The organism is Romboutsia timonensis, assembly GCF_900106845.1.
GTDB classification, from domain to species: domain Bacteria; phylum Bacillota; class Clostridia; order Peptostreptococcales; family Peptostreptococcaceae; genus Romboutsia; species Romboutsia timonensis.
Map to the genome: position 1 here is coordinate 982,146 of NZ_LT629850.1, position 93,614 is coordinate 1,075,759.

Genomic DNA, 93,614 nt, shown 5'->3' on the forward strand with positions numbered 1-93,614 from the left:
TTAATGAGTACTTTAGCGATGAATATTTAAGCAATATAAAATTTGATGATAAAGATTTAATAAAATATAGCTTATCTATACTTTTAAACTATATATTTAACACTCAAAAGCAAGTTACATCAAATATAAATAACATAAATATATACAACTCAAGTGAATATATGGTACTTGATATGTTTACAAGAGTTAACCTTGAACTTACAGGGACTATAAGAGGAAATAAGAAAAAAGGTTCACTTTTACATGTATTAGATAAAACATCTACTGCTATGGGGGGAAGACTTCTTAGAAAATATGTAGAAGAGCCATTAGTTAATAAAGCTAAAATAGATGAAAGATTAAATGTTATACAAGAAATTAAAGATGACTTTATGCTTCGTGAAGACTTAAATGAAATCTTAAAAAATGTATACGATATAGAAAGAATATGTGGAAAAATAGCCTTTGAAAAAGTAACAGCAAAGGAAATGATTCACCTTAAAAACTCTATAGAAAAATTACCTATATTAAAAGAGACTATAAATTCATCAAGTGCATCTATGCTTAAAGATTATATAAAATACTTAGATGATTTAAATGATTTATACAACCTTATTAATCAGTCTATACTTGAAGAACCATCAATAACATTAAAGGATGGTAATATAATAAAATCAGATTTTAATGAAGAATTAAAAGAGCTTCGTGACATCTCTAAAAACGGAGCATATATGATAAAAGAAATCGAAAATGAAGAAAGAGAAAAAACTGGTGTTAAATCCCTTAAAATAGGATTTAATAAAGTGTTTGGTTACTTTATCGAAATAACTAAAGCTAATTTAAATACTGCTAAAATTGATGAGTCTTATATAAGAAAGCAAACACTAAGTAATGCAGAACGATTTATAACTCCGAAGCTTAAGGAAATAGAAGATAAAATACTAAATGCTGAAGAAAAGATTAAGTCTTTAGAATATGAAATATTTGTAAATATAAGGAATGAAATATATAAAAATATAGATAGAATACAAAAAGTATCTAAAACTATAGCAAATATAGATGTATTTGTATCATTAGCTACTGTAGCTTATATAAACAATTATGTAAGACCTAATATAAATGAAGATGATAAATTAGATATAAAAAATGGTCGTCATCCAGTAGTTGAAAATATAGTGGGAGAAGAAAATTTCGTTCCGAATGACACTTATTTAAATACTGGTGAAAATATAATAAACATAATAACAGGACCAAACATGGCAGGTAAGTCAACATATATGAGACAAACTGCAGTAATTGCTTTAATGGCACATATTGGATCATTTGTACCAGCAGAATATGCAAATATACCAATACTTGATAGAATATTTACAAGAGTTGGGGCAAGTGATGACTTGTCTCAAGGACAATCAACATTTATGGTTGAAATGAGTGAAGTGTCTCATATACTTAAAAATGCTACAGATAAAAGTTTAGTAATACTTGATGAAATCGGAAGAGGGACAAGTACTTATGATGGTATAAGCTTAGCATGGTCGATAGTTGAGTATATTCAAAGTAAAATAAAATGTAAAACATTATTTGCAACACATTATCATGAATTAACTGACCTTGAAAATGAATTTAGCGAAGTTAAAAACTACTCTATAGCAGTTAAAGAAGATGATGATAATATAATATTCTTAAGAAAAATAATACCAACTGGAGCGGATAAGAGTTATGGTATATATGTTGCAAAACTTGCAAAGCTTCCAGATGAAGTTATAAATAGATCAAGAGAAATATTAAGTGATTTAGAAAAAAATCACATATACAATAGTGTAGCTATAAATAAAGATATTGATAGAGTTTTAGAAACTATAAATAATGCAGAAATTTCATCAAGCAATAATGATAAATTATATATTGAAAATATAAAAGAGTTAGAAAAAGAAATATTAACTTTAAAAGAAAATAGCTTTAAAGAAGAATTCGAAAGTTTAAAATTAGAACATGAATCTTTAGTTAAAAACTATGAAGATATTAAATCTAAAAATGATAAATTAACTATAGAAAATAAAGATTTATCTAAAAAAATTAAAGATAATGAAGCAAATTCACAAATAGCAGTAACTCAAATGAGTTTCGACACTATAGGTGATAACAATTTAAAGGATGAAATATTAAACTTAGACTTGCTTAATATGACTCCACTAGATGCAATAAATGCATTATATTCATTACAAAAGAAAGCTAAAAACAATTAAGAGTTGAAGAACCCTAAAATTAATTTTAAATTAGCGAAATATATTAAGCTAATACGTTAGAAAAAGGGGAGGACAATATGAATAGAATTAATATACTAGATGATTTAACTATAAATAAAATAGCTGCAGGAGAGGTCGTTGAAAGACCTTCTTCTGTAGTTAAAGAATTAATAGAAAACTCTATTGATGCAGGAAGTACTAAAGTAGTTATAGATATACAAGATGGTGGAAAAAAACTTATAAGAATAACTGACAATGGTTGTGGGATAGCATCTAGTGAAGTTGATAAATCATTTTTAAGACATGCTACAAGTAAGATTAAAAATATAGATGATTTATATGATTTATATTCTCTTGGATTTAGAGGAGAAGCATTAGCATCTATTAGTGCTGTATCAAAACTTGAAATGATAACTAAAATAAAGGATGAGCCTATAGGAACTAAAGTTATAGTTGAAGGTGGAAATATAGTATCTAAAGAGCCAGTAGGAACTCATAATGGTACAACTATTATAATAAAAGATATATTTTTTAATACACCAGCTCGTCAAAAGTTCTTAAAATCAACTCATGCTGAAACTATAAATATAAGTGATTTAATAAATAAACTTGCAATAGGAAATCCACATGTTCAATTTAAATATGTTAATAATAATAAATCTATGCTTACAACACCAGGAGATAACAAATTATTAAGTGTTATAAGAAGTATATATGGAAAAGAAATTTGTGAGAATTTAATAGAGATAAATCATGAGTGTAAATATTTTAAGATAAGTGGATATATAGGAAACAACAATATATATAGATCTAATAAAAATTTACAACATATATATATAAATAAAAGATTTGTAAAAAGCAAGATAGTTTTAGATGTTATAAGTGAAGCTTATAAAGGTATTATACCTATAAATAAACATTCAATATGTTTTATACAATTAACTATAAATCCTGCTAGTATAGATGTTAATATACATCCAACAAAGCTTGAAGTTAAATTTGAAAATGAAAAGGAAATGTATATTGAACTTAGAGATATACTAAGAAAAACTTTACTCTCAGTATCATTAATAGGAAAATATGAAACATATGATAAAAAAGAAGAAACTAAAAATATTTTAGTAAAAGAAAATAGCAATCAAAGTAAAAACATATATGAAAATAAAGAGTTTGAGGATATAAAAGTAATTGAGAAAAATTACGAAAGGCCAATAGATTCATTTATGTCATTTAATGATATTATAAAAAGTGAAAATAACACAGAAAAAGATAAAGAATATATATATGAGAAAAAATCAACAGCTAATATAAATGAATTAGATAATATAAAGATAATAAAAGAAGATTCTAGTTCTGAATATATAATAGAAGGTAATATTAGCTTAGAAAATTCTTTTTCTATTGAAGATATAGAAAAGTTAGATAAAGAATATCAAGAAAGCTTATATAATCAGGATAATGAGTATGAAGAAAATAATTTAAATTATAAGTCTAGTAGTGAATATATAAATAAAGATGAATATAGTAGTAAATTTACAAAAGAAATAGGAAAAATAGAGGACAATATTCAAGAACAATTTTTTGAAGAAACTCCATCTAATAAGTTTTCATTAGCAGGATATAATGTTATAGGAACAATATTTGATACCTATATAATATTGTCTAAAGGAAACTCTATGTATTTGCTTGATCAACATGCAGCCCATGAGAAAATACTTTATGAAAGATATATGGACAAGTTCTATAAATCTAGTATAAATATGCAGATGTTACTAGATCCAATAGTGCTTGAATTATCTAATATAGATATGTTACATGTTGAAAATAATTTAGATTTATTTATGAAATTTGGTTTTGAAATTGAATTATTTGGTAAAAATCATATAATGATAAGATGTGTACCAACTATATTCGGTGTTCCTGAATCTGAAAAATTTATACTACAAATAATAGATAATATAGAAGAAATAAAAAACAACTATGAGTTAAAAGGAGAAAAATTTGCATCTATGGCGTGTAGAGCAGCTATAAAAGCAAATGACAGAATTCAAAGTATGGAAATAAGAAGTTTACTTAATGAACTTGAAACTTGTGAAAATCCTTTTACATGCCCTCATGGTAGACCAACAATAGTAGAAATAACGAAAACGGAAATAGAAAAAATGTTCAAACGAATTATGTAGTTTAGAGAGGATTAATATGAAAAAAATTCCAATTATAATACTTACAGGACCAACAGCAGTTGGAAAAACTAACTTATCAATAGACCTTGCAAAAGAGCTAAATGCTGAAATTATATCTGCAGATTCAATGCAAATATATAAATATATGGATATAGGAAGTGCTAAGGTAACAATCGATGAAATGCAAGGAGTAAAACACTACTTAGTAGATGAAGTAACTCCAGATTATGTATTTTCAGTTTCTGAGTTTCAAAAAAGGGCAGATGATTATATACAAAAAATAAATGATGAAAATAAAAAAGTTTTAGTAACAGGAGGAACTGGACTTTATTTAAATTCATTAATTTATAATATGGATTTTGCAAAATCTGATGCAAATAATGAGCTTCGAGAAAAATTAAGAATAGAACTTGAAGAAAATGGAATAGACTATATGCATAATAAATTAAAAGAATTAGACCCTGAAGCTGCACAGAGAATCCATAAAAATAATACTAAAAGAGTTATAAGAGCTCTTGAAGTTTGTTTAAGTGGAGAAAAGATGAATGATTTTTCTAAGGACTTAAAGTTTAATGAAAAATATAATCCTATAATAATAGTTTTAAATAGAGAAAGAGAACATCTATACGAAAGAATAAATAAGCGTGTAGATATAATGATGGATAATGGTTTAATAAATGAAGTTAAAAACTTACTTAAAATGGGATATACAAAAGATATGATATCTATGCAGGGTATAGGATATAAAGAAATAATAAAATATTTAGATGGTGAGTATACATTAGATGAGGCTATAGACATAATAAAAAGAGACTCAAGAAGGTATGCAAAGCGTCAGTTAACTTGGTTTAGAAGATATGACGATGCTAAGTGGTTTAACTTAGATGAATATAGTGACAGTCAAGTACTTAAAAATGATATAATTATGCATATTGAAAAAATGCTATAAATTATATAAAATATAATAAAAGGAATGGTAAATTTTACTACTTCAATTAAATTATCGGGAGGATATATACAAATGAAAAATACAGCTATAAATTTACAGGATTTATTTTTAAATAATGCTAGAAAAGAAAGAATACCTGTTACAATATATTTAATGAATGGGGTTAAAGTAAATGGGCAAGTAAAAGGGTTCGATAGTTATATAATAATGTTAGAAGACGAAAAAAGACAACAAAATATGATATATAAACATGCAGTATCAACTATACAACCATCTAGACATATAAATATGCAAAATAATAATCAACAAAATAATGGATTTAATAAATAGATAATAAGATGAACCAAATAAAATTTGGTTCATTTTTTACGTATAAAGAAATTATATCATGAAAAATTTAGATAACTAATGAATATAAGTAATATCAATGACTTTATAAGCGTAAAAAATGCATAGATAATAAATATATTGATTTTTGAGTAATAAGAGATATATGATATAATGTATATACAATATTTTAATTATAAGATTCAAGCTTTAATAGATAAATAATAAGGAGATTGAAATGAATAGATTAGATGAAAAGATAAGTATAATCGACAGTATATCATATGATGGTGTAGATTTTGAAATAATAGCATACAATAATCTAGAAGGAGCTCAAAATGTAGAAACAGCTATGGGTCTATTTTTTGCGAGTCAAGCTGGATTAAAAATGAAGCAAGTAAGAATAAAGTTAAATAATAGTGCAGTAAAAACTGAAGCAGGAGCACTTTATTACTATAAAGGAAATATACAATCTAAAAGTAATATTGGTGGTGTAGGAGGTCTTTTTAAAAAGGCTGTTTCAGGAAGTATAACAAATGAAAGTGCTATAAAGCCTACTTATAGTGGAAGTGGAGAGATTCTTTTAGAACCATCATATAAACATTATATAATAATGGAATTAAATGATGAAAGTATAATCGTTGATAAAGGAATGTTTTATTGTTGTTCAGAGGATATAACTGTTAAAGGGGTTATGCAAAAAAATATTTCATCAACATTACTTGGAGGAGAAGGATTATTCCAAATAGAATTAACTGGTTCAGGGGTAGTTATACTTGAATGTAGTGTACCAAAGTCAGAAATAGTAGAATGTGAAATAAGTAAAGGTGAAGAATTAAAGGTCGATGGAAACTTTGCTATAGCTAGAACTAAAGGTGTAAACTTTAGCGTTACAAAATCAGATAAAAGTCTATTTGGTTCAGCTATAAATGGTGAAGGATTCTTAAATACATTTAGTGGTGAAGGTAAAATTTGGATAGCCCCTACTCAAGCTATGTATGAAAAGATGAGATATGGCCTTCCAACTAATAATAATTCTATGAATAACCCAACACCTCGTCAAAGAGGCTAATATTAAATGCCCTATAGGATAGATTATTATTATCTAGACTATAGGGCATTTACATTAAACATTTATATTAGAAAAACCTTCGCCTAAGGTCTCGTGAACATCAGATACTATAATAAAAGCATAGGGATCAATAGATTTAATAATTTTTTTTAAAGTTACAACTTGACGTTTTGAAACAACTACTAATAGAATATCTTTTTCATTTTTAGTATAACCACCTTCACCTTTTAAAATAGTTACACCTCTTTCAAGTCTCTCCATTATAGAATAAGTAATTTCATCAGATTTATTAGATATAATAGTAAATGATCTTGAATAATTAAATCCATCAACTATAAAATCAGTAACTTTAACTGTAAGAAATAAAGCCAATCCAGAGTAAAGTGCTATTTCAATCTCCTTAGATACTATACCTGATAAGAAAATAACTATAAAGTCAGCTATCCCCATTAATACTGCAATACTTATAGACGGTAAAAATTTATTAACTAAAAGTCCAATTAAGTCTGTTCCTCCAGTAGTACCATTGATTCTAAATATAATTCCAAGCCCTATTCCATTTAATACAGATCCTACAATACATGCAAGTAATGGGTCATTTGTAGCATTTATATTACTTAGTTTTGATGTAAAATTTAGACATAAAGTAAGTAAGAGAACTCCAAGTAAAGTTTTTATGATTTCTTCTTTAGATAATATTTTGTAAGCAATTATAAAAAGAGGAATATTAAAACATAAGTTAAGTACCCATAAAGGAACACCGCTAATTGAATTTATAACAATTGATAAACCAGTTATACCACCAGGTGCTATTAAGTGAGGTTCAAAAAAGACACTTAGGGAAAGTGACATAAAAAAGCAACCTATAGATAAAAATAATAATTCTTGCAAGAATTTGATGTTTCTGCTAAACATAAAAATCTCACCCCCTATAATAAATTTTATATAAATAGAATTTTATTGTATGTACTTACATTATAATAATATATGCGTTAATATTTAAAATAATGAACATTTGAAAAAATAATAATAAAATGATTTACAGATATATAGAATAAAAGTTAGATAAATTATTGAGCAGGTATTAAAATATTATTAATAAATAAAAGGATATGGATAACTTATAGAATATAGTTAGCTTATATATATTTTACAAAATCAAAATATATATAAGTTATTTATTTTTAGTTTATATTATATATTGGAATAGTGAGAAACTATTTTTAATAGTATGAATAGGAATATAATTTAATAATTATATAAGGGGGCATATAATTGGTTAAGAAATTAAGTTCAATGCTAGTATTAGCTTTAACAACAGGAGTATTGTCGGTAGGATGTACACAAAATGGTAATGTAAAAGAAAATACAATAACATCTGCACAACTTCTATCTAACATTAATTCAAGAAAAGCAATAGCTATGTCAATAGACAGAGAAGAGTTTACTAAAATAATTTTAAATGATGGATCTATTGGATCATCAAATTTTGTACCAACAAACTTAGCTTATAATAAAGATGGTAATGATTATAGAGATTTAGTGGGAGACCAAGGTATTAATTATGATTTAGAAAAGGCAAAAGAATATTGGCAAAAATCTAAAGAAGAGTTAGATTTTGATAATGTAACTATAGAAATATTAACTAATGATGTTGAAATGAATAAAAGGATAAGTGAATATCTTCAAAATGCTCTAGAAAGTAATTTAGATGGATTAACTGTTAAATTAAAACAAGTACCTCAAAAACAAAAAAGTCAATTAAGCTCAGAGGGAGAATATAACCTTCAAATTTGCAAATGGGGAGCTGATTATCCTGATCCATTAACATTTTTAGATACATATACGCCAGAAGGTGTATTTGCAAATAATACAAATTATGATAATAAAATTTTCAATGAAGAATTAAATAAAGCTAAGCAATGTACTGATATAGATGAAGCATTTAGTTATTATGCTAAAGCTGAAAAGGCATTACTTGATGATGCGGTATGTATACCTTTATATCAAGAAAGTCTAGCATATTTACAAAGAGAAGAAATATCAAATCTTATATATAATAATTATGGTGCTAGAACTACTTATAAATGGGCTAAGATAAAAGATAAAGAAATATTAAATGTGGCAGTTCAAACTGATATACAAGCTTTAGATAGTAGTAAAGTTGAAGATACTGTTGCATTTGATGTTATAAATGCAACTATGGAAGGATTAGTAAGAGTTGATGAAAATGATAAGGTAGTTCCAGGTATGGCTAAGGATTGGAGTGTATCCGAAGATGGATTAGTATGGACATTTAATCTAAGAAAAGATCAAAATTGGTCTAATGGAGATCCTGTAACAGCAAATGACTTTGAATTTGCAATAAAAAGAACATTAAATCCAGAAACAGCATCTGAATATGCATTTATTATGTATGATATAAAGGGTGCTAAAGAATTTAACAAGTCTGAAAGTACAGATGCCTCTACTGTAGGAGTTAAAGCATTAGATGATTATACATTAGAAATAACTTTAAATAAACCTATAAATTACTTTGATAAACTAGTATCATTCCCTGTATTTTTCCCTCAAAATGAAGAGTTTGTAACAAAGATGGGAGAAAGCTATGGAACTTCAAAGGATACAACTTTATATAATGGCCCTTTTGTATTAACAAAGTGGAAAACAGAAGATCAATTTACTATGGAAAAAAATCCAAACTATTGGGATAAGAAAGAGGTTAATTTATCAACTATAAACGCTAAAGTTGTAAAAGATGTTCAAGCGGGTGTTAGTTTATTTGAAGCAGGAGAAATAGATATAGTTCAGATTAATTCAGAGTACGTTGATAAATTTAAGGACTCAAAAGATTTTAAACTATTCCCTAATGCAGCAACAATATTTTTAACTACTAATCAAGATAGAAAATAGATTTTTAAAATATTGACAAAAGTAGTTTTTATGATAAATAAATTTATAATATAAATAAAATATATATGATAATAAAAAGCTGATCCTTAAATAGATCAGCTTTTTTATTATCTAGATACAAAAGTTTCACAACTTGTATCGTGTGCATTTATTTGAACACTGTCAGCAACGCAATTCTTATCTTCATTATAAGTACAGTTAACAGCATCACATTTTATTTGTTCAGGTTTAGTACAACTGCAATTAGCACAATTTGTAAAATAAGTATTATCTTGGTCTACGAAAGAAGAGCAGTAAGTATTAGAAGTTGTATTAGCATTATGACCACCTACATTTATACCACCAGCATAACATAATCCCGAGTTATTATGTCCACAATTAGTTGCAGAACAGTTTAAATTTCCATTTGACATTTTATGTACCTCCTATTTATTTATTTATTTATATAATCTATTATCTGATAAATTAAAAAAAATATAATAGGAAGATAAATCATAGTTAAGGAAAATTATAGTATGAATATTACTTAAATTTAATAGATAATAAGTGTATTTTAATAAAATAATAAATTGAAATTTTATAATAAAGTTATTAATAAGGTATTACTTAAAGTGAAAAATAATATAATTTAATAGACGTATGAAAAATATTGTTATATTATATATATAACAAATAAAACAGAAAAGGGGGATTGATTATGAAAAAAGTTAATATTTTTCTGAGTATAACTTTTGTAGCTACATGGAGTATAGCCTTTTGGTTAATGGGAAATGGTGGATATCAAAATCCACTGGCTCAGATAGTACTTATGGTATGTATGATAATTCCAGCAATATCAGCAATTTTAACTAGCTTTATAACTAAGGAAAATATTAAAGATTTATGGATAAAACCAAACTTTAAAAATAATAAAAAATTTTATTTAATAGCTTGGTTTTTACCTGCAATACTTATTGTATTAGGAGCAGGAGTGTATTATTTAGTGTTTCCATCTCATTTTGATTTAAGTATGTCAACATTTATAAAATTAACACAAGATCAAATGGTAGCTATGGGTCAGGTAGCACCATCAGTAGAAGAATTAAGATCATTGCTTATAATGCAAATGATAATAGCAGTTTTACTTGCACCTATATTAAATTTTATAGCTTGTCTAGGAGAAGAATTGGGATGGAGAGGATTTTTACTTCCAACGCTTAATGAAAAATATTCATATTTAAAATCTACTATTAAAAGTGGTGTTATATGGGGGATATGGCATGCGCCTATGATAGCTATGGGACATAATTATGGATTAGGTTATTTTGGTGCACCTTGGGGAGGAATACTTGCAATGATAGTATTTTGTGTAGTTGTATCTGCCTTTTTATCATATATGACATTTAAGACTAAAAGTTGTATACCAGCGGTGCTTTCACATGGTATGATAAATGGGTTTGCAAGTTTTTCAACTGTATTTATAGCAGTACCTAGAGTTAATCCATTTATAGGACCAAGTCCAGTAGGGATTTTAGGTGGAGTTGGATTTATAGTAGTAGGAATTATTTGTTTAATTAAAATAAATAAGATGGATAAAGAAATGGAGGAAATATCTATATAGATATTTCCTTATTTATTTAAAAAGTTTACTTTTATAATAGAGACTATATACTAAAAATATTAACCAGTAAAACAAAATTAAATTTTAGCTATTAAAGTTAGTTAAATTTACAATATATGGTATATTATAAATATATAATTATAAAAATTTCGCTTAACTAATTTTGCCAACGATATATCCTTGCTCAAAAATGATATATAGAAAATATGATAAACTTGTAAAATTTATAAATAAATGATATATTTTAGATAAAAATAAAATAAAAGAGGGATACTATGTATTTACCAAGTAAAATCACAAATATATTATCTAAAATAACTAAATCATATACAGTTAAATATACAAATGGTAAAATAGAATCAGTATTTATAAGTGAAAAAGATGTAACAATACAAGCATCAAATAAGGGATACTGTATTTACTTAAAAGGTGGTCCTATATATTTAAATGATTTAAAGTCAATAGAGCCTCTTTTAGTAAAAATGAATGTTTTAAACAATAATGATAAAATTAAAAATAACAAGTCTATAAAAGATGAATTAATAGATATTTTTTCGAAAAATAAAGATACTTTTTCTGTAGAATATAATGGAGCACGTATAGTATCTTTAAATCTAGAAAATCCTAAATTGGTTATAAGTAAAACTAGTGTGGGATATTCATTAAATGTAAATAATGAAAACATATCTATAAATAATGTGGTATCATTAAAAAAACTTTTAACAAGAATGAATGTTATAAAGCCATTAAAGAAAAAAAATATTAAAAAAGATGTTTATGATTGTGGATTTGAACAACTTATGTTGGATATATAGACAGATTGCCTTTAAAAGGGCTGAACTTATATAAAGTTCAGCCTTTTTTAGTTTAATTTTAATATTATAAATTATAAATGATTAAAAAGTACTTGATAATATATAAAGATATAAGTATATTAAATATAAAACTAAAAGGAGAAAAATGTATAATTATGAATAATAATAAAACTTTAAATAAATCATTTTGTATAACTGCATTAATAATAGTACTTTTAATTGGAGTATACATATTTGTAAATCCAGTAAATGAAGTTATAAATAACATGGTATCATACTTAACTAAATTAGATTTAGAAGGACTTAAGAAATATATATTATCATTTGGTATGTGGGCACCAGTAATATCATTTTTGCTTATGATATTACAATCAGTAGCAGCACCGCTTCCAGCTTTTATAATAACTTTTGCTAATGCGGCTTTGTTTGGATGGGTAAATGGAGCAATACTTTCATGGACAAGTGCTATGGTGGGAGCAGCATTATGTTTTTATATAGCTAGGTTTTTAGGAAGAGATACAGTTGAAAGACTTACAAGTAAACTTGCTTTAAAAAATATAGATGAGTTTTTAGGAAAATATGGCAAGCATACTATATTGATAGCCAGATTACTTCCATTTATATCTTTTGATTTAGTAAGTTATGGTGCAGGGCTTACTTCAATGAAGTTTATACCTTTCTTTATTGCAACAGGTATAGGACAGCTTCCAGCTACAATAGTTTATTCATATGTAGGTGGAATGCTTACAGGTGGAGCAAAGCTTATGATGATAGGAATTATGACTTTATTTGCAATAAGTGTACTTGTACATCTTTTAAAGCAAATATATAATGAGAAAAAAAGTAAAATTTAAAGTTATACTAATTAGTAGATGGCTTTTCTAAATATAGAATAGCCCTTTGCATTTTAGATTAGTAAAGTTAATTTTTTATAGGAGGATAAATGATTAAAATAATAAATTTAAATGAAAAAACTCTAGAAGAGATAAAAATAAATGAAAATAATTGTATAAACTGCAAAAAATGCTATAATTCATGTCCGATGATGAGTAAATACTCTTCATCGCCAAAAGAACTTATGAAAAAAATAATAACAGATAAAGGTGTAGATAAAAATATACCTTATTCTTGTTCTTCTTGCGAAGTATGCAACTTAAAATGTCCTAAAGATATAAAAATAAAAGAAATGTTTTATGATATGAGAAAAGATATTTTTAATAATGATAAAAAAAATATAAATGATATTGGATATAATAGTGTAAAATTTCATCAGATTAATAGTTTTTCGCCTGTATTTTCAAAGTCTTTTTCAAATAAAAGTACTAAGAAATTATTCTTTCCAGGATGCAGTTTATCAAGTTATAGCCCGGAAATAGTTTTAAAAGCATATGAGTATTTAAAGAAAAACATAGATGATTTATCAATAGCATTTAAATGCTGCGGTAAACCAACCTTATCAATGGGAGATGTGGATAAATTTAAAATATATTATTCTCAGGTAGAAAATTTATTTTTAGAAAATAAAATTGAAGAAGTTATAGTAGCATGTCCAAATTGTTTTAACACCATAAAAAAATATAGCAAATCAGTTAAAGTAAAAACTATATGGGAAGTTATAAATGAAAATTCAATTCCTAAAAATTTAATAAATCATTATAATGATTTAGATATTAAATTTAGTTTACATGATCCATGTCCTATAAGATATGAACCAAAAATTCATGATAGTGTTAGATTGATATTAAAATCTTTGGGGATTAAAATAGTAGAATTTGATAAAAGTAGAGAAAATACAGAGTGTTGTGGATCTGGAGGTATGCTTAGAGTAACAAATCCTAAACTAGCTTTAGAGCAAACTAATAAAAGAGCTAGTGAAGCTAAAACTGATACAGTTATATCTTATTGTGAATCTTGTTGTGAAGCTATGATGATTGCAAATAAAAATACTCTTCATATATTAGATTTTATGTTCAATGATAATGTTATAAATAAAAGTAAATTTACTCAAGATAAAATATCTACCATAAAAAAATGGAAAAATAGATATAAATCTATAAAGTTAATTAACTCGTTGTGCTAGTTAATTTTTACAATAATAAAACTCCAACAAATATAGCACCCTAAGATTAGTAGCATTAATCTAAAGGAGGGTTACTATAATGTTGGAGCTTAATAATTATTATATCCAAGAAATTGAAAATTTAACTGATTTATTTACTATAATTTATACAATAGTTGATGATGTGTACAACGATATTATTCCTATAAGCATTAGAAATAGACGTAATATTAAGGAGTGTAAGCTTTCAGATAGTGAAATAATCACTATAAGTATAGTTGGAGAACTTCTGACTATTGACTCAGAAAAAGCATTCTTTAGTTTATTGAGCAGAGAATATATAAAACTATTTCCTAAATTAGGAGATAGAACTAGATTTAATAGAACTAAACGAAATCTACATGCTGTAATTAAAGAAATACGAGAATATATTTCAGAATATATTCAAGCGTATTCTAATAATATAAGAATTATAGACAGCATGCCTATTCCTGTATGTGAGTTTGGTAGAGCTCATTTTAGCAAGTGCTTTAAAGGCGAAGCCTCTTATGGTAGATGTCCATCAAAGAAACAAACATATTTTGGATTTAAGTTTCATGCACTTACTACAGTAGACGGTTTCTTAACTGACTATGTTATAACTCCAGCCAACATAGATGATAGAAATACAGTGTGGGATTTATGTGATAAATATAATTCTATTTCTATTATAGGTGATAAAGGATATGTCAATAAAAGGCTAACGCCTGAGTTAAAAGGTGAAAGAGATATAAATTTATTATTCTTAAAAAGAGGTAATAGCAAAGATAACTATCCAAAAGAAATAAGACAACTAATATTTAAAATCAGAAGAAGGATAGAAACCAGCTTTTCTCAATTAACAGAGCAATTAAATTTAAATAAAGTTAAAAGTAAATCAATGCTAGGATTTATAACTAGAACTTCGATAAAAGTTTTAGCTCATAATATTTCATTTTTAATAAATAAACTTATGGGAAATTATGATTCTATAGCTAAAATAAAAAGGTTAGTATTTGGTTAAAATTTACAAATACCAACCTATAATAAGGTATTATTTTTTGCGAAAAGCAATTTACTTTATTTGGAAAAATTTTAACTAGCACAATAGATTAATTAAAAATTAATAATAAGATTTTAATTCAAAAATATGGTAATATAATATTTTAGAAGAAGAGGTGATATTTTGACAAAAAAATACAAAACAGCATATAAGGTAATAATATCTATAGCTATATTGATGCTTATATCAATTGTTGTATATAAGGTTTATAAAATGAATTTAGGAGTAGACGATATAAAAAATTATGTTGAGTCTTTTGGAAAGTTGGGACCAATAATATATATAATAATGTTCTCTCTAGTTCCCCTTACGCTTTTTCCAGATTCAATACTTGCAATATCAAGTGGTCTGATATTTGGATTAGTAAATGGATATATTTATACTGCAATTGGAGCTTTAATAGGAGGAACAATATCATTTTATATATCTAGAAAGCTAGGAAGAAATGTAGTAAAAAAACTTACCAAAGAAAAACTAGATAAGGTAGAAAATATGATAAATGAAAGAGGATTCTTTATAGTACTTATGCTAAGGCTGATTCCTTTATTTCCATTTGATGTAATTAGCTATGGTTCGGGCTTAACAAGTATAAGATATAAAGATTTCTTACTTGCAACTTTCTTTGGAACAATACCGGGAATATTTGTATTTGTAAATATTGGAGCACAATCGGTTAATATAGGAAGCAAAAGTTTTTATCTATCAATAGCAGCTTTAATATTACTTTTAGTAGTATCCATAATATTAAAAAATAGATTTATTAGCAAAAACTTAGAGAATAATAAATAAAATTAGGAGGTAAAATGTTAGATACACATGCAAGAAAATATGTAAATCCAATAATTGAATTAGGAGCTGAGTTTCTTTTAAAATTAAAATTAACTCCTAATAATGTAACCATATTAGCTTTATTACTAGGGGTATCAACTTCTATATTTTTATATTTTGATATGCAGATAATTGCAGTTACTCTACTTTGGGTATCAGGATACTTAGATGCAGTAGATGGAGCTATGGCAAGAAGAAGTAATAGTTCATCATCCTTTGGAACACTTCTAGATATTGTTTCAGATAGAATTGTAGAAGTAAGCATAGTGTTAGTACTAGGGCTTAAATTTGTAGATGTAAGATATAATCTTATAGTATTAACTGTATGTATACTTATGTCTATGACTATATTTTTAACAGTTGGAGCACTAAGTGAAAAAAAAGGAGTTAAATCATTTTATTATCAAGCAGGAGTGGCAGAAAGAAGTGAAGGATTTATATTTTTTTCACTTATGATTTTAATTCCAAGCTATTTAGGAATAATAACTAATATATTTTCAATACTAATAATAATAACTGCAATTCAAAGATTTTTGGAGGCAAAAAGATTACTGGATTAATAAATAATAAGGAGATATAAGTATGAAGAAAAAAATTTACATAGTACTATTATGTATGATGATGATTTTATCTTTAGTGGGATGTTCAAAATCTCAAAAATCAAATGATGCAAATAGTAATACAAATATACTAGATACTAGTTATGATGAAATTTTAAAAAGTGCAAAAGGAACTACAGTAAATTTTTATGGATATGGTGGTAATGAAGTTATGAATAAGTGGTTTGACACTTACGTAATACCACAAATGAAAGAAAAATATGATATAAAAGTAAAAAGAGTAGGAATGAATATTGATGATATAATGAATAAATTATTATCAGAAAAGCAAGCTAAAAGTAAAGATGGAGTAATGGACGTAGTTTGGATAAATGGTGAAAATTTTAAAACTGCAAAAGAGAATAATCTATTACTTGGATCATTCACAGAAAAACTTCCTAACTTTAATGATTGCATAGACAAAAATTCAGAAACTATAAACACTGATTTTGGAACTCCTGTAGATGGGTTAGAAGCACCATGGGGTAAGGCAGAGTTTGTAGTAATTAAAGATACTGGTAAAGTACCTCAAAATATAGAAGATACTGAAACATTAAAAGAAGCAATAATTAAAAATCCAGGTAAATTTACATATCCTGCTTTACCTGATTTTGAAGGAAGTGCATTTGTAAGAAATGTAATATACGACATAGTAGGATATGAAAACTTAATTAACTTACCTGAAAATGAAGATGAAGTTAGAAAAGTTATACAACCAGCTATGGATTATTTAAATGAAATTAAACCATATTTATGGAATAAGGGAGAAACATATCCTGCTACCATAGCACAATTAGATAATATGTATTCAGATGGTGAGGTTTACTTTACCATGACTTATTCACCAAATACTGTTAAAGGAAAAATTGATAGCAATGAATATAGTAAGGATACAGAAATAATAGCATTTGATAAAGGAAATATAAGTAATACTCACTTTTTAACAATACCTGAAAATGCACCTAACAAAGAAGGAGCTATGGTACTTATAAACTTTTTAATGAGTATAGATGCTCAGGCTTCAAAAACTGATACTGCTAATTGGGGCGATATGACTGTACTAGATATGGATAAGGTTCCTAACGAAGAAAAGTCTAAATTTAGCGAAACTGCAGAATTTGGAAAGACATTACCAGAGTTAAATGCTGGATTAGTACCTATAATAGAGAAGATATGGACTGAAGAGGTTTTACAAAATGGAAAGTAAACTAAAACCATATATATTACTAGCACCTGTCGCTATTATATTAATAAGTATAATGGGATTTGGAATAGCTAACTGTGTAATGCAAAGTTTAGAATATATGCCATATATAGGTGCAGAAAATATTAGTTTTAGATTTTATAAAGAAGTTATAAGAGATTCTGTATTTTTAGAATCTCTTATATTTAGTTTAAAAACGTCATTTATATCATCTACAGTAGCAGTTTTTATAGGAGTGATATTAGCATATTTTTTATCACAAGAGAAATTATCTAAAATAAAAGAATCACTATTAAACTTACCTGTTATAATTCCACATATAGTTGTAGTAATGTTGATGATAACTATATTTTCTCAATCAGGAATAATTTCAAGAATATTATATTTATTAAATATTATAAGTGATTCATCTCAATTCATGTCTTTAGTTTCTGATAAAAATGGAGTAGGAGTAATATTGGTATATTTATGGAAAGGAATCCCATTCACTATTATAACAGCTTATAATATTTTGAAAAATATAAGTAATAATTTAGAAAAAGTAGCGATAAATTTAGGAGCTAGTAAGTTACAATGCTTTAGATATATAATATTGCCATTAGCTTCACCAACAATAATATCTTCATTTATAATTTTATTTGCTTTTTCTTTTGGTTCATTTGAAGTCCCATTTTTGATAGGGCCAACAACACCTAAAGTACTTTCTGTTAGTGCATATACAAGTTATATAAGCTCTGACTTATCTCAAAGGTCATATGCTATGGTTATAAATGTTATATTATCTAGTTTAAGTTTTATACTTCTTATTGTGTATAATAAAATTCTAGAAAAGATAAATAAATATAAAATTTAGGAGGAGATATTAAAGTGAATTTAAAGAAAATAATAATAGAATTGGCTATTATAGCTTTTATATTTCCTCTAATAATATTGGGGATTTGGAGTCTAACAGGTTCTTGGATATATCCAAGTCTTTTACCTCAAAGATATTCATTAAGAGGATTTCAGTATATATTAAGTTTAGATAATATAGCTATATTAATAAATAGCATAATACTATCAATTTTAGTTGTATTTATTACAATAGTGATTAGTATTCCAGCAGCTAAGGCACTATCTTTATATAATTTTAAAGGAAAGAAATTCTTTGAATTATTAGTATTATCTCCAGTAATAATACCTACAATATCAATAGCAATGGGAGTACATATTTTTTTTATAAAGCTAAAATTAGCAAATACATACCTAGGTGTAGTAATTATAAATATATTACCTTGTATACCTTATGCCGTAAGAATTATAGGTGATGTGTATAAATTAGTTGGAGATAAGTTAGAAATACAAGCAAAAATGCTTGGGGCAAGTAAGATAAATGTATTTAGATATGTTACACTACCTTTATTACTACCAGGCATACTAGGAGCATCAAGCATGTGCTTTATAATAGTATTTAGTCAATATTTCTTAACTATGCTTATTGGAGGAGGAACTGTAATTACTTATCCTATGATTATGTTTCCATATATACAAAGTGGAGATAGAGTAATAGGCTCTATGTATAGTATAGTATTCTTAGTTGCAAGTATAATAGTTTTAATATTAATAGAGAAAAGGATAAAAATATATTACAAAAATAGTAGCAGTTTTTTTGAAATATAAGAAATTAAGGAGAAATAGATATGTCATCAGTTAAACTTGTTAATATAACTAAAAGTTTTGATGAAAAGATAGTATTACAAGATATAAATATAGATATAAAAGATGGAGAACTAGTATCATTATTAGGAGTATCTGGATGTGGTAAAAGTACAACACTACAATTAATAGCAGGACTTATTAATCCAGATAGTGGAGATATAATTTTTAATGATAAATCAGTACTAAATACACCAACAGGAAAAAGAGATGCAGTAATAGTATTTCAAGACTACTTATTATTTCCACATATGAGTGTATATGAAAATATTGAATTTGGATTAAAAATGAAAAATATAAATAAGAAAATTAGAAAAGATAAAGTTAATGAGTTAATAAAACTTGTAAAATTAAATGGGTATGAAAATAAATATCCATCTGAATTATCTGGAGGACAAAAACAAAGGGTTGCTATAGCTAGAACACTAGCAATAAATCCAAAGGTATTATTATTAGATGAGCCTTTTTCAAATTTAGATATAAACTTAAGAAATGAAATGAGAGATTTTGTCTTAAATTTACAGAAGAAATTAAATATAACTACTATACTTGTTACTCATGATAAAGAAGAAGCACTTATAATGAGTGATAAAATAGCTGTTATGGTAAATGGTAAAATAGAGCAGTTTGATAAGCCTGAAATATTATATCAAAAGCCTAGAACTAAATCAGTTGCCAATATATTTGGTGAAAGAAACTATATAAAAGGAAAAATAGAAAATGAAGTATTTAAAAGCAATATATTATATATAGATGCAAAGGGATATAATAATTTAGATATTGTTGAAGCTATGATTCCTAAAGAGTGCATAAAACTATATAGTTCAAATTATAATGATGGAATAAATGGATATATACAAAGAAAGCAGTATGTAGGAGATAAAACTTTTTATGATATTAACATAAATGGAGAAGTATTAAAATGTACATCGATATCTAATGAATATAATCAAGGAGATTGTGTAAAAATATGTGTTGATAGAGATAATATAGTATTTTTTCCACTATAAAAATAGAATGTATATAATAAACATATTTATTGCAAAAGGAGAATAGTTATGAAAGTAATTAATAACTTTAAGGTACTGGGAATAGTTAGCATATTAATTTTAAGTTTAGGCTTTATAGCTGGATGTAGCTCTAAAAATAAAGTAAGTAACACAATACAACAGTCAGAAGAGACTAAAGGATATGAAAATATAGATGGGAAACAAACTGAAAAATTATTAAATTCAGATAAAGATGTATTAATTATAGATGTAAGATCAGAATATGAATATGAAAAAGGTCATTTATTAAATGCAATAAATTTACCATATGATGATGATTTTAAGTCAGAGTTAAATGAAATAATAGATTATAAAGATAAAACTGTATTGGTATACTGCAGAAGTGGAAATAGAAGCGAAAAAGCTGCAGTAAAGTTAGTTGATAATGGTTTTAAAAATGTAAAAAATGTAACAGACGGTGTAGATGAATATGATTATAAGCTTGTTAAAGTAGATAATATAACTGGAAGAGAAGCAGAAAAAATGATAAATGATGATAAACATGATAAAGATTTAACAATATTAGATGTTAGAGAACCAAAAGATTTTAACAATGGACATCTTCTAAATGCCATAAATATACCTATTGAAGATATAGATAAAAGAATGGATGAATTGAGAAATTATAAAAGTAAAGATATAATTGTATATTGCAATACAGGAAGAAAAAGTGCAGAGGTTGCAGAAAAACTAGTAGAACATGGATTTACAGATGTTACAAATATCGTAGATGGTGTATCAGAATATGATTTTAAACTAGTTAAATAGTATAAAAAGTGAACATATACTAGAAATAAAAGGTGTATAGATTTCTATCAAATAACAAAATATATTTCTAAATTGCATAATAAGTATATATACTACATAACTTGCGTTATTTGATTTAAAATATTATCATTTAAAGGGCTTTAGTAATATAACTATTATAATTCAAGGTAGAGCAACTAACATAATAGCTAAAAAACTATGTATATTAGAAGTAATAGATAAAATAGTATAAAAGTAAGATAATGTATAAAACATACTCTATAATATAGAATATAAAAAAGTTTATAATATAGGGTATTTTTCTATATTATAAAAAACTATTACATAAAAATTCAATAATATACTATAAATTTCCATTTTAAATATAATATATATAAAATATGAAATTTATGGTATTATTATTAAATAAAGTTCTAATCTATAGGGTGTAAAGATAAAAAATTGTATTAAAGTATAATTAAGTAGAAAAAGCAAATATATATAAGTTAATAAATAGATATTACTTGAAATATTCTATTTAAAAATACTTTGGAAATAGAGTGTATTTAAATTAAGGTTAGGAGAAATATATATATTAACTAAGTGAATTTTATATATTTTTTTGGATAACTTAAAACTATATAACTAAATATGTGGAGGACGTAATATGAAGAAAAAAGGTTTTAAGTTACCGACAGCATATAGCATATTATTAATTATAACTGTTGTAATAGCTATAATAACTCAATTTATACCTGGTGTAAAACCTGCAAGGCTTTCTGATGTTATAATGGCACCTATAAATGGATTAAAAGATGCTATAGATATATCTTTATATGTACTTTTAATGGGTGGATTCTTAGGTGTTGTAACAAAAACTGGGGCACTTGATGCAGGTATAGGAGCAGTTGTTAAAAAACTAAATGGTAAAGAATTATTACTTATACCTATACTTATGTTTATATTTTCCCTAGGTGGTACTAGTTATGGTATGTCAGAGGAGACACTAGCATTTTATGCATTAGTTACAGCAACAATGATGGCTGCAGGATTTGATTCATTAACAGCAGTAGCAACAATAGCTTTGGGAGCTGGTAGTGGAGTTTTAGGTTCTACAGTAAATCCTTTTTTAGTATCTACGAGTATAGACTCTTTAAAAGGAGTTGGAATAGCAACTAATCAAGCTGTAGTTATAGGAATTGGTGTAGCATTATGGCTATCATCTTTACTTATATCTATATTTTTTGTAATGAATTATGCTAAAAAAGTTAAAAATGACAAAGAAGCTTCAATTTTATCTCAAAGAGAATATGATAATGCAAAAGAAGCATTTATGGATAATAATGAAGTAACAATAGAGTTTACTACTAAAAGGAAAGTGGTAGTATGGCTATTTGCTATATCTTTTATAGTTATGATACTAGGAGTAATACCTTGGGAGAGATTTGGTATAACTATATTTAAAGAAACTGCATTTTTAACAGGCGAACCTCTTGGTAATTGGTGGTTCTCAGAACTTGCTGTTTGGTTTACATTAATGGCAATTATAATAGGTATAGTTTATGGATTTAATGAAAAGGAAATAGTATCAGCTATAATAGATGGTGCAGCTGAAATGGTTGGTGTAGCACTTATAATAGGTATATCAAGAGGTGTATCATTTATTATGTCAGCAACTAATCTAGATGTATATGTATTAAATAGAGCATCTACAGCACTTACTGGAATGTCGCCTATACTATTTACTAATATGGCATTTTTAATATATATAGCCTTAGCATTTTTAATTCCATCAACTTCAGGACTTGCAAGCTTATCAGTACCAATATTTGGGCCTCTTGCTCAAACATTAGGATTTGCACCTGAAATAGTTATATCTATATTAAGTGCAGGTAGTGGTCTTGTAAACTTAATAACGCCAACATCTGGGGTTATTATGGGTGGACTAGCTATTTCAAAGGTTGAATATACTACATGGGTAAAATTTGTAACTAAAATAGTCATATGTATATATATATCTTCAGCTATTATACTATCAATTGGTATGATGCTTATAAAATAGGTTATACGTATTTTATTATTTATATAAAAAAGAGCCTTTTTAATAAAGAGGCTCTTTTTATATGCAGTTTTATTTATTTTTAGGAATATTTCTTTGAGGATATGCATTTTTACTATTTATAACTCTAAAATTTAATATATCTGTGGTTTCGCTATCAGTACTTTCATTAACTTCTATATTATCTAATATTTCATGATATTGATCATCATGATTATTTAAAAACATTAAGTCATCATTAGTTTTCTTTTTCATAATAAATCTCCTTTATAATGTTTTATATAAGTTAGTATCTGTGAAAACTAATTTTATATGTATATCAAGTATAAAATGAAATTGTTATATTTTATTTATTTAGATTTATATTTTAAAGTATAACCATTGGTAGTTTTTATAATAGTACCATTATTTAATAGATTACCTATGATTATCTTAGCTAAATGAGAAGGATTTTTAATAACTAATTTATGTTTACTATAAAATAGAGAAGATTTAACATTAGTAAGTTCATTTTCTATATCTTTTCTGGATAAAGTATTATTTTGTTTAAAAGACTTTATAACAATTTTTTCACTTTTTTTATAAAGATTATCTAACAGTTCCTTTTCCTTACTTTGTTCCTTTTTCATACCCCATATGTATATTATTACAGTAGCAATAGCAAATAAAAGTATATAAAATAGATTGATTAACATTTTACTTGCCTCCTTTTTTAAACTTTACAAATTTATTACTTTCAAGTATTGTGATAAACTCAACTAATCTTTCAATTAAAGGTTCAGCATCATTCCCAAAATGTCCTTTAACATCTTTAGATAGCTCGTAAATTGATTTATTATCGTCTATACACTTCCATACAAAGCTGCCATGTTTATCAAGCTTTATATAGCTTTTAGGAGGAACTTTAAAAGTTTTTTGAGCTATTTTATCAAATAAACCATTTCGAGTGATTTCTAAAGTAATAATACCAAAACTATCTTCAAGCCACTTTATATTTTTATTTTTTATAGGAACAAAATCTAAATAATTTTTAACTTTCTTACTCATAAAACCCTCCAATATATAAAATTAAGGGAGTGCATTTTAAGACAACTCCCTTAATTAACTATATTATTTATTAACTAGCTTTATTCTTATCTTTATACCAAATAGTGAACTTAAATAAAGTAAGTATTAATAATGCAAAGAATATTACAGAACCTATTTGACCTAGGTTAACAAAATCAGATAAGTTTATTATATCTGCTAGAGAGCTTTCTCCAATTTTTATAACTGCGAATATAGCAAGTAATACACCTACTAAACCTTCACCTGCTATAAGACCTGAAGTATATAAAACACCTCTGTCAATTTGTTCTTTTTTAACTTCTTTAAATACATTTTTTCTATTTTCAAGGAATAATCTTATAACTCCACCAAACATTATACCAGCACTTAAGTGAATTGGAAGATATAGACCAACTGCAAATGGAAGTACAGGTATACCTATTATTTCAACAGCTATAGCAATACCAGCACCAGCAAATATTAATGGCCAAGGAAGATTTCCTTCCATAACACCCTCAACAACTAATTTCATAAGTGTAGCTTGAGGAGCAGGTATATCTTTTGAACCAAATCCCCATGCAGCATTTAAAAGATATAAAACTGCACCGATAGTTAAAGCAGATATTAAAACTCCTATAAGTTCTCCTAATTGTTGCTTTCTAGGAGTAGCACCAACAATATAACCTGTTTTTAAGTCTTGAGAAGTATCTCCTGCAATTGCAGCTATTATACATATAACAGAACCTATTGCTATAGAACCCATCATACCATCTTGACCAACCATACCAGTTGATTTTAAAGCTAATGTACTTATTAATAAAGTAGCTATAGCCATACCAGAAACTGGGTTATTACTACTACCAACTAAACCAACAAGTCTTGAAGATACTGTTGCAAAGAAGAAACCAAATATAGCTATTAAAAGAGCACCAACAAAATTAACAGGAATAGAAGGTATTAACCATATAGCAATAACTACAGCTAATGAACCTAATAAAACAACTTTCATAGACATATCTTGGTCAGTTCTTAATGTAGAATTAGATCTATCCATATTAGAATAATCTTTCATTGCTTTAGCAAAAGTATTAATTATTAAAGGAAGAGATTTAATTAAACTTATTATACCACCGCATGCAACAGCACCTGCACCAATATATCTTATATAACTATCCCAAATTCCCCAAAAGCCTAATTCACTTATAGGAACAGTTCCAGGATAAAGTATTGTGTCTGCTCCAAATAGTGCAAATAATGGTATTAAAGCAATCCAACCAACTATAGCACCTGCAAACATATATCCAGATATTTCATATCCACATATATAACCAACACCAAGAAGAGCAGGAAGTACATCTATACCAAATGCAGCATTAGAATATCCTGGTATTTCCCATTCTATTTCACTTGGGAATAGTTTAAGACCATCAGCTATAAATTTATAAACTGCTGCAATTCCAAGACCTGCAAAAACTACAGAAGCTTTAGAACCACCTTCTTCACCTGCAAGTAAAACTTCAGCACAAGCTGTTCCTTCTGGGTATGGAAGTATACCATGTTCTTTAACTATAAGTGCTTTTCTTAAAGGAATCATAAATAATACTCCAAGTAATCCACCACATAAAGCTATAAGTGCAATTTTTAATAAACTAGGACTTCCAATTCCCCAATCTTTCATCCATATAAACATTGCAGGTAATGTAAATATAGCACCTGCAGCTAATGATTCGCCAGCTGAACCTATAGTCTGAACTAAGTTGTTTTCAAGTATAGATTCTCTTTTTAATATAACCCTTAAGACACCCATTGATATAACTGCAGCAGGAATAGATGCACTAACTGTCATACCAACCCTAAGACCTAAGTAGGCATTAGCAGCACCAAATATAACTGCCAACAAACATCCTAATATTATAGATGTAGCTGTAAATTCAGGAACTATTTTATTAGCAGGTATAAAGGGCTTAAACTCTTTTTGATTATCCATCATAGTACCTCCTTTTAATTTATATAATTTTGTTATGTAGGATTAGATAATTAATTGTATGTCTACTAAACTATATATATACATAAAGGGCTAGTACTTATTGTAAGGCAATAAAAATAAATTTTTATATATTAATAAGTAGAAAAAGAGATATATAATAGTAAAATGTACCCTATAGAGTAGACAGCTAATAAAAAGGTCTACTCTATAGGGTATTTTGTATATAATTAAATAAATAATAATTAGATCGGAGAAAATTTTAATGAGTAAAAAATTATTTACAGAAGAGGAAATAATAATATTAAAACAAAACAAATACGTTAAGAAAGTAACTTCAAAAGGTATTACCTATACAGATGAATTTAAAAGAATATTTATAGATGAAAATGGTAATGGTAAACTTCCTAGAATAATATTTGAAGAGTGTGGCTTCAATATCGATATTATAGGCATGCAAAGAGTTAAATCTTCTGCTAGCAGATGGCGTACGGCCTTTAAAAATGGAGGAGCTATAAAACTTACAGATACTCGCAAATACAATACTGGAAGACCTATTGAGAAAGATCTTTCAATAGAAGAAAAATACAAAAAACTAGAAGCTAAAATGAAGTTACTTCAAGCTGAAAATGAATTACTAAAAAAGTTAGATATGATAGAAAGGAGAGTGTTAAAGAAGAAGTAAGTTTATTTTCTTGTGAAAAATATGAGATTATTAAGTCTACAATAAAAAAATATAAACTTAAAAATATGATAAGTTATTTATGTAAAGTTGCAGGTGTATCACGTTCTGGGTATTATAAATACTTCTCATCAGAAAGCAAGGATTTAAGAAAATCAAGAGAAGATAAAGATATTTTATCAAAAGAAAATGTATTAAAAGCTTTTAACTTTAAAGGACGTAAAAAAGGTGCAAGACAAATAAAAATGGTTTTAAAAGATAGATTTAATATAATATATAATTTAAAGCGTATTAGGAGAATAATGAAAAAATATGGAATAGTTTGCCCGTATAGAAAAGCGAATCCTTACAGACGTATGATGAAAGCAAGTAAAGAGCATACTATTGTTTCTAATTTCATAAACAGAGAATTTAAGCAAGATATACCATATAAAGTGCTATTAACAGATATTACATATTTAAGTTATAAAAATGGAAAAAAAGCATACTTGTCTACAATAAAAGACTCCTCTACAAATGAAATATTAGCTCATTATGTCTCAGATAACCTACGGTTAGATATTGTTTTAAATACACTAGAAAAACTTAAGTCAAATGTGAATTTAAAACTCCATAGCGAAGCTATTTTACACTCAGATCAAGGTGTTCATTACACGAGTCCTAAATTTCAAAAGCAAGTACAGCAATTAGGTTTAAAACAATCTATGTCAAGGAGAGGCAATTGCTGGGACAATGCTCCACAAGAATCATTCTTTGGGCATTTTAAAGATGAAGTTATTCTTAGCAAATGTAGTACATTAGAAGAAGTGATAAAAGAAATAGATGATTATATGGATTACTATAATAATTATAGATATCAATGGAATTTAAGCAAGATGACTCCTGTTCAGTACAGAAATCATCTTGTTTCTTAGAAATACCTTTTTTTAAATTGTCCTTGACAAAGGGTACACTTTATAGTTATATAAATTAGTAAAAGATATTATAAATATAAAAAATAAAAAGTATATTATGTTTTATTGTGGTGAAAAAAGATTACTAATGACGATATCAATGAATAAAAAATACATATTTCGCTTTAAAATTTCATAAAAATATCAATGTCGTTATAAATTGAATTTTTTTGATAAAGTCGTTGGAATAACTGAGTTTAAAGATTTCCTGGGCAATTATATTTCCTTAAAAATATATATTAAAAACCTAAAATATATATTAGTTAATAAAAAGGATATATATGTAATAAACTAGAAATAGATATAAATATATAGTTGAGAATACTATATATGTGATAAAAAAATATTAAAGGAGAATAGATATGGATACACTAAAAAGATTTACAAATAATTTATGCGGAGATTTTAATAATGATAAACAGATTCAAGATCAAGAAGCTAAAGGCAAAGTAACTCATCCTAAAGCTAAACATATAAATAGGATAGCAAATGATAAAATAATAAATTTACCATGTGACTTTAATGGATATTTTATAATTGAAGAAAGTTATTATGAAATAGGAAATAGGAAAAATATATTACCTCATTTATTTTTATTCACATTAAATGAAAATAATCAAGTAGTATTAACATCTTATGATTTACCTGAAGGTATATCAAAAGAAGAGTTTAAAAATGATAATAATAATTTAATAATAGATTATAATAAATTAGTTAAATCAGAAAAGTTTACTCCTATGATATATATAGAAGTAAATGATGGATTTGAAGGTGAGAGCATAAGTGACTTTGGAGGAGGAGTTAAATTTACTTTAAAAGAAAGAACTGAAAAAGGTAAATTATATGTAAGCGAAGTATTTGAGAAAAATGGTAAAATAACTTTTGGATTTGTAGACCCTATAGTATATGATAAAATATAATAAGAGTAAATAAAGTACATAATAGATTATATTAATTTTAAAATAGAATTAATATAATTTATATATGTACTTTATTTTTATTATATTTTATTATAAATTTAGTACTCAAGCAGAGGAATAACAGATCCTAAATCTAATAATTTATCATCACTCAAAGAAACTAATTTTTTATTTTTACTTTCAATAAAATCTAGTATTTTATCATAATCAGGATGATTTTTTATATTTCCAAGGAAAGTCAATTCATTGTTTGAGATTAAAAAACTACAACCACCTATAAATCCATAATTTAACTCAAATAGATCAATATGTCCTTTTTCTATTAACAAACAATCTATACCGTATTTTATAACTTCTTTATATATACCTTCATCTGAAGTAATCAAAGAATTATCATCAACTATACATATAGAGCACTTACAATATCCTTGAGATACATTTATTTTTTTTATGTTATTTTTTTCTAAATAATTAAGTATTACTTTATCTGTATACTTAAAATTGTGTATAGCAAAATTTTTAAGAATTACTATATTATAATGTATATTGTATGGATATTTATTTTTTATAATAGAATCTCCACAGAGTACATTAAAACCATAAGGCTTTAAAACATCTTTATAATAATTATATACATTAGGAGCAACTACTATATTATTATCATTTAACTTACATACACTTATATCAGGATGATATTTAATGGCTTCATAAGTATTACTACAACAAGTAGATTTTATTATACTTACTCCCATATTATTTAGATTGGTTTCCATGTTTTTTGGAATTCTTTTATCAACTATGGCAAGCTGTAGTTTATTATTTACTATAAATGAATTTTTTGCAAAGTTCATTGTTTATCTCCTTATAATTTAATACATAATTTATTATATAAAGTTTTATGTTTTTTTCAAGTTAGCTATATAAATATGACTTTAACATAGATGGTATTTAGTAAATAAATATTTTAATATACTAACTATTTAAAATCAAATTTTATATGTAAATCACACATTAAAGCTTAAAGAATAAGAATAAATGATTTTTTACATATAAGGAAAAAACATTAAACTTTGTTTCACAAGCTATAATGAAAATGATTGTTTTGTAATGGCTTCGCCTATAATCAATATAAAGCGAGTAATAAACCTTGAATATAATGTAGTAATACGATTCTTACAAGGAAACTAGGAATAGTAGCTGATAAGAACAAGATATTGTGCAAATAGCACGTGTAGGAATTTTTTTAGGACAGTTACTATAAATTCGCTTTATATCTTGTTATGGAGGTAACTATGGATGCAATCGTAGAAAGATGTGCTGGGTTAGATGTTCATTTGGATACAGTGGTAGCATGTGTTTTATATGGTAAATTAGATATAAAACCTAAAAAAGAAGTAAAGACATTTTCTACAACTACTAAAGGATTGTTAGAATTATTGGATTTCATAAATCAGAAAGAATGTACTCATGTAGCTATGGAAAGTACAGGAATCTATTGGAAGCCTGTATGGAATATACTTGAAAGCGGAGCTTTTGACTTAATAGTAGCAAATGCTAAAAAAATAAAAAATGTACCGGGAAGAAAAACAGATGTCAAAGATGCAGAATGGATAGCTAGCTTATTAAGATGCGGTTTAATAGAAAAAAGCTTTGTACCACCAGAGAGAATTCGAGATTTAAGGGATTTAACTAGGTTAAGAAAAGAATTGTTAGGTGAAGTTAATAGAAATAAAAATAGAATCCATAAGGTGTTACAAGATGCAAATATAAAAATATCAAGTGTACTTTCAGATGTATTTGGAGAAACTGGAAAATCTATTTTAAATCAAATAATAGGTAATCAATGTATCACAGAAGAATTTATTTATTCATTGTATGAAGGAAGAGGAAAATCAAAGTTAAAATCTACCCCAATGGAAATGTATGAAGCGCTTAATGGTAAAATCAGAGGGCATCATGTGATATTATTGGGAATGCACAATAGTAATATTGTATTTTTAGAAAAACAAATTAATGAATTAGAAAAAGAAATTGATATATTACTTCAAAAAGAAAGAGATAGTTTAGAGTTATTAGAAACAATACCTGGTATTAGTAAAATATCTGCCTCAAGTATAATAGCTGAAATAGGAACTAGTATGGATGTATTTAAAACTGAGAAACATATAAGTTCCTGGGCTGGTTTATGTCCAAAAAACAATGAGAGTGCAGGTAAAAAGAAAAGAAGTGGTATAAAGTCAGGTAACAATTGGCTCAGGTCTATGTTGTGTGAGTGTGCATGGTCAGCCACCAAGAAAAAAGATAGCAGATTTAAAAATAAGTACTGGAGCATGGTTCCCCGAATGGGAAGGAAGAAAGCACTAATAGCGATAGCTAATATGATGTTAAGACTGATATATCACTTATTAAAAACTAAAAGTACATATAAAGAGTTAGAAATCCAATATTTTATAGATAAAGATAAAAGAAGAGAAGATAGGATTATAAAAGAACTAAAATCCAAAGGTTATCTTGTAGAAAAAGATAGTTTACAAATGGCATAAAATGTAAAAATAACACTAAATTAAGCCTATAAAAGATAGGTTTACTTTAGTGTTGCAAAAAATAGCCTACGGCTAGAATCATTTTCGTAGGAATTATATTATGAAAAAATGGTGTATAACCTATGAATATGAGTAACATCAATACTTTATCAAAGTAAAAAATGATATTTTGAGCAACGTATGTATCTGTAGCGTGAGCAAGGATATATCGTTGGCGAAATGAGCGAAGCGAATTTTTTATAAATTGAAATTTTTTAAGAACAAATAGTAAAAAAAGTGGTAAAATAGATCTATACATAATATAATATTTTTAGGTGAAAAATATAGAAAAAATTCTACATAATATAACAAAAAATGAAAAATACTAAAATATAATATTTTATAAATTTATATCTAAAGTAAATTTCATATATTACAATATAAATATTTGTTTTAGATGTGGAATATTAGTCCTATCTTAAGCTATAATGTTAAAAGAGGCAAAAGTATAGACTATATATTATTAATTATATTCAAAACATTAAAAGAGAAAATATTTGTAGATATATTACTTAACTTAATAGAGGATTTTCTATATAAATAATATAATTAATATTTAGTTGAAAATATTTAAGACTCAAAGTTGATACTTACTATAAAATAAGTGATTTATTAATAGGGTCAAATAAATAGTTTCTAAAGGAATAAAATGTATTAAATATATATACTTTAGTAATAAATTTATATATTGTAAATACAATTTATACGATATATAGTAATTAAAATAAAATATTAAAATGGACAAAGCAAAAATGGTTAATATTAAACTTATAAATTCAATAATATATTTTAGTTTTATATTGGATTTATATTTTATATGCTTTAAATAAATATTAAAGGGAGTTTTAAGAAATGAATAATATTAAAATAATTTATGACACAATGAACGACTTACCAGAAAATATAGATGGTAAATATGATATAGATATGTTACCTACGACTATAATATTTCAAGGTAAAGAGTATAAAGCTGGTGTAGATATAGATAATGATGAATTTTATAAATTATTAAGAGATAATAAAGAAATACCAACTACATCTCAAGTTACATATATGACTTTTAAAGAAACATTTGAAAAGTATGTAAAAGAAGGTAAAAAGGTATTATACATGGCAGGTTCATCAAAAGGTTCAGGAACTTATCAAAGTGCAATGCTTGCTAAAAATGATATAGAATCTGACGATATATACATATTTGATACTTATAGTTTATGTATAGGTGGAGGTTTATTAGTTCTTGAAGCAGCTAAAATGGTAGAAGAAGGCTTAGATATAGATACGATAATTAAGAAACTTGAAGAATATAAAGATAAAGTGCAAGTATATTTCTCAGTTGATTCGCTAGATTATCTGTATAAAGGTGGTAGAATATCTGGGACTAAGGCAGCAGTTGGAAGTTTACTTAATATAAAGCCTATACTTAAAATAGAAGATGGATTAGTTAAGCAAAAAACTCAAGTAAGAGGAAGTAAAAAAATAATACCAACACTTATAGAAAAGTTAAAAGAAGAAATCGGAGATGATTTCTCTGATAAAGATATATATGTTGGATATGGAGATGACTTAGAAACTAATGAAAAGTTCGTTGAAAAAGTTAAGGAAGAATTATCACCTAAAAATGTATATACATTCCGTATAGGTTCATGTGTTGCATGTCACTCAGGACCGACTGTTATAGGAATAGCATGTTTAAATAAATAAGTATAAAAAGGGAGCACATATATGCTCCCTTAATTTTTATATCCTAAAATTTATATACTCTAGATTATGCTAATCTTATTATTTGTAAGCTAGTTTCAAATCCTATAAGTGATATTGTTTGATTTGCAAAGAATACGAATAAATCTAATTGTCCACCATTTGCACCAGTTCTAAATATTGCTCCATTACTTATTGAAGTATCAGCTACTTGAGCAGATGCAATAGAACCGTTTATTCTTAATCCATTAAGTCTTAAGCCTATAGCATAAGGAATACCTGTTTCTGATGTTGCTGTAAATCTAACGAAGAATGTCATATTAGCACCTAAGTTTATAGTACTATTTCCATTAGTAAATGATATAGCACCAGAAGGGCTGTTAATTAAGCTAGCATCAAATGGTATTGTATTGCCTTGGCTTAGAGCTGTTGTATTAGTTACTCTGTATATATCAGCATGGTCAGCAACTACATTTGGACCAGCAGGACCTTGAGGACCAGCAGGACCTTGAGCGCCAGCAGGACCTTGAGGACCAGCAGGACCTTGAGGACCAGTAGCACCTTGAGCGCCAGCAGGACCTTGAGGACCAGCAGGACCTTGAGGACCAGTAGCACCTTGAGCACCAGCAGGACCTTGAGCACCAGCAGGACCTTGAGGACCAGTAGCACCTTGAGCGCCAGCAGGACCTTGAGGACCAGTAGCACCTTGAGCGCCAGCAGGACCTTGAGCACCAGCAGGACCTTGAGGACCAGTAGCACCTTGAGCACCAGCAGGACCTTGAGGACCAGTAGCACCTTGAGCGCCAGCAGGGCCTTGAGGACCAACAGGACCTTGAGGACCAGTAGCACCTTTAGGACCTACACAGCATTTACAACGGTTATCGCAATGATCATCACAATGATTGTTGCACTTACAACAGTTATCGCGATGATCATTGCATTTACAACAATCATTAAAATGTTTATTAGATTTTTGAGTATAAGAAGCCAAAATAGTTTCCTCCTTTAAAAGAATATATATAATAGTTAATATTTATAAGATTAACTATACTTATATATATTCTTTTGTGTAAAAAAATGTTACAAAAATGAAGAAAAATGAATATTAATCTATTATTATAGGTTAATTTGCTATATAAACTTAAAAATAATTTAACATTTAGATTTAAAGAAGGTTAATATAAATAATTAAAGAGAATTTTCTATTTATTAAGAAGGACTCTTTATTTTAATAGATTAAATATTTATTCTTATTCAGTCTTATAATTATAGCTGGTAATTTAATCTTTATAAATCTAGAAAATTGACAACTTGATTTTGTATGGAGAAAGTTATAAATATTGTAAATGATTAATATAAATAAACAAATTGATTGTAAAATGGGGTGATATTTTGGACAGTCGAGCAAATTATTCTTATGTAGCGCAAGTAAATATATGTAAAACTAGTGAATTCTTTAAATATAATATAACTTATCCAGTCTTAAAGCTATATGATAAATATGTATATCATGATATGTATGATAGAGAGATAATTATTAATATAAATAACGAAATATGTGAAGATGTTATGGAATTTAAAAATAGTGTAAAAAAACAAGCTATAGCGTATAAGAAGCTATATACAGAAAAGTTATCAAAATCTGATGAAGACTATGTCAAATATCGATATGAAGTTTATATAAATAATGAGGTAACCTATGACAGAAATAATATTATAAGTATAGTAATGACAAAATATGAATTCACTGGTGGCGCTCATGGTATGACATATTTAGATGCTTATAACTATAATTTACTAACAGGGGATAGATTGACATTAAAGGATATGTTTAAGCCAGGCATAGATTATGAGGAAATAGTTAACAACTTTATAAAAGAAGAAATAAATAATAAACCAGAGAATTACTTTAAAGGTGACGAGGGATTTAAAGGAATTAGTGAAAATCAATCTTTTTATATAGATGAAGATGGTATAGTTATATATTTTGGATTATATGAAATAGCTCCATATTATATAGGTATACCTAAATTCAAATTGAAATTTGATGAATTTAATAAATACTTAAATTATAATTAAATTTATGATAAACTATATGTATAAATTAGATACTAAGGGGTATGTATTATGATAAAATTAATAGCATCGGATATGGATGGAACATTACTTAATTCAAATAAACAATTAAGTCCAAGTCTATATGGTGTTTTAAAAAAACTTAATGACAAAGGGATAGTATTTGTAGCAATAAGTGGAAGAGAGATATTTTCTCTTAAGGAAATATTTAAAGATGTTGAAGAAGATATAGTATATGCATCAAATAATGGGAACTATATAACTTATAAAGATGAAGTTATATTTGAAAATTATATAGAACATAATATGGTATATAAAGTAGCTAAAATAATAAGAAAAAAAGCCAAATATAATACTATATATTGTTCTAAAGACACTGTATATAGTGAGAGTATAATACCATGTATAGTAGGTAAAAAGTGGAAACTTAAGGTAAAGTATGTTAGAGATATTACAAAAGTAGAGGATAAAATATTAAAAATAACTACTTTTGGTAATGAAAAGATTATAAATAGAGCGTTAGAAGCTTTAAGTGAATTAAATGATAAGCTTATGATAACTAAATCAGGAAGTACTTGTTTTGATATATGTAAGTTAGGTGGAACTAAAAAACAAGGAATAAATATACTTCAGAAAAGATTTAATGTAGGATATAATGAGACTATGGTATTTGGAGATCATATGAATGATTTAGAAATGATGAGTAGCGCTTATTATAGTTATGCTATGGAAAATGCTGAAGAAGAGGTTAAAAAAAATGCAAGGTTTATAGCTGAAACTAATGATGATGATGGAGTCATTAAGGCAATCAAAGAGGTTGCATTTTGCGAAGAAGAATTAAATAGTTATGATATTTAAAAAGTCTAGAATTATTGTCTAGACTTTTTAAATGTTATGATCATGATTTAATAACATAATAAATATAAATAAAAATAGTAGTGTTAGATAAAGTCCATTATAAAAATCAGATAACATATTATATCTAGTTAAAACTATATACACATAGGATAAAATAATCGTAACTAAATGATATTTATTAAGTTTTTTCAAAAAATCACCCCACCATTTTACAATACATTATATTAGTAAATGGAAAAAATGATTATATTAATTATTATATATTAAGTTTTAAGCTATTCTCTTTAAGATAATTTCTTTTCTCCTTATAGTCTGGGAATATAGTACCTACTAGAGCCCAATATTCTTTTGAATGATTCATATGTTTAAGATGACATAGTTCATGTACTAAAACGTAATCTATAATATCTAAAGGAGCTAAGAGTATTTTCCAATTTATATATATATTTCCGATAGATGAGCAAGTACCCCAAGAAGTTTTTTGTTCTTTTAAAGTTATAGACTCAGGATATAGGTTTAGTTTTTTAGAATATATAGATATCCTTTCTTTTATTAATTTGCCTCCTTCAGTTAGATACCAATTTACAAGAAGCTCTCTTAATTTAATATATTGATCATTACTAGATATATTATAAGGAATCTTAGCTATAAATTTATCTTCCTTAAAAATTAGGGAACATTTTATTATGCTTTTTTCCTTATACACATTTAACGTATAGTAATTACCAAGATAGGGAATTTTATCTCCGTCTACAAGTAAAATAGGAGGATTCTCAGATTCTTTATTTTTAAACTCATTTAGTTTATTTAAAATCCATCTACTTTTAGATTCAACTAAATCATGTATAAATTCATCATTAACAGATTTAGGTGAAACAATAATTACAGTATTTGGGTACTTTACTTTTATTGTTATATTTTTTATATTTGATTTTTTATTTATAGAGTAATTTATTATAGTATTTTCAATATTGATTTTATACAAAATGACTTCCTCCCATATAACTTAAATATGTTTTTAGTTATGAAACTTATTATACTAAAAAGCATTTGTAAAATACAGCATATAAAATACTAAAATATAATTTATTAAAAATTTTATGATTTTAAAGGTTTATTTGAAAAATATCTTTTTTTATCAATAAATAATAATATTCCAATGGATGCTAATAATATAAATGTAGCTGTAATTCCAGCCTCAGGACCAAATATTCCACCAGTAACAAAATCACTTCCAACTAAATTTAAATCTATTAAACTTCCAACAGAAACATCTAAACCACTAACTTTAAATCCAAATATATTTCCTTGAGCAAAGTTCCAAGCACTATGCATACCACAAACAGCCCATAAATCATTAGTCTTTATAACATAAAGACCGTAAAAAAGTCCAACAAGTATAATATTTATAACAGCTATGTAATTTACATTAGGATTAGTTAAATGCATAAGCCCAAATAGAGTAGATGATATTAATAATCCAACTCCTATATTGTACTTAGTACTTAAAACATTTAGAAGCCATCCTCTTGTTACAATTTCTTCTGTAGCACCTTGTATAATCCATCCAAGTAAAATAACTAAAACACTAGCTATAGCAGATACTCCAACAGGCTGAATTGGATTTTTCTCTATAGTTATATATCCAAAGGGTAAAAGTATCAACACTATAATACTCATCATAGCTAAACCTATTAAAAAACCAAGTGAATATTTTTTTAGCCAATTATTTTTATTAAATCCAATAGATGAGAAACTTCTTTTTTCTATTACCTTTACTCTAAAGAATACTAGTAATGAGATAAATGCAAATGAAAATAAAGTAATTAATAATGATAATAAATCTTTGTTATTGAAAAATAAAGGAATATTTCTTAAAGCTAAAAACAAAGGAACTGTTGCCAGTGAACCCATAAGTGAGCCACCGTACATAAATATTAATGATAATATTATCGCCCATATAAAGTTAGGTAATTTCTTTTTATTTTTAGAGCTATTAATAATAGGAATTTTTTTTGAATGCATGCTATTTCTCCAATCTTAATATTTAATTAATAATATAATTGTAAACAAACTTTATAAAATATGCTACCTATATAATACTAAGGTTAATATGAGAAAATTAATATATTATGTTAGTTAATATATTAATTATAAAAAATAAAGAATGACAAATAAGTAGTTAATTATTATATATATTTATTTTTTATTACAATATAAATAAAAAGGGATAAAAAAACTTAGTGTCTAATATATAAAAAAAAGGTAAATAAATATCGGAGGGGGATTATGACTATAAACAAAAAGAAAAGGGGTTACTTGAGTTTTATTTTAAGTTTAAGTTTAAGTATAGGGATTACAGGTTGTACAAAGATAACTACAAAGAATAATGTTAAAGAAGAGGTAAAAGTCAAAGAAGTAGAGGAGGAAAAAGTTTTAGCTTCAGTTAAAACATCATACATAGAAGATGACATATTGTCATATAAAACAACACTTGAGTTTGAGCATGATAATGAAATAGTATTTCAAAATAAATATTCAGATATGGAAGGTATATTTACATTTAGAGGAAATTCACTTAGAAACTCACCTTCTTTTGGATATGCAGATTTAAATTATAAAGAGCTTGAAATTTTATGGGAATTTAGGACAGCATCTAGTTCTTGGGGGGGAGGAGCTGGATGGACTGGCCAACCAGCTATAGTTAAGTGGCCAAAAGAATTGAGAGAAAGCATGAATATATATGATGAATTTAAAGGTAAAGAAGATTTTACAGAAGTTATATATGGAAGTCTTGATGGAAATATATATTTTTTAGAGTTAAACTCTGGTAAGACTACAAGAGATAAAATAAAGGTTGGAAATCCTATTAAAGGAAGTTTAAGTATTGACCCTAGAGGAATTCCACTATTATATGTTGGAGAGGGAATAAATGAAAGTGGAGTAGTTGGATTTAATATATATAGTTTAATCGATGGATGTAAGTTATATGAACTAAATGGAAGTGATAAATATGCAAGTAGAGGGTGGCCAGCATTTGATTCATCAGCTATTGTAAATACAGCTACTGATAGTGTAGTAGTTGGAGGAGAAAATGGACTGTTATATAATATTAAGCTAAATACAAATTATGATAAAAATAATAATACTATAAGTATAGATCCAAAGATAAATAGATATAATTTTTCATCATCTTTTAGTAGGGGAAGGATAGGAATAGAAAATTCAGTGGCTACATATGCAAATTTAGCTTATTTTGCAGATAATGGTGGAGTTATTCAATGCGTTGATTTGAATAATTTAAAACCAGTATGGTCTATAAATGGATTTGATGATATTGATGCAACTCTTACTATTGATATTGAAAATGATAAACCTTATGTATACTGTGGTAATGAAGTTGATCATCAAGGAACAAGAGGAGTTAGTAAAATAAAGAAAATAGATGGACTTACAGGTGAAGTAATTTGGGAAAAAGAGTTTGAATGTGAATCATTAATTGGTAAGAGTGCAGTTAATGGAGGACTTATGGCAACAAATGTAGTAGGAAAAAATAATATAGATAATATGGCCATATTTTCCTTAGCTAGATACAATGGATGTAACAAAGGTGGCATGTTTGCTTTAAATAAGGAAAATGGAGAAATAATATGGGAGAAATTATTTGATAACTATATGTGGTCATCTCCTGTTGATATTTACGATAAGGATGGAAATGGATATATTATTCAAGGTGATAGTGCTGGATACTTACATTTAATAGATGGCAAAGAAGGGAATATAAAAAGTAGTGTATTATTAAATGGAAACATTGAAAGTTCACCTGCGGTTTTTAACAATGTATTAGTAGTTGCAACTAGAAATGGAACTATATATGGAGTTAAAGTAAAGTAATATATTATAATTAAAACATAAACTTAAATTATTAGATTTATAAATTTATTGAAGAACTTGTAAATAAATAGTATTATAATGATGCAGCCGTATTAAAATTATGTAACCTTAGATGAAAAATTAGCAGAGAATAGATTTTTACAGTTGTTAAAATATAAGAATGGACAACAATTATATGATAAGAAAAATAAAAATACAAAAGCCTAAAATGCCAATTAGTTTAAATAATTGTGATGATGCAATAAATGAAATATTAGATTATGAAAAATTAGAAGAAGCTTTAATAGAAAATACTACAATAGATGGAATTGAAAATTTATCTGTAAGNTAGTGTAGTAGTTGGAGGAGAAAATGGACTGTTATATAATATTAAGCTAAATACAAATTATGATAAAAATAATAATACTATAAGTATAGATCCAAAGATAAATAGATATAATTTTTCATCATCTTTTAGTAGGGGAAGGATAGGAATAGAAAATTCAGTGGCTACATATGCAAATTTAGCTTATTTTGCAGATAATGGTGGAGTTATTCAATGCGTTGATTTGAATAATTTAAAACCAGTATGGTCTATAAATGGATTTGATGATATTGATGCAACTCTTACTATTGATATTGAAAATGATAAACCTTATGTATACTGTGGTAATGAAGTTGATCATCAAGGAACAAGAGGAGTTAGTAAAATAAAGAAAATAGATGGACTTACAGGTGAAGTAATTTGGGAAAAAGAGTTTGAATGTGAATCATTAATTGGTAAGAGTGCAGTTAATGGAGGACTTATGGCAACAAATGTAGTAGGAAAAAATAATATAGATAATATGGCCATATTTTCCTTAGCTAGATACAATGGATGTAACAAAGGTGGCATGTTTGCTTTAAATAAGGAAAATGGAGAAATAATATGGGAGAAATTATTTGATAACTATATGTGGTCATCTCCTGTTGATATTTACGATAAGGATGGAAATGGATATATTATTCAAGGTGATAGTGCTGGATACTTACATTTAATAGATGGCAAAGAAGGGAATATAAAAAGTAGTGTATTATTAAATGGAAACATTGAAAGTTCACCTGCGGTTTTTAACAATGTATTAGTAGTTGCAACTAGAAATGGAACTATATATGGAGTTAAAGTAAAGTAATATATTATAATTAAAACATAAACTTAAATTATTAGATTTATAAATTTATTGAAGAACTTGTAAATAAATAGTATTATAATGATGCAGCCGTATTAAAATTATGTAACCTTAGATGAAAAATTAGCAGAGAATAGATTTTTACAGTTGTTAAAATATAAGAATGGACAACAATTATATGATAAGAAAAATAAAAATACAAAAGCCTAAAATGCCAATTAGTTTAAATAATTGTGATGATGCAATAAATGAAATATTAGATTATGAAAAATTAGAAGAAGCTTTAATAGAAAATACTACAATAGATGGAATTGAAAATTTATCTGTAAGTTTAAATTCATGTATATTTAAAAATGTAGTCTTTGAATATTGTGATTTTAGAAGAATAGATATGACAGATATTATATTTGAAAACTGTGACTTGTCAAATATAAACTTTCCATATAGTAGCTTATATAGAGTAGAGTTTATAAATTGTAAATTAACAGGATGTAATTTTAATGATTCTACTTTAAAAAGTGTAGTATTTAAAAACTGTTTAGGAAGATACTCAAATTTTGCTTTTTCAAAGTTCTCAGGTGTAAGTATTGAAAATTCAGATTTTAGTTTTGCAGTTTTCCAAGAGATAAAAAATGAAACGCTATTATTAGATTCTAATAATTTAACTAAATCAGTATTTACTGGAACATCTTTAAATAATGTAGATTTTACAAATAGTGATATAGATGGCATAGAAGTAAGATTAAAAGATGTTTATGGAGGAACTTTTTCAGCAAATCAGGCACTAGATTTAAGTAAACTAATGGGGATTAGTATTAAATAATTTTAAGTACTTTTAAAATGTGATTTAAGTAAATTGAAAAAATTTATTTTTAAGCATATTTAATATAACTTATAAGCAAAATATATAAGACTAATCTTAAAGGAGAGTTAAGTTATATGAAAAAAGTATTTTCTATTATTTTATTATTAATGATTATATTTACTTCAAGTAATACAGCAACAGCACTTCAGCCACTTAATTATACAAATATATTTCCACAAGGACAGTATTTAGTAAGTGAAAAAAATGGAAAGCTAAAGCCAGGTAAGTATGAATTTTCATTAATCACTCCTAATGTTGTGTCTTATGTTTATATTATCGATAAAAATAATATTGAGAGATTTTCTAAGAGATTTAATTCTGAAGAGGTTGAAAGTAAAGGAAAAGAGAATGTTTCTTTATTGACAGTAGGAAATTTACTAGAAGGAGATACTATAATTATTTATGGAAAAGGAGAAATGTATTTTAATCTTATAGAAAATTAAAATCAAACGAAGAGATAGAGTTAGAATATATCTTAAACTAAATTAATTTTAAAAGTATATAATTATAAATTAAAATAATGAATCGTGTTAAAAATAAGCTACTTAATTAGAGTAGCTTATTTTTGTGATATAATTAAATTAAGGAAAATTTAAAAATTAAGGGGCGATTAAATGGGGATTTATTTAGATAATGCAGCAACATCATATCCAAAACCTAATCAAGTAGCAAAATCTATATATGAATTTATGATAAATAACGGGACTAGTTCAGGAAGAGGGTCCTATAAAATGGCAATGAAATCAGATTTTTTAGTATATGAAACAAGAAAATTAATAGGGGAATTATTTAATTTTAAAAATCCTAAAAATGTAATATTTACATCAAATATTACAGAATCTATAAACTTAGCACTAAGAGGAATTCTTAAAGAGCATGACCATGTAGTTACAAGCAGCTTAGAGCATAATGCAGTTTGGAGATGTTTAAAAACATTAGAAAAAGAAAGAAATATAGAAATAACTAAGGTAAGAGCAGATGAATATGGGTATACAAATCCAATTGATGTTAGATATAGCATAAAAGAAAATACAAAGCTTATAGTATTTACTCATGCATCAAATGTATTAGGAACTATACAACCCATTAAGGAAATAGGAGAAATAGCAACTAAAAATAATATATTATTTTTAGTTGATACAGCTCAAACAGCAGGAGTTTTAGATATAAATATAAAAGAAAATAATATAGACTTACTAGCATTTACAGGACATAAAAGTTTATTTGGTCCTATGGGAACAGGGGGGCTTATAGTAAATTGTGATTATGATATAAATCCACTTAAAGTAGGCGGAACAGGTGGAGATTCAAAATATGAATATCAGCCTAATTATTATCCTAATAAACTAGAATCAGGAACTTTAAATGTAAGTGGTATAGTAGGACTGAGAGAAGCTATAAAATTTATAAATAGTGAAACCATAGAAAAAATACATAAGAAAGAAAAAGAGTTAACTTCCTATGCGCTAAAAAGGTTAAAAGAAGTAAAAAATATCAAAATTTACGGTCCACAAAATGAAAATGATATTGTTGGAGTTATATCTTTTAATATAGGTAATATAAATGCAGAAAAAGTAGTTTATAATCTTGATATTAAACATAATATAATGCTAAGAGCAGGTCTTCATTGTTCTCCAAATGCACATGAACTTATAGGAACAAAAGATATAGGGACAGTAAGAGTAGGTATTGGATACTTTAATGAATTTAATGATATAGATAAGTTAGTTTATGCATTAAATGATATACAAAATAGTTAAGGGGGAATTAGTTTGTATTTAGAAAGTATTGATTTAAGTTTTATTCAACCATGTACAACAGATTCAAAAAGAATAAGAATAATGTCTAATTTAAATAAAAATATAAGTGATATATTCCCTTATTTAAACTCATATATAAAAACAGGAATATATAATAAAAAAGCAAATACTTTTGTGTTTAATAAGGAGCAGATAATTATAACTATATTTGAAGATAGCATAAATGTTGCAAAACTATTAAATGAAACAGAAGCATTTGAAGTTTTGGACTATTTAAAGGATTTAATAAATGAGGTAGATAAAAATAGAGATAAAATAACTCCTAACTATGAAATTAGAAAGCTTCCAAGTCCAATAGAGATTTATACATATTTACCAAAATTAAATTGTAAAAAATGTGGATGTGAAACTTGTTTAGCTTTTGCTACAAAATTTGTAAAAGGTGAGACTAGTATAAATAAATGTATTCATTTAAAAGAAGAAGGAAATGAAAGAAAGTTAGAAAAGTTAAAAACTTATGAAGAACTTGGAATTAATGTTATAGCTTAAATAATATACTCAATGTTAAATATAATGCGTAATACTATATAAATAGAGGAATGAATTTTCATATTTCATTCCTCTATTTTGTTATTAGTTTATATACAAAGGACTTATGATTTATCTTATTTATAGATATATTAAAACTTAAATTTTTAAACTCTAAAAAGGATTATTTGCTAAGTAAGGTATAAACGAAAGAGTAATATAAAAAAGTGGAGAAATTATAAATTGTCAACATTATAAATCAAATAATAGAAAATTACTCTAAAAAATTCAAAAAAGCTAAATGATAGATGCGAAAATAAATGACTTAGCATATAATAAATAGAATTTATATAATATGCTAAAATGGAGGAGATATATATTAATACTTTAAGCCTTTGTATGATTGTCAAAAATGAAGAGGATGTAATTGGACGTTGCTTAGAATGTGTAAGTGATATATTTGATGAAATAATAGTTGTTGATACAGGTTCAGAAGATAAAACAAGAGATATTGTAAAAAAATATACTAAAAATTTATATTATTTTAAGTGGATAGAGGATTTTGCAGCAGCAAGAAATTATGCATTTTCTAAAGCTACAAAAGACTATATTATGTGGTTAGATGCAGATGATATAATTTTAGATAAAGATAAAGAAAAAATAAAAGAACTAAAAATGAACATGGATAAATCTATAGATATGGTAATGATGAAATATAATACATCATTTGATAGTGACGGAAATGTTACTTTTTCATATTATAGAGAACGTATCTTTAAAAGAAGTAAAAAATTTAGATGGATAGGGGAAATTCATGAGGTAATACCTTTAGAAGGAAATATAATATACTCTGATGCGGCAATATCTCATAAAAAGTTAAAGAATAATGATCCCAAAAGAAATTTAAGAATATTTGAAAATATGATAGCTAATGGAAAAGAGTTAGATCCAAGACAACAATTTTACTATGCAAGAGAACTTTATTATAATAAAAGATATGAAGATGCAATAAATACTTTCAATAATTTCTTAGATTCAGGTAAAGGATGGGTAGAAAACTGTATAAATGCATGCCAGGATTTATCGTATTGTTATTATGCTATTAGTGAGAGTAAAAAAGCACTTAATGCTTGTTTTAGAAGTTTTGAATTTGATGAACCAAGAGCTGAAATATGCTGTGATATAGGAAAATATTTTTTAGATAGAGAACAATATAATCAAGCTATATTCTGGTATGAATTAGCGTTAACTAGAAAAATAAATGAATCTTCAGGTGGATTTATATTATTAGATTGTTATAACTTTATTCCATATATACAACTTTGTTTATGCTATTTTAGAATTGGAGATATAAAAAAATCAAAAGAGTATAATGATAAAGCAGCTTCTATAAAGCCAAATGATCCTGCTGTTATATATAATAATGAATATTTTGATAGTATAGAAAAATAGCTAATAGGATTAAGAATTTTACTTAATCCTATTAGCTATTTATTTTATATAAGGTGTAAGGAAAACCGACAGTGTTAAATTAAGCTAAAACTTCATTTTGTTCATCATTAACCATATTCTTAATCCATTTAAATGATTTAAATCTTCTCATCATAAGTAAAAGTTTTATAATTTCTTCAACTGTAGCGAACATAACTACAAAATATACAGGTAACTTAAGAACAAAAGTAGCAAAAGCAGCTAGTGGTATACCTATTAACCATAAAGTAAGTCCTTGTAATATAGAACCATAAGTAGTATCTCCACCACCTCTTAATATACCAACTATCATAACAGCATTATAAACTTTAAACACCATAACAAGTGCATAAATATATAAGATATACTGTGCTGCCATTTTAACTTCAGCTGATACATTAAAGAATGAAACTATAGGCTTAGCTAAAAGTGCAAGTACTATAGCAAGTACTATAGAAATTTTGACCGATAGTGATGATATCTTTTTAGAAGCTGAGATTGCCTCATCCTCTCTATTTGCACCTATTTCATTACCTATTATAACAACACCAGCATTAGCAAGACCAAACGCAACTATCATAAATAAATTCATTATAGTAGAACATATTTGAATAGATGCAGCAGCACTAGTACCTATGCTTGCATATATTGCAGTGTAAGTTATATTACCAAATGCCCAGCAAGACTCATTTAAAAATATAGGTAAAGTAACTTTATTAAGTGTTTCAGATAATGATTTAGATAATTCTAACATATCTTTAAATCTTAGTTTTAATACATCAACTTTAAGATAAACTGCACCAACAACTATTATAAATTCAACTATTCTAGCTATTAAAGTAGCAAGAGCTGCACCTTTTATGCCCATCTTAGGAGCACCAAATAAACCAAATATTAATATAGCATTTAAAACTCCATTAACTATAAGTCCGATAAAGCTTCCCCACATAGGAAGTTTAGTATTACCTATACTTCTAAGACCAGAAGCAAAAGTAAATGTAATTGAAGTAAATAAATAACTGATTACAACTATTTTTAAATAATCAATACCGATATTAATAACAGCAGGGTCATTACTAAATATTGACATTATTTTGCCTGGTAGTGAAAGTCCTAAAATCATAAATCCAAGAGTTAAAATTATATTATAAAATAATGATCTAGATAAAGTCCTTTTTATATTAAGGGTATCCTTCTTACCCCATAGTTGAGCTATTAAAACTCCAGAACCTATTGGTATAGAATTGGCAAGAAGTGAATATAAGAAATAATATTGGTTTGCTATACCTACTGATGCAAGTTCTAATTCTCCAACTTTACCTATCATCATGGTATCAAGCATGTTAAGTGATGATGTTATTAGGTTTTGGATTACTATTGGCAGAGCTATTATAAATAATCGCCTGTAAAAATCCTTGTCTTTTTTGTAGTTTGATAATGTGTTAGTTATCATTTAGTACCTCCTTAAGAAAAAATTTAAATTATAATAAAAAACACCCACTTGTAGGTTTTTTAAGTGGGTGTTCAACACTTGTATAAGATAAGCTTATACAGGAATATTTAGTTTAAATTATAATTTATGATAATTATTTTTTATAAAATCTATAACATTATATTATTAATAATTAAATAAGTCAATAATAAATATTGTAATTATTCAAAAGTTCAATTATAAAAGTTAACTTTATAAATGTAATATAGTAAAAATGTTCTGTAAATAATAAGTTATATATAAATAAAAAGGAGATTACATATGGAAAATAAATTTACAACAAGAACAGCTTTAATACTTGGAGAAGATGGAATTAAGAAACTTCAAAATTCTCATGTATTAGTTATTGGAGTTGGTGGTGTAGGTAGCTTTTTTGCAGAAGCATTAGTAAGAGCAGGTGTAGGAAATATAACCATAGTAGATTATGCAAAAGTAGAAGTAACAGATATAAACAGACAATTACCAGGACTTACTTCTACTTTAGGAAAAGATAAAGTAGAAGTAGTAAAAGAAAGATTATTAGATATAAATAATAACTTAAATATAAATGCAATAAAAGCAACATTTAATCATGAAACTAGTGATGAAATATTTAATAATAAATATGACTATGTAGCTGATGCAATAGATATGGTCTCATCAAAAATACATTTAGTACAAGAATGTATAAAAAGAAATATACCAATAATAAGCTCTATGGGAATGGGAAACAAATTGGATCCTACAAAAATAGAAGTAAGCGATATATAAAAAACTCATACATGCCCACTAGCAAAAGTGATTAGAAAAGAATTAAGAGATAGAAATATAGAACATTTAAAAGTAGTATTTTCAACTGAGCATCCATTAGAAGTTAAAGAAAAAATAACTAATGGACATAGAATACTCCCGGGAAGCATATCATTTATATCATCCTCTGGAGGACTTACTATTGCAGCTGAAATAGTAAAAGATATATTAAATATAAATCTATAGAATAAACTTTATAGATAAAATAGGTTCTATAATGAAATAAAATGTAGATTTACCATGGTGGACAGGTTACNACTATCATAAATAAATTCATTATAGTAGAACATATTTGAATAGATGCAGCAGCACTAGTACCTATGCTTGCATATATTGCAGTGTAAGTTATATTACCAAATGCCCAGCAAGACTCATTTAAAAATATAGGTAAAGTAACTTTATTAAGTGTTTCAGATAATGATTTAGATAATTCTAACATATCTTTAAATCTTAGTTTTAATACATCAACTTTAAGATAAACTGCACCAACAACTATTATAAATTCAACTATTCTAGCTATTAAAGTAGCAAGAGCTGCACCTTTTATGCCCATCTTAGGAGCACCAAATAAACCAAATATTAATATAGCATTTAAAACTCCATTAACTATAAGTCCGATAAAGCTTCCCCACATAGGAAGTTTAGTATTACCTATACTTCTAAGACCAGAAGCAAAAGTAAATGTAATTGAAGTAAATAAATAACTGATTACAACTATTTTTAAATAATCAATACCGATATTAATAACAGCAGGGTCATTACTAAATATTGACATTATTTTGCCTGGTAGTGAAAGTCCTAAAATCATAAATCCAAGAGTTAAAATTATATTATAAAATAATGATCTAGATAAAGTCCTTTTTATATTAAGGGTATCCTTCTTACCCCATAGTTGAGCTATTAAAACTCCAGAACCTATTGGTATAGAATTGGCAAGAAGTGAATATAAGAAATAATATTGGTTTGCTATACCTACTGATGCAAGTTCTAATTCTCCAACTTTACCTATCATCATGGTATCAAGCATGTTAAGTGATGATGTTATTAGGTTTTGGATTACTATTGGCAGAGCTATTATAAATAATCGCCTGTAAAAATCCTTGTCTTTTTTGTAGTTTGATAATGTGTTAGTTATCATTTAGTACCTCCTTAAGAAAAAATTTAAATTATAATAAAAAACACCCACTTGTAGGTTTTTTAAGTGGGTGTTCAACACTTGTATAAGATAAGCTTATACAGGAATATTTAGTTTAAATTATAATTTATGATAATTATTTTTTATAAAATCTATAACATTATATTATTAATAATTAAATAAGTCAATAATAAATATTGTAATTATTCAAAAGTTCAATTATAAAAGTTAACTTTATAAATGTAATATAGTAAAAATGTTCTGTAAATAATAAGTTATATATAAATAAAAAGGAGATTACATATGGAAAATAAATTTACAACAAGAACAGCTTTAATACTTGGAGAAGATGGAATTAAGAAACTTCAAAATTCTCATGTATTAGTTATTGGAGTTGGTGGTGTAGGTAGCTTTTTTGCAGAAGCATTAGTAAGAGCAGGTGTAGGAAATATAACCATAGTAGATTATGCAAAAGTAGAAGTAACAGATATAAACAGACAATTACCAGGACTTACTTCTACTTTAGGAAAAGATAAAGTAGAAGTAGTAAAAGAAAGATTATTAGATATAAATAATAACTTAAATATAAATGCAATAAAAGCAACATTTAATCATGAAACTAGTGATGAAATATTTAATAATAAATATGACTATGTAGCTGATGCAATAGATATGGTCTCATCAAAAATACATTTAGTACAAGAATGTATAAAAAGAAATATACCAATAATAAGCTCTATGGGAATGGGAAACAAATTGGATCCTACAAAAATAGAAGTAAGCGATATATAAAAAACTCATACATGCCCACTAGCAAAAGTGATTAGAAAAGAATTAAGAGATAGAAATATAGAACATTTAAAAGTAGTATTTTCAACTGAGCATCCATTAGAAGTTAAAGAAAAAATAACTAATGGACATAGAATACTCCCGGGAAGCATATCATTTATATCATCCTCTGGAGGACTTACTATTGCAGCTGAAATAGTAAAAGATATATTAAATATAAATCTATAGAATAAACTTTATAGATAAAATAGGTTCTATAATGAAATAAAATGTAGATTTACCATGGTGGACAGGTTACTTAATGAAAATGAATTTTTCAATTAAATAGTACCTGTGAATATGATATAATTTAAGAGAAGAGAGTTTAATTGTGGATAATGGGGGACTGTAATATGTTTTTAGAGAACAAAAAGGATTTATATGAAAATAACGAGGTAGATCCAATAGAAATTTATAAATATTTACCTAAGTTAGATTGTAAAAAGTGTGGATATCAAAGCTGCTTGTCTTTTGCTACAATGCTAGTAAAAGATGAAGTTAATATAAATAGATGTGTACATCTTAAAGAAAAAGGAAATGAATATAATTTTAAAAAAGTTAAAAGTTATGTAAAAATATTTTAGGAGATATAAAAATTAATGAAAAAATAGTGAGTAAATTTTATATACTCACTATTTCTTTATAGATTAGAATTTTTACTTACAGTAGCTTTAAATGTATAATGACAACGAGGACAAGTTAACTCAATATCCATAGAATTATAGCAACCAGTTGTACCATAACCAGTATATACATTACTAATTTTAATTTCTCCAACTGAAGAATCGTTTACAATATTTTCGTTAGTTGGTATATTATTAATAGAAATAAATTCACCACAATGAGCGCAAGTTAATTGGTATTTGTTACTATTTTCCATATATTTTACTCCTTTTATTAAGATAATACTTCCTAAGAGGTATAATTTTTTAGAAATCACATAAATTGTTCTTATATATATGTTTTCACAATTTATTATATGGAAGTATATAAAATAAATACATAATTTAACATTTTATATTGAAATTTAATGTATATTTAATATCTTAAATTTCAATAAACAAAAAATAAATGCTATAATAACATAATAGTACATGATAGGTAATATAATTAAGAGTGGAGAGTTACAAATATAAAATACTAGCAGATTTATTAAATAAAGAGAATAATGCTCAAATTGGTAAAGAATTGATGCTAGAAGTGCCTAAAAAAGATAGGATAATTTAAATCAAATTGCTAAGGTCAAAAAATCAGTCTTAGCAGTATAGGGGGTATTTTATGAGAGATGGACATATCCATTCACCTTATTGTCCGCATGGAAGTAGTGACAGATTTGAACAGTATATAAAAAAAGCAATAGAAGTTGGAGTTATGGTAATGACTTTTACCGAACATTTTCCTCTTCCTAAAAATTTCAAGGATCCTTCACCAGAAAATAATAGTGCAATGAGTGAAGATCATTTATTAGCTTATTTTAATGAATTAAAAGAGCTTAAGGAAAAATATAAGCATAGTATTAAGATAAATATAGGTGTTGAAGTTGACTACATAGAAGGATATGAAAAAGAGATAAAAGAAATGTTGGATAAGTATGGTGAATATATAGATGATTCTATATTATCTGTGCATATGATAAAAATAAATGATGAATATCATTTAATAGACTATAGTCCAGAAAAGTTTGGCGAGTTAGTTGATTTATTAGGCTCAATAGAAAACGTTTACTATAAATACTATGATACTGTTAAAATGGCTGTAAATAGTGACTTAGGAAGATATAAGCCAAGAAGAATAGGCCATTTAAATTTAGTTAGAAAGTATAATAAAATTTATCCATATGACTATAGTGGTAATGAAAAGTTAGAAGAGATAGTAAGGATTGTGAAATCTAAAGATTATGAATTAGATTTTAATGTATCGGGATATAGAAAGCCATATTGCAATGAGGCTTATATTGATGGTTATTTATTAAAACTTGTTAGAGATTATAATGTTAAAACTATTTTAGGTTCAGACTCTCACACACATGATACTGTTGGGTATAAAATGAAAGAATATAACAGATTAATGGAAGAACTGCAATTTTAATTATGGCTATGCACCTATATGTTTATGTTAAAACTTAAATTATAAAATAACTAAAGGTAAGTATGCTAAATTGTTAAATTGGTGATTCAATTACAATCGATGAAGATAAAGCTGGCAACTATTAGGTATAGAAGATATATAAATGATATAAAATAAAGGAGTTTTTTTTAAGATAACTCCTTTATTTTATATTTAGTTTTTCTTATATATCAAAGTATACTGTAGATAATAATACAAATTTTAATATATTAAGTGGTAATTTATAGATTTACTTACTATAATAACTTACAGCTCACAAAAATAAATGAATCTTAACAAAACTCAATTAATATTCTTTTATGATTTCATTCATTAGCTCAGGGTAATCTGAAAATACACCATCTACATTATAGTTAATCATTTTTCTCATTATTATAGGTGTATTTACAGTGTATACAAATACTTTTAGTCCATTTTCATGTGCAAGGTCTACTATTTCTTTAGTAACTAAATCTCTAGAAATATTTATACTATAAACACCTAATTTCTTAGCATGTTCAACAACATTAGCTTCAGGTGCATAGTCTTTTTCATGGTCATAAAGAGCACCGTATTTTAAGTTATTATTTAATTCTTTAAATATCTTTATACACTTGTGATTAAAGCTTGATATTAAGACTTTTTCTTCAAAGTTATATTCTTTGATTAAATCAATTACATCTTGTTCTAAATCATAGTGGATTAAATCTGTTTTAGCTTCTATATTTAATATTATATCTGTATTTTTTATAAGTTCAAATACTTCTCTTAGTGTAGGAATTTTACAGTTTAAATTTTCGATAAACTCAAATTTTCTACAATTAAACTTTTTAAGCTCAGATAAAGTATAGTCCATTACAAGACCTTTCCCTTTAAATGTTCTTTGAATATCTTCGTCGTGGATTACGACTAAATGTCCATCTTTTGATTTGTGAACATCAAGTTCAATACCATAAACATCAAGAGCTAAAGCTTTATCAAAAGCTAAAATAGTGTTTTCTGGATAGTCACCACTAGCACCTCTATGGGCAAAAACTTTCATTAATTATACCTCCTCAATTTAATAGCTCTCTTCAAGTATTCATTATATTATATAATAAAATATATAGTGATAGTATATAATTATTGTAAATGTATTTTCTAAAAGTAAGATACACTACTTTAATCTTTTATATAAAGTATATAGAACCATATGTACTGTTTCGCTACGTATGGGTTTATATTAAAAAAAAGTTAAAGTTACTATATGTTAGGTTAAAATACTTTCTATTTTATTAGAATATCTTCTTAATGGTAAATTTTAAATTTTATACCAAGTTATTTAGTAATTATATGTATTAATAGTTAAATAAGAGCTATTAATTTGTTAGGATGTAAATATAAAATAAATATTTTAATATGTTATAATAGAATATAGTTTAATTATAATAAGCGAGGTAAAGATGTATATAGACTTTCATAATCATATAGACTTTTATAAAGATGAGGAAATAGATAGTGTAATAAATTGTATAAATTTAAATAAGATAATGACAATAGCATGTTCAATGGATGAAGAAAGTTATTTAAATAACATAGAAATTTCTAAAAAAAGTGATTATATAGTGCCTATATTTGGTATACATCCATGGAGAGTAAAAAATAATATAGAATTAGATAAGTTTGAAGACTATATAAAAAATACTCCATTAATAGGAGAAATAGGACTAGATTTTCATTGGGTAGAAGAAAAATATACATATCCGTATCAAATAAAAGTATTTGAATACTTCTTACAGTGTGCAAAAAAATATAATAAATATATAAATGTACATACTAAAGGCTGTGAAGAATTAATCCTAAACTTACTTAAAAAATATAATGTATCACCTCAAACTATAATACATTGGTACTCTGGGGATAAAGATACACTAAAAAAATTAATAGATGCAAAATGCTATTTTACAGCAAGTGTTGATTTAGGATATATAAAGCACTCTAAAGATATAATAAAAGAAATACCAGTAAATAAATTACTTGCAGAAACTGATGGTCCAACAGCTCTTCAGTGGGTAAATGGGGTTTACGGCATGCCTGATGAAATAAAAAATGTATATGAAAATATATGTACAATAAATAAATTAGATATTGAAGAATTTAAATTAAATTCTCAAACTATTATGACAAATATTATGAAAAATAAATAAATTTGTAAAAAATTAGTTGATATTAAAAAAATATCTGATACAATCATAGTATAAAACATAATATGCAGGGGAGCTAGCTTGCTGAGAGGAGATAATATATCTCGACCCTTAACCTGATTTGGATAATGCCAACGTAGGGAAATTATTAATTATATTGTTAATTTATATATAATTATAATAAAGGAGCTATCTCTATATTTTAGAATTTTCAGAATTCTATTTAGAGACAAGCTCCTTTATTTATTATAAAGCTAATAAAATAATACACTGAGTCTAAAATAAGATATATTCTTATTTATATAAAAATAAAAAAGATAGGAGGAAAAATATGATAATAGCAGATATTGCAGTAGCACCATTAAGACCTTACAAAGGTGAAGAGGAAATGTATAAAGTAGTAGATGCATGTATAGAAATAATACAAAATAGTGGATTAAATTATGAAATAGGTGCTATGAGTACAACAGTAGAAGGGGAATTTGATGAGGTATTTGAAATAATAAAAAAAGCACATAAACTACCTTTTGAACTGGGATGTGAAAGAGTTATAACAACTGTTAGGATAGACGAAAAGTTCGGAGGGTTAACAATAAATGACAAACTTAAAAATCACAGACAAGTTTAAAGACTCTCTTTATCCAATATTAACTTTTCTAGCTATAATAATAGTTTGGCAGGCTGTTGTTGAAATTAAAGATATTCCACAATATATACTTCCAACACCAATAGATATAATAAAAGTATTTATAACTGATTATCAAAACTTATTTGATAATACATTGGTAACGTTGTATGAAACTATTTTAGGATTTATATTAGCTTTATTAGTTGCACTTACATTAGGAATTATCATGGATTTTGTAAGTGTAATAAGAAAGTGCTTATATCCTATATTAGTTGTTTCTCAAACTATACCAACAATAACTATAGCACCACTTTTAATTATTTGGTTTGGTTTTGAAGCATTACCTAAAATTTTAATGGTTGCATTAACTTGCTTTTTCCCAATACTTATAAGTTTTGTGGATGGATTAGAAAATATAGATAAAGATTATTTAAACTTATTTAAAACTATGAAAAGTAGCAAACTACAAACTTTTATACACTTAAAATTACCAATGTCAATTGATAAACTATTTTCGGGGATTAAAATATCAGTTACATATATGGTAGTTGCAGCAACAGTTGCAGAGTGGTTAGGAGGAACTAAGGGACTAGGGGTATATATGGTAAGAGCAAAAAGTGCATATGCACTAGATAAGGTATTTGCATCTACTATAATAGTCGTTGTACTTAGCTTAATATTTGTAGGACTTGTTAACATAGCTAAAAAAATAATTATAAAACATAAATAAGGAGAATGAGATGAAATTAAAAAAAATTGTATCATTAGGGTTAATAAGTACACTTAGTTTAAGTATACTTTCAGGATGTTCTAAAAAAGAGGATAAAAGTAGTGAAGGTTTACAAGATGTAACTATGGTGCTAGATTGGACACCAAATACTAACCATACAGGATTATATGTTGCACTTGAAAATGGATATTTTAAAGATGAAGGATTAAATGTAAAAATAGTACAGCCTTCAGAAGGAGGGGCTGCAACACTAGTTGCAACAGGAAAAGCTGATTTTGGTATTAGTTATCAAGAAGAGGTTACATACGCTAAAACAAGTGAAGATCCACTTCCAATAAAAGCAGTAGCAACAGTAATACAACATAATACTTCAGGTTTTGCATCACCTAAATCTAAAAATATAACTTCACCTAAAGATTTTGAAGGAAAAACTTACGGTGGTTGGGGATCACCATCAGAGGATGCTATACTTGATGCAGTTATGAAAAAGGAAAATAAAGACTTTTCAAAATTAAAAGTATTAGATGTTGGAGAAGATGATTTCTTTACAGCAGTGAATAAAAATGTAGATATGATGTGGATATTTGAAGGATGGACAGGAATAGAAGCTAAACAAAGGGGAGTAGACTTAAACTATATACAACTTAGAGATTTAGATAAAAGGTTAGATTATTATACTCCAGTTATAATATCTAATGAAAAGTTATTAAATGAAAATCCAGAGTTAGCTAAGAAGTTTTTAAATGCAACATCTAAAGGATATAATTATGCTGTTGAAAATCCAGAAGAAGCAGCAAAGATATTAGTTAAACACGCACCAGAAATAGATGAAAATTTAGCAATAGAAAGTCAAAAATACTTAGCTAAAGAATATATATCTGATGCTAAATATTGGGGAGAAATGAAGGATAGTGTATGGAACAATTATACACAATTCTTAAAGGAATATAATTTAATAGAAAAGGATTTAAAAGCAAGTGATGCATATACAAATGAATTCTTACCACAATAAAGAAAAATTAATTTTAAGTAATGTTAGTAAAAGTTATAATAATACGTTAGTTTTAGAAGATATAAATATAAAAGTAAATGAAGGGGAATTAGTAACAATATTAGGCCCAAGTGGAAGTGGTAAAAGTACTATATTTAACATAATCACAAATCTTACTCAAAAGGATAATGGCAATGTTTATATAGATGGTAAAATAAGTTATATGCAACAAAAAGATTTATTATTACCATACAAAACTATTATAGATAATGTAAGTTTACCTTTAATATTAAATAAAGAAAATAAGAAAAATGCACAAGAAATTGTTAGACCATATTTTAAAGAATTTGGGCTTGAAGGTTATGAAGATAAATATCCAAGTGAACTTTCAGGTGGTATGAAGCAAAGGGCTAATTTTTTAAGAACATTTATAAATAGCAATGACTTAATGTTACTTGATGAACCTTTTGGAGCACTTGATTCTATAACAAAAACTAACATGCAAAAATGGCTACTTAATGTTAGAGAAAAGTTTAATTCAACTATAATTCTTATAACGCATGATATAGAAGAAGCTATAACTTTATCTGATAGAATATACTTAATATCACAAAAGCCATCTAGTATAAAGGCTGAGTTTATTTTAGAAGATAAACATAAATATGAATTTGGAAGCAGTGATTATATAAAATTAAAAAAGGATATAATAAGTTTATTGTAATCTAGTGTAAATTAAATGATAGGGATGTTTAAAGTACTTATTTAAGTATTTTAAACATCCCTATTTTGTTATATAAAATAAATATTTATTTAATATATTGGTAAGTTTACAATAATAAAATTATACAACGTTTGAAAGGTAAAAATATATATGATTAATATTTTTACTTAGATCATGTATATTTAATAAGTAACTATTAAGTTGTGGAGCTAATAGCTAAATACTTACTAGTAATAAACTATTAATTAGATAAATTAGTATATCTTAAATTAATAAAATGTTAAAGTTAGCATATTATAGGCAAAGTTGTTAAACATATTACTAATAAAAAAATATAAAAGAGGTATATTATGTTTAAAAGAAGACTAACAAGTTTTTTAACAATAATATTAATAAGTAGCACATTAGTAATAAATTCACAGGAAAATAAACTAGATAATCTTATATTAGGAGGACGTTGTTTAGAAGAACCTAAGATAGAGGAAGATATTAAGGTAGATAATGAAGATGATGTATATAGTTTAGAAAGATTTTTTAGACCATCAAATATGTCTATATTAAATACTAAAAGAAATTTAATAAGTATTGATGATTATGGTAAAAATCCATCTGATATTAAGCTTAACAAAGAATTATTAAAAACTCCTAAAGATACTATAATAAATTATTTTAGTATACTAAGAGAAGCTGCAAATCCTATGGATAATACACAAACAGGATGTGGCTCATTAGGTGATACTAAAGGACCATATCCTTTAGCTTATAATTTTTTATCTAAATCATATAAAGAGAAGGTATCGTATAAAGAATACTTTAAGTCTTTTGAAAATCAATTGCATATAAACTTGATTAAGTTAAATGAAGTTCCACCAGATAAAAATAGACCTAATGACATAAAGTATTTTGTAGAGTTAGAAGTTATAGAAGGAACAGATAAACCAAAAGGTGTATTTGCATATTATTATGGATATATTTATTTGGAAAAAGAAGATAGAGTATATAAAATAAAAGATATGATGTATGCACCCGAAAATTATTTATGTGCTCCATATCATGGATGGTCATGGGATGCAAAATCTCTTGTTGAAATTGAATATGGTGGATGGTGCTCATTAGTAGATGGAGAAGTTACTGTAAAAGATGATGGTTATGAAAGAAAAGCATATTTTAAAGATAAAGATAAAAATGAGTACTATGTGCTTTTTTACCAATTAACTAATGGCGTAGATATAAAAATAGCAGATTATAAAAAAAATAAAGATGGAAAATGGGAACTTATATATATTAATCCTGAAAAGTGCTTAGAAAATAAAAACAATCTATAAGTAACTTATGTATAGGACATATTTAAATAACATATATATTAACATAATTAGATATGAATTATATAAAGAAAGCGTATATAAAAAATATATAGGAGATACAAAATATGAAAGTAAAAATACCATCACCTAAAAGTGAATTTGTAAAAAAAGCTTTCGTTATTTTAGTAACAGGAATATTACCTTTTTCATTAATAGTTAATAAGCAAAATGAGGATTCATCTAAATAAAAGATTATTAGAAACTATTTTATAAGAATCACTATGATATTATTCATAGTGATTCTTTAGTTTGTTAGTATAATTAAATTTAAAATATAAAAAATAAAATAAAGTATATAAACTAAGGAGGAAATTATATGAAAAAAGTTTTTGCAATATTAGCTATTATGGTTGTACTAATAGCAGGATGTACTTCAACAAATTCAGCAGAAGAGATGATAGGTATAAGAGGAGATATAACCTCTATATACATAGATAATGAAGGTTCAACTATAAATGTAGAAGGAAAAAAAGATGAGGACACTAAATATTCAAAGGCAATATTAAATATAAATAAAGACACTGTAATTCAAAATAAAACTAATGATAAACTTTATAATATAAATGACTTAGAACTAGGAATGACAGTAGAAGTTATATTTAACAAAGGTGTTATGGAAAGTGATCCAGTACAAGGAACAGCTAAGGTTATTAAAGTCATTAATGAATAGAAATTCTAAAAAGTCCTAAATAGGGCTTTTTTACGTTTACATAAATTTGAAAATATAACACCTATAAAAATCATAATAAAATAAAATCATAAAATTATAATTAATAGTAATTAGTTAAACATATTATGTATTAGTAATAAATAATATAAAAACAAGATAACTTATTAAATGTATAAGATTTTAAGGGAGTGTGGGTAATGGAATATATCGAGGGTTTTGCTAATAACAAAGGAGTAAATATATACTACATAGATAATGGAGTAAAAGATTCAAAGAAAACACCGCTATTAATATGCCCAGGATTATCCGAATGTGCAAAGGATTATATAAAACTTATAAATAAAATAACTGATAGAAGGTGTGTAGCATTATCTTTTAGAGGAAGGGGGATAAGTGACTCTCCAAATACTGGATATGCATTAGAAAATCATATAGAAGATATAAAGGTAGTAATAAAACAATTGGATTTAAAAGAGTTTTGTATTTTAGGTATATCAAGAGGAGTATCTTATGAATTAGGTTATTCAGTCTTAAATCCAGATACACTTAAAGGAATTATAATAAGTGAATATCCACCACAGCATAAGGAGATGTCTAGAGGATGGGCAGAAGAATCTATAGAAATTTATAATTGCCACTGTGATTCTGTTTCTATAAGTGATGAAGTATTAAAAAAGATAGAAGAGGAATCAGAGCAAGTTGATTTTAGAGAGGACTTGAAAAAAATTACTTGTCCATCTCTTATATTAAAAGGTAAGTTAGAAAATAGTTTATTAAGCAATGAAGATATAGTAGATTATATAAATAATCTAAGTAGTCAAAGTATACTTATTAAAAGGTTTGATAATGTAGGTCATAATATACAAAGTGAAGAGTTTGAACAATTAGCAAGATCAGTTGAGGAATTTTTAATATCTATAGATTAGATAAAAGTTTTAATAAATTTAAAGGTCTATAATCAATTACAGTATAAAGTTTAGTACTCTTTAAGTTTTATTTAAGGTAATAATGATACGATATCATCATTAAGAAGAATAAAACTTAAGGAGGTTTTTTATGAATAAGAAGCTAGTAGCCATGCTGTCAGCATTATCACTATGTGTTACAGTAACAGCTTGTTCAAAAAATGAAGATAATACAAAATTACAAAGTAATACAAATAAAACTAGTATTAACATAGAATCTTTAGAAAATGAAAGTGTTTCAGATCCAGATACATATATAAAGCTAGGAACTGAAACAACTATTGAAGGTCAAGGGGCAGAAGTTTCAAATAATAAAGTAACTATTACAAAAGCAGGAACTTATAGTGTAAGTGGAAAAGTTGAAGATGGGCAGATAATAGTAGATGCAGGAAAAGAGGATAAGGTATACCTTATCTTAAACGGAGCAGATATTAACTGTTCTAATAGTGCTCCTATATATGTAAAAAATGCTAAAAAAGCAATAATATCTTTAGCAGAAGGAACTGAAAATAATATAACTGATGGAGAAACTTATGTTTTTGAAGATGAATCAAGTAATGATCCAAATGCAGCAATATTTAGTAAAGATGATATGACTATAATAGGTAGTGGTAAACTAACAGTAAATGCAAATTATAACAATGGTATAGCAAGTAATGATGATTTAAAGATTCAAAGTGGTAATATAATTGTAAATGCTAAAAATAATGGTATAAAAGGTAAAGATTGTATAAATGTAACTGATGGAAATATAACAATAAATTCAAAAGGCGATGGAATGAAAGCTGATAATACAACAGATGATAGTAAAGGTTATATATATATTGAAGGCGGAAAAATAAATATAAATTCAGAGCAAGATGGAATACAAGCTGAAACAGAATTACTTGTAGCCGATGGCTATATAACAATAAAAACAGGTGGAGGAAGTGAAAATAGCACTAAGGCAAATCAATCTTTAGGTCAAAGACCTGATGGCATGACAAAAGGTGAAAAGCCAACAATGCCAGATGGAATGAACAAAGGTGAACGACCAACTATGCCAGAAGGTCAAACACAAGGAGAAGCGCCAGCATTACCTGATGGACAAACTCAAGGTGGACAACCACCACAACTACCAGATGGACAAACACAGGGTGAAAGACCAGAGATGCCACAAGATATGAAACAGCCATCAAATAATCAGGATACAAACTCAAATACAAATACTAGCACTAATACATCAACAGATGAAAGTACTAGTATGAAAGCTTTAAAAGCAACAACTAATATAATAATTGACGGAGGAACTTTTAATATAGATTCAGAAGATGATTCAATTCACTCAAATGCCAATGCAATTATAAATGGTGGTACTTTTGAAATAGCTTCTGGAGATGACGGTATACATTCAGATACTCAATTAGACATTAATGGAGGAACTATAAATATATCTAAATCTTATGAAGGTATAGAAAGTACAACTATAAATATAAATGATGGAAGTATACATCTTGTAGCAAGTGATGATGGAATAAATGCAGCAGGTGGAAATGATATATCAACAGAAACAGGTATGGCAGGAAATGATAAATTTAGTTCATCAGGAAATGGTTTAATAAATATTACTGGTGGATATGTATATGTAGATGCTAGTGGTGATGGAATAGATGCCAATGGAAACATAAAGATGGCAGGAGGTACTGTACTAGTAAATGGTCCAACTAATGATGGTAACGGAAGTTTAGATTATGATGGAACATTTGATATAAGTGGAGGTATACTAGTAGCTGCTGGAAGTTCGGGTATGGCACAAATGCCTAGTGATTCATCATCTCAAAAAATATTAAATCTAAACTTAACATCGCAAGAAGCTAATACTGTAGTTAATGTTAAATCATCTGATGGGAAGAACATATTAACTTACGCTCCATCAAAGAATTATTCATCAGTAATAGTTTCAACACCTGATATTAAAGAGAATACTAAATATACAGTATCAGTAGGTGGAACAGCAAAAAGAGAAGCTAAAGACGGATTATATTCTGATGGAAATTATTCTGGAGGAACAGAGGTTGGAAGTGAAACTACATCAAACACTATAACTAATATTACTCAAGAGGGTGCATCAACTAATAGTATGAGAGGTCAAGGAGGACAAGGGGGTAGACCAGGAGGTAAAGGACATAAAATGCAACTTAATACCAATGGTCAAACTAATAACCAAATAAATAGTCAAATAACTGAACAATAAGTTAAAAAATGCTATTGTATAAAGTGTTTTAATTTTTATACAATAGCATTTTTACGTATAAGCAAGTTAAACTTAGTTATATAAATATATTTATTATATCCTGAATTGTATAATTAAATCAGACAAATATATAAACAAAAAAAGACACTTATGATATACTTAGTTAACCTACTAAAATCAACAAAAGGAGTACCAAAAATGTCTTTTAATCATATTAACATAAATCAGCTAACAAATCTAGAAGCAAATTACTATTTAGGCGTGAAAGCAAGAGCTTGCGCTCAAAGAATGAAAATTGGAAAAGATAAAGTTTACAGATATTACAAGCTATTTATGCAAGGACTTACTGTTCAAGAAATATATAATCAATACCTAATAAATAAATCTAGATGTGGAAGAAAGCCCATTGTATTAAGCAAAGAAAAATTAGATGATATCAATAATAAGCTAGAAAATGATTGGTCTTTAGATGCTATCGCAGGAAGAGATAAAATAGATGGAAAAGATGAAAAAATATCAACAAAAACATTATACAAATTAGCAAAACAAGGTGTAATAGATATAAATAAGTTGAGACGTAAGGGTAAAAATAACCCGAAGGGTCATAACGAAACAAGAGGTAAAATTAATACATGTAAAACAATTCATGAAAGAGATGAAAAGTATCCTAATGCTAAAACTAGTATAGAATATGGCCATTTTGAGGGAGATACTATTGTAGGAAAAGCTAGAAAATCAGCTATAGTTACTTTAGTAGAAAAGTATTCAAAATATATTGTATTACTTAAAGCAAGTAGAAAGAGTGAGGATGTTAAAGAAGCAATTTGCAAATGGCTATCATCTTTACATAAGTCGTGTATATCTACTATTACATTTGATAGAGGTAAAGAGTTTTCAAAATGGTCAGACATAGAAAAAGATAGTTCAGTTAATATTGAAATCTACTTTGGAGACCCTGGATCACCAGGTCAAAGAGGGCTAAATGAGAATTCAAATGGAATAGTTAGAAAAGATTTACCTAAGTCTACAGATTTATCTGCATATTCTCAAGAAGAATTAAATATGATTGCGTATAAATGGAATTCTATACCTAGAAAATCACTAGACTATAAAACACCAAATGAGGTTATAAAAGAAGCAACTGGATTTGAAAGCTTACTTACATTTGCTTAGTGATTCATAAGTAATTTGTCTGATTTAAATTGACAATTCAGGATATAAAAATAGTATAATTGAGATGTAGGTTATAAGTATTAGAATATGAAAAAAGAAAATTTCATATAAGAATATAATAGGGAGAGTTTAATGAGTAAATACATATTTATAGCTTCAGATTTTGAAATACCTGAAGTAGATTTAACAAATGAACAAATAATAACACCTATAGAAGCAAAATTAAAAGGAATAAAGCCACCGTGTTTTTGTTCTTGGGATGAGTTAGATCCAAATAGCGAAATACTATATTTTGAAAGTGAAGATGATATGTATAATCTTTGTGTACGTAAGGAAGAAAATATTTTAGATGATGTACGTTTTTATACAGATAAAGAATTTATATATCAAGTATCATGTAGTTTGGATAATAAAAGAGCGAAACAATTATTAGATTATATAAAAGATATTAAATTAATAAAGCCTATAGAGCTATATTCAATTTTGTTAGATGAAAAAGTAGATGTTGAATATAGTACTGTATTTATAGATAATCTTAATGAAGAAATCATTTTAAATATAATAAAAACTTATCATTCTAGCTTAATAATAAAATGATAAAAATATTTAAAAATACAATATAATTTTGCATATATGACAACTTTAGTTTATGTGATATAGTTACAGAATAAAGTATATAATGATTGTATTATAATGATAAAATATAGATTGAAGAGAGGATGTTAAAATGACAAAACCATCAGTTTACCATAGTCAAGGATATAATTGTGCAGAAGCACTAATAAAATCATATAACGAAGAACATAACACAGATATACCAGTATCACTTGGGAGTGCAATGGGTACTGGAATGACAGTGGGAAGTTTATGTGGAGCTGTAAATGCGGCAGCTATGATAGTAGGATATATAAAAGGAAGAGAAAATAATGGTCAAACAAATGAAGCTAGAGGTTATGCTAGAGAATTAATGAGCAGAGTAAGAGGAAAATTTAATTCTGAAATATGTGCAGACCTTAAAAGAAATAAAGTAAGTTGTGCAGAGATAATTGATTTTTCATATGAGGCATTAAAGGAAGTATTAGATAAATAAAAACAAATTAAATAAATTATAGTAAAATTATGATGTGTACTATAAAGTTATTACTCCCCGTCGTGAAATACGACGGGGTATTTTGGGTATTAATAATTTTCAGAAAAGCTATTTTTATTAGTAACATTCTTAAATTAATTATAGATAAATAAGTTATTTAACATTTATTGTAGAAAATAAATACCACTATAGATAGTGTATCTATACCCATGCTAAAATAGTAAATAAATTTTAGTAAGGGTATGGGGAAAAAGAAAAATAAAAACAAAAATAAAAATATAAATAAAAAGAAAATACTAGTAGGTATGTATAGAAAAATACTTTAACAAGAATTTAAATAAAGAAATAATCTTTTTAATATATAATTTAATATAAAAATTTACCATAAATTCATTTAAAATTCACATTTAGTTAATCTTTTTAATATATAATATTATTGTAAAAATATTACATATATTTTTTACGCTTAAGGATATTATAATACTTAAAAAATGTGGATAACTTCTGAATGTAAGTAATATCAATCGACTGGTTTTGAGCGTAAAAAAGATTTTGAGCAACGGACGAAGTTGTTGGCGACATGAGCGAAGCGAATTTTTTATATGTGATACTTTTTAACACATATTAATAGAGATTAGTAAATATCAAATAAGAGAGGTAGATTAGCATGGGTGAAACAACTGATAACATAAATGAGGTTATTTCAACTGGTGAGAACTTTGCATTATTAGCTGAGGTTATAGAGTTTTTAAAGAAAAAAAGAAAGAAAGAAGAAAATAAGGAAAATTTAAATATAGATGATGATATGGTAAAGAGAAAAAGAACACCAAAAGTTAAGGGTGCATTTTAAAATATAAAATATCTTAAATTAAAAAGTGTAGATAACTATAAATTATCTACACTTTTATTATGAGGAAGAAATATTGTAAAAGTAGAACCTTTATAAACTTTAATAATTAGAAGACTTTTCAATGGCAGAGATAAATAAATTCTCAACTTCAAGTTTGATAACACGTTCTACTAATGATATAACAGAACTTCAAATATTAGTTTCAATGGGGCTTCAAGTACTTACAAAAGTACAAATTACTGATATATGGTCAATTTGCAAGATAGTAGGAAAGAGTTAGCAATGGACTACTGATACTGATGTACTTATATTGTTATTAATAAATGGGAAACATAAGAAAAAAGAAATTTGGGTGATTATATGATAAATATTTTAACTTTAGCAATNTTTAGTAAGGGTATGGGGAAAAAGAAAAATAAAAACAAAAATAAAAATATAAATAAAAAGAAAATACTAGTAGGTATGTATAGAAAAATACTTTAACAAGAATTTAAATAAAGAAATAATCTTTTTAATATATAATTTAATATAAAAATTTACCATAAATTCATTTAAAATTCACATTTAGTTAATCTTTTTAATATATAATATTATTGTAAAAATATTACATATATTTTTTACGCTTAAGGATATTATAATACTTAAAAAATGTGGATAACTTCTGAATGTAAGTAATATCAATCGACTGGTTTTGAGCGTAAAAAAGATTTTGAGCAACGGACGAAGTTGTTGGCGACATGAGCGAAGCGAATTTTTTATATGTGATACTTTTTAACACATATTAATAGAGATTAGTAAATATCAAATAAGAGAGGTAGATTAGCATGGGTGAAACAACTGATAACATAAATGAGGTTATTTCAACTGGTGAGAACTTTGCATTATTAGCTGAGGTTATAGAGTTTTTAAAGAAAAAAAGAAAGAAAGAAGAAAATAAGGAAAATTTAAATATAGATGATGATATGGTAAAGAGAAAAAGAACACCAAAAGTTAAGGGTGCATTTTAAAATATAAAATATCTTAAATTAAAAAGTGTAGATAACTATAAATTATCTACACTTTTATTATGAGGAAGAAATATTGTAAAAGTAGAACCTTTATAAACTTTAATAATTAGAAGACTTTTCAATGGCAGAGATAAATAAATTCTCAACTTCAAGTTTGATAACACGTTCTACTAATGATATAACAGAACTTCAAATATTAGTTTCAATGGGGCTTCAAGTACTTACAAAAGTACAAATTACTGATATATGGTCAATTTGCAAGATAGTAGGAAAGAGTTAGCAATGGACTACTGATACTGATGTACTTATATTGTTATTAATAAATGGGAAACATAAGAAAAAAGAAATTTGGGTGATTATATGATAAATATTTTAACTTTAGCAATTACCATATTTTCTATAATTATGATTTCTTACAAAAGAGTAAATTTAGAAATATTAAAAAAACTAAAATCATTAATTTATAATATAAACAAACAATATATTGATTTTTTTAAAGGAAAAAAATCAGAGTTTAAAATATGGCAACTAATAATTTTTATTATTTCACAAGTATTTGTAGTATTTGCTATAGTGAGACGTTTATTTGAAGAAGTCTATAAATACGTAAGTGATAATTACATAGTAGCTGTGAAAATATCTACTTATTTAATAATATTTATAATTTTATATTTTATAGTAGGATACATATCATATTCTAGTAAAAAGATTTATAAATATTTATATAAAATAGAAGATAAAAATACAAAGACAGATTTATTGATAAGTTATTTTATAATTAGTACGTATATGACGATTTTAGTATTATTTCCAAATAAGTTTAGTGAAATTTACAAGATTGGTTTAGTTGGAGCAGGTATAAGTTATATTTTAAATTTAAAAGTATTAATAAGGGTAATTAGGAGTCCAGAAATTATAGAAGTAGAAATTGAAAATGGTTCAAAAATAAAATTTACTGATGTAAGTATAGTAGCTATAATTTTGCTAATTATGGTTATTTTTAGTTTATATTTAGGAGTGTGCTTTATAAATAGTGGTGATATAGGAGTGTATACAAACAATCCTACATATTATGATTTATTTTATTATACTATAATTACATTTTCTACTATAGGATATGGTGACATATGTCCAATATCGCCAGTAGCAAAATTTATGAGTATGGTAATTTCACTTACAAGCTTTATATGTCTTACTATATTTGTATCTTCTATATTATCTTATAAAAGTGAGCAATGATTATAAAATTTTATATGTAATTATTAAAAAAATAAATAGGATATGCATATGGTATACATACCCTATTTATTTTTTATTTAATAAATGTATAAAAATAAAGAATAGTCACCTATTTAAAGGTATAAAAAATAGTGATAAAATAAAAGGTATTAAAATCATTTTATAAAAAGGTATTAACTTTTAAGTTATATTAAAACGTATAGATGGAGAATTAATATGATAAATATAAACATAGATAAAAAATTAAGTGATAAAGTAAATGTACATATAGCCTCAATAGAAGCTAAAGTGAAAACAAAAGAATCAGATAAAGAACTATTAGAATTAATAAATAAAAAATGTGAAGAAATAAAAGAAAATATAAAATTTGATGAAGTAATAAAGTTAAAGAATATATTATCATCAAGAAATGCTTATAAAAAATTAGGTAAAGATCCAAGTAGATATAGATTATCATCAGAATCATTAGTCAAAAGAGTAGTTAAAGGAAATGACTTATATATAGTTAATAATATAGTAGATATAAATAATCTAATATCACTACATACTTGTTATTCAGTAGGGACTTACGACTTAGATAAAGTAAAAGGAAGTATAACTTTTACAGTAGGTGAAGAAAATGAAAGGTATGATGGAATAGGAAGAGGTAGTATAAACTTAGAAAACTTACCTGTATTTGAAGATGAAGATGGTAAATTTGGTAGCACTACATCAGATTCTATAAAAGCAATGATAACAAATGATACAACTCATATATTAATGAATATAATAGCTTTTGAAGAAGATGAAAATCTAGAAAGATACATAGAATATTCAAAAAAATTATTAGAAAGATTTGCATATGCAACCATTATAGATACTAAAATAACAAAATGTAAATAAGTAAATTATAGTTAATTCTCTAGAAATTGACTATAAATACATACTATGATAGAATTTTAAGGATAAAATTAAAAAGACAGGTGGATATTATGTTACAAGAAACTAAAGAATTATTAAAAGGATTTTACGGTTTAGATGACGAAACATTTAAATTATCTGAAGAAGTAATGAATGATATAAAACACAAATTTGATGAAATAAAAGAAATAAGAGAATATAATCAATATAAAGTATTAAAAGCTATGCAAGAAGCTAATTTAAGTGATAACCATTTTAACTGGACAACAGGATATGGTTATAATGATATAGGTCGTGAAAAAGTAGAAGAAATATATGCAAATGTATTTGGAGCTGAAGATGCATTAGTTAGACCTATAATAGTTAATGGAACTCATGCACTTACACTTTGCTTACAAGGGATATTAAGACCAGGTGATGAAATATTATCAGTTACAGGTAAACCATATGATACATTAGAAGGTGTTATAGGAATAAGAGAAGAAAAAGGATCTTTAAAAGAATTTGGTGTTATATATAATCAAGTTGATTTCTTAGAAAATGGAGATGTTGATTTAGAAGGAATCAAAGAAAAGATAAATGATAAAACTAAAATGGTATTTATACAAAGGTCTAAGGGATATTCTTGGAGAAAGTCTCTTACAATAGCTGATATAAAAGAAATAGTAGATGTAGCAAAATCTGTTAAAGAAGATGTTATAGTTATGGTTGATAACTGTTATGGAGAATTTATAGAGACTAAAGAGCCAACAGAAGTTGGTGTTGATATAATGGCTGGATCACTTATCAAAAATCCAGGTGGTGGACTTGCTTTAACTGGAGGATATGTAGCTGGTAGAGCTGATTTAGTAGAACTTATATCATATAGACTTACAACTCCAGGTATAGGTAAAGAATGTGGTTTAACATTTGGTACAACTAGAAATGTATTACAAGGATTCTTTATGGCTCCATATGTAGTTTCTCAAGCTTTAATGGGTGCAATATACTGTGCTAGAATGTTTGAAAAAATGGGATATGAAGTACTTCCAAAATACGATGATGTAAGAAGTGATATAATACAAATAGTAAGACTTAAAAATGCTGAAGAAGTTATAGCATTCTGTCAAGGTGCTCAAGCTGCAGCTCCTGTTGATTCATACGTTAAGCCAGTTCCTTGGGCAATGCCTGGATATGACAGTGAAGTTATAATGGCTGCAGGTGCTTTTGTTCAAGGTTCTTCTATAGAGCTTAGTGCAGATGCTCCTATAAAGCCACCATATAATGTATACTTCCAAGGTGGACTTACTTTTGACCATTCTAAGATGGGAACATTAAAAGCTATAGAGTATATGAAAAAGTCAAAATAATTTTTTGAGCAATGGATGTATCCGTAGCGGTAGCAAGGATATATCGTTGGCGACATGAAGTGTTTCGCCGACACGTCGCTCAAGAGAAGCGAATTTTTTATAAAATATAGAATAAGATTGTACAAGCTTTAATATAATTATACTAAATAATATATTAAGCAATATAGAGTTAATAATTAAGATTCAAATATATTAACAAGAATAAAATTATGTAAACTAAAGTGTAAAACTTTAATATTTAAATAAATTAGGGATTATGACTAAAAGTTTAAAAGTTATAGTCCCTTAATATGTAGGGGGCAAAATATGGAATGGATAAAACAAATAGAAAAATATAATCCTGTTGATGAACAAGAGAAAAAAGATAAAGAAATTATATTAGACTTTATAAACAAAAATGATGATGTTTTAGTTAGAGATAATGAAATAGCACATATAACAAGTTCTGGATTTATAGTAAATAAGTTAAGAACTAAGGTTTTAATGATACATCATAATATATATAACTCATGGGGATGGACTGGTGGACATGCTGATGGTGATAGTGATTTAATTAAAGTATCTATAAAGGAAGCTAAAGAAGAAACAGGTATAAAAGAAGCTAGACCTATAACAAATGATATATGCTCAATTGATATACTACCAGTAAATGCTCATATAAAAAGAGGAAAGTATGTAGCAAGTCATCTTCATTTATCAGTAGCATATATTTTAGAAGCAGATGAAAATGAAGAGTTAGTTGTTAAAGAAGATGAAAATAGTGGTGTTAAGTGGGTTGATATAGATAAGGTATTAGACTTAACTAATGAAGAGTATATGAAAAATGTTTATAAAAAATTAATAGATAAAAGTAAAATGTATTAAATAATTTCTCAGTAGTTATATAATATGAATCAATATATATATAAATTGATATTAGGATGATAAATATATATGAATATAAATAAAATAGCAGAGTTAGCAGGTGTATCTAGAACAACAATATCTAGATATTTAAATAATGGATATGTTAGCGAAAAAAATAGAAAAAAAATACAGAAGATAATTGATGAAACTGGTTATGTACCATCATCTTTTGCACAGACATTAAGAACAAAAAAAACAAATTTAATAGGAGTTATATTACCTAAAATAAGTTCATCTACAATTAGTAGAATTGTAGATGGTATTAGTACAGAATTAAAAAAAGATGGATATAATGTACTTTTAGGAAATACAGATTTAGATATAGAAAAAGAAATAGATTATTTAAATATATTTAAAAATAATGAAGTAGATGGAATAATATTTTTAGCTAAGACAATTAGTAATAGACATTTAGAAATAATTGAAAATTTAAAAATTCCAATAGTTATTATTGGACAAAATATAGAAAACTATTCTTGTGTATATCATGATGATTATGATGCAGCTTATTTTGTGGTAGATGAATTAATCAAAAGTAAGTGTAGTCAAATAGGATTTATAGGTGTAGGAGAAGAAGATATAGCTGTTGGAAAAGAAAGAAAACAAGGATATATTGATGCATTAAAAAATAATAAAATTAACCTTAATAATGAGTATATAAGAATTGGAGATTTTTCTTCAGAGTCAGGATATGAAAGTTGTAAGGATTTAATCTCTAAAAATAAAAATATTGATGGAATATTTTGTGTAACAGATAATATAGCTATAGGAGCAATGGAATATCTAAAGTCACAAGGAATAAAAATACCAGAGGATGTTTCGATAGTTTCTATAGGAGATTCAAAAGTATCTAAAGTTGTAACACCTAAATTGAGTACTGTACATTATTATTATAAGACCAGTGGTATAGAAGCTGCTAAAATTATTATAAATAAAATGAAATATGATAATAAAGATATAGATAAAATAAAATTAGGATATAAATATATAAAGAGAGAAAGTATACGATAAGTATATTTTCTCTCTTTATATATTTATAAAATATAAGGAAAATGCTTGCTTATAATAAAAAAATAATATATACTTAAATTAATATATATGTAATCGATTACATATTATGTGCAAAATGTGTAATCGATTACATAATTTAGGAAGGAGGAATATACATGGGTAATAATAAAGTAGAAAAATCAAATTATAAAGAAATAGCACAACAAATAATAAATGAAATTGGTACAAGTGAAAATATAGTATCAGCAGCTCATTGCGCAACAAGACTTAGATTAGTAATTAAATCTAATGAAAAAGTAAATAAAGAAGCTATAGAAAATATTGATGGGGTAAAGGGAGTTTTCTTTGCATCTGGACAGCTTCAAATAATATTTGGTACAGGTGTAGTAAATAAAGTATATGAAGAATTTGCACAACTTACTGGTCAAGGTGAAGTATCAAAAGAAGAATTGAAACAAGCAGCTAGTGCAAATGATAATAAGTTTAAAAAGATAATAAAGACTTTAGGTGATGTTTTTGTTCCTATTATACCAGCAATAGTAGCTGGAGGTCTTATGATGGGACTTACGGAATCTATAAATTTCTGTGTAAATAATGGTTATTTAGCAATAGATACAAGTGCATCATGGTATGTATTTTTAACTATGTTTAGTAATGCAGCATACATATTCTTACCGATACTTATTGGATTTAGTAGTGCAAAGGTATTTGGTGGAAATCAATTCTTAGGTGCAGTTATAGCTATGATTATGTTACACCCAGATTTACAAAATGCATGGACTGTAGCTAGTGAAGGTGTTCTTAGAAATCAATCGGTATGGTTTGGACTATACGAGATTCCTATGGTTGCTTATCAAGGTCATATAATACCAATAGTAATAGCAGTTTATATAATGAGCTTTATAGAAAATAAACTTCATAAGATAGTTCCAGAAATGATTGATTTATTCGTAACACCATTAGTTACAGTATTTATAACTGGATATTTAACTCTTACATTAGTTGGACCAGTATTTGTTTTCTTAGAAAATTCTTTATTGACTGGAGTTCAACAAATAGTTCAATTACCATTTGGGATAGGTGGGTTTATAATTGGTGGAATATATGCAACTACAGTTGTTACAGGTATTCATCATATGTATTCGATAATAGATATGGGTCAAATTGCCAATTATGGATATACATATTGGTTGCCAATAGCATCAGCTGCAAATATAGCACAAGGTGGTGCAACACTTGCAGTAGGTGTAAAAACTAAAAATAAAAAATTAAAATCATTAGCATTCCCAGCAGCATTAAGTGCAATGTTGGGTATAACAGAGCCAGCAATATTTGGAATAAACTTAAGATATATAAAACCTTTTATAGGGGCAGCTTTAGGTGGAGCAGCAGGAGGATTATATGCGTCAATAGTTGGACTTGGAGCTACAGGAACAGGAGTTACAGGAATATTTGGAATACTATTACATTTACATTCACCTATTAATTATATAATAATGTTTGCAATAGCGTTAGGGGTTGCATTCTTTACAACATTATTATTGGGATGGGATGAATCTAAATAATTTTACAATAAGGTGGCAAATTATATTGTCACCTTATTATATATATAAAATATCGCTATAGATAATGATTGGAGGAAATAATGAACGCTTTAAATAGAGATTTAAAAAAATTAGTAAACTTTATAGAAAAAAATGAAAAAGAAAGAGTTAATAAAGACTACTGGAGATTAAAGTTTCACTTAATGCCACCAGTTGGATGGTTAAATGATCCAAATGGACTTTGTGAATTTAATGGTGAATATCATATCTTTTATCAGTACTCTCCATTTGATGCAAATGGAGGCATAAAGCTTTGGGGACATTATACTAGCAAAGATTTTATTAATTATAAAAATAATGGTACAGAAATATTTGCAGACCAACCTTTTGATTGTCATGGAGCGTATTCAGGTTCAACTATAGTACATAATGGAAAAATGAATATATTTTATACTGGAAATGTAAAGCACGTAGGAGAACATGATTATATTTCATCTGGAAGAGGACATAATACAGTTCTTTTAGTAAGTGAAGATGGAAAAACTTTTACAAATAAAAAATTAATAATGACTAATGATGATTATCCAGAAAATATGACTTGTCATGTTAGAGACCCAAAAGTTTGGATGGAAAATAATAAATTTTATATGGTACAAGGCGCTAGAGATAAAGATGATATAGGTCAAGTATTATTATTTGAAAGCGATGATATGATAAACTGGAATGTAATCAATATTATAAAAAGTGAAAGTAAGTTTGGTTATATGTGGGAATGTCCAGATTTATTTAATGTAGACGGAAAAAATATATTATTAATATCTCCACAGGGAATAGATGCTGAAGGTATAAAATATAATAATATTTATCAAAGTGGATACTACATAATAGATGGAGATTATAAAACTAATAATTATAAATTAAGGGATTTTGAAGAATTAGATAGAGGATTTGACTTTTATGCCCCTCAAACATTTGAAGATTCAAAAGGAAGAAGAATATTAATAGGATGGATGGGACTTCCAGATATAGAGGATTTATATTCTAATCCAACTACAGATTATGGTTGGCAGCATGCATTAACTATACCAAGAGAACTTAAAATTAAAAATAATAAGTTAATACAAAATCCAGTAGAGGAAATTAATAAGTTAAGAAAAGATAAAAAATATATTGAAATAAATTCAAATATAAATGAAGATGCATACGATACATTTGATATGATTGTTAATTTAGAAAAATGTGATAAACTTGAAAGTATTATAAAAAATTGTGTAAATTTAAGTTATGATAGAGAAAAACAATTATTTACATTATCTTTTACACAGGGAGGTTATGGAAGAACTAACAGAAGTGTTAGCTTAGATAAATTAAACAACTTTAGAGTACTGTGTGATACATCATCTCTTGAAATATTTATTAATAATGGAGAAGAAGTATTTACTACTAGATTCTATCCAACTAAAGATAATGTAGGAATAAAGCTTAGTGGAGAAAATTTAAAAGGTAGCATTTGTATTTATGAAATGGAGGCCTATAAAATTGAAAACTAAAATATCATCAAGAATATTGGCATTATTAATAGATAATGTCGGTATTTATGCATTGATAGTAGGGATTTTTATAAATATAGGAAAAGACTCTACATTTGCCTTAAGCATTGGGAGTTTAATATTTACAATATATTTAATACTAGTACCAGTTATATTTAAAGGATATCATTTTGGTAAATATATGATGGGAATGAAGATAGTTACAGATAATTATAACAATCCAAGTTTAGTACATATTATTGTAAGAGAATTATGTAAAGTAATTTATACTATACCTTTTATCGGTATTATTTTAGTATTAGTTTCAAATTATGTTATGGGCAAGAGAGAAGATGGTAAGGCCTTACATGATATAATTGCAAGAACAAAAGTAATAAATGTATAATAATGAAATAAATATTGTAATATAGGGATATTAACGGAGGAAATTATGAAAAAAATAATAACTATAGGAGAAGCATTAATTGACTTTATACCCAATAAAAAGGGTTGTAGTTTAAAAGAAGTAGTTGGATTTGAAAGAGTAGCAGGAGGCGCACCTGCTAATGTGGCTGCAGTAGTTAGTAAATTAGGAGGAAAATCTAATTTTATTTCACAACTAGGTGAAGATGCATTTGGAGATTATATTATAGATGAACTTAATAAAGTTAATGTTGATACAAGTTATGTATTAAGGACAAATAAAGCAAATACTGGACTTGCATTTGTTTCTTTAAAAGAAGATGGAAATAGAGATTTTTCATTTTATAGAAACCCAAGTGCGGATATGTTGTTAAATGAAAGTGAAATAAATAAAGAGTGGTTTAATGATTGTCATAGCTTACATTTTTGTTCTGTAGATTTAATAGATTGTCCAATGAAAGAAGCGCATAAAAAAGCAATAGATTGTGCTATAGATAATAATAGTATTATAAGTTTTGATCCAAATGTAAGATTACCATTATGGAATAGTGAAGATGAATGTAGAAAAGCGATACTTGAATTTTTACCTTTTGCACATATAGTTAAAATATCAGATGAAGAATTAGAGTTTATAACAGGATTTAATAATATTGAAGATGCTAAAGAAGTACTATTTAATGGAAGCGTAAAAATGGTTATTTTTACAAAAGGTAAAGATGGAGCAGAAATATATACTAAAGATAAAGTAGTTAGCATAGAAGGTAATGTAGTTGAAGTTGTTGATACAACAGGTGCAGGAGATTCATTTATTGGAGCATTTTTATTTAAGTTATTAGAAAATGAAGTTGATCTTGATGGTATAGATAAGTTAAGTTGTGATACTATAAGAGATTATTTATTATTTGCTAATCATTATGCTGCATATAGTACAACTAAAAAAGGTGCTATAGCCTCATATGCAAACTTAGAAGAAATTCAAGAATATATTAAAAATAGGTAAGATTATTATAAAAATGATTAAAACCTATATAAGTAAACGCAAAAAGCTACTCAATTGTGAGTAGCTTTTTACGTTGTCAATATAATAAAAAATTCGCTTCGCTCATTTCGCCAACGATATATCCTTGCTCACGCTACGGATACATCCGTTGCTTGAGCCACTGCGTGGGCGAATCATTTCAAAATATCATTTTTTACTTTTATAAAGTTATTGATATTACTTATATTCATAGGTTATCCACAAATTTTTCATGATATAATTTCCATATACGTAAAAAATTTTAAGAATATAGGTGGATTTATATATTTATTGTAAAATTAATAGTATAGAAAAGAGTATTATCTAAAAGTTTTATTAAAAAACAAAAAAATAAAAAATATTTAAAACCTTTTATTAAATTATAAAGTCTAACAGATAGAATAAAATATTGGAAGGAGATAAGATGGAGGACGTACTTTTAGTTAAAAGAGCCATTAAAGGGGATAGGCAAGCTTTTGAAAAGCTTATGGATATCTACTTTGATAGGTTATGTAGAGAAGCTTATATAAGATGTAAATATGAAGAAGATGTTAAAGAGATAGTTCAAGAAACTATATACAAGGCTTATAGAAATATAAGAAGTTTAAAAGAACCACAGTATTTTAAGACATGGTTAAGTAGAATACTTATAAATGTAGCAAATGATTATTTAAGAAATAAAGGGATGGTAGATTTAGAACTTGATGAGACTTCTTATGTAAAAGAAGTTGTAATTGAAGATAAGATAGAGATAAAAATTGATCTATATAATGCAATAGATGAACTAGAGGATAAATATAAAGATGCAGTTATTCTTAGATATATTGATGACTTAAAAATAGAAGATATATCTAAAATATTAGACCGTCCTGTGAACACAATTAAAACTCATTTAAGAAAGGCTCTCAAGGATATGAAAAAAATGTTAAAGGAGGGATACTTCAATGAGTAAATTTATAAAGAAACAACAGTATAATTCAATAGATGAAAATATATATGATGAATTTGTTGATATAGATAGCATAACTATAGAAGAAATAGATAAAGAAATAGAAGACTTTTATATAGATAAAGAAAAAATAAATAATATAAAGTTTGAATTTGATAAAAAACTTATAATTAAAGAAGCAATAGACAAAGCAGAAGAAGATATTAAAAAAGAAAAGAATAAAAAGATTATATCAAAATTAGCAGCATGTATAGCCCTTTTATTGTCAATTGGAATATATAATCCAGCATTAGCTTATAATATTCCACCAATTATGAATGTATTAGAGAATATAAATAATTTATTACATGTAGATGAAATAGCATCATATATAGGAGTTGATAAAATAATACCTAGGGCAGTTGTAGATGATGAAAATAAAGTAAAGTTTGTTAAACCCACTAAATATAAAGTAGAGAATGATAATACAGAAATTATAGGTTTAGGTAATGAATTAGAAAATAGTGAAAAAGTACTTGAGATAAGTGAAATAAATACACAATATGGAGTAGTTGATTTTATACATAGAATGAGTAATAAAATCATAAAGCCTATAGATGGAAGAAAGAATGGGAGTATTGATATAAATCCTAAAACTATAGATATTGCACTAAATTCATTAAAGAATATAGGAGATGAAGAAGCAAGAGACTACTTACATTATGAGCTTAGTAAATGGAAAAATGGAGATTTTGAAAATGCTGTATTAGTTCATAATTATGTATGGCATATGTTAGATGGTAATATTGGAAAGGCATTATCATTAGATACTTATGAAGTTAACAAAATAAAAAGTAAATATTTTAAATAAATATATGGGGGGATAAACATGAATAATTTTTTTAAAAAAGTAATTTTACTTTTAAGTATATTTATACTATCAATTTTTGTCTTATCAGGGTGCAGCAAAAACAATGAGGTACAACCTTTAATTAAAAATTATGAAAAGCTATTAAATGAAGGTAACTATGAAGCACTATATGACAATATTTCAAAAAAATCAAAAGAATATATCTCTAAGGAAGAATTTATAAAAAGGTACTCTAGCATATATTCGGGTATAGGGGCAAATGATATAAAGATTTCAATTGGAGAAATAAATAGCAAAACTCAGATACCTATATCAATTACGATGAATACTCTAGCAGGAAAATTGAAATTTGAAGATATAAAGGTAGATATAGTTAAAGAAGATAAAAACTATAAAATAAATTGGAATGAAAGCTTAATACTTCCTCCTATGACTAAAGATGATAAAATAGGGGTAGAGGTTGATAAAGCTGTTAGAGGACAAATATTAGATAGAGATAATAATAAGTTAGCTTATGATGGTAAAGCTTATCAAGTAAATATACATCCTAGTGTTTTTACAGCAAATAAAGATGAAAACTTAGCTAAGTTTGCAGAGGTACTAGATGTAAGCATGGATAAAATAAGTGAAAAAATAGAAAATCAAAATCCAGATCATAAAATACCAATATTAAAGGTACCTCAATATGAAAATGAAAAAATTGATTTATTAAAAACTATAGAAGGTGTAATTATAGATGAGGTAGATTCTAGAGTATATCAAAATAGCGAGGCATTAGGTTGTCTGATTGGATACACTGATAATATAACTAAGGAAGAATTAGAAAAACATAAAGATAAAGATTATAACTCACAAAGTAAAATAGGAAAATCAGGATTAGAACAAGTTTATGAAGATAAATTAAGAGCAAGAGATGGTGTGCATATATTTATAAAAAGAGGAGAAGAAAAAATAACATTAGCAAAAACAGAACCTATAAATGGAGAAAATATAAAGCTATCAATAGACTCTAAACTTCAAGAAAATATATATGCACAAATGAATAATGAAAAAGGAGCATCTGTGGCATTACATCCTCAAACGGGAGAGGTATTAGCTATGGTAAGTTCTCCATCTTATAACTCTAATACAAAGGTTACATATATAACTAAAACAATATCTAATAAGTGGAAAGAAAGTGAATATGCTCATAATGAAAATAGATTTAATAATGCATACTCACCAGGATCAACTATGAAACTTATAACAGCATCAATAGGGTTAGATGAAAAGGTATTAAATCCAAATTATACAATTGATGTTAAAGGGGTTAATTGGCAAAAAAGTAGTAACTGGGGCGATTATTATGTTACTAGAGTAAAAGACCCAGGAAGATCAGTTAATTTATATGATGCCACTAAATACTCTGATAACATATACTTTGCAGACTTAGCTATTAAAATAGGCGCAGATAAATTTATAGAAGGAGCAAAGAAATTTGGTATAGGAGAAAATTTAGAATTTGAATATCCTATGGATAAATCACAAATATCTAATAACTCTAAAATAGAAAGTGAAATGCTATTAGCTGATACTGGTTATGGGCAAGGAGAGGTACTTATGACTCCACTTGATGTAGCTATGTCTTACTCGGCACTTTCTAATAATGGTGATATAATGAAGCCGAGACTTGTAATAAGTGAAAATAAAGAGCCAAAAGTATATAGTAAAGCTATAAATAAAGAAAATTTAGAAGAGTTAATTAGTTGTTTTGGGGCAGTTATAAATGATGAAGACGGAACCGGGAATTTAGGAAAGATAAATGGAGTAAACTTAATAGGAAAAACTGGTACAGCAGAAATTAAAAAAAGTAAAGATGATACAGATGGTAGTGAAAAAGGATGGTTTGTAGCAGTAAATCTGGATGAACCTAAAATAGCTATATCGATGATTATAGAAGATTTAAACGGTAAAACAGCAGGAAGCCATGTAGTACCTAAGGTGAAAAATATAATAAAAAATTATATTAATAATTAGATTTTAATCTTATCTATTCTATAGCATTATTTATATAAATATAATATAATAACATGTAATGCAAATTTGTATTATATTTATATGAATTTTAATTGGAGGAATTTAGATGGATAACTACAGAAATTCTATGTCAAGAGAAAATCTGATAATGTTAATAATGGCTGGAGCTATACTTGTTTTTAACTTAGTTGGATTTATAGTATCATACTTTGTATGGAAAGACTTAAGTAAAGAATCTGACTATATAAGAGAAAATGGAAGAAAGTTATTAAACTTTCATATATCTTTTGTAATATATGAAATAATAGCAGGATTATCAATAATTGTTTTAATAGGAGCGCTTTTAACTCCAATAGTTTCAATAGCATACTTTGTATTAGCTGTACTAGGTATGATAAAGTATGGTCAGTATAAAGACTATGATTATGCATTTGTAATTAACTTTATAAAGTAATTGATTAAAGATGAAGAAAAAACTTCATCTTTTTTTGTTTTTGATAAAAAAACTTAATAAAATTAATTTTACTATATATATTTTTTTATTTTTATGGTTAATGTATACACCTTATTATTTTAAATAACATATGATAGGATATATCAATAAAGGAGTGGAATGTATGTGTGGAATAGTTGGATGGGTTAATCTTAAAAAAGATATAAAGCCCTATTACAATATAGTAGAAGACATGAGAGATACTCTAGTATTTAGAGGTCCAGATTCATATGGAATAAAAGTATATGATAATGCAATACTTGGACATAGAAGGTTAGCTATAGTGGACCCAACAGGTGGACTTCAACCTATGGATAAGTATTTAGGTGATAGAAAATATACTATAGTATACAATGGGGAACTATATAATACAGAGGTTGTAAGACGTGATTTATTAGATAAAGGGTATACATTTAACTCATATTCTGATACAGAAGTACTTTTAACTTCATATATAGAGTATGGTCAAGATTGTGTAAATAAAATTGATGGTATATATGCATTTGCTATATGGGATGATTATAAAAAAGAATTATTTTTAGTAAGGGATCCATTAGGGGTTAAACCTTTATTTTATTCATTTAAGGGGGATTCATTAATATTTGGATCTGAAATTAAAGCATTATTAAAACATCCAGATGTTGATTCTATCGTTGATAAAGAAGGTATTTTAGAGATGATGGCTATAAGCCCTCAAAGAAGTCTAGGATCAGGAATATTTAAAGATATAAAAGAAGTACCTCCTGCATATTGTTTAACATACAATGAAAATGGAATAAAATTAAGACAGTATTGGGAGCTAGAAGCAAAAGAGCACACAGAAGATTTAGGTCAAACTACAAAGCATTTAAGAGAATTATTAGTAGATGCAATAGAAAGACAACTTGTTAGTGATGTACCTGTTTGTACTTTCTTATCTGGTGGACTTGATTCAAGTTTTATATCCTATATAGCGGCTAAGGCTTTTGAAAGAGATAATAAAGAAAAATTAAATACATTTTCAATTGATTACACTGATAATGAAAAATATTTTAAAGCTAATGAATTCCAACCAAATAGTGATGCTTATTGGGTTGTAAAAATGGCAGATTATATTAAAAGTAATCATCACAATGTAATACTAGATAATACAATACTTGCAAATTATTTAAAAGAAGCTACATTAGCATCGGATTTACCTTTAATGGCAGATATAGATTCATCACTTTATTTATTTTCTAAAGAAGTGAGAAAACATGCTACAGTTGTTTTATCTGGAGAGTGTGCCGATGAGGTATTTGGTGGATATCCTTGGTATACTAAAGATTATGAAAATATAGAAATGTTTCCATGGCAAGATTCACTAAATCATAGAAAAAATATATTAGCAAAAAGTCTAGCGGATTTACCTATAGAAGAATATGCAAAACAAATGTGTCAAGATAGTATAAAAAAAGTTCCAAAAGTAAAAGGCGAAAGCAAAAGAGATGAAAGAATGAGAGAGTTAACTTATCTAAACTTAAAATGGTTTATGATAACTTTATTAAATAGAAAAGATAGAATGACGATGGCAAATAGTTTAGAAGGAAGAGTACCTTATGCAGATAAAACATTAGTTGAATATGCTTATAACATACCTTCAGATATGAAACTATTACATGGTCGTGAAAAAGGACTTTTAAGAGAGTCTATGAGAACCCTACTTCCAGATGAGATAATAGACAGAAAGAAAAGTCCATATCCAAAAACTCATAATCCAATATACACTAAAGCAGTATGTAAAATGCTAAATGATATAGCTCAAGATCCAAATGCTAAGCTTTTTCAAATAGTAGATAAAGAAGCTGTTATTAATATGATAAATACTCAAGGTAGAAGCTTTACTAAACCTTGGTTTGGTCAACTTATGACAGGACCTCAAGTAATAGCTTATTTAATTCAGTTAGAAACTTGGTTAAATGAATATAATGTAAAACTAGATATATAAATAGGGGGTATTACTATGGGATTATTGAGAGTGATAAAAAAAGAGGATCATAATAGTGCAAAAATAGTTCAAATACTAAATTTAAACAAACAAATAAAGTTTGTATCTTTAATGGGGGTAGATTTAGGTGGGAATGCAACTGATGAAAAAATACCTGTAGAATTATTTAAAAAAGATATAGATGACTTTTTATATAGAGGAATACAAACAGATGGTTCAAGTGTAGAACTTCATGAAATTGCAACATTAAATAATGCTAAAGTTGATTTACTTCCTGACTTAGATGTAAATTGGTATATCGATTATAATACTGAGCTAACAGATTATGAAACTAACTTACCTGTTGGTACACTTAAAATACCTTCTTTCTTAATACACAATAATAAAAAGGTATGTTCAAGAGGAATACTACAAAGAGCAACAAATAATTTAGAAAATACTTTAATTGATTTATTAAAAAAATACCCTAATCTTTTAAATCATGTAGATATAGATAGTGTGGATGATATAGAAAAGATAAATATAACATCAGCAACCGAGTTAGAATTCTGGGTAAGCACACCAGAAGATAAAGCAGATTTAGATAAATTATATGTATCTCAAAGTTTAAAAGAGCAATACTGGAAAAAAACTCAAGGTACTATAAGAAGTGCATTAGAAAGAACTATTATAATACTTCAAGAGTTAGGCGTAGAACCTGAAATGGGTCATAAAGAAGTTGGTGGTATAGCAAGTTCAATAAGTATAGATGGTAAAACTAATCATGCAATGGAACAATTAGAAATAGATTGGAAATATTCAAGTGCAATTCAAACGGCAGACAATGAGATAGTAATAAGAGATATAGTTGAAGAGGTATTTAAAAGCTTTGGTCTTAATGTGACTTTTAAAGCTAAGCCACTTAATAGAGTAGCTGGAAGTGGAGAACACACTCATATAGGAATAAGTGCAAAATTAAAAGATGGAAAAGTTAAAAATTTATTCTCACCAAAAGATATGAACAGTGATTTTATGAGTGAAATAGGGTATGGAGCATTAATGGGAATACTTAAAAACTATGAAGTATTAAATCCATTTGTAACAGATTCAAATGATGCATTAAATAGATTAGTACCAGGATTTGAAGCACCGGTATGTATAGTTACTTCACTTGGTAAAAATTATGAAGTCCCATCAAGAAATAGATCAGTATTAATAGGACTTATAAGAGATATAGATAATCCACTAGCTACTAGATTTGAGTTAAGAGCTCCAAATCCATTATCAAATACTTATTTAGTTTTAGCAAGTATTTATCAAGCAGTAGTAGATGGTATAAAAGCAGTAGCAGTTAGTAATTTAGACTCAAAAGAATTAGAAAAAGAAATATCTAAAGATGCAGGTGAAGCTAGTTTTTATTTAGAGAAAGATAGAAAATATAGAGATGAAGAAAATGTATTTGAATGCTACACTCAAGATGAAAGAGAAAAATTATTTGGAAAATCACCAGCTACAGTTTATGAAAATATGTTGAATTTAGATAAATATATTGAAAAAGTTGAAGTATTAAAAGATAATGATGTATTTACTGATGATATTATAAATTCATTTAAAGTAGGGGCTATAGACAGATGGATGAAAGAATTGAGAAATAGGATTATACAAGACAATATGGATATAATAAGAGGATGCAAAAAAATGCATACAATAGATGATATGGATGCTTTAGATGAAGTTGTATATAATGATATAAATAATATAAAACTTGAATTAATGAAAGATAATTTAGTAAGAAAGTCTTTATTTACTCAAATAATAGAAGCATTAGATAATAATGAATTAGAACTAGCATCAGAGCTTCAATTAATAATGAAAGATAAAATGGAATTACTTCAAAGTAAGTATATTCAATATAAGAAAAATATTTTTTAGAAATATATAAGAAAAATTAATTACTATTAAAAATAATTAAATGTTCGGAGATGGTGATATGAGTTTTTCTATGGCTAAAAGCGCCAAAGCAAATAAATTAGTTGAGTTTGACTGTGTTAGATGCGGTAAACATGCAGAAATTCAAGAGGGACAAAAATTAAGAGTTGTAACACCAAAAGATAGTAAACCTTGCATATTATGTCCTTATTGTGGTGAACGTAATGAAATAGATAATGATGAAAATGTTTCAGATGTATTTTCTTTAATATAATTAATCTATAAAGAAAGTAAAAGTAAAAAAGATTCTATCTGTTTTTAGATAGAGTCTTTTTTACATATAATGAAATTATGTAGGATAAAATATTGTGTATAACATATGAAAAGAAGTGTTTAGCCGACACGTAGCTTAAGCAAAGTAAATTATATATATTGTAGAAAATATAATTATATATGAATATAAATAACAATATTAATAAAGAAAGAACTGGAGGATAAAATGAAAATAGCAATATTTTTAGGTGCAGGAGCTTCAGCAGCAGAACACTGCCCTATTCAAAGTCAACTATTTGTTGAATATTTTAAATCTTTAACACAAAAAGATTATAAAAGTGAAATGAACATAGAACTACATAAGTTTTTTAAAGATATGTTTAATATAGATATAATAAATGATGATATAGATAAAATATCATTTCCAACATTTGAAGAAGTATTAGGTCTTATAGACTTAGCAGAGCAAAGAAGAGAATCATTTAAAAACTTTGGACTTGAAAATTTGCATAAAAAAAGTGATAGTATACGTATTTTAAGACAGTATCTTATATTACTTATGGCTAAGTCATTACATAATTGTGAGAAAACTAATAACTACTACCACAAATTATTGATAGATAATTTATTAAAAGAAGATCTATTAAAAGATACTACATTTATAAGTGCAAACTATGATATACATATAGATAATACAATAGCAGGATTATATAAAAAAGATAATCCTATAATGCTTGATTATGGAGTTGATTTTACAAATTTTGATTTTAGACACAGTTGGAAAAAGCCACAGTCTCCAATTGTTAAACTTTATAAAATACATGGTTCGCTAAATTGGCTATACTGTCCAGTATGTAACAGTCTAACAATAACACCTTATGAAGGTGGAATAATGAGGCTTTTAGATAATATAGACGAAGCTAAATGTTTAGCCTGTGATGAAATTACAATACCTATTATAATACCTCCTACTTATTTTAAAAATATGACTAATGTATTTGTATCAACAGTTTGGAGAGAAGTAGAAAAAACTTTAAGAGAAAGTGACTTACTTATTTTTTGTGGATACTCTTTTTCTGATGCAGATATACATATAAAGTATATGATAAAACGAGTTCAAACTAGTAGAAAAAAAGCTCCTTTAAAATTTATGGTATTTAATAGTTATGAAGGGAAAAGAGAAGATTCAAAAAGAAAGGAGGAAGAGAGATATAAAAGGTTCTTAGGAGAGGGGGTTATATTTACTGATAATTCTTTTGAAGAGTTTGCAAGTGATCCTCTAAGATTTATAAAGACGATAAAGATATAAAATAAATGTAGCTAAATTGTTATATAAAGTACTTTTGCCAATATTTTTTGTACTTTTGAACATAATTTAGAAGGAAAATAAGCATTGTTATCAAATTATAAATATAGGGAAAAATTAGGGATAAGCTAGGGGGACAAAATATGGTTACATTTGATATAAATGGTGCTATAGTAGAATTTGATGAAAAAACGGATAACTACAATAGTATAAGGAAATCATTTAAAAATCAAGCAGAATATGCACGTGATAATTTTAAAAATTATTGTCTAAATAATATATTAACGTTAAAAGACTTATCGGAAAAGTCGCTAGAAATCGGAATGTATAATATAGAAAGTACTATAAAAAAAGGTGTTGAAACATTAGTAGGTTATAACCTTATAACTATAGATATTAATACATTTAAAGAATGTTATTGTGAAAAATACCTAAATTATCAAAGAATGTTTAATAACACTATAAAACAAACCAAAACAAAAAGTAAAAAAAATAATTACATGACAAAATCATCTCTTAAGCCTTTAATAGAAAATCTATCACAATATATATATAATGACTGTTTTAACATACATAATGCAGTAATAGATGCACTTATAAAAAATGATATAGAAATAGTATCTTCAAAAATAGATGAAGAAAATATAAAAAAATCAAGTGCTTTATTCAATAATTATAAGGATGGATTTATAAATAGAGTAGATGGTACTATAGTAGTAAAGCAGATTATAACTTTAAATCCTTATAGAATGGATGTTTATGAGTATTTAGTAAAAGAAGATGGGGACTTTAATAGAGAGATAGAAAGGTTAGCTGATTATTTAGGTTATGATTTAAAACCATATAAAAATCAATTAATGGATGAATATATTGATGATTGCCTGAAAAATGATACAGATATAGAATTTATAAAAGAAAAAGTTGTAAAGTACGCTAAGTATATAGGATCGCTAAATGAGGCTATCTATTTAACTAGAATAGATGCTATACAAATGTTTGAAAATGCATAATTTTTAAGATAAATACCCCTATAGTAAATTAACTATAGGGGTATTTATGTACTTTAATATTTATATTTTAATAAAATAGTGTATCATCTTTATAGAAATCTTCATTAAATTTCTCATCAGCGTCTATAAAAATATCATCATTTAATATAATTTCATCATAATTATCTTCGTATGAATTATCACCATAAGACATTATATCGTCATAGTTAATGTTATCTTGAAAAAAGTTAATTTTTTTCATTAATTTATTCTTATTTTTATTTCTACATGACTTAAGATTTAAATTCATATATAGCACCTCATAAATATAATATTTACCACAGTAATTATTATATGTAAAATGTAAAATTTTATAGACTATATAAATAAATTATTATATATTTTATTGCTTTTACATAAGTTAAAATATATGAAACTTAGCTTTTAAATACAAAAGATACTAGAAGGTTTTAGATATAATATATTTTAAATAAATCGCATATATTTAACAATAAGTAATAAGGGGAGGGGTATATATGAAAGTTACAATGAGAATAAAGCTTAAAGAAAAGGATATAGATTACGATCAGTACATAGGTACTTGTAGGATTATAGAAATATTTGATGATATAGCAGAAGAGCTACTTATAAGAAATGAAGGTCATAAAGGTGTATTAAAAGAATATGAGGAACTAGAACTTATAAAGCCTTTAGTTTGTGGAGACCATGTAGATATAGTAGGTCAAATTATTGCTTTTAATGATACAATATTAAAAATAAAATTTGAAGTATTAAAGGTATTAGATGGAGAGCATGAAAAATATTTATTAATACCAGAGCTACTTTGCAAAGCTATAGGTGTATTTGAAGTATTTCCAAAATAAATATTATAAGGATGTAAACAAGCTTATTTACATCCTTTTTTGCGCTTAAGGATATTATAATATTTTAAAAAATGTGGATAACTTCTGAATGTAAGTAATATCAATAAATTGTTTTTGAGCGTAAAAAAGATTTTGAAATACTTCGCCCACGCAGTGGCTCAAGCAACGGACGAAGTCGTTGGCGACATGAAGTGTTTCGCCGACACGTCGCTCAAGCGAAGCGAATTTTTTATAGCTAATAAACTTGTAAGTTTAACTAAATTTTTGAATAAAATAAACCATACTAACAATATGAAACTTGACTTGATAGGTTAATAATCTAATATAATAAATTTTTTTAGTTATTATTATACTAAATATTAAAAAATTGAATTATATCAGTATTAATATTGATTTAAATACAAATTAGTATATAATAAAATAGAATATATAGTAATTTTTAACAATAGTGTCATTTAATATCACATATTTAAAGGTGGTTTATGAGAGTAAATAAAAAAATAAATATAATTTTAATTTTAGTTTGTATATTTTCTTGTCTAAAAATTAGTACAAGTTATGCAAATATAAGGGAGAGTTTTAATTTTAAGAACATAACGATTGAAGATGGATTATCTCAATCTACGGTAGAAACTATATATCAAGATAGTAAAGGTTATATATGGATAGGAACTAATGATGGCCTTGATAGATATAATGGATATGAATTTAAACATTATAAACATGACAAATATGATAAAAACTCAATAGCTAATAACTATATTGTTGATATTATAGAAGATAAAAATGGATATATATGGGTTTCTACTATAGGGGGACTAAGTAGAATAAATCCTGATAAAGATGAGATAAAAAATTATTACTCAAAAGAAGATAGTGGAAACTTATCTAATAGCAATTTATGGCAAATTCTTTGCACAAAGGATAATAGACTAATTGCATCAACAATAGATGGGCTTAATGTATATGATAAAAATAAAGATAAATTTACTAGAATTTTATATAAAGAAGGGGAACTTCCTAGTCAATACATATACTCACTTGAAGAGGACATAAATGGTCATATATGGGTTTGTACTTTAGATAATGGATTATTTAAAATAAACTTAGATGATAATAGTGTAGAAAATTATAAAAATAATAATAGTAAGATTTCAATACCAAGTAATAATGTAAGAGATATAATAAGTGATTCAGAAGGTAAACTTTGGATTGCTACAGATAAAGGCCTTTGTACTTTTGATTATGAAAGAGAAGAGTTTATAACATATAATAAAAAATCATACCAAAGTAATAGCTTAATTGATGATGAAATATTTTGTTTGTTAAAGGATAGTAGTGGACTTATATGGATAGGCACATATAGTGGAATATCTAGATTTAATCCTAATAGTAATTTTACCCACTTTAAATTAGACCCTTATGAAGATAATAGCATAAGCGGTAATGTAATTCATGGTATATACGAAGATGATGATAAAACATTATGGATAGGAACTAATGAAAGTGGAGTAAATATTATAAATGGAGAAAGTATCAAACATTTAAATAAAGAAAATAGCAACATTGTTAGTGACTTGATAGAAGATATAACAGGATTTAAAAACTATATATTTATAGGAACTAATGAAGGACTATCTGTTTTAGTTAAAAATGATAAGACTGCTAAAAATTATACGATAACAAATTATACAACTAAAGATGGTTTACCATCAAATAAAATAAGATCATTATTTATAGATTCTAAAGGTTATTTATGGATAGGAACTAATAAAGGTCTTGCTATATTAGATACAAATAATAATAAGATTATAGACATTACTTATATACTTGATGAAATGGGAGTATCAGATAAATTTATAAGGGCTGTATATGAAGACTCAAAAGGAAATTATTATATTGGATGTTTTTTAGAAGGTGGATTAATTAAAATAAATCCAAATACTAAAGAATATAAAATATATAAAAATATTGAAAATGATGACTCTAGTATAAGTAATAATTCAATAAGATATATAAATGAAGATTTATACGGAAATATACTAGTTGGAACTAGTCATGGTATTAATATATTAAATTTAAGTACAGATAAATTTAATCATTATACAGAAAAAGATGGGCTAATAAATAATACTATATATGGTATATTAGTTGATAAAAATAATGGTATATGGATGAGCACAAATGCAGGGATATCTAAACTTTCTACTGAAGATGCTACATTTAAAAACTTTACAATTACAGATGGTCTTCAATCTAATGAATTTAATGGAAGAGCATGCTTTAAAAGTAAAGATGGGAATATGTATTTTGGTGGTATAAATGGATTTAATGTTTTTAATTCACAAGATATAGAATTATCTACATTTGAGCCAAAAGTTATATTTGATAATTTTGAAATAAATGGTACAAATAAAAAAGATATATCTAATATAAAATTTAAATCTAATGAAAATAATATAAAGATAAACTTTTTTACAAATGATTATAAAAATACAAAAACAACTCAATACTACTATAAATTAGAAGGTTTAGAAAATGAGTGGAATATGACTAATAGCAATTCACTTGTATTTGCTAATTTAGGATCAGGAGATTACACCTTAAAAATAAAGACTATAACACAACATGGAGTAATGAGTGATGAAAGTTCTGTACACTTTACCATTAATCCACCTATTTGGAGAAGTAATTATGCAATATGTATTTATTTAATTTTAATAATCATATCAATACTTAGATATATGCATAAAGTAAATACGCTAGATAGGTTAGTTAATGAAAGGACTAATAAGTTAAGAAAAGAGATGGAAAAAAATGAACAATTGTTCAAAAAAGTATTATCATTAGAGCAAAATAAAAATAATTATTTTGTTAACCTATCTCATGAACTTAGAACTCCTTTAAATGTATTAAGTAGCATTAATCAGTTAATAAAAGAATTTACTAAAAAAGATAATTTTATAACACCGGAAAAACTTTCTTATTATATGGGAATAATGGATAGAAATTGCTCTAGATTATTAAGCTTAATTAACAATTTAATTGATCATACAAAAATTGAAAATAACAGCTATATAATAAATAAAAAAGATGAAGATATAGTTTATTTAGTTGAAGAAACTGTTCTTGATATGAAAGATTATATAGAAGAAAAAGGACTTGAGTTAAATTTTGATACAGACGTAGAAGAGAAAGTTATTAGATGTGATAAAGTTGATATAGAAAGATGTATTATAAATTTAGTTGGTAATGCTGTTAAATTTACACCTGAAGGTGGATTAATTGAAGTATTACTACAAGATTTAGATGATAAAGTAAAGATAATTGTAAAAGATAACGGAATAGGTATTAGTGAAGAGAATCAAAAGATAATATTTGATAGATTTAATCAAGTGGTAGATGAAAGTTCTGAGCAAAAAGGAGGAAGTGGATTAGGACTTACTATAACTAAGCAACTTATAACACTTCATAATGGAGAGATATATGTAGAAAGTGAAGTTGGTGTAGGTAGTGAGTTTATAATAATACTTCCTGTATATAGTAGTTAAATAGCATAAAAAGGAACTCTGATTAAAGAGTTCCTTTTTCTATGCTATTTTCTAGAGTTATATAGTTTTTCAACTATATTTAAAATTTCATACATAATCCAAGCACAAAATGATAATACAAATACACCCATCATTACAAGGTCTAATTTAAATACTTGACTACCATAAACTATTAAATATCCTAAACCATTACGAGATACTAAAAACTCACCAACTATAACTCCAACCCATGCCATACCAATGTTTATTTTAGTAAGATTTATAAGATTACCTATATTTGAAGGAATTATAAGTTTAAATAATAGTTGAGATTTAGTAGCGCCAAAGCTCTTTAACATCTTTATTTTTTCTTCATCTACATTTATAAAATAGTTATAAGCAGATAATATAGTAACAACAACTGATATTGTAACTGCAGTAACTACTATTCCTTGAATTCCAGCACCAGCCCAAACAATTATAATAGGAGCAAGGGCAGTTTTAGGGAGAGCATTTAATACAACTAAGAATGGATCTAATATTTTTGATAATTTTTCAGACCACCAAAGTGCTATTGCAACAAGTATACCTAAAACTGTACCTATTACTAATCCAAGTACTGTTTCATATACAGATATGCCAACGTGTTTCATAAGTTCACCGTTTGATATATACTTTATAAATAGTTTATATATATCAGATGGCTTACTAAATAAGAATGTTTGTATTATCCCAGCATTTGCAAGGATTTCCCATAGCACTAATATTCCAATCAGTAATGCTATTTGAATTAATAAAACTTTTACTTTTTCTTTTTTTATGTTTTTAAGGTAGTTGGCATATCCTTCTGAGTAGTTATTGTTTGATTTCATAAGAATCCAACTCCTTCCATAGAATGTCAAAGTAGTATTGGAATTGTGGCACCTTACGAGTTTTTAGAGGAGTTTTTTCTCCTTCTGTTACAAGGTTTATTTCATGAACACTTTTTACAGAAGCTGGTCTTTTTGATAATACTATTATTTTATCACTCATAGATATAGCTTCTGAAATGTCATGAGTTACCATAATTGCAGATTTACCTTCATTTTTTATTATTCTATAAACATCATCACTAACCAAAAGTCTTGTTTGATAATCAAGTGCAGAGAATGGTTCATCAAGGAGTAATATATCAGGAGCTACTGCAAGTGTTCTAATAAGAGCAACTCTTTGTCTCATACCTCCAGATAGCTCTTTTGGATACATATTTCTAAAATCCCATAAATCATAAGTTTTTAAAAGTCTTTCAACTCTCTCCATTGCTTCATCAGTTTTTTTCTTTTGGATTTCAAGTCCAATAGTTATATTGTCCATAATATTTCTCCATTCAAGTAGGTTATCTTTTTGAAACATATATCCGATTTTTCCATTTATAATTACATCTCCACTAGTAGGTTTTAAAAGTTTAGTTAGTATATTTAGTATTGTTGATTTTCCAGAACCACTAGGTCCAAGAATGGTTAGAATTTGACCCTCCATTAGATTAAAGTTTATGTTTTTTAAGACTTCAAGTTCTCCATCTTTGGTATAAAAGGTTTGATTAAGGTTTGATATTTTGACCATATCTTTCATATAGTCACCTCCAAGAAGTTTTTTAGTATATATTATTGTATTAATTTGTGGAATGATTTGTACCATTTTTTAAGAAAAGATAAAATTTAATATCT

General features: G+C 26.2%; 92 protein-coding genes and 1 riboswitch. Of the genes, 75 read left to right on the top strand and 17 right to left on the bottom strand.

The window, feature by feature from the left end; translation table 11 throughout:
- The 5 genes from mutS to BN7997_RS07230 form a co-directional block, all read left to right on the top strand.
- A partial coding sequence (gene mutS, locus BN7997_RS07210; RefSeq protein WP_071120155.1) for a DNA mismatch repair protein MutS occupies nucleotides 1-2,225 on the top strand: 2,225 nt, incomplete at its 5' end.
- Nucleotides 2,226-2,302: 77 nt separating this feature from the next.
- On the top strand, nucleotides 2,303-4,408 hold the full coding sequence (gene mutL, locus BN7997_RS07215; RefSeq protein ID WP_071120156.1) for a DNA mismatch repair endonuclease MutL: 2,106 nt from the start codon (nucleotides 2,303-2,305) through the stop codon (nucleotides 4,406-4,408).
- Nucleotides 4,409-4,424: 16 nt separating this feature from the next.
- Nucleotides 4,425-5,357, top strand: a complete 933-nt coding sequence (miaA, locus tag BN7997_RS07220; RefSeq protein ID WP_071120157.1) for a tRNA (adenosine(37)-N6)-dimethylallyltransferase MiaA — start codon at nucleotides 4,425-4,427, stop codon at nucleotides 5,355-5,357.
- 72 nt (nucleotides 5,358-5,429) lie between these two features.
- A complete protein-coding gene (gene hfq / locus BN7997_RS07225) occupies nucleotides 5,430-5,687 on the top strand; it encodes an RNA chaperone Hfq (protein WP_071120158.1) in 258 nt (85 codons plus the stop codon).
- A gap of 235 nt (nucleotides 5,688-5,922) precedes the next feature.
- A complete protein-coding gene (locus BN7997_RS07230) occupies nucleotides 5,923-6,756 on the top strand; it encodes an AIM24 family protein (RefSeq protein WP_071120159.1) in 834 nt (277 codons plus the stop codon).
- 54 nt (nucleotides 6,757-6,810) lie between these two features.
- Here BN7997_RS07230 and BN7997_RS07235 read toward each other — a convergent pair whose 3' ends face one another.
- The gene (locus BN7997_RS07235) at nucleotides 6,811-7,671 is read right to left on the bottom strand and encodes a YitT family protein (protein WP_071120160.1); all 861 of its coding nucleotides are present in this window, start codon (nucleotides 7,669-7,671) and stop codon (nucleotides 6,811-6,813) included.
- 360 nt (nucleotides 7,672-8,031) lie between these two features.
- Between BN7997_RS07235 and BN7997_RS07240 the strand changes: the two genes are divergently transcribed.
- Nucleotides 8,032-9,669: an ABC transporter substrate-binding protein gene (locus BN7997_RS07240; protein WP_071120161.1), complete on the top strand. Its 1,638-nt coding sequence runs from the start codon at nucleotides 8,032-8,034 to the stop codon at nucleotides 9,667-9,669.
- 107 nt (nucleotides 9,670-9,776) lie between these two features.
- Here BN7997_RS07240 and BN7997_RS07245 read toward each other — a convergent pair whose 3' ends face one another.
- Nucleotides 9,777-10,082 carry a DUF1540 domain-containing protein gene (locus BN7997_RS07245; RefSeq protein ID WP_071120162.1) on the bottom strand — a complete coding sequence of 102 codons (306 nt, stop codon included), beginning with the start codon at nucleotides 10,080-10,082 and terminating at the stop codon, nucleotides 9,777-9,779.
- Nucleotides 10,083-10,366: 284 nt separating this feature from the next.
- On the opposite strand from BN7997_RS07245, the gene BN7997_RS07250 reads away from it, so the two are divergent.
- The 13 genes from BN7997_RS07250 to BN7997_RS07310 all read left to right on the top strand — a co-directional run bounded on the left by BN7997_RS07250 (nucleotide 10,367) and on the right by BN7997_RS07310 (nucleotide 23,408).
- A complete protein-coding gene (locus tag BN7997_RS07250) occupies nucleotides 10,367-11,269 on the top strand; it encodes a CPBP family intramembrane glutamic endopeptidase (RefSeq protein WP_071120163.1) in 903 nt (300 codons plus the stop codon).
- 275 nt (nucleotides 11,270-11,544) lie between these two features.
- On the top strand, nucleotides 11,545-12,084 hold the full coding sequence (locus BN7997_RS07255; protein ID WP_071120164.1) for a hypothetical protein: 540 nt from the start codon (nucleotides 11,545-11,547) through the stop codon (nucleotides 12,082-12,084).
- A 155-nt stretch (nucleotides 12,085-12,239) separates the two neighbouring features.
- On the top strand, nucleotides 12,240-12,938 hold the full coding sequence (locus tag BN7997_RS07260; protein ID WP_071120165.1) for a TVP38/TMEM64 family protein: 699 nt from the start codon (nucleotides 12,240-12,242) through the stop codon (nucleotides 12,936-12,938).
- An 89-nt stretch (nucleotides 12,939-13,027) separates the two neighbouring features.
- Nucleotides 13,028-14,164, top strand: a complete 1,137-nt coding sequence (locus BN7997_RS07265; RefSeq protein WP_071120166.1) for a (Fe-S)-binding protein — start codon at nucleotides 13,028-13,030, stop codon at nucleotides 14,162-14,164.
- Nucleotides 14,165-14,243: 79 nt separating this feature from the next.
- Nucleotides 14,244-15,185: an IS982 family transposase gene (locus tag BN7997_RS07270; protein WP_071119283.1), complete on the top strand. Its 942-nt coding sequence runs from the start codon at nucleotides 14,244-14,246 to the stop codon at nucleotides 15,183-15,185.
- Between the two features lie 162 nt (nucleotides 15,186-15,347).
- Entirely contained in the window at nucleotides 15,348-16,013 is a 666-nt protein-coding gene (locus BN7997_RS07275) for a TVP38/TMEM64 family protein (RefSeq protein WP_242873397.1), read from the top strand.
- Nucleotides 16,014-16,027: 14 nt separating this feature from the next.
- Entirely contained in the window at nucleotides 16,028-16,612 is a 585-nt protein-coding gene (locus tag BN7997_RS07280; protein ID WP_071120167.1) for a CDP-alcohol phosphatidyltransferase family protein, read from the top strand.
- A gap of 22 nt (nucleotides 16,613-16,634) precedes the next feature.
- Nucleotides 16,635-17,858, top strand: a complete 1,224-nt coding sequence (locus BN7997_RS07285) for an ABC transporter substrate-binding protein (RefSeq protein WP_071120168.1) — start codon at nucleotides 16,635-16,637, stop codon at nucleotides 17,856-17,858.
- Nucleotides 17,848-18,708: an ABC transporter permease gene (locus BN7997_RS07290; protein WP_071120169.1), complete on the top strand. Its 861-nt coding sequence runs from the start codon at nucleotides 17,848-17,850 to the stop codon at nucleotides 18,706-18,708. The genes BN7997_RS07285 and BN7997_RS07290 overlap by 11 nt, the downstream gene beginning before the upstream one ends.
- 14 nt (nucleotides 18,709-18,722) lie before the next feature.
- Entirely contained in the window at nucleotides 18,723-19,514 is a 792-nt protein-coding gene (locus BN7997_RS07295; RefSeq protein WP_143023188.1) for an ABC transporter permease, read from the top strand.
- A gap of 20 nt (nucleotides 19,515-19,534) precedes the next feature.
- Nucleotides 19,535-20,560 carry an ABC transporter ATP-binding protein gene (locus BN7997_RS07300; protein ID WP_071120171.1) on the top strand — a complete coding sequence of 342 codons (1,026 nt, stop codon included), beginning with the start codon at nucleotides 19,535-19,537 and terminating at the stop codon, nucleotides 20,558-20,560.
- Between the two features lie 48 nt (nucleotides 20,561-20,608).
- On the top strand, nucleotides 20,609-21,367 hold the full coding sequence (locus BN7997_RS07305; protein WP_071120172.1) for a rhodanese-like domain-containing protein: 759 nt from the start codon (nucleotides 20,609-20,611) through the stop codon (nucleotides 21,365-21,367).
- A gap of 646 nt (nucleotides 21,368-22,013) precedes the next feature.
- On the top strand, nucleotides 22,014-23,408 hold the full coding sequence (locus tag BN7997_RS07310; RefSeq protein ID WP_071120173.1) for a YfcC family protein: 1,395 nt from the start codon (nucleotides 22,014-22,016) through the stop codon (nucleotides 23,406-23,408).
- Between the two features lie 69 nt (nucleotides 23,409-23,477).
- Here the strand turns inward: BN7997_RS07310 and BN7997_RS07315 are convergent, their stop codons facing one another.
- The 4 genes from BN7997_RS07315 to BN7997_RS07330 all read right to left on the bottom strand — a co-directional run bounded on the left by BN7997_RS07315 (nucleotide 23,478) and on the right by BN7997_RS07330 (nucleotide 26,439).
- On the bottom strand, nucleotides 23,478-23,660 hold the full coding sequence (locus BN7997_RS07315) for a hypothetical protein (RefSeq protein WP_071120174.1): 183 nt from the start codon (nucleotides 23,658-23,660) through the stop codon (nucleotides 23,478-23,480).
- 95 nt (nucleotides 23,661-23,755) lie between these two features.
- Nucleotides 23,756-24,100, bottom strand: coding sequence for a hypothetical protein (locus BN7997_RS07320; RefSeq protein WP_071120175.1), 345 nt, complete (start codon nucleotides 24,098-24,100; stop codon nucleotides 23,756-23,758).
- A 1-nt stretch (nucleotide 24,101) separates the two neighbouring features.
- The gene (locus tag BN7997_RS07325) at nucleotides 24,102-24,452 is read right to left on the bottom strand and encodes a PqqD family protein (RefSeq protein WP_071120176.1); all 351 of its coding nucleotides are present in this window, start codon (nucleotides 24,450-24,452) and stop codon (nucleotides 24,102-24,104) included.
- A 70-nt stretch (nucleotides 24,453-24,522) separates the two neighbouring features.
- On the bottom strand, nucleotides 24,523-26,439 hold the full coding sequence (locus BN7997_RS07330) for an OPT family oligopeptide transporter (protein WP_071120177.1): 1,917 nt from the start codon (nucleotides 26,437-26,439) through the stop codon (nucleotides 24,523-24,525).
- 262 nt (nucleotides 26,440-26,701) lie between these two features.
- On the opposite strand from BN7997_RS07330, the gene BN7997_RS15225 reads away from it, so the two are divergent.
- A protein-coding gene (locus BN7997_RS15225) for an IS3 family transposase (RefSeq protein ID WP_408638332.1) occupies nucleotides 26,702-28,032 on the top strand; the annotation gives its coding sequence in 2 pieces (ribosomal slippage) (nucleotides 26,702-27,095 and nucleotides 27,095-28,032; 1,332 coding nt in all).
- Between the two features lie 401 nt (nucleotides 28,033-28,433).
- Nucleotides 28,434-28,991, top strand: coding sequence for a hypothetical protein (locus BN7997_RS07345; protein WP_071120178.1), 558 nt, complete (start codon nucleotides 28,434-28,436; stop codon nucleotides 28,989-28,991).
- Between the two features lie 98 nt (nucleotides 28,992-29,089).
- On the opposite strand, the gene BN7997_RS07350 is transcribed toward BN7997_RS07345, so the two are convergent.
- Nucleotides 29,090-29,842 (bottom strand): DUF6873 family GME fold protein, encoded by a 753-nt coding sequence (locus tag BN7997_RS07350; protein WP_071120179.1) that lies wholly within the window; start codon nucleotides 29,840-29,842, stop codon nucleotides 29,090-29,092.
- A gap of 441 nt (nucleotides 29,843-30,283) precedes the next feature.
- On the opposite strand from BN7997_RS07350, the gene BN7997_RS07355 reads away from it, so the two are divergent.
- Both BN7997_RS07355 and BN7997_RS07360 read left to right on the top strand, forming a co-directional pair.
- Complete coding sequence (locus BN7997_RS07355; protein WP_071120180.1) at nucleotides 30,284-31,534, top strand: IS110 family RNA-guided transposase; 1,251 nt, start codon at nucleotides 30,284-30,286, stop codon at nucleotides 31,532-31,534.
- Nucleotides 31,535-32,425: 891 nt separating this feature from the next.
- On the top strand, nucleotides 32,426-33,274 hold the full coding sequence (locus BN7997_RS07360; protein ID WP_071120181.1) for a DegV family protein: 849 nt from the start codon (nucleotides 32,426-32,428) through the stop codon (nucleotides 33,272-33,274).
- Between the two features lie 64 nt (nucleotides 33,275-33,338).
- Here the strand turns inward: BN7997_RS07360 and BN7997_RS15760 are convergent, their stop codons facing one another.
- The gene (locus BN7997_RS15760) at nucleotides 33,339-34,262 is read right to left on the bottom strand and encodes a hypothetical protein (RefSeq protein WP_071120182.1); all 924 of its coding nucleotides are present in this window, start codon (nucleotides 34,260-34,262) and stop codon (nucleotides 33,339-33,341) included.
- Between the two features lie 401 nt (nucleotides 34,263-34,663).
- Here BN7997_RS15760 and BN7997_RS07370 point away from each other — a divergent pair, with 401 nt between their 5' ends.
- Both BN7997_RS07370 and BN7997_RS07375 read left to right on the top strand, forming a co-directional pair.
- Nucleotides 34,664-35,350 (top strand): DUF3298 and DUF4163 domain-containing protein, encoded by a 687-nt coding sequence (locus tag BN7997_RS07370; RefSeq protein ID WP_071120183.1) that lies wholly within the window; start codon nucleotides 34,664-34,666, stop codon nucleotides 35,348-35,350.
- 48 nt (nucleotides 35,351-35,398) lie between these two features.
- A complete protein-coding gene (locus BN7997_RS07375) occupies nucleotides 35,399-36,205 on the top strand; it encodes an HAD family hydrolase (protein WP_071120184.1) in 807 nt (268 codons plus the stop codon).
- 256 nt (nucleotides 36,206-36,461) lie between these two features.
- Here the strand turns inward: BN7997_RS07375 and BN7997_RS07380 are convergent, their stop codons facing one another.
- Both BN7997_RS07380 and BN7997_RS07385 read right to left on the bottom strand, forming a co-directional pair.
- On the bottom strand, nucleotides 36,462-37,190 hold the full coding sequence (locus tag BN7997_RS07380) for a M48 family metallopeptidase (RefSeq protein WP_071120185.1): 729 nt from the start codon (nucleotides 37,188-37,190) through the stop codon (nucleotides 36,462-36,464).
- A 113-nt stretch (nucleotides 37,191-37,303) separates the two neighbouring features.
- A complete protein-coding gene (locus tag BN7997_RS07385; protein WP_071120186.1) occupies nucleotides 37,304-38,230 on the bottom strand; it encodes a CPBP family intramembrane glutamic endopeptidase in 927 nt (308 codons plus the stop codon).
- 264 nt (nucleotides 38,231-38,494) lie between these two features.
- Between BN7997_RS07385 and BN7997_RS07390 the strand changes: the two genes are divergently transcribed.
- The 7 genes from BN7997_RS07390 to BN7997_RS07420 all read left to right on the top strand — a co-directional run bounded on the left by BN7997_RS07390 (nucleotide 38,495) and on the right by BN7997_RS07420 (nucleotide 45,852).
- On the top strand, nucleotides 38,495-40,099 hold the full coding sequence (locus tag BN7997_RS07390; protein WP_071120187.1) for a PQQ-binding-like beta-propeller repeat protein: 1,605 nt from the start codon (nucleotides 38,495-38,497) through the stop codon (nucleotides 40,097-40,099).
- 485 nt (nucleotides 40,100-40,584) lie between these two features.
- A complete protein-coding gene (locus BN7997_RS07395; protein WP_071120188.1) occupies nucleotides 40,585-41,250 on the top strand; it encodes a PQQ-binding-like beta-propeller repeat protein in 666 nt (221 codons plus the stop codon).
- A 175-nt stretch (nucleotides 41,251-41,425) separates the two neighbouring features.
- Nucleotides 41,426-42,070, top strand: a complete 645-nt coding sequence (locus tag BN7997_RS07400; protein ID WP_071120189.1) for a pentapeptide repeat-containing protein — start codon at nucleotides 41,426-41,428, stop codon at nucleotides 42,068-42,070.
- 116 nt (nucleotides 42,071-42,186) lie between these two features.
- Nucleotides 42,187-42,555 carry a hypothetical protein gene (locus tag BN7997_RS07405; protein WP_071120190.1) on the top strand — a complete coding sequence of 123 codons (369 nt, stop codon included), beginning with the start codon at nucleotides 42,187-42,189 and terminating at the stop codon, nucleotides 42,553-42,555.
- 171 nt (nucleotides 42,556-42,726) lie between these two features.
- Entirely contained in the window at nucleotides 42,727-43,872 is a 1,146-nt protein-coding gene (locus BN7997_RS07410) for an aminotransferase class V-fold PLP-dependent enzyme (RefSeq protein WP_071120191.1), read from the top strand.
- 12 nt (nucleotides 43,873-43,884) lie between these two features.
- Nucleotides 43,885-44,421 carry a (Fe-S)-binding protein gene (locus BN7997_RS07415; RefSeq protein WP_071120192.1) on the top strand — a complete coding sequence of 179 codons (537 nt, stop codon included), beginning with the start codon at nucleotides 43,885-43,887 and terminating at the stop codon, nucleotides 44,419-44,421.
- A 342-nt stretch (nucleotides 44,422-44,763) separates the two neighbouring features.
- On the top strand, nucleotides 44,764-45,852 hold the full coding sequence (locus BN7997_RS07420) for a tetratricopeptide repeat-containing glycosyltransferase family 2 protein (RefSeq protein ID WP_074010963.1): 1,089 nt from the start codon (nucleotides 44,764-44,766) through the stop codon (nucleotides 45,850-45,852).
- 79 nt (nucleotides 45,853-45,931) lie between these two features.
- Here BN7997_RS07420 and BN7997_RS07425 read toward each other — a convergent pair whose 3' ends face one another.
- Entirely contained in the window at nucleotides 45,932-47,323 is a 1,392-nt protein-coding gene (locus BN7997_RS07425; protein ID WP_071120194.1) for an MATE family efflux transporter, read from the bottom strand.
- Between the two features lie 300 nt (nucleotides 47,324-47,623).
- Here BN7997_RS07425 and BN7997_RS07430 point away from each other — a divergent pair, with 300 nt between their 5' ends.
- Nucleotides 47,624-48,112 carry a tRNA threonylcarbamoyladenosine dehydratase gene (locus BN7997_RS07430; RefSeq protein WP_330385869.1) on the top strand — a complete coding sequence of 163 codons (489 nt, stop codon included), beginning with the start codon at nucleotides 47,624-47,626 and terminating at the stop codon, nucleotides 48,110-48,112.
- 27 nt (nucleotides 48,113-48,139) lie between these two features.
- Nucleotides 48,140-48,337, top strand: coding sequence for a hypothetical protein (locus BN7997_RS16300; protein ID WP_330385870.1), 198 nt, complete (start codon nucleotides 48,140-48,142; stop codon nucleotides 48,335-48,337).
- A gap of 49 nt (nucleotides 48,338-48,386) precedes the next feature.
- On the opposite strand, the gene BN7997_RS07435 is transcribed toward BN7997_RS16300, so the two are convergent.
- Nucleotides 48,387-49,289 (bottom strand): MATE family efflux transporter, encoded by a 903-nt coding sequence (locus tag BN7997_RS07435; RefSeq protein WP_071120195.1) that lies wholly within the window; start codon nucleotides 49,287-49,289, stop codon nucleotides 48,387-48,389.
- A 300-nt stretch (nucleotides 49,290-49,589) separates the two neighbouring features.
- Between BN7997_RS07435 and BN7997_RS07440 the strand changes: the two genes are divergently transcribed.
- From BN7997_RS07440 to BN7997_RS07445, 3 genes are all read left to right on the top strand, one after another.
- Nucleotides 49,590-50,078 carry a tRNA threonylcarbamoyladenosine dehydratase gene (locus BN7997_RS07440; protein WP_330385869.1) on the top strand — a complete coding sequence of 163 codons (489 nt, stop codon included), beginning with the start codon at nucleotides 49,590-49,592 and terminating at the stop codon, nucleotides 50,076-50,078.
- Between the two features lie 27 nt (nucleotides 50,079-50,105).
- Nucleotides 50,106-50,303, top strand: coding sequence for a hypothetical protein (locus tag BN7997_RS16305; protein WP_330385870.1), 198 nt, complete (start codon nucleotides 50,106-50,108; stop codon nucleotides 50,301-50,303).
- A gap of 164 nt (nucleotides 50,304-50,467) precedes the next feature.
- Entirely contained in the window at nucleotides 50,468-50,698 is a 231-nt protein-coding gene (locus BN7997_RS07445; protein WP_071120196.1) for a (Fe-S)-binding protein, read from the top strand.
- A 56-nt stretch (nucleotides 50,699-50,754) separates the two neighbouring features.
- Here the strand turns inward: BN7997_RS07445 and BN7997_RS07450 are convergent, their stop codons facing one another.
- Nucleotides 50,755-50,994 carry a hypothetical protein gene (locus tag BN7997_RS07450; RefSeq protein WP_071120197.1) on the bottom strand — a complete coding sequence of 80 codons (240 nt, stop codon included), beginning with the start codon at nucleotides 50,992-50,994 and terminating at the stop codon, nucleotides 50,755-50,757.
- 398 nt (nucleotides 50,995-51,392) lie between these two features.
- Here BN7997_RS07450 and hisJ point away from each other — a divergent pair, with 398 nt between their 5' ends.
- A complete protein-coding gene (gene hisJ, locus BN7997_RS07455) occupies nucleotides 51,393-52,202 on the top strand; it encodes a histidinol-phosphatase HisJ (RefSeq protein ID WP_071120198.1) in 810 nt (269 codons plus the stop codon).
- 325 nt (nucleotides 52,203-52,527) lie between these two features.
- On the opposite strand, the gene BN7997_RS07460 is transcribed toward hisJ, so the two are convergent.
- Nucleotides 52,528-53,262, bottom strand: coding sequence for a glycerophosphodiester phosphodiesterase (locus BN7997_RS07460; RefSeq protein WP_071120199.1), 735 nt, complete (start codon nucleotides 53,260-53,262; stop codon nucleotides 52,528-52,530).
- A 400-nt stretch (nucleotides 53,263-53,662) separates the two neighbouring features.
- Between BN7997_RS07460 and BN7997_RS07465 the strand changes: the two genes are divergently transcribed.
- From BN7997_RS07465 to BN7997_RS07620, 35 genes are all read left to right on the top strand, one after another.
- Nucleotides 53,663-54,406, top strand: coding sequence for a TatD family hydrolase (locus BN7997_RS07465; RefSeq protein WP_071120200.1), 744 nt, complete (start codon nucleotides 53,663-53,665; stop codon nucleotides 54,404-54,406).
- A 56-nt stretch (nucleotides 54,407-54,462) separates the two neighbouring features.
- Nucleotides 54,463-54,563, top strand: a riboswitch (TPP riboswitch).
- A gap of 171 nt (nucleotides 54,564-54,734) precedes the next feature.
- Nucleotides 54,735-55,031 carry an MTH1187 family thiamine-binding protein gene (locus BN7997_RS07470; protein ID WP_071120201.1) on the top strand — a complete coding sequence of 99 codons (297 nt, stop codon included), beginning with the start codon at nucleotides 54,735-54,737 and terminating at the stop codon, nucleotides 55,029-55,031.
- On the top strand, nucleotides 55,000-55,761 hold the full coding sequence (locus BN7997_RS07475) for an ABC transporter permease (RefSeq protein ID WP_071120202.1): 762 nt from the start codon (nucleotides 55,000-55,002) through the stop codon (nucleotides 55,759-55,761). The genes BN7997_RS07470 and BN7997_RS07475 overlap by 32 nt, the downstream gene beginning before the upstream one ends.
- A 10-nt stretch (nucleotides 55,762-55,771) precedes the next feature.
- The gene (locus BN7997_RS07480; RefSeq protein ID WP_071120203.1) at nucleotides 55,772-56,773 is read left to right on the top strand and encodes an ABC transporter substrate-binding protein; all 1,002 of its coding nucleotides are present in this window, start codon (nucleotides 55,772-55,774) and stop codon (nucleotides 56,771-56,773) included.
- The gene (locus tag BN7997_RS07485; RefSeq protein WP_071120204.1) at nucleotides 56,754-57,473 is read left to right on the top strand and encodes an ABC transporter ATP-binding protein; all 720 of its coding nucleotides are present in this window, start codon (nucleotides 56,754-56,756) and stop codon (nucleotides 57,471-57,473) included. The genes BN7997_RS07480 and BN7997_RS07485 overlap by 20 nt, the downstream gene beginning before the upstream one ends.
- A 350-nt stretch (nucleotides 57,474-57,823) precedes the next feature.
- A complete protein-coding gene (locus tag BN7997_RS07490; RefSeq protein ID WP_071120205.1) occupies nucleotides 57,824-58,798 on the top strand; it encodes a hypothetical protein in 975 nt (324 codons plus the stop codon).
- Between the two features lie 104 nt (nucleotides 58,799-58,902).
- The gene (locus BN7997_RS16215) at nucleotides 58,903-59,025 is read left to right on the top strand and encodes a hypothetical protein (RefSeq protein WP_278335244.1); all 123 of its coding nucleotides are present in this window, start codon (nucleotides 58,903-58,905) and stop codon (nucleotides 59,023-59,025) included.
- Nucleotides 59,026-59,153: 128 nt separating this feature from the next.
- Nucleotides 59,154-59,507: a DUF3221 domain-containing protein gene (locus BN7997_RS07495; RefSeq protein WP_071120206.1), complete on the top strand. Its 354-nt coding sequence runs from the start codon at nucleotides 59,154-59,156 to the stop codon at nucleotides 59,505-59,507.
- A 197-nt stretch (nucleotides 59,508-59,704) separates the two neighbouring features.
- The gene (locus BN7997_RS07500; protein ID WP_071120207.1) at nucleotides 59,705-60,433 is read left to right on the top strand and encodes an alpha/beta fold hydrolase; all 729 of its coding nucleotides are present in this window, start codon (nucleotides 59,705-59,707) and stop codon (nucleotides 60,431-60,433) included.
- Between the two features lie 130 nt (nucleotides 60,434-60,563).
- Entirely contained in the window at nucleotides 60,564-62,705 is a 2,142-nt protein-coding gene (locus BN7997_RS07505) for a carbohydrate-binding domain-containing protein (RefSeq protein ID WP_071120208.1), read from the top strand.
- A gap of 198 nt (nucleotides 62,706-62,903) precedes the next feature.
- Complete coding sequence (locus BN7997_RS07510) at nucleotides 62,904-63,878, top strand: IS30 family transposase (RefSeq protein ID WP_071119190.1); 975 nt, start codon at nucleotides 62,904-62,906, stop codon at nucleotides 63,876-63,878.
- 132 nt (nucleotides 63,879-64,010) lie between these two features.
- Entirely contained in the window at nucleotides 64,011-64,475 is a 465-nt protein-coding gene (locus BN7997_RS07515) for a hypothetical protein (protein WP_071120209.1), read from the top strand.
- A gap of 130 nt (nucleotides 64,476-64,605) precedes the next feature.
- Entirely contained in the window at nucleotides 64,606-64,968 is a 363-nt protein-coding gene (locus BN7997_RS07520) for a C-GCAxxG-C-C family (seleno)protein (RefSeq protein ID WP_071120210.1), read from the top strand.
- A 667-nt stretch (nucleotides 64,969-65,635) separates the two neighbouring features.
- Nucleotides 65,636-65,818, top strand: coding sequence for a hypothetical protein (locus BN7997_RS07525; protein WP_071120211.1), 183 nt, complete (start codon nucleotides 65,636-65,638; stop codon nucleotides 65,816-65,818).
- A 121-nt stretch (nucleotides 65,819-65,939) separates the two neighbouring features.
- Complete coding sequence (locus tag BN7997_RS15405; RefSeq protein WP_143023190.1) at nucleotides 65,940-66,098, top strand: ABC transporter ATP-binding protein; 159 nt, start codon at nucleotides 65,940-65,942, stop codon at nucleotides 66,096-66,098.
- 544 nt (nucleotides 66,099-66,642) lie between these two features.
- Nucleotides 66,643-66,825: a hypothetical protein gene (locus tag BN7997_RS07530; protein ID WP_071120211.1), complete on the top strand. Its 183-nt coding sequence runs from the start codon at nucleotides 66,643-66,645 to the stop codon at nucleotides 66,823-66,825.
- A gap of 121 nt (nucleotides 66,826-66,946) precedes the next feature.
- The gene (locus BN7997_RS15410) at nucleotides 66,947-67,105 is read left to right on the top strand and encodes an ABC transporter ATP-binding protein (RefSeq protein WP_143023190.1); all 159 of its coding nucleotides are present in this window, start codon (nucleotides 66,947-66,949) and stop codon (nucleotides 67,103-67,105) included.
- An 80-nt stretch (nucleotides 67,106-67,185) separates the two neighbouring features.
- Nucleotides 67,186-68,064 (top strand): ion channel, encoded by an 879-nt coding sequence (locus tag BN7997_RS07535; protein WP_071120212.1) that lies wholly within the window; start codon nucleotides 67,186-67,188, stop codon nucleotides 68,062-68,064.
- 216 nt (nucleotides 68,065-68,280) lie between these two features.
- Nucleotides 68,281-68,946: a B3/B4 domain-containing protein gene (locus BN7997_RS07540; RefSeq protein WP_071120213.1), complete on the top strand. Its 666-nt coding sequence runs from the start codon at nucleotides 68,281-68,283 to the stop codon at nucleotides 68,944-68,946.
- An 89-nt stretch (nucleotides 68,947-69,035) separates the two neighbouring features.
- Nucleotides 69,036-70,313, top strand: coding sequence for a methionine gamma-lyase family protein (locus BN7997_RS07545; protein WP_071120214.1), 1,278 nt, complete (start codon nucleotides 69,036-69,038; stop codon nucleotides 70,311-70,313).
- Nucleotides 70,314-70,619: 306 nt separating this feature from the next.
- Nucleotides 70,620-71,177 carry an NUDIX hydrolase gene (locus BN7997_RS07550; RefSeq protein ID WP_071120215.1) on the top strand — a complete coding sequence of 186 codons (558 nt, stop codon included), beginning with the start codon at nucleotides 70,620-70,622 and terminating at the stop codon, nucleotides 71,175-71,177.
- A 69-nt stretch (nucleotides 71,178-71,246) separates the two neighbouring features.
- Nucleotides 71,247-72,230, top strand: a complete 984-nt coding sequence (locus BN7997_RS07555) for a LacI family DNA-binding transcriptional regulator (RefSeq protein ID WP_071120216.1) — start codon at nucleotides 71,247-71,249, stop codon at nucleotides 72,228-72,230.
- 155 nt (nucleotides 72,231-72,385) lie between these two features.
- Nucleotides 72,386-73,795 carry a PTS transporter subunit EIIC gene (locus BN7997_RS07560; RefSeq protein ID WP_071120217.1) on the top strand — a complete coding sequence of 470 codons (1,410 nt, stop codon included), beginning with the start codon at nucleotides 72,386-72,388 and terminating at the stop codon, nucleotides 73,793-73,795.
- 80 nt (nucleotides 73,796-73,875) lie between these two features.
- A complete protein-coding gene (locus BN7997_RS07565) occupies nucleotides 73,876-75,324 on the top strand; it encodes a glycoside hydrolase family 32 protein (RefSeq protein WP_071120218.1) in 1,449 nt (482 codons plus the stop codon).
- Nucleotides 75,314-75,709, top strand: coding sequence for an RDD family protein (locus BN7997_RS07570; protein WP_071120219.1), 396 nt, complete (start codon nucleotides 75,314-75,316; stop codon nucleotides 75,707-75,709). The genes BN7997_RS07565 and BN7997_RS07570 overlap by 11 nt, the downstream gene beginning before the upstream one ends.
- Before the next feature lie 45 nt (nucleotides 75,710-75,754).
- On the top strand, nucleotides 75,755-76,726 hold the full coding sequence (locus tag BN7997_RS07575; RefSeq protein WP_071120220.1) for a carbohydrate kinase family protein: 972 nt from the start codon (nucleotides 75,755-75,757) through the stop codon (nucleotides 76,724-76,726).
- Between the two features lie 442 nt (nucleotides 76,727-77,168).
- The gene (locus tag BN7997_RS07580) at nucleotides 77,169-77,696 is read left to right on the top strand and encodes a sigma-70 family RNA polymerase sigma factor (protein ID WP_071120221.1); all 528 of its coding nucleotides are present in this window, start codon (nucleotides 77,169-77,171) and stop codon (nucleotides 77,694-77,696) included.
- On the top strand, nucleotides 77,689-78,543 hold the full coding sequence (locus tag BN7997_RS07585) for a DUF6241 domain-containing protein (protein WP_071120222.1): 855 nt from the start codon (nucleotides 77,689-77,691) through the stop codon (nucleotides 78,541-78,543). The genes BN7997_RS07580 and BN7997_RS07585 overlap by 8 nt, the downstream gene beginning before the upstream one ends.
- 18 nt (nucleotides 78,544-78,561) lie before the next feature.
- On the top strand, nucleotides 78,562-80,559 hold the full coding sequence (locus BN7997_RS07590) for a penicillin-binding transpeptidase domain-containing protein (protein ID WP_071120223.1): 1,998 nt from the start codon (nucleotides 78,562-78,564) through the stop codon (nucleotides 80,557-80,559).
- Between the two features lie 106 nt (nucleotides 80,560-80,665).
- Entirely contained in the window at nucleotides 80,666-81,013 is a 348-nt protein-coding gene (locus BN7997_RS07595; RefSeq protein ID WP_071120224.1) for a DUF4870 domain-containing protein, read from the top strand.
- A gap of 163 nt (nucleotides 81,014-81,176) precedes the next feature.
- A complete protein-coding gene (asnB, locus tag BN7997_RS07600) occupies nucleotides 81,177-83,018 on the top strand; it encodes an asparagine synthase (glutamine-hydrolyzing) (protein WP_071120225.1) in 1,842 nt (613 codons plus the stop codon).
- A 15-nt stretch (nucleotides 83,019-83,033) separates the two neighbouring features.
- Nucleotides 83,034-84,929 carry a glutamine synthetase gene (locus BN7997_RS07605; RefSeq protein ID WP_071120226.1) on the top strand — a complete coding sequence of 632 codons (1,896 nt, stop codon included), beginning with the start codon at nucleotides 83,034-83,036 and terminating at the stop codon, nucleotides 84,927-84,929.
- 58 nt (nucleotides 84,930-84,987) lie between these two features.
- Nucleotides 84,988-85,200, top strand: a complete 213-nt coding sequence (locus BN7997_RS07610) for a hypothetical protein (protein ID WP_071120227.1) — start codon at nucleotides 84,988-84,990, stop codon at nucleotides 85,198-85,200.
- A gap of 225 nt (nucleotides 85,201-85,425) precedes the next feature.
- A complete protein-coding gene (locus BN7997_RS07615) occupies nucleotides 85,426-86,508 on the top strand; it encodes an SIR2 family protein (protein WP_071120228.1) in 1,083 nt (360 codons plus the stop codon).
- 140 nt (nucleotides 86,509-86,648) lie between these two features.
- Nucleotides 86,649-87,515 carry a kinase gene (locus tag BN7997_RS07620; RefSeq protein WP_071120229.1) on the top strand — a complete coding sequence of 289 codons (867 nt, stop codon included), beginning with the start codon at nucleotides 86,649-86,651 and terminating at the stop codon, nucleotides 87,513-87,515.
- 67 nt (nucleotides 87,516-87,582) lie between these two features.
- Here BN7997_RS07620 and BN7997_RS07625 read toward each other — a convergent pair whose 3' ends face one another.
- On the bottom strand, nucleotides 87,583-87,804 hold the full coding sequence (locus tag BN7997_RS07625; protein WP_071120230.1) for a hypothetical protein: 222 nt from the start codon (nucleotides 87,802-87,804) through the stop codon (nucleotides 87,583-87,585).
- 226 nt (nucleotides 87,805-88,030) lie between these two features.
- Here BN7997_RS07625 and BN7997_RS07630 point away from each other — a divergent pair, with 226 nt between their 5' ends.
- Complete coding sequence (locus tag BN7997_RS07630; protein WP_071120231.1) at nucleotides 88,031-88,378, top strand: hypothetical protein; 348 nt, start codon at nucleotides 88,031-88,033, stop codon at nucleotides 88,376-88,378.
- A gap of 482 nt (nucleotides 88,379-88,860) precedes the next feature.
- Nucleotides 88,861-91,929, top strand: coding sequence for a ligand-binding sensor domain-containing protein (locus BN7997_RS07635; RefSeq protein WP_071120232.1), 3,069 nt, complete (start codon nucleotides 88,861-88,863; stop codon nucleotides 91,927-91,929).
- 44 nt (nucleotides 91,930-91,973) lie between these two features.
- Here the strand turns inward: BN7997_RS07635 and BN7997_RS07640 are convergent, their stop codons facing one another.
- Both BN7997_RS07640 and BN7997_RS07645 read right to left on the bottom strand, forming a co-directional pair.
- Nucleotides 91,974-92,780, bottom strand: coding sequence for an ABC transporter permease (locus tag BN7997_RS07640; protein ID WP_071120233.1), 807 nt, complete (start codon nucleotides 92,778-92,780; stop codon nucleotides 91,974-91,976).
- Nucleotides 92,764-93,519 (bottom strand): ABC transporter ATP-binding protein, encoded by a 756-nt coding sequence (locus tag BN7997_RS07645; RefSeq protein WP_071120234.1) that lies wholly within the window; start codon nucleotides 93,517-93,519, stop codon nucleotides 92,764-92,766. Before BN7997_RS07645 ends, BN7997_RS07640 begins: the two co-directional genes overlap by 17 nt.
- Nucleotides 93,520-93,614 lie beyond the last annotated feature (95 nt).

What these genes read in the sequence shown, in the direction of transcription:
- BN7997_RS07630 (WP_071120231.1), top strand. Translation starts at nt 88,031, where the DNA reads ATGAAAGTTACAATGAGAATAAAGCTTAAAGAAAAGGATATAGATTAC.
- BN7997_RS07575 (WP_071120220.1), top strand. Translation starts at nt 75,755, where the DNA reads ATGAAAAAAATAATAACTATAGGAGAAGCATTAATTGACTTTATACCC.
- BN7997_RS07550 (WP_071120215.1), top strand. Translation starts at nt 70,620, where the DNA reads ATGGAATGGATAAAACAAATAGAAAAATATAATCCTGTTGATGAACAA.
- BN7997_RS07375 (WP_071120184.1), top strand. Translation starts at nt 35,399, where the DNA reads ATGATAAAATTAATAGCATCGGATATGGATGGAACATTACTTAATTCA.
- BN7997_RS07310 (WP_071120173.1), top strand. Translation starts at nt 22,014, where the DNA reads ATGAAGAAAAAAGGTTTTAAGTTACCGACAGCATATAGCATATTATTA.
- BN7997_RS07525 (WP_071120211.1), top strand. Translation starts at nt 65,636, where the DNA reads ATGGGTGAAACAACTGATAACATAAATGAGGTTATTTCAACTGGTGAG.
- BN7997_RS07475 (WP_071120202.1), top strand. Translation starts at nt 55,000, where the DNA reads ATGACAAACTTAAAAATCACAGACAAGTTTAAAGACTCTCTTTATCCA.
- BN7997_RS07530 (WP_071120211.1), top strand. Translation starts at nt 66,643, where the DNA reads ATGGGTGAAACAACTGATAACATAAATGAGGTTATTTCAACTGGTGAG.
- BN7997_RS15410 (WP_143023190.1), top strand. Translation starts at nt 66,947, where the DNA reads ATGGCAGAGATAAATAAATTCTCAACTTCAAGTTTGATAACACGTTCT.
- BN7997_RS07425 (WP_071120194.1), bottom strand. Translation starts at nt 47,323, where the DNA reads ATGATAACTAACACATTATCAAACTACAAAAAAGACAAGGATTTTTAC.
- BN7997_RS07540 (WP_071120213.1), top strand. Translation starts at nt 68,281, where the DNA reads ATGATAAATATAAACATAGATAAAAAATTAAGTGATAAAGTAAATGTA.
- BN7997_RS07595 (WP_071120224.1), top strand. Translation starts at nt 80,666, where the DNA reads ATGGATAACTACAGAAATTCTATGTCAAGAGAAAATCTGATAATGTTA.
- BN7997_RS07535 (WP_071120212.1), top strand. Translation starts at nt 67,186, where the DNA reads ATGATAAATATTTTAACTTTAGCAATTACCATATTTTCTATAATTATG.
- BN7997_RS07470 (WP_071120201.1), top strand. Translation starts at nt 54,735, where the DNA reads ATGATAATAGCAGATATTGCAGTAGCACCATTAAGACCTTACAAAGGT.
- BN7997_RS07350 (WP_071120179.1), bottom strand. Translation starts at nt 29,842, where the DNA reads ATGAACTTTGCAAAAAATTCATTTATAGTAAATAATAAACTACAGCTT.
- BN7997_RS07345 (WP_071120178.1), top strand. Translation starts at nt 28,434, where the DNA reads ATGGATACACTAAAAAGATTTACAAATAATTTATGCGGAGATTTTAAT.
- BN7997_RS07480 (WP_071120203.1), top strand. Translation starts at nt 55,772, where the DNA reads ATGAAATTAAAAAAAATTGTATCATTAGGGTTAATAAGTACACTTAGT.
- BN7997_RS07445 (WP_071120196.1), top strand. Translation starts at nt 50,468, where the DNA reads ATGTTTTTAGAGAACAAAAAGGATTTATATGAAAATAACGAGGTAGAT.
- hisJ (WP_071120198.1), top strand. Translation starts at nt 51,393, where the DNA reads ATGAGAGATGGACATATCCATTCACCTTATTGTCCGCATGGAAGTAGT.
- BN7997_RS07460 (WP_071120199.1), bottom strand. Translation starts at nt 53,262, where the DNA reads ATGAAAGTTTTTGCCCATAGAGGTGCTAGTGGTGACTATCCAGAAAAC.
- BN7997_RS07605 (WP_071120226.1), top strand. Translation starts at nt 83,034, where the DNA reads ATGGGATTATTGAGAGTGATAAAAAAAGAGGATCATAATAGTGCAAAA.
- BN7997_RS07495 (WP_071120206.1), top strand. Translation starts at nt 59,154, where the DNA reads ATGAAAAAAGTTTTTGCAATATTAGCTATTATGGTTGTACTAATAGCA.
- BN7997_RS07585 (WP_071120222.1), top strand. Translation starts at nt 77,689, where the DNA reads ATGAGTAAATTTATAAAGAAACAACAGTATAATTCAATAGATGAAAAT.
- BN7997_RS07515 (WP_071120209.1), top strand. Translation starts at nt 64,011, where the DNA reads ATGAGTAAATACATATTTATAGCTTCAGATTTTGAAATACCTGAAGTA.
- BN7997_RS07330 (WP_071120177.1), bottom strand. Translation starts at nt 26,439, where the DNA reads ATGGATAATCAAAAAGAGTTTAAGCCCTTTATACCTGCTAATAAAATA.
- asnB (WP_071120225.1), top strand. Translation starts at nt 81,177, where the DNA reads ATGTGTGGAATAGTTGGATGGGTTAATCTTAAAAAAGATATAAAGCCC.
- BN7997_RS07430 (WP_330385869.1), top strand. Translation starts at nt 47,624, where the DNA reads ATGGAAAATAAATTTACAACAAGAACAGCTTTAATACTTGGAGAAGAT.
- BN7997_RS07400 (WP_071120189.1), top strand. Translation starts at nt 41,426, where the DNA reads ATGATAAGAAAAATAAAAATACAAAAGCCTAAAATGCCAATTAGTTTA.
- BN7997_RS07270 (WP_071119283.1), top strand. Translation starts at nt 14,244, where the DNA reads ATGTTGGAGCTTAATAATTATTATATCCAAGAAATTGAAAATTTAACT.
- BN7997_RS07500 (WP_071120207.1), top strand. Translation starts at nt 59,705, where the DNA reads ATGGAATATATCGAGGGTTTTGCTAATAACAAAGGAGTAAATATATAC.
- BN7997_RS07255 (WP_071120164.1), top strand. Translation starts at nt 11,545, where the DNA reads ATGTATTTACCAAGTAAAATCACAAATATATTATCTAAAATAACTAAA.
- BN7997_RS07405 (WP_071120190.1), top strand. Translation starts at nt 42,187, where the DNA reads ATGAAAAAAGTATTTTCTATTATTTTATTATTAATGATTATATTTACT.
- BN7997_RS07320 (WP_071120175.1), bottom strand. Translation starts at nt 24,100, where the DNA reads ATGTTAATCAATCTATTTTATATACTTTTATTTGCTATTGCTACTGTA.
- BN7997_RS07545 (WP_071120214.1), top strand. Translation starts at nt 69,036, where the DNA reads ATGTTACAAGAAACTAAAGAATTATTAAAAGGATTTTACGGTTTAGAT.
- BN7997_RS07285 (WP_071120168.1), top strand. Translation starts at nt 16,635, where the DNA reads ATGAAGAAAAAAATTTACATAGTACTATTATGTATGATGATGATTTTA.
- BN7997_RS07235 (WP_071120160.1), bottom strand. Translation starts at nt 7,671, where the DNA reads ATGTTTAGCAGAAACATCAAATTCTTGCAAGAATTATTATTTTTATCT.
- BN7997_RS07355 (WP_071120180.1), top strand. Translation starts at nt 30,284, where the DNA reads ATGGATGCAATCGTAGAAAGATGTGCTGGGTTAGATGTTCATTTGGAT.
- BN7997_RS07385 (WP_071120186.1), bottom strand. Translation starts at nt 38,230, where the DNA reads ATGCATTCAAAAAAAATTCCTATTATTAATAGCTCTAAAAATAAAAAG.
- BN7997_RS07245 (WP_071120162.1), bottom strand. Translation starts at nt 10,082, where the DNA reads ATGTCAAATGGAAATTTAAACTGTTCTGCAACTAATTGTGGACATAAT.
- BN7997_RS07610 (WP_071120227.1), top strand. Translation starts at nt 84,988, where the DNA reads ATGAGTTTTTCTATGGCTAAAAGCGCCAAAGCAAATAAATTAGTTGAG.
- BN7997_RS07300 (WP_071120171.1), top strand. Translation starts at nt 19,535, where the DNA reads ATGTCATCAGTTAAACTTGTTAATATAACTAAAAGTTTTGATGAAAAG.
- BN7997_RS07420 (WP_074010963.1), top strand. Translation starts at nt 44,764, where the DNA reads ATGGAGGAGATATATATTAATACTTTAAGCCTTTGTATGATTGTCAAA.
- BN7997_RS07260 (WP_071120165.1), top strand. Translation starts at nt 12,240, where the DNA reads ATGAATAATAATAAAACTTTAAATAAATCATTTTGTATAACTGCATTA.
- BN7997_RS07230 (WP_071120159.1), top strand. Translation starts at nt 5,923, where the DNA reads ATGAATAGATTAGATGAAAAGATAAGTATAATCGACAGTATATCATAT.
- BN7997_RS16215 (WP_278335244.1), top strand. Translation starts at nt 58,903, where the DNA reads ATGAAAGTAAAAATACCATCACCTAAAAGTGAATTTGTAAAAAAAGCT.
- BN7997_RS07315 (WP_071120174.1), bottom strand. Translation starts at nt 23,660, where the DNA reads ATGAAAAAGAAAACTAATGATGACTTAATGTTTTTAAATAATCATGAT.
- BN7997_RS07390 (WP_071120187.1), top strand. Translation starts at nt 38,495, where the DNA reads ATGACTATAAACAAAAAGAAAAGGGGTTACTTGAGTTTTATTTTAAGT.
- BN7997_RS07580 (WP_071120221.1), top strand. Translation starts at nt 77,169, where the DNA reads ATGGAGGACGTACTTTTAGTTAAAAGAGCCATTAAAGGGGATAGGCAA.
- hfq (WP_071120158.1), top strand. Translation starts at nt 5,430, where the DNA reads ATGAAAAATACAGCTATAAATTTACAGGATTTATTTTTAAATAATGCT.
- BN7997_RS07565 (WP_071120218.1), top strand. Translation starts at nt 73,876, where the DNA reads ATGAACGCTTTAAATAGAGATTTAAAAAAATTAGTAAACTTTATAGAA.
- BN7997_RS07250 (WP_071120163.1), top strand. Translation starts at nt 10,367, where the DNA reads ATGAAAAAAGTTAATATTTTTCTGAGTATAACTTTTGTAGCTACATGG.
- BN7997_RS07490 (WP_071120205.1), top strand. Translation starts at nt 57,824, where the DNA reads ATGTTTAAAAGAAGACTAACAAGTTTTTTAACAATAATATTAATAAGT.
- BN7997_RS07620 (WP_071120229.1), top strand. Translation starts at nt 86,649, where the DNA reads ATGGTTACATTTGATATAAATGGTGCTATAGTAGAATTTGATGAAAAA.
- BN7997_RS07325 (WP_071120176.1), bottom strand. Translation starts at nt 24,452, where the DNA reads ATGAGTAAGAAAGTTAAAAATTATTTAGATTTTGTTCCTATAAAAAAT.
- BN7997_RS07305 (WP_071120172.1), top strand. Translation starts at nt 20,609, where the DNA reads ATGAAAGTAATTAATAACTTTAAGGTACTGGGAATAGTTAGCATATTA.
- BN7997_RS07560 (WP_071120217.1), top strand. Translation starts at nt 72,386, where the DNA reads ATGGGTAATAATAAAGTAGAAAAATCAAATTATAAAGAAATAGCACAA.
- mutL (WP_071120156.1), top strand. Translation starts at nt 2,303, where the DNA reads ATGAATAGAATTAATATACTAGATGATTTAACTATAAATAAAATAGCT.
- miaA (WP_071120157.1), top strand. Translation starts at nt 4,425, where the DNA reads ATGAAAAAAATTCCAATTATAATACTTACAGGACCAACAGCAGTTGGA.
- BN7997_RS07440 (WP_330385869.1), top strand. Translation starts at nt 49,590, where the DNA reads ATGGAAAATAAATTTACAACAAGAACAGCTTTAATACTTGGAGAAGAT.
- BN7997_RS07465 (WP_071120200.1), top strand. Translation starts at nt 53,663, where the DNA reads ATGTATATAGACTTTCATAATCATATAGACTTTTATAAAGATGAGGAA.
- BN7997_RS07290 (WP_071120169.1), top strand. Translation starts at nt 17,848, where the DNA reads ATGGAAAGTAAACTAAAACCATATATATTACTAGCACCTGTCGCTATT.
- BN7997_RS07640 (WP_071120233.1), bottom strand. Translation starts at nt 92,780, where the DNA reads ATGAAATCAAACAATAACTACTCAGAAGGATATGCCAACTACCTTAAA.
- BN7997_RS07485 (WP_071120204.1), top strand. Translation starts at nt 56,754, where the DNA reads ATGAATTCTTACCACAATAAAGAAAAATTAATTTTAAGTAATGTTAGT.
- BN7997_RS07555 (WP_071120216.1), top strand. Translation starts at nt 71,247, where the DNA reads ATGAATATAAATAAAATAGCAGAGTTAGCAGGTGTATCTAGAACAACA.
- BN7997_RS07280 (WP_071120167.1), top strand. Translation starts at nt 16,028, where the DNA reads ATGTTAGATACACATGCAAGAAAATATGTAAATCCAATAATTGAATTA.
- BN7997_RS07635 (WP_071120232.1), top strand. Translation starts at nt 88,861, where the DNA reads ATGAGAGTAAATAAAAAAATAAATATAATTTTAATTTTAGTTTGTATA.
- BN7997_RS07510 (WP_071119190.1), top strand. Translation starts at nt 62,904, where the DNA reads ATGTCTTTTAATCATATTAACATAAATCAGCTAACAAATCTAGAAGCA.
- BN7997_RS07410 (WP_071120191.1), top strand. Translation starts at nt 42,727, where the DNA reads ATGGGGATTTATTTAGATAATGCAGCAACATCATATCCAAAACCTAAT.
- BN7997_RS07450 (WP_071120197.1), bottom strand. Translation starts at nt 50,994, where the DNA reads ATGGAAAATAGTAACAAATACCAATTAACTTGCGCTCATTGTGGTGAA.
- BN7997_RS15405 (WP_143023190.1), top strand. Translation starts at nt 65,940, where the DNA reads ATGGCAGAGATAAATAAATTCTCAACTTCAAGTTTGATAACACGTTCT.
- BN7997_RS07360 (WP_071120181.1), top strand. Translation starts at nt 32,426, where the DNA reads ATGAATAATATTAAAATAATTTATGACACAATGAACGACTTACCAGAA.
- BN7997_RS07590 (WP_071120223.1), top strand. Translation starts at nt 78,562, where the DNA reads ATGAATAATTTTTTTAAAAAAGTAATTTTACTTTTAAGTATATTTATA.
- BN7997_RS07265 (WP_071120166.1), top strand. Translation starts at nt 13,028, where the DNA reads ATGATTAAAATAATAAATTTAAATGAAAAAACTCTAGAAGAGATAAAA.
- BN7997_RS07615 (WP_071120228.1), top strand. Translation starts at nt 85,426, where the DNA reads ATGAAAATAGCAATATTTTTAGGTGCAGGAGCTTCAGCAGCAGAACAC.
- BN7997_RS07520 (WP_071120210.1), top strand. Translation starts at nt 64,606, where the DNA reads ATGACAAAACCATCAGTTTACCATAGTCAAGGATATAATTGTGCAGAA.
- BN7997_RS07625 (WP_071120230.1), bottom strand. Translation starts at nt 87,804, where the DNA reads ATGAATTTAAATCTTAAGTCATGTAGAAATAAAAATAAGAATAAATTA.
- BN7997_RS07645 (WP_071120234.1), bottom strand. Translation starts at nt 93,519, where the DNA reads ATGAAAGATATGGTCAAAATATCAAACCTTAATCAAACCTTTTATACC.
- BN7997_RS07505 (WP_071120208.1), top strand. Translation starts at nt 60,564, where the DNA reads ATGAATAAGAAGCTAGTAGCCATGCTGTCAGCATTATCACTATGTGTT.